Genomic DNA, 115,343 nt, shown 5'->3' with positions numbered 1-115,343 from the left:
TTTGTGTGTAGTAGTAGTTATTATTTATAATGGCATGTTTTTTTTGAATGAAAAAAATAATTTATCGACCTCTTCTGTACAAAAAACAACATCTGTATCTGCTTCGATAACTTCACATGAGTTAAAGGGGGAAACGAAAAAAAAGACGACGCAGACAGAACCAATTGTGTTTTCTGATGTAAAGACACATCGGGAAACAAAACATCAGCCTTCTTCTATACCAATACGGACTGCTGAGGTACAACCAGTAGTAGCATCAAAACAGGATAAAGAAGAAAAGATTTTATCAGAAAGACAAATGCAAGAAACCGTACAAGCGGCAAGAGTCAGTTTGCAACGTGCGGAAATACAAAGTGAATAATGGAGGATTTTATGAAAACATGTACGAAACAACTTTTGACGGTAATGATAACTAGTGCATTGATGGCAGGTCCTGCATGGGCAGCTAATCAAGAAATGTCAACGATGGCTCCTACGATAACACAAGCAGCGACACAGGGAGACCAGGAAAGTAATAACGCGATTATGTCACAAGTAGCAAATCAAGCGTCGGAAGTGTCAGCCCAAACAGGGTTGCGTTCTACATTTAAGGGTAAACCAGTCGGATATTTTACTGGTATTGGAGATGTTATGATTGACCAAAGCGTGCCATCTCAACCATTTGCTGTGTTACAGCCAGGTGCGGAAATGAATTTGCCTTATGGAGATGAAGTGAGTGATGCTGATATTGCTAAATATATTGGGAAAACGATTACTTCTATTCAAGTTGCCAATGTTGAGGATAAGCAATTGGAAGCGGCCTTAAAAAAACGGTTTATCTTGCAAGTAGGGGATGCAGTGCAAGCGAATTATTTACGGCATGATGTTAATATATTGGGTGCATCTGGATTGTTTGCAACGATAAAACCGACTTTTCAAGTAGTGCCAGAAGGCGTGAAGTTAATTTATGTTGTTAAACAAAATCCGAGAATTACTCGTATTTCTATTAGAGGAAATAAATCTATTCCTGCAACGAAATTGCATCAATTATTAAACATTAAACCAGGTATGACGTTAAATACGACTTTCCTCAGTAAGGATGTTGCAAATATTAATTTATTATATAATAATTGGGGATATATGATTAGCCATGTTTCCGAAGTGAAAATGAACGATTCTGGGGTATTATGTATTGGGATTTCGGAGGCCCAAATAGAAGATATTCGTATTCGTGGTAATATAAAGACGAAAGCTCATGTTATTTTACGTGAAATGCGGTTAGGTAAGGGTGATATTTTTAATAAAGAATTAGTGAGCCGTAGTATCCAACGTATTTATAATACGGGATATTTTGAAGATGTTAATGTGCGGTTATTACAAGGACAACAAGACCCACAAAATGTTATTTTGGAAATTGAAGTAGCAGAACAAAAGACAGGCTCTATTACTATCGGTGCAGGATATTCCGATGCGGATGGTTTTGTCGGAGTAATAGGCTTAAGTGAAACGAATTTGCGTGGTACGGGTGATAAAGTAAATATTAATTGGGAATTTGGTGGCAAGTCGCGTTCGAATAAGAACCACAGTTTATCATATACACATCCATGGTTAAATAAATATGGCGATTCATTAGGATTTAGTTTATATGATAGAAAGGGACAACAAACTGATTATGGTAGTGGCGGCAAGGCCATTGCTACGTATGAAAAGAAAACACGAGGATTAGGGATTACGTATGGTCGGTCACGGGGTGAATATTCGGCAGATTACTTTACTTTGGAATTAAAGAAGAGCGAATACTTGCGAGCTATTAGTGGGAAAGACTATCTTGCTGGTGATGTGAAGAGCAAACAGTTTTTAAAAAATAATTTTGGTCGTTCACATAGCTTGACATGGGCACATGTATTTGATAATCGAGATAATGTTTTTGATCCGTCACGAGGAAAACGCATCTCTTTAACATCTATTGTTACTGGATATGGATTAGGCGGTGATTTTAAGTATACAAAATTTATTGCTGAAGCACGGACATATCATAAAGTTAGCAATGGACGTGTGCTTGCCTTTCGTTTAATGGGTGGTATAGGCTTTGGCTCGGTTCCTTATAATGAATTATTTGCTTTAGGTGGAGCGGATACAATTCGTGGTTATGAAGATGATGAGTTTAGAGGCAAGAAAATGTATGCTGCAACATTGGAATACAGATATCCTATTGCAAAAAAAATTCAAGGGGTTGTGTTTGCTGACGTAGGTAATGCATGGGGTGGCACACAAGATATTGAAGGATACCAGGATGGTAATAAATTACATGCAGCAGGTGGATTAGGATTCCGCGTTACTACACCGATTGGTCCCGTTCGATTAGATTATGCATGGGGACAAAATGGAGGTAAATTCCATTTTAGCTTTGGCGGTAAATTCTAATATAATGGGGGGACAGTATGATGAAAAAAAAATGGATACCGTTATGTATGTTGTTAATGGGATTCGTTTTTCCAGTTTCGGCTGCTCCCATTACACATGTTCAGGTTACAGTGAAAACGGCACAATACACGTTGCCGCCTATTGTGCAAGCACGGATTGGGGCCAGTATTCAAACGGTAGGCAATCATGTGTTATTAAATCAAGATAGTCAGACCATTAAGGCTCAACAAGCGGCATATGTCCGTACGTTAAATGATATTGTCAATCGTGTTTTAATTGGTTATACCGTAGATGATATTTCTCTCAAACCAGGAACGGATACGCAATTGATGGTGCGTATCCGTCCTTGGAATGATACGGTTCAAAAGGTAACGCTTTCTATGGATTATGGAGCGGTTACTCCCTTAGGAAAAACTTATATTCAAGAAGATATACAATCTATAGAAGGAGTTGTCGATAATCTTTTATTGGGGCTTCCTATAGAGTCATTAGATTGGGCACAATTTACGGTTAAAGAGGTATTAGAAAAAAAAATAGCCGATATGCTACCTGAGTTTTATGCCCATATTACAATTAAACCAGGGAAAACTAGTGCTGTTACCATTTTCTTTATTCCTAAATTGCCCGTGGTGCGACAGGTTGAGGCGAATGTTGAATCAGAACATGTTCCTCAGCTTCTTTTTTTGCAGGCACAACGAAATGTGGCAAATAAATATGCTGGGTTGGAAGGATTACCTATAGATTTTATTAAACGGCATAGTATGGCGATACAAGAACAAATTTATAAAGACATGTCTGAACAAGGTGTCATTAGAAGATACAAAATTAATGTTACACCTAAGCTGTTTGTGGGGGAAAAAACGCAGATTTATTTGCAGGCTAAAACACGGATATATGATATTCGTGGATTAGTGTATATGGATATTGGTAGAACGCAGAATCAATACATAGGAGAAACAGTGTTACAAGCTCATCTTGGTAGAAAAATAGGGACACAGCATGAAGTTTTTACAGATGTGCAGTTACGCCCAGGTAATTTTACATGGAATATGAGATTAGGATATTTTTGTCAAGCCAAACGGGTGCAGTTAGGTATCCGGTATGAAACGGCAGATGAAACAGTACATGTTTTTGGGAATGTTGATTGGCAAAAACGATGGCAATGGCGCTGGGATCGTAATATGACGATGAAGCGTAATGAATGGGGATTTCGTCATCGGATGCGTAATTATTTAGGGATAGAATATGTGGTGTCATCAACGGATCATTGGATTCGTTTGTTAGGATATATGTAAAATAAAGGAGTAATGTTATTATGATGTCAGAATTAGGTAACAAAAAAAATGTAAAAGTATTTTCAGCAGCGATTGCAGTTATATTTGTTCTAAGTATTGCTGGTTTGGCAGTGATGCAAATGGGAAATCCTGTAGATGCCGCACCATCTAGTAATATAGGGGTTGTAGATATGAGTAAGGCTGTACCGCCTGATAATAAAGACATTCAAGAAGCCCAGCAGAAAATGCAACAAATCAGCTCAGATATGCAAAAACAGTTTGAACAACAATCGGCAAATATGACAGAAGAACAAAAACAAGAATTATTCCAAAAAATGCAGGCTGAATTAGCACAAAAAAATCAAGAATTAATTAAAACAGTACAAGCTAAAGTGGAAACAGCTATCGGTGATGTCGCTAAAACAAAAGGACTGAGCGTCGTTTTAGATAAGCGTGCTGTATTGTATGGAGGGACAGATATTACCGAACAAGTTGCTAAAAAAATGAGTGATACGCCAGCTAAATAAATGATGACTATCGGCAGGAAAGGGCGTGGCATAACATCCCATATAATAAGCTGAGGTTTGTTATATGGTCATTAATGAGAAGGCAATAGACAGAAAGGATAGTCATTTTTTATAAGTTGTTAGGTTGAGAGGGATTTACTTGGCGTTAGAAGAAGGAAGAAAATAATACATCTTATTGTAAAAATGTTTTTTCTCGTATAAAAGTATGGCGAATGGTAGACATTATTGCAAATTTAAGATGACAGGAGGAAGTTGGCATGAATTTGAAAATACGGAAAATCATAACAGGATTTTCGTTGGTTGTAATGGTGGGAATGATTGCTGGGTGTGGAAGTGCTGATCGTGTGGGAACGGTGGACATGAATCAGGTTATGGAAAAAGCCCCAGCAGCACAAAAGATAAAAAAAGATATTGAAAATAAAGAAAATCAGAAGCAGCAAGAGTTGATTGCGGCGAAAAGTCAACTTTCTCCTGCGGAATATCAGAAAAAAGAACAACAAGTACAGCAAGAAATGCAAATCTATGCAACGAGTATGCAACGACAATTTCAAGCACAATTAGAAAGTCAATTAGCAGGGATTGCAAAAGAAAAAAAAGTAGGAATTGTTGTATATAAAGAAGCAGCACCTCAAGGTGGTATTGATGTTACACCTGAAGTCATTGCAAAATTGCAGTAAAGGAGTTTAGAGTGGTGAAAAAAACGGTACAGGAATTGGCAGAATTTGTAGGTGGTACATATGTGGGAATGGGTAGTACTATCATTGATGATGTAAAAGGATTACAAGAGGCAGGTGGTCATGATATTACGTTTGCTGTTGATCCATATACAGAGTATTTACCACAGGTGAAAGCAGGTGCTATTATCGTTGAGCGAGAAGTTCCAGCCGGAGATAACACATTAATTATTGTAGATAATCCTCGGCTTGCTTTTTCTCAACTACTTCTTCTATTTCACCCGCGTCAAGAAATTGTAGCTGAAATTCATCCTACTGCGATTATTGATAAGACAGCTAAAATAGGAAAGAATACAGCTGTTATGCCATATGTAGTCATTGGGAGACAGGTGGAAATAGGGGATAATTGTAGCATTTATCCGTATGTGTTTTTAGGGGACAATGTTAAAATTGGAAAGGGTGCAACTATTTATCCCGGTGCTGTTATCCATGAAAATTGTCGTATTGGAGAAAATGCGGTTATTCGTGCACATGCTGTTATTGGGGGAGAGGGATTTGGATTTGCTACGAAAAATGGTAAACATATTCGTATTCCTCAAATTGGAAATGTGGATATTAGCGATGATGTAGAAATTGGAGCTTGTACTTGCATTGATAATGGGACATTGGGTTCGACATGTATTCAGCGAGGAACGAAAATAGATAATTTAGTTCATTTAGGGCATAATGTGGAAATAGGAGAAGATTGTTTTTTGATTGCTCAAACGGGTATTGCCGGTAGTACAAAAGCGGGAAATCATGTTACGTTTGCTGGGCAAACGGGATGTACTGGGCATGTTACGATTTGCGACAATGCCGTTTTTGCAGGCAAGACTGGAATTACAGGAAATATTGCTAAGGGAGGCGTATATGCGGGATTTCCAGCTCGTCCACATATGGAATGGAGTCGTACACAAGCACATATAAAGCATTTGCCTAGCTTAGTGAAAAAAATAAAGGCATTAGAAAAAAAAATACGTGAATTAGAAACAAAACACGCATAGGTGATCTTATGTATATAGCAATGAAAGTGTTAAGTTTTATTCTTTGTCATCTGTCGTATTCAGGCAGACGGCAAAGCGCACAATGGCTAGGAAGGTTATTTTGGTTATTAGTACCTCAGAAGAGAAAAAAATTGGCTCAACAACAAATTTTGAATTGTAGGTTAACATTAGATCCTATAAAAGCAATGAGGATTGCAAAAGCAAGCACGGTGCGTTTTGGCACGATGATTGTATCGGTGTTGACCTATCCTTTGTACAAGACGAAGGGATTTTCTACAAATATTGTTTGGCATGGAAAAGCGTATTTGGATGAGCAGCTAAAACAAGGAACAGGTGCAATTATTATGGCTTCTCATGCAGGAAATTGGGAAGTATTAGGGGCCGCTCTTGCGATGGAAGGATATCCGTTAATCTCGGTTGCTCAGAGGCAAAATAGTCAAGGTGCTGATAAATTTATTAATGAATATCGCCGATTGATGCGGCAGCATGTAACTTATAAAACAGGCATTCGGGATATGGTACGGTTATTACAAAGCGGGCATTATATTGGTTTGTTGATGGATCAAGATCCGGGGATGACGGGTATTCCTGTTCAGTTTTTTCAGCAAAGAACATTAACCGCAGATGGTCCAGCGAAACTAGCAAGTATAGGAAATTATCCGATTTATCCTATATTTATTACAGAACGAGCATGGAATCAATATGATATTACGATTCATCCACCTATTTTTGTATCAGAAAAATCTACACCTTTGTCGGGCAAAGCAAAAAAAGATGCTGTATATCGGGTTACACAACAATTGAATGATATATTAGAGAACCATATTAAAGCACATCCAGAAGATTGGTTTTGGTTGCATAATCGGTGGAAATGGACACGTCGGTATGATTTAAAACAAAAATATAAAAAGACTGAATGACAATGAAGATCTAAATATCGAGATATATTGGTATGATTGAAGATAAATTGACAGACAGTCTTTTTTTATTGACAGAAGGGTATACTTTTATTCATAATATATGTAGCAAATAAAAGGAGAGAAGTAGTATGAATACCATGGATACAAGCTGTGTAAATGCTATTCGCATTTTATCGGCAGATGCAATTGAAAAAGCTAATTCGGGTCATCCGGGGTTACCCTTAGGGGCGGCACCGATGGCATATGAGTTGTGGGCATATCATATGAAGCATAATCCAAATGATGCCAAGTGGGAAAATAGAGATCGATTTGTTTTGTCGGGTGGACACGGATCAATGTTGTTATATTCGTTACTTCACTTGTTTGGATATGGAGTGAAATTAGATGATATTAAGAATTTTCGTCAATGGGGGTCAATTACACCAGGACATCCTGAATATGGGCAAACGATAGGCGTAGACGCCTCTACAGGTCCTTTAGGTGCTGGCATGGCAATGGCGGTAGGAATGGCTATGGCAGAAGCACATTTAGCGGCATTGTTTAACGAACCGGCATATCCTATTGTCGATCATTATACCTTTGTTTTGGGTGGAGATGGCTGCCTAATGGAAGGGATTTCATCGGAAGCCTTTTCTTTGGCTGGTACTCTGGGGTTACATAAATTAATTGTATTGTATGATAGTAATCATATTTCGATTGAAGGAGATACTAGGTTAGCTTTTACTGAAAATGTGCAAGAACGGATGAAAGCGTTTGGTTTTCAAACGATTACCGTAGAAGATGGGACGGATTTACAGGCAATTGGTGCTGCCATTGAGCAAGCAAAGGCGGATACAGAACATCCCTCTTTCATTACGGTCAAAACGGAGATTGGATATGGATGTCCAGCCAAGCAGGGGAAAGCATCAGCCCATGGTTCCCCATTAGGTGTAGATAATGTGCGGGCTTTGAAAAACAAAGTTGGTTGGCCAGATGTAGACACGCCTTTTTTTGTTCCGGATGAAGTTTATGCGTATTATCAATCATTGGGTGCACGAGGAGAAATGGCACAAGCGGAATGGGAAAGTTTGTTCTCTGCATATAGTGAAGCGTATCCAGAAAAAAGAAAATTATGGAATGCGATGCATCATGGGATAGACAAAGAACAATTATTAAAAGATGACTTGTTCTGGCAATTTGAAGATAAAGCACAAGCAACACGAAGTGTATCAGAAATCATGATTAATCGCTTACAAGAACGGATGCCTCAATTGATGGGTGGTAGTGCCGATCTAGCACCGTCTAATAAAACGTATATGAAAGAGGGGGGCGATTTTAGTCGTACCGATTATCGTGGCAGAAATATACATTTCGGTGTACGTGAATTAGCTATGTCCGGTATTATGAATGGATTAGCTTTACATGGCGGTATTCATCCTTATGGGGGAACGTTTTTTGTTTTCAGCGATTATATGAAACCGATGATTCGGTTAGCGGCATTGATGGAATTGCCTAATACATATGTACTAACTCATGACAGTATTGGCGTAGGTGAAGATGGCCCTACACATGAACCGGTAGAACAATTGGCGATGTATCGTGCTATGCCTAATATGATTGTGTTTAGACCGGCTGATGCAATGGAAACTGCAGCGGCTTGGTATACGGCGGTTACGAGTCAACATACACCAGTAGCACTGATTTTATCACGACAGAATTTGCCTCAGTTGGCAGGAAGCAGCAAAGAAGCATTACGCGGTGGATATATTATTTCTGAAGCGAACAAAACTATTCCTGACGCTATTTTAATTGCAACGGGTTCAGAAGTTGCATTAGCATTACAAGCACAAACGGTATTACAGAAACAGCAGATTGCCGTACGTGTGGTTAGTATGCCTTCGATGGAATTATTTGAACAGCAAGATGAAGCTTATCGAAAAGCTGTTTTGCCAGCTTTTATACGAGCAAGAGTGGCGATTGAAGCAGGAAGCTCTTTTGGTTGGCAACGTTATGTAGGTTTGGATGGAGCTACGGTTACGTTAGACCGATTTGGTGCATCAGCACCAGCAGAGGTATTGTTTAAAGAATTTGGTTTTACGGTAGACCATATTGTTGAAAAAACAAAACAGGTATTAAGAAAATAAGTAAAGAAAGAGAATCTTAATCCGTAATAAATGAGGATAAGACTTGATTTTTTTTGCGTGTTTTATTATACTAATAACATAGAGAAAACCCTACTGTGTACGTAAATGTTCCTCGATGTTTTGAACCAACATATTTTACATTGGGAGTTTGGACTCTATTGAAGTGAGGCAATGCCTAATTTGGACTGCCGGGCCCAATAGGAGAACACCCACCTGCTCAGGCAGGCTCAAAACTCGGTTTGTAACGGCATAGTGGGGCTTCTTTCTTTTATATGATCGTAGATAAGGTAAGGTATAGCCGCCGCTAAGTTAACTTGGCAGCGGTTTATTTCATACTGGGGGATATATATGAATAGTGATAATTTATTCTCTTTAGCTGATGAAGCAGAAAAGAAAACGTTTCAACCTCTTGCTATACGAATGCGCCCTAAACATTTAGATGATATAGTAGGGCAAGAAGAGGTAACTAGTAAGGGGAGTTTTTTGCGTGGTGCAATCGAAAGAGATATGATCCCTTCGTTATTGTTTTATGGTCCTTCGGGTGTCGGAAAAACAACCATTGCTCAGGTTATAGCAATGGAAACAAAAAGTACATTTATTACGTTAAATGCGGTTATGGCAGGTATGGCAGATTTACGTAAAGTAATTCAAACGGCTAAAGATGAATTGCAATTATATCAGAGGAGGACTATTGTTTTTATTGATGAAATTCATCGTTTTAATAAAAGTCAACAAGATATATTATTACCACATGTAGAAAAGGGAACGATTATTTTGATTGGAGCGACTACGGAAAATCCGTATTTTGAAGTGAATCGACCGCTTTTATCTCGCTTGCATGTGGTATCTTTAAAACCACTTTCGGTTAAGGCGATTGGCGAGGTATTAAAGCGAGCACTTAATGATACGGAAAATGGATTAGGACAGTTTGCTATGAAGGTTTCGCCAGAGGTGTTGGAAGTTTTCGCATCTTTAGCGGAAGGTGATGCACGGATAGCACTTAATTTATTAGAACAAGTCGTGGCGGCTGCTCCTTCAGGTGAAGACATTACGATGGAGATGATAGCTAAGGTAGCAGGTCAGCGTACGTATACATATGATAAAAAAGGCGATGGACACTATAATACCATTTCAGCTTTTATTAAAAGTATGCGAGGCTCGGATCCAGATGGGGCGTTGCATTATTTGGCAAGAATGATTGAAGCAGGGGAACAACCTTCTTTTATTGCCCGACGAGTAGTTATTTGTGCCGCGGAAGATGTAGGTTTGGCAGATCCGCAAGCGTTGGTTATTGCTAATGCTGCAGCCCAAGCAATACAATTTGTCGGTTGGCCAGAAGGGCGTATTATTTTGAGTGAAGCGGTTATCTATATTGCTTGTGCACCGAAAAGTAATAGTGCGTATAAAGCCATTGATGCAGCTTTAGCCGTTGTCCGAAAGGGGAATTGTGGCGATATACCAGCATATTTAAAAGATGCTCACTACCAGGGGGCTACATCGTTGGGAATAGGGGTTGGTTATAAATATCCACATGCGTATCCCCGTGGATGGGTTGCACAGCAATATTTACCAGATAATATTAAGAATCACACTTATTATAAAGAAACGGAATATGGGGAAGAAGGCGTAAAAGCAGAACAATGGCGTAAACGACGCCATGAAAAGTAAGGTAGAGGTGAAAGTTGTGAAGGGTGAACCAACAAAGAACATAGTAAAAACCAGAAAAAAAGCCGGTAGCAATCACGTAGTAAAATCTAAAAGTACAGGAAATTCTTTATTGACCTTTGAAGTTATCGGATTATGTTTCATTTTTATAGGTGTTTTTGCAACTGTTGGGATTATGGGGATTGATACGGGAACAATCGGATATGGGGTTGATGAAATATTAGCTTATGGATTTGGCTTTACACGTATTGTTGTTTCCTTATCATTGATTATTATTGGGTTAAAATATATTATAGTACGCCGTAAATTTCCACTTACTAGATCATGGGGTATATGTATGTGGATTTATTTGTTAGTACAAAGTTTAATTCATTTGGTATTTATACCACAAGAGATTACTTTTTTGCCAACGAGTATACGGATAGGGGGCGGTATTTTTGGTGCAGCTGTTGCGGCAGGATTACGTTCTCTATTTGGTGAAATATGTGCAATTATTATGATTGTTATTGTTTTTATTGGCACGTTGGTTTTATGGAAACGTTGGTCTCTTGCACGACCATTGCAAAAGGCATCTCATCAGGCATCAATTAAATTTACGCATATTTCGGATAAGACAACGAATGGGGTCCAGGATGTTGCCCGTTCTTTTCAAGAGTGGCGAGATCGGCGTGAACGTTTTTTAGAAGGACAAAAAGAAATTCAAAAATTGACATCCGCTGCATTGGCTACAAATGAAAAGGACTTACAAGTAGATGAAATACACGATAATGAATTAACTACAAAGGATATGTCTAAGAATATAGTTGATATAAACACGTATCAAGAAAAAATAGACATGGAAGAATCTGCTTTGCAGGAAGAAAAGAAAGTACTGCAGGATGCACCTGTTTCGGAAAAAAAGGAAAAGCCGATTGCATCATCATCAATTTTTACGGAAGAACGATTAGGAGATATATCAGTTGTAAATCAGACCGCTGGTGATGATACAGCAATAGCATTGAATGAGATGGAGGCATTAAAGCCAGTTGAAATAGAACCGATGACAACGTCGGTAGAAATAGGTAATACTGAAACAAGTGCAGTACCTAAAGCAGTGGTGCATGAGCCATATCAATTGCCGTCGATAGAGATATTAAAACCGGGCACAGGTACGATTGGTGGCGTAAGTGCAGAAGTAAAGGAAAATGCAGCTATTTTACAATCTACTTTACAAAGCTTTAATATTGATGCACGGATTTTACATGCAAGCCAAGGTCCAGCGGTAACACGTTTTGAATTAGAACCAGCCGCAGGGGTTAAAGTAAGTAAAATCGTTCATTTAGCAGATGATATCGCATTGAAATTAGCCGCAACAGATATTCGTATAGAAGCCCCTATTCCGGGAAAAGCGGCGGTGGGGATTGAGGTCCCTAATAAAAGCGTTTCATCTGTAACATTACGTGACATTTTAGAAAGCGACTCTTTCCGTTTAGCTAAAGGGGGAGTTCCCGTTAGTCTTGGAAAAGATATTGCTGGTAATCCTATTATTGCCGATTTGACAAAAATGCCTCACTTATTAGTAGCAGGTTCAACGGGCTCAGGAAAAAGTGTTTGTATTAATACCTTTATTGCGAGCATTTTATTTAAACAACGTCCAGAAGATGTAAAATTGGTATTAGTAGATCCGAAGGTAGTAGAATTATCTAATTATAATGGGATACCGCATTTGATGACGCCAGTGGTTACAGATCCGAAAAAAGCAGCTAGTGTATTACGATGGGCAGTACGCGAAATGGATGATCGATATAAACGATTTGCTTATACTAAAACGCGTGATATTTCGAGATTTAATGAATTACATCCGGAAGAAGCGATGCCGTTTATTGTTATTATTATTGATGAATTAGCTGATTTGATGATGGCTGCATCGGGTGATGTAGAAGAATCTATTTGTCGCTTGGCACAAAAAGCTCGTGCTTGTGGGATGCATTTAGTATTAGCAACACAACGTCCCTCGGTAGATGTGTTAACGGGATTGATTAAGGCGAATGTACCGAGTCGTATTGCCTTTGCTGTATCTAGTCAAATTGATTCAAGAACAATTTTAGATATGGCAGGAGCAGAAAAATTAATCGGTAAAGGTGATATGTTGTTTTATCCGATGGGGGCATCAAAGCCCATTCGAGTACAAGGTGCATTCATTTCTGATACGGAAATTGATGAGGTTGTAGAATTTATAAAACAGCAACGGAAACCTCATTATGATGAAGAAGTAGAAGCAGCCCAACAAGAAGATAAAGAAATGGGCGATTTTTTTGAAGATGATCTCATGGAACAAGCTATTAATATGGTTTTAGAAACAGGTCAAGCATCGGCATCTATGTTGCAACGGCGTTTTCGTATTGGGTATACGCGTGCTGCTCGATTAATAGATATGATGGAAGCGATGCACATTGTAGGAGCAAATAATGGTAGTAAGCCACGAGAAATTTTAATGACGGAGGAAGAAATACAAGAAAAGTTTGGGTTTTAACTATATCCGGTATAGTATAGAGTTTTTCGCTAAGCGGATGGGGGAAGGAGAATTGAACGTGGCAACAACTGGCAATCTGTTACGTTCTGAACGTGAACGACAAGGCTGGACATTACAAGAAGTATCAGTAGCGATACATATAAAAATAGAATATTTACAAGCACTTGAAATGGATCAATATGATTGTATCCCTGGAGAGGTGTTTGTAAAAGGGTTTATACGGTGTTATGCTTCTTTTTTAGGGGTTTCAGGAGAACCGTTAGTATCCATATATAAGAAAAAAGGTATTACGATAGATAAGGACAACAAAGGACTGTCTTCGATGACAGATGTAAAAGAAACAAGGATACGCAAACGATACACAAAAAAGAAGGCACGATGGGTAGAAATTAGCCTTGTTTCAGGATTTCTTATTTTTTTAGTACTTATAATATGGATGAGGTAGTTATTTTGTTTATGTGAAAGAGGATTATATGAAACGATATATACCGTTGGGGACTTTAACCGTTTTTATTATAGTGATATTTGCTTGTAGTTATTATGTGTTTAATATACGGGAAAAGGCATATCAGCAAATGCAAACTACGGCAGTACGACATGTTATGGTTTTTTCTGATTTACCATCAGAGATAAATCAGGAAATGGCAACTGTTTTTTATCAACGAACAGGTATGCGGGTACAAATACGTACGGTGAGTGATAGTAATTTAAAATATTTGATGACCAATGTGGAAACAACGGAAAAACCAGATATTATTATTGCGACTGAACCCGTATTACGTATGGCTGGTGCAAACGGTCGTTTGCGTTCTTTTCCGGTAGTACCAAAAGAGCAAGTTTCTTTTCGTTTTCGGGATAAAAATCGGCGGTGGTTAGGGCTTTGGTACAATCCGACTGTATTTGTTGTGCGTTCAGAATATTATCAAAATCATGGTGGGAATATTCAAGGCTGGGAGGATTTAATTGTTGAAAACAAAGTGCGAATAGCGGTTCCCGATTTTGCCGCTACGGATATGGCAGGCGATTTGCTTTGTACGTTGGTAGAAGTAAATGGTATACAGAAGATGAAGACTTATTTACAAGCTATTCAACAAAACAGCGTATCTTATGCTAAAACGTTATCAATTAGTGCTAGACGCGTAGCTAGTGGTGAAGTGGATATTGGTGTTGTCGATGGTTCCCATGCACGGCAGTATCAAAAAGATGGAGCACCCATGGTTATAGTGTATCCAAAGGAAGGTACGGCTTATTGGTTAACGGGTGTAGGTGTTACTATTTGGAATCATGATGATGAATTTTCTAATCGTTTTTTAGAGTGGTTATTCTCTGAGGATATAGTGCAAATTTTGCAAAAAAATAAAATATTTGTAGATTTTACGACACCGATGATTCATCAAGAAGCAGATGTACAAGGAAAATCATTGCGGGTATTTCCTGTACGAAAAGAATATACGGAAGAAGGTAGACTCGCATTGCAAGAATGGTGGGTACGGACGATTCGTTTTGGAAAGGATAATTAGATGGAAAAAATTGGATTTGTTAGTTTAGGGTGTTCTAAAAATTTAGTGGATACTGAGGTGATGTTGGGCATTTTAAAAGAACGCCATATGACGATAACAGACGATTTATCATTAGCGGATATTATCATTATTAATACGTGCACGTTTATTGAAAAGGCAAAGCAAGAATCCATTCAAGCTATTTTAGATGCAGCTCAGTATAAAGAAACGGGTCGATGTCAAATGTTATTAGTGACAGGTTGTCTGAGTCAGCAATATAAAGAAGAATTATTAAAGGAAATGCCAGAAATTGATGTATTGTTAGGAACTGGCTCTTGGGATCGTGTGTGGGAAGCCATTACTACGGTGCGACAGGGAAAAAGAGTATGTTTTATGGATGATGTTAGCCATTTATATGACCAAAAGACAAGTCGTTTACGAACGACTCCTGCATACAGTGCTTATGTCAAAATTGGTGAAGGCTGCAATAACGCTTGTACCTTTTGTATTATTCCTCGTGTGCGAGGAAAGTTATATAGTCGCCCCATTGAATCCATTGTAGCGGAAGTAGAATCATTGGCAAAAGAAGGGGTTAAAGAGATTAATATCATTGCTCAAGATACGACCAGCTATGGCGTAGATTTAGTGGGCTACTCTTTGTTACCTACTTTGTTAAAACAATTGGTTACGATTAAGGGAATTTCATGGATTCGATTATTTTATTTGTATCCTCATTTTTTTACAGAAGAGTTAATGGATTTGATTATTCGAGAAGATAAAATTTGTCCATATGTAGATTTACCACTACAACATATTGCACAAGGTGTATTAGAACGGATGAATCGTAAAGATTCAGAAGAGGATGTCCGAAAATTAGTAAAAAAATTAGCTAAAAAAGATAGAAAATTAACGTTACGTTCGACTTTTATTGTGGGATTTCCAGGAGAAACGGAAGAAGAATTTTTTCAGTTAAAGACATTTTTGCAAGAAACTGAATTTGATGATGTAGGAGTATTTACGTATTCTCAGGAAGAGGGAACACCAGCGGCCAAGATGACGGAACAAATTTCAGAAGAAGTCAAAGAGGAACGGTATCATACATTAATGGCTGTACAAGCACAGGTTTCAGAAAAGCGAAATCGGTTGTTAGAAGGAACGGAACATACGATGTTAATTGAACGGATTGAAAAAGAAGGAGAGGTCTGTCAAGCGGTAGGACGTATTGAAATTCAAGCACCTGAGGTAGATGGATTAACTTATTTGGATAATGCTGAAACGGTTTGTCCAGGTGATATGGTGCGAGTACGAATTGTACAAGGATTTGCCTATGATTTAGTAGCAGAATTAGTATAATTGAGGTGAGTCAGATGCAAGTTGAGATTATTACGGTTGGATCAGAATTGTTGTTAGGGGAAATTCTTAATCGCAATTCTCTCTTTTTATCGGAACAGTTGAATGCATTAGGATATTCTGTGTTATATCATACGACAGTAGGAGATAATATAGAGCGGTTACAGGCGGTATTAAAGCAAGCTCTTTTACGTGCAGATATCGTTATTACGACGGGTGGATTAGGACCGACACAAGGGGATATTACGAAAATAGTAGCGGCCGATGTGATGCAGGCACCTTTAGTCTTTCATGAAGAAGTGTATGATGACATAAAACAATGGTTAACTCGACGATACGCAAAACCAGTTATTACGGAGAATCAGAAACGGCAAGCAATGATTCCAGAGGGAGCTATTATTTTCTCTAATGAAGTAGGAACCGCTCCGGGAATAGCCATTCAACGAGAAAATAAGTGGATTATTCAATTGCCGGGACCACCACGGGAATTGCAATGGATGTTTTTTCAGCGCGTTGTAGCATTTTTACAGGAACAATTTGGTAATCAAGGATATATTGTATCTCGTTATATAAAGATATATGATTTAGGAGAAGCCTTGATAGAGTCCAAATTAATTGATTTAGAAAAGAACCATGCAAATCCTACGGTGGCTATGTATGCCCGCCCCGGATTTGTAGAAGTTCGCTTAACGGCGAAGGGAGGAACGCAAGAAGAAGCAAAAGCATTATTACAGCCATTACAACAGGAGGTGGAGAAAAGGTTAGGTAGGGTTGTTGTTAGTTATGACCAAGAAAATATAGCAGATGCATTGGGACGGATAGTAAAGGAAAAGCAGTTATCTATTAGTGCGGCCGAATCTTGTACGGGTGGTTTAATTGGAGCTTTTATTACAGATGTGCCTGGGTCTTCTGATTATTTTAAAGGAACTGTATGTACTTATACAAATCAGGCAAAAATGAAATTGTTGGGTGTGCGTAAAGAAACGCTAGAGGCATATACGGCGGTTAGTTCTAACGTTGCTAATGAAATGGCAAAAGGGAGCTTACGTATATATGATTCGGATATTGCTATTAGTACGACAGGAATTGCAGGTCCAGGGGGAGCAACAGAAACGCAGCCTGTAGGATTGGTTTATACGGGGGTTACGGGTCCATGGGGAACGTGGATAAAGAAAGATGTGTATATGGGAGATCGATGCGAAATTAAGGTACGTGCCGCAACAAAAGCGATATATTATGCGGTTGCATATATTTTAAAACATACGGTATAGGAGAAAAAAACATGAGCGACAAACAGATAGCATTAGAAAATGCAATGAAAAAAATTGAGAAAGATTTTGGCAAAGGTTCTATTATGAAATTAGGAGATATTGCTGAAAAAATGAATTTAGAAGTTATTTCTACAGGCTCTTTGGCATTGGATTTGGCTGTTGGTATTGGTGGCTATCCACGTGGTCGTGTAATTGAAATTTATGGTCCTGAATCATCAGGGAAAACAACGGTGGCCTTACATGCTATTGCATCTGCTCAAAAAAATGGAGGTATCGCGGCTTTTATTGATGCGGAGCATGCATTAGATCCTGTATATGCAAGAAGATTAGGCGTAGACACAGCAGAATTATTGATTTCCCAGCCCGATAATGGTGAACAAGCATTAGAAATTACGGAAGAATTAGTTAGAAGTGGAGCTGTAGACATTATCGTAGTGGATTCGGTGGCTGCGTTGGTGCCTAAAGCTGAAATTGAAGGTGATATGGGTGACTCGCATGTAGGACTACAAGCTCGATTGATGAGTCAAGCGTTACGGAAATTGACGGGTATTATTTCTAAATCTAAAGCTATCGTTATTTTTATTAATCAATTACGTGAAAAAGTAGGGGTTATGTTTGGAAATCCTGAAACGACAACGGGTGGACGTGCTTTAAAATTCTATTCGTCTATTCGTATTGAAATTCGTAAAGGGGAAGCGATAAAAGTTGGTGGTGAATTTAAAGGAAATCGTGCTAAAGCAAAAGTTGTAAAAAATAAAGTGGCACCTCCGTTTAAAAACTGTGAATTTGATATTATGTATGGGACAGGTATTTCTCGTGAAGGAACGATATTAGATATCGGTTCATCTATGGATATTATTGAAAAAAGTGGGACTTGGTACTCTTATAATGGAGAACGATTAGGCCAAGGAAAAGAAAATGCTAAGACTTTTTTACGAGAACATCGTGAAGTAGCTGATGAAATAGAAAAAATTATTCGCGATACGTTGGCAGCAGAACCAGAGCGATTAGAAGAAGTAATGGAAGATAAACATTATGAAGAGGATGAAAATAATTAAGCATGATAAATAAAGAGGTGTATGGTAAAGCATTACGTTATTTGCAAGTTCGTTTTTTAAGCGAAGGCGAATTAGTGCAAAAATTAAACCGATATGGTGCAGTTGAAGGCGATATTGCGGCAGTTATTAACAAATTGAAGCAAGAACGGTTTATTGACGATCAGCGTTTGGCACTGGCTGTAGCCGAGCAGTATATGAAAAAAAAACAATATGGTCGATTATATATTGTTCATAAATTAAAAAGACGCTATTTGCCTATTCCGAGTATATTATCATCTTTAAATGAAAGAGATATAGCATGTCAATTGGTAAAGAAAAAATTTTTACAGGACGATGTAGACAAAAAAAAAATTGCAAGATATTTAACAAATCGCGGTTTTTCTGTTTCCATAATCAGCGAAATATTGCATGAATACTTATATTAAAAACTATTTTAATTGATAAAAGAAACGCTTATTCCTGTCGTTTTTCTTGACATCAGTATAAAAAAATTTTACAATTAAAGTAGCCAAAATATATTTTGGTTATTGATAAAAAGAAGTTGTAAGGTTTTTTGAAGAAGATGTAATAATACATGTTAAAAAAAGCCGAATTTATATTCGGCTTTTTTTTATGACAAAGGAGGTGAATGATGTAATGATAGCTGTTATTGTAGCAGCGATTGTTTGTGGTGTTATTGGTACAGGAATAGGATATGTGTATCGTCGTAAGATCGCAGAGGGGAAAATAGGTCAGGCCGAAGTAGAAGCTGAGCGAATTTTGACAACTGCAAGACAAAATGGGGAAGCCCGTAAGAAAGAATTAGTCCTAGAAGGTAAAGAGGAAATTCATAAATTACGTAGTGATGCAGAACGAGAAAACAAAGAAAGACGAAATGAATTACAGCGATTAGAGCGTCGGATTTTACAAAAAGAAGAACATTTAGATAAAAAAATGGATTCTTTAGAGAAAAAAGAAGAATCGTTGCTTCATAAAGAAGAAGATATGGATAAAATGCAGTTGCAAATGAATGAACTGCAAGAAAAGAAATTAGCTGAATTAGAACGTATTGCGGGGATGACCTTTGAAGAAGCAAAAGAGGTATTGTTAAATACGGTTGAATCAGAAGTAAAGTATGAAAAAGCACAGTTGATTAAAAACTTAGAAGAAGAAGCAAAGAACGAAGCGGAAATGAAGGCAAAAGAAATTATTTCTTTAGCGATTCAGCATTGTGCGGCAGATCATGTGGCGGAAACAACGGTTTCCGTAGTGAATTTGCCTAATGATGATATGAAAGGTCGTATCATTGGTCGTGAAGGACGTAACATACGTGCTATTGAAACTTTAACAGGGGTTGATTTGATTATTGATGACACGCCGGAAGCAGTTATTTTATCTTGTTTTGATCCCGTGCGTCGAGAAATTGCACGTATTGCACTCGAAAAATTGATAGGTGATGGTCGTATTCATCCCGCTCGTATTGAAGAAATGGTAGAAAAAGCGCGGAAAGAAGTCAATCAAAAAATCCGTGAAGCGGGGGAACAAGCGACATTTGAAACAGGTGTACATGGATTACATCCGGAAATTATTAAGACGTTAGGGCGTCTTCGCTATCGAACAAGTTACGGACAGAACGTACTCCGCCATTCGATTGAAGTATCCATGCTGGCAGGCGTTATGGCCGCAGAATTAGGTGTAGATGTAAAGCTAGCACGACGTGCAGGGTTATTGCATGATATTGGTAAAGCTTTAGACCGTGATATGGAAGGAACCCATGTTACGATTGGCACGGATTTAGCTAAAAAGTATGGAGAATCAAAATTGGTTGTTAATGCGATTGAAGCACATCATGGTGACGTAGAACCATTGAGTGTTGAAGCTGTTTTAGTTGCAGCAGCAGATGCTGTTTCCGCAGCACGTCCAGGTGCAAGAAGAGAAACATTAGAAAATTATTTAAATCGGTTGACGAAACTGGAAGAAATTGCAAAATCCTTTGATGGTGTTGAAAGTTGTTTTGCTATTCAAGCTGGAAGAGAAATTCGAGTTATGGTACAGCCTGAAAAATTAGAAGAAGCCGATTGTATTTTATTAGTGCATGAATTGTCAAAACGAATTGAAGCAGAATTAGAATATCCAGGACAAATAAAAGTAGTTGTTATTCGTGAAACACGAATGATTGATTACGCAAAATAGAAACAGTTAGTGGTAGGTTTTTTGCCGTAGAATTGCAACTGTTTTTTAGTTATCGGTGTAATTAGTGATAATACTGATTACGCCGATTTTGGTTTATAGAGAAAAAGGTATTTGTATTGATGTAGAGCTAATCGTACAGTGAACATTTTTTTATTATATAATTTAGGCACTAGGCTATTTCCTTTTGATGATTTTTTGGGGGGAGATTTTTATAAATTTCTTGACAATATCAGAAGTTATCTGTAAAATAATTAGGTAAGCTTTTTACTTGGACTCCACTAGCCCCGGAGAAAAAGATCAAAGCTTGGGTGACTTATTCGATCAGGGAGGAATTATACAGCATGAAAACTACATTTATGGCCAATAAAGGCAACATCGAACGTAAATGGTTTGTTGTTGACGCTGAAGGTCAAACATTAGGTCGTCTTGCTGCTGAAGTTGCAAAAGTTCTTCGGGGAAAACATAAACCTATATTTACCCCGCATGTAGATACAGGCGATTTCGTTATTGTTATTAATGCAGCAAAAGTTAAATTGACCGGTAAAAAATTAATTCAGAAAACGTATTTCCATCATTCAGGATATCCGGGTGGATCTAAATTTACACAAGCCGGACATTTATTAGAAAAACGTCCGGAACGGGTGGTTGAAATGGCGATTCGTGGTATGTTACCTAAAAATAAATTAGGTGAACAAATGTATCGCAAATTAAATGTATATGCTGGTGCGGAACATCCTCATCAGGCACAGCAACCGACTGAATTAAAATTAAACATTCGTTAATACCAGGAGGAAGATTTCATGGCAGAAAAAACGTATTGCTACGGTACGGGCCGTAGAAAGACCTCCGTTGCTAGAGTTCGTCTGGTTCCGGGGCAAGGAAAAATTATTGTAAATAAAAAAGAATTAAACGACTATTTTGGTCGTAAGACATTAGAATTAATTATTAAGCAACCGTTAGTTTTAACGGGCATTGTTGATCAATATGATGTCATTGCTGATGTTAAAGGTGGTGGACCTTCAGGACAAGCTGGAGCGATTCGTCATGGTATCAGTCGTGCATTGTTAGAAGTTAATAGTGATTATCGCCAAAGCTTGAAAAAGGCTGGATTATTAACACGTGATCCACGTGAAAAAGAACGTCGTAAATACGGTCTTAAAAAAGCTCGTAAAGCATCGCAGTTCTCGAAACGTTAATTTTTCGATATGTCTAAACCCAGTAACTATATTGGTTGCTGGGTTTTTTTGTTTATTTTTCATAAGGCATAGATTTTTGGTTTGATAGGGAATAAAAGGCATGCGTGGTCGATGGGATTTTAATTGCTTTGATAAGGTGGTAGTAGAGCGTAATTCAACTTGATTTTGGGCGACAGCGAGAAAACGATAAATATGATTCTAATTGCTTTTTGTAAGGGGTTTTTATATAATTAAATCATCCTAGATTTTATTTTATATCAGTATATTATTAATAGGAGGATAAGGGTATGTGGCGAAAAAAGGTAACATTAGGAATGACTATATTGGCTGTATGTGGTATGGTTGTAGCACAGGGAGCAGAATATACTATTTTAGAAAAAACAGAACGTATTGAAACTTCGTTGTATGGTACGCCGCAAACCGGAGCACTTCAAGATCGATTACAAGCCTTAGCGAACACGTTAAGGCTTAATCAAGCAAGTACCGATAATTTGCAGGAAATGACAGATGGACTATATAAGGATGTATATGGTAATGATGGCGAAAAGTTATCTGTGTTGACGACACTTAATTTGTTACAAAGTGTGTATGCCCATAAAGTTACAGATGAACCAGTAGTGGTACGGCTAGAAAATATAGAAGAAAGCATTTTTGGTCATACACAAGAAGGATCGATACAAAAGAGATTATCGGTTTTGCGACAGGTTATGTTGGGTAATCATAAGTATACTCCTCAATTGGTGGTAATCCCTGCAGGTATGCTTATTCCGTTGCAAACGTTGGATGCTATTGATTCAGTATCTGCTCAAGAAGGAGATATTATTCGTTTAGCTGCTACGAAGGATATACGTGTAGGCGATGCAATTGTCATTCCAGAAGGCACTACGACAGATGCCATAGTAGGTACGGTGCGCAAGGCACGGCGGTTTGGTATTGACGGAAAGCTTGAGTTGAAATATCAATATATACGAGGTATTGATGGTACGGCTATTGCATTGAAATGTGCCGATGTCAATTCTCAGGAGTATCAGCATATGGCTAATGCAGCAGGTGCTTCTGCAGCTGGGGCATTGATTTTAGGTCCAGTAGGATTGGTGGGAGGTTTATTTGTACATGGACAGGAAGCAGTGTTACCAAAAGGAACAACCGTTTATGTGCAGACTGTCAATACCATTGAAGTAAGTGGAGTAAAACAGCTTTCTACGAATGTTATGCAATTAGCGGATAAAGTGGCTGAAAGTGTTCCTGTGACTAAATTGGTAGGTGCAACAGCACCGCGTGTGCCTGTTCCTGTATCGCTCACGTCTACGGTAGATAGTAAGGAAAACCAGGGAGAAGAAAAAGCAGTATCTGTGGTAGATGTTGAGTCTACAAAATTTTCTGCGATGAATGGGCATGCACAGAAAATGCTTGTAAATAAGAACGATTTAAAAATTATCCCATCAAATCAGGCCGTAGATAATAAGCTAGTTGATGAAAGCCAACGCTCAAAGAAAAAAGTAGAAACAAAAGCAGTAAAGGGGAAGACATCTGAGCTAAAACAGAAGGAGGGGGTACAAAGTGGAAATGATGATGAAATCATCGTTACCATTAAACCTACTCGTAAAGGCGGTAAAAATGAAAAGTAAGCATGTTACTATTATTGGTATAAGTGTTATGTTAGGTAGTATTTCAATTACTTCGCTGGCGGCGGATAGATCTCCAGTTGCATTGCCTAACCAAGAGGCGGTACGGATGGTTGCTGATACAGTGGCTATGCAGCAGCACGATGGATATGTTATGGCTCGGGGAAACGTAGAAATATATTATCATGCGAATTTATTGAAGACGGATTATATTGAGGGAAATACGAACACAAAAGAATATCACATTCCCGATAAAATTAGCGTGCTTTATGGTACGGATCGGCTTATTTTAAATAAGGTTACATATTATCAAAATAACCAGAAGGCAGTGATGGATCAGGCGGAAGGCAATTGGTTGAATGGAGCAATTTATTTTCGCGGCCAACAGGTTTCTTTGCAAGATGGTGTGTTACACATAAAAAAAGGAATGCTTACGACACCGCATGCAGTAGCTAAAGTCCCTGATTATTATGTCACGGGTGAAGATATTATTATTGATAAAAAAAGAAAACTTACGATTAATAATGCCCAATTTTGGTTTAAAAACACTTGTTTATTATCGTATGGAACGTATGAAAAAAATATCGGACACGGGAAAAGTGCGATGCCTTGGTTATTTTCGTTGTTTCCTAAACCCATTTATAAAAGTTATGAAGGATGGAGTGTTACTGGGGCGGTTTCTTTTCCTTTAAATGAATCCGGTGATTTATTTATTGAAGGGGAATATACAGCATCTGCAAGAAATCATATTCGTCCGACGTTACAATTTGCTCGGTATGTACGGAGTGGTATTTTTTCTATTGGTTATAAGGAAGAGCTAAGTACAGATATAGAAGCACCTACTTGGATTACGAAATGGCCTAATGTAGAGTATGTATCATCCCGTTTGTATTTAGGGAAATCGTCCTTTTTTTTGAAATGGAAAATAGATAGAGGTTATTGGCGGGAAAATCATCAGGTTTCTGGTTGGCATTGGGGGATAAAAGGAGAAGTTTCTCATCAGCCTTGGGCTATTTGGCCCAAAGCATATGTTCAAGGATATATTGGATTTCAAAAAGATGGGTATTCCAGACAAAAACAAGCTCGATTTGATCGATATGGTGGAATTTCGTTGACACAGCGATTGACTACCAAAGGATGGGCTACTTTTTGGTATAAATACCATGATATTCAAGGAAAAACACCATATCGGTTTGATGCTATTGAATATCCTCGACAAGAAGGGGTTTCACTAGGATATGCTATTACGGATAAGGATGTATTTTTATATTCGTTGACACGAGATATAGACACTCATCGTTTACAGGAAAGGCAATATACATGGATTCGTGATTTACACTCTGCTACATGGAGAGCGACGTATAAACAAGTGAAAAAGAAATGGGATATTTCTTTTGTTATTAAAGATTTGTAATAAAAAAGATAGACGATTGAATAAATCGCCTATCTTTTTTTCGGTAATTAATATTCAGGTGGACGTGACGTGCGTGTCCGAGGCATGACTAATGAATCGCCTGGATGGGTATGATATTTTGGCGCAGGTATTGTGAACCCCCGTCCAACGACTTCTGAGGCATCGCTGATAATCATAAAAGCTGAGGAATCTAGTTTATTTACAATTTCTTTTATTTTAGATACTTCCGTTAATTTGATAACGGCATAAATAATCCGTTTATCTTGCATAGTATAAGCACCTTGACCGTATAAATAAGTTGCACCATGTCCAATATAGCGCATAAGGACATTCGCTATTTCTTCAGCATGATTAGAAATAATGATAACGGATTTTCGTTGTTTCATGCCGATTACGACTTTATTGGTAACAATAGTAGCGATGGTAATACCGACAAAAGTGAGCACCGCTGGTTCTAAAGAAAACATATAGGCTGAACATAAGAGAACTAAAGTATTCATTCCCATTACAACATTTCCCATTTCTAAGGAGTAGTATTTTTTTACAATAGCGGCTACGACATCCATGCCACCGCTATTGACATTATATTTATAAAGAATACCAAAGCCGAATCCAGTTGTGATGCCTCCAGCTATACAAGATAACATGGGATCTTTGATGATATCCCATTGTGCAGTAAAAGCAGTAAAATCAATTGCCGCGGAAAAGAGAACGGTACCGATTAAACTAATTAAGGTATAGGTTTTTCCCATATATTTGTAACAGGCAATCATAATGGGAATATTTAAAATAAACACGGTTGTTCCCACGGGGAAACCTAAGGCGTAATAAATAATAATCCCAATTCCACTTAAGCCACTGCTCAATAAATGGTGAGGGATAAAAAAGGCGTTGATACCTAAACCGCAAATAATATTACCGACAATAGCAGCAATATATGGTTTTGCTTTGTTTAATATAGAAAAGAAATGGATTAAAGACATAATATATCTACTCCTAATATAGTTAAATGATTGTCATTTGGGATAAAAAAAAGTATAATTGATAAATATGAAGGATATCATCAAGCGAACTTAACTGAAATTATTATAACATAGAGGGATACTGATTTAAAATATGGAATAAGCTTTATTATTGGATTTGATGTGGGAGTAGATATGTGGGAAGAAAAAGGCTGTGGCAAAATTAATTTAGGTTTGGCTATTACGGGACGATGCACGAATGGGTATCACACGATTAATACGGTATTTCAGTCGATTGGATTAGCGGATATTATTCAATTTACAGAAGCTTCTACATTTCGACTTACGTGTACACATCAGGGGCTTCCATGTGATGAAAGTAATTTGGCTTATAAAGCATATCAGTTATTGCGTACATATGCCAAAAATAAAACACCGTTACATATTCATATAAAAAAAAATATACCTATGGCGGCTGGGTTAGCAGGCGGAAGTGCAGATGGAGCTGCTGTTTTACGCGGATTAAATAAAATTTGGGAGTTACATTTGTCGGTAGATGAATTATGTCAATTGGGAGAAACGTTAGGTGCAGATGTTCCATTTTGTATACATGGGGGAACCATGCATGGTATGGGCAAGGGGGAAATCTTGAAAAAGTTACCATCGCTGCCACCTTGGCATGTGGTGTTGCTACATCCTGATGTAGCTGTGCAGACAAAAGAGGCATATGCTTTATTTGATCAACGGCAACAGGTTGAATTGGTTCCGATGCAAGAGATTATACAATGTGTATATGAAAAAAATATGATTCGTTTGGTTTCTATTTGGAAAAATACTTTTGAAGAATTAGTACTTCCGGAAAAGCCGTTAATACAGAAGTGTAAAGTTCTGTTTTCGGCATTTGGCATTCCTTCCTTGATGAGTGGCAGTGGATCGGCTGTATTTGCATTGATATCTTCTGACGTAGATGAAAAACAATTACAAATGTTGGAGAAAGAAGCACACCACCAAGGTATTGCTTATTATAGGACAACGTTAATAGGGTGAGGGTGTATTAAATGGATAAGAAAAAAGAATATACATTAGCGCCGATACAATTAGACACGTATCGTTCACTCCGTGAAGTGGTAAGTGATGCATTGCGACAGGCTATAAAAGATGGGCGATTGTCACCAGGACAGCGATTGCGAGAAATAACGTTAGCCGATACTTTGGGTGTCAGTCGGACCCCAATACGAGAAGCGATACGACAATTAGAGCAAGAAGGGTTTGTCGTGATGGTACCGAGAAGAGGGACTTATGTTGCCGATATATCGCTTAAAGATATTGCACAAGTATTTGAAATTCGAGGAGCCTTAGAAGAATTAGCTGCCGGATTGGCAGCCGAGCGGATTACTACGGAAGAATTGGAATGCTTGGAGCGTATTTTGGTGGAAATTAATGGATATATTGAACGAGATGAATTTGAACGTATTGTGGATGCAGATGTACGGTTTCATGATGTATTATATCATGCGAGTCGAAATCAACGATTAGTAGATATTTTACATAATTTACGTGAGCAGATGTTGCGTTTTCGGTCTATATCTATGCATTATCCGGGTAGACTTACGGCAACGTGGGAAGAACATCGTCAAATGGTGGAAAATATTGCTGCTCATAATAGTTCTATGGCACGAAAAGTGGCTAAGCGGCATATGGAAAATTCAGAAAAAACGCTATTAAAAGGGATTAGAGAGGATAAAAAATCTCTTCAGCAATGGAAAAAATGGTACCATGATGCGATAAAAGAATAAATATATGGAGGACATGAAATCTTAGTAGGGATTTCATGTTTTTAATTTTTATTATAGTAAGGAGAGGTAGTATATGTATCAAAAAGTAACGACAGAAGTTATAGAAAAATTGCAACATATAGTAGGCCCATCTTATGTAAAAATGAATAAAGATGAGCTAATTTCCTATTCATCGGACGAAAGTATGGCACCTGAATTGTGGACAATGCCGGAAGTAGTTGTAGCCCCAGCTAATGCAGAAGAAATTGGGGCTATAATTAAACTTGCTAATGTTTATCATATTCCCGTCACCCCACGCAGTGCAGGTACAAGCGTAAGCGGCGGTGCGATTCCTGTTTGCGGCGGCATTGTGGTATTGTTAGAACGGCTTAATCGTATTCTTGAATTGAATGAAGAAGGGTTATTTATGGTCGTTGAAGCAGGTGTACGTACGGTAGATATACAACAAGCAGCACGAGAAAAGGGGTTGTTATATGCAGGGGATCCGTGTAGTGCCGATAGTTGTTTAATTGGTGGTAATTTAGCTACAAATGCAGGGGGGAATAAAGCGGTGCGGTATGGGACAACACGGCATCAAGTATATGCTATTGAAGTAGTTTTACCAACAGGAGAAATTGTGGAACTCGGTGGCAATTTAAAAAAATGTTCGACTGGTTTTTGTTTAGAGCAATTGATTATTGGTTCGGAAGGAACATTGGGCGTTATTACAAAAGCTACGTTGAAATTAATTCCAACACCTTTGTATCATTTTGATGCATTGGCGGTATTTACTGATTTATCAAAGGCAATTAACTTTGTGCCTAATTTAATAAAAGAAAAATTGAATCCGACTTCTGTTGAGTTTATGGACAATCGCTTTGTTAAACGGGCGAATGAGTATTGTCGATTACAACTGCCGCATTGGCAAGATGGGTATTATGTTATTGTTTCTTTAGATACATATCGGGAAGAAGAATTACAGGATAATATTGAACGCTTATCGAATATATGTGAAGCGGCAGGTGCAACGGATATATTAGAAGCCGATGAACGTATTTGGCGAGTGCGGCGGAGTTGTTTGGAAAGCACGCGTGAATTATCGAAAGAAGCCACCTCGGAAGATTTAGTAGTACCTGTTTTGCGAATTGCTGAGTGTATTGAAACTGTTGTACAGATGGCAGCGGCATATGATTTTCAAGTATTTTGTTTAGCTCATGCGGGAGATGGTAATTTACATTTTCAGATTTTACGAGGCAATTTAGAAAAGACGGAATGGGAAAGACAGCTGGCTGATTTTCGTAAACAGGCATATCCATTTGTATATTCTTTAGGAGGTAAATTGTCAGGCGAACATGGTATCGGCGTAAAACGAGTTGATTATATGGAAACATACACGAATCCGGTAGAGTTGATGATGATGAAGAAAATTAAGCAGGCTTTAGATCCTAATTCTATTTTAAATCCTCGTAAGGTATTGAATGTAGAATAGAATATATAATTGTATTACAGGCAGGGAAAAAGTATTTTCCCTGCCTGTAATACAAATGAAGTGTATATAATAATTAATATCATGTAATATCGATACTAGATTATATAAAAATAATTTTAAAATATTATCTAAATCTTAAAAAAATAACATAATTTTATTCAGTTTCAACGAGATAACTCGACTTATCTTGACATGAATATGGGAAAACAAAGATAATTGTATTATATAAAATCGGAAGAAAATAAATAATATCATTTATAAAGTGACACATAAATTTATATAGTTAGGTAGTAATATAAGTAATAAAATTGTATATAAATATTTAATGAATATAGGGAGAAGATCGTTCGCGGCAACATGAATGTATTAATAGAAAGAAAGGTAGGCTATGAAAAATGACTATTACGCTTTCAAAAGAAACATTAGTGAAACGGACTGTAGAGAATATTTTACATGATTATGCACATGCTACAGGTATTGCATGTGTTTATGTAGATATTCGGGGACATGAACGATCTACGAAATATAAATTTACGAAGTTTTGTCAATTTATGAGAAGCATACCAGCTTTTCGGGATCGGTGCTATCAGTGCGATTTATGTGGCGGTGTAGAGACTTTAAAAAGACAGTATTGTTGTCCCTATCGCTGCCATTCTGGCTTGGTGGATTTTGCTGTGCCTATTATTCAAGAAAATAAATTATATGGATTTATTATTTCGGGACAAGTGGTTTTACAGGATAAGCGGATAGAATATTTACAGCAACCTACGTATTGGCATGATAACGCTAATGCAAAACTTTATTTTGAGTCAGCACCAGCGTATCGGTATGAAGAAATTATGAGTGCATCGAGAGTGTTACAAACATTGGTGGTATCTCAATTTCCTTGTTGTTTGCAAGCTCAGGGATATAATATGAGCGTATTGACAGAAAATGAAAGAGATATGCAGGAACCTGAGGAAATTAATATTAGACCAGAAATAAAAACGGCAATATCTTTTATTAAACGTAATTTGCATAGTAATTTATGTTTAAAAAGAATTGCTGAAGAAATTTTTTTAAGTGAATCTTATTTATCGAAGATATTTAAGCAAGAAATGAATATGAATTTAATGCAATATATTAATCAATGCCGGATTTGTGAAGCAAAAAAGATGTTATGTCAAACAAATGAATCTGTTGATTGCATTGGGAAAAAATTAGGTTATCATAGAACTAGTTATTTTTGCAAAATATTTAAACAATATACAGGAGAAACTCCGCATGTATATCGAAAAAGAAATAGCATAGAAAAATAAGTTGTATTTGTGAAATAATTCATATAAAACAAAAAGCCGCATTCAGAAGATGGAGAATGAATGCGGCTTTTTGTTTTATAAAAAGAACATTTATTTATAGTATACTGCTACTTTTTGGCTATTTAATAGACAAAAAAGTGGTGTTTATAACGATGGATCATAATAAAATTGCATTTTTGTTTGATATACTTTTTGTGAAAGAAAGAACTATATGTGCTTTTAATTAAGTAGATAATAACGATAAGGAGGTTTATGTAATGGATGTATTAGCCAAAGGATTTACCCAACCGACAACTAGGATCCAAGCATTGAAAAATGCTATTTATGATGCGACCCCAACGGTGGAAGCGGATCGAGCTGAATTGATTACGGCATCATATAAAGAAACTGAGGGATATCCTATTATTATTCGTCGGGCAAAGGCTGTTGAAAAAATTTTAACAGAAACGCCGATTACGATTCGCGACCATGAATTAATTGTAGGATCATTAACGGTCAGTGTTCATGGGTGCCAAATTTATCCAGAATATTCATATGAATGGATTGAAAAAGAATTTGATACAATGGCAACTCGTATGGCCGATCCATTTGTCATTCCTAAAGATACGGCAAAACGGTTGCATGATGCGTTTTTGTATTGGCCAGGCAAGACTACGAGTGCATTAGCGTCTAGCTATATGTCTAAAGCATGCCGGGATGCACAGGATAATGGAGTGTTTACAGTAGGCAATTACTATTTTAATGGGGTTGGCCATGTATGCGTTAATTACGATAAAGTGATTCGCCAAGGTGCGGCAGGTATTATTAAAGAAGCGGAAAATGCTAAAAGCAAATTGTCATCAGGTGTGCCTGAAGATATTAAAAAACGAGACTTTTATGATGCGGTCATTATCACGTATCGGGCAGTAATCGCTTATGCTAATCGTTATGCTGATTTGTGTGAAAAATTAGCGGCAACAGAGGCAGATAGTTTGCGTAAAGCCGAATTAACACAAATCGCAGCAAATTGTCGGCGTGTACCTGAATATCCGGCTACGAATTGGTGGGAAGCGTTGCAAACATTTTGGTTTGTACAATTGATTATGCAAATTGAATCGAACGGACATTCGATTTCGCCAGGACGATTTGATCAATATATGTATCCTCATTTGGCGTCAGATACGACGATCAGTAAAGAGTTTGCACAAGAGTTATTGGATAATATTTGGATTAAGTTTAATGACTTAAATAAAACAAGAGATGATGTTTCGGATCAGGCTTTTGCGGGATATGCTTTATTCCAAAATATTCAATGTGGTGGGATAAATGAAGATGGAATGGATGCAACTAATCCTTTGTCATATATGATGATAGAAGCAGCGGCCCATGTTGCTATGGCAGCACCTTCTTTCTCTATTCGCTATTCTAATAAAACGCCAGATGAATTTTTATATCGTGCTTGCGAATTAGTTCGTTTGGGATTGGGATATCCTGCTATGTATAATGATGAAGTTATTATACCAGCCATGATGAATAGAGGAATTCCTTTAAATGATGCACGAAATTATTGCATTATTGGTTGTGTAGAACCACAAGTACCACATAAAACAGAAGGTTGGCATGATGCAGCATTCTTTAATATTGCTAAAGTATTAGATATTACGTTACATAATGGTCGGTGTGGGAAAATTCAATTAGGACCTAAAACGGGAGAATTAAGAGACTTTAAGAGTTTAGAAGAATTAATGGTGGCATATCAGAAACAGATGGAATATTTTGTGAAATTATTGGTAGAAGCGGATAATGCTGTTGATTATGCTCATGCAGAAAGAGCCCCGTTACCATTTGAATCGGCATTGGTAGAAGATTGCTTAGGTAGAGGAAAATCGGTACAAGAAGGGGGGGCCATTTATAACTTTACGGGACCACAGGCGTTTGGTGTTGCCGATAATGGGGATTCTTTTGCGGCTATTCAAAAACATGTATTTGAAAATGGTGAAGTTAGTTTAGCAGAATTGCAAGAAGCGATTGAAAATAATTTTGGCTATCCTGATGAAACAGGCAAGATGGCATCTTGGTTTGATCACTCTGATATGTCCAATACATCTTCGGCTACGTATGAAGTAGATGAAGCCAAAATTTATGAAGCGGTAAAACAAATTCTTTCTCAAAATGGTAATATTGATATTAATGAATTGCAAAAGAATTTAACACAAAAAGGCGTTTTACGCGAATCGACAAGACCTTCTGTAAGTTCAAATGCTGCTCGATATCAACAAATTAAACGGATTATGGAAAATACAACCTGGTTTGGCAATGATGATGATATTGTAGATATGATTACTCGAGAAGCAGGGCAAATTTATGCACGGGAAGTACAAAAGTATAAAAATCCTCGTGGCGGACAATTCCAAGCTGGTTGTTATCCTGTATCGGCCAATGTATTGTTTGGTAAAGATGTAGCACCTCTTCCAGATGGCCGATTAGCATGGACACCTCTTGCTGATGGGGTATCACCTCGAGCTGGTTGTGATACCAATGGACCGACTGCGGCGGTTATGTCTGTTGCTAAATTGGAGCACGAAACATTTTCTAATGGTACGTTATATAATCAAAAATTTAGTCCGATCGCATTATCTGGCGACGAAGGATTAAAACGATTTGCTGCTTTGTGCCGTGCATACTTTGATAATAAAGGAATGCATGTTCAGTTTAATGTTATTGATAAAAAGACGCTGGTAGAAGCACAAAAAGAACCAGAAAAGCATAAAGATTTAGTGGTTCGTGTAGCTGGATATTCCGCTCAATTTATTTCGCTAGCTAAAGAAGTTCAGGATAATATTATTGATCGTACAGAATTTACATTTTAATGAGAGACATTAGTTATGTCAAAGACGAAGAGGGTGTATATATATGTCTACTGTACCAATTGATTACGAGGCTGAAGGAGATATTTTTAATATACAACGCTTTTCGTTAAATGATGGTCCAGGAATTCGTACGATTGTGTTTTTGAAAGGTTGTCCTTTATCTTGTTGGTGGTGCAGCAATCCCGAGTCACAGCGTCGACGTCCAGTTGTGATGTATGATGCATCTAAATGTGTGCAATGTCGACGTTGTGAAGCGGTGTGCGAACAAAAAGCAATTCGATTTTTGGAGGATGGAACACGTACTTTTTCTTATCATAACTGTACAGGTAGTGGTGCTTGTGTAAAGGTATGTGAGTACAGTGCATTAGAGATGAAAGGGGAACGAGTGACAGTTAAAGATTTAGTGGAAGTATTAAAAAAAGATCGGTCTACTTTTCGGCATTCTGGTGGTGGCGTAACTTTATCGGGTGGAGATCCCTTTGGGCAAGCTGAATTTGCATGTGAACTATTTAAAGCTTGTAAAGCACAGGGCTGGAATACGGCGATTGAAACGGAAGGGTGTGCGGCAACAGAACGCATTTTACCAGTATTACCTTATATTGATACCATCTTACTGGATATTAAACATATGGATCCAGAAAAACATAGGCAATATACAGGCGTTTCTAATGAACTTATATTGCAAAATGCTAGAACAATAGCAGATACTTCTAATGTTATTATTCGTGTCCCCGTTATTCCGAAATTTAATCATTCAAAAGAAGAAATTAGAGATATTGCTCGTTTTGCATCTTCCCTACAACATGTTCAATATGTGCATTTATTGCCATATCATGAATTGGGGGTTAATAAATATAAGATGCTAGGAATGGAATATAAAATGCAACGATTGAGTACAGCATCCTTGCGAAATGTAGATTTAGAACAATATCGTGAGGTAGTTGAACAAGAAGGTGTTCGTTGTCGTATTGGAGATGCATCTTAAGGAGGTTAATATGGATCAGCAATTATTAGAAAAAGTAATGAGTCAAGTAAAAGCTGAATTAGAAACCAAGACACCTGTTGATAATCAAACGGTAAATCTCAACAAAACAGAAGGTGTTACGGGTATACATTCAGTCTTAGGAAGAACTGAATTTGTGGGTACATCGACAGGGGATACGATTGGGTTAGTTATTGCGAGTGTCGATCCCATGTTAAAGGATGCGATGAATTTAGGATCTTATCGTTCTATTGGGATTATTGGTGGACGTACTGGTGCAGGTCCGCAAATTATGGCAGTAGATGATGCAGTTAAGGCTACGAATACTGAAGTTATTTCAGTAGAATTGCCACGGGATACCAAAGGTGGAGCAGGACATGGTTCGTTGATTCTTATTGGAGCAGAGGATGTTTCTGATGCACGGCGTGCGGTAGAAACGGCTTTACAAGTATTACCTAAATATTTTGGCGATGTATATGCCAATGATGCAGGCCATTTAGAATTTCAATATTCGGCTAGAGCAAGTTATTGTTTGGAAAAAGCTTTGGGGGCTAAATTTGGTAAAGCATTTGGGATGACTTGTGCAGGGCCTGCGGCTATTGGTGTTGTGTTAGCGGATACTGCGGTAAAAGCTGCCAATGTAGAAATTGTTAATTATGCTTCGCCCGGAAATGGTAAAACAAGTTTTTCTAATGAAACAATTTTGTGCTTTAGTGGCGATTCCGGTGCAGTTCGGCAAGCGGTTAAAGCAGCCATTGAAGTAGGCAAAACGTTATTAGGGGCATTGGGGGATGAACCAAAATCAACTACCACCCCGTATATTTAATATTTTTTTGACATAGGAGGTTTTTCAGATGACAAATGAAGCATTAGGTATGGTTGAAACAAAAGGATTAGTAGGTTCGATAGAAGCAGCAGATGCAATGGTAAAAGCTGCCAATGTAACGTTGATTGGGTATGAAAAAATTGGTTCTGGATTAGTTACTGTAATGGTTCGTGGCGATGTAGGCGCTGTAAAAGCAGCCGTAGATGCAGGTGCAGCATCAGCAAAAGTAGTAGGAGAAGTTGTATCTGTTCATGTTATTCCTCGTCCTCATTCAGATGTGGAAAAAATTTTGCCTCATTTAGATTAATGAGGTAAGGCCATATGGAATGGAATGAAGATCAGTTAAAAAAGTGTATTGCGGCGGTTATACAAATGATGCAGAAAGATCAACCAAGCAAAAAAACACGACCAGTTTATCTGGTGTTTGATCGTCCTTTTCCCGGCCTAGATCTGTTCATTACACAAGCGTTATCTTTTTGGGAAACGGTTACTGCTGTCATTCCAGATGAATGGGGGCAGCAGTATCCTTGTTTTTGGAAGGATAAATCACCATCTTTACGCATTTCTTTGTGGCATGAATCGAATACATTGCCGTTAGAAGATTCGCTTACGATTTATCCTGTTATGACGCATACATGGGCAGCAAAAATGGCTCTGTGCATAGGAGATTCGTTTATTACACAATGGGGAGAGAGATGTATACAGGTAGGTGCAGCAGTACATTTTATTTTAGCAGGATTACAAAAATTTACAGGCCAAGAACCGTGTACATATAAAAAAATGATTTTTTCATATTATCGTCAATTATTATCGTATGGTATATCTATTGGATCATTAGTATCAGCTGTTGAAAAAGAAGCTAATAATATGCTGCCAGAAGGGGATGGAAATAAGGCGGTTATCCCCGATACGATTATTACGGTAAAAGATATTAATCATATTCCTCCAGGTGGGTGCATGTATATTTTGCCTAAAGCAATAGTGACTTCTTTTGCTGCAGAAATGATAGAAAAAAGGGGAATAGTTGTAATTCGTAAGGGATGGTGATGTCAGTGAAACAAGCATTAGGTTTGGTAGAAGTTAAGGGGTTGAGTACGGCTATTGAAGTGGCTGATACCATGGCAAAAGCGGCGAATATTACAATTCATGAATGGGAAAGAGCCAAAGGAAATGGCTTGATGACTGTAAAAGTATTGGGAGATGTTGGTGCTGTACGTGCCGCAGTTGAAGCAGGAAGTGCTCTTGCTAAGAGATATGGCACATTAGTATCTACGGATATTATTGCTAGACCGCATGAAGGAGTAGAAACATTATTTATACGAAAAAAAACGGTGAGTTTAGAAGATAATAGTAGCAATCAAGAAACAGTAGAAGAGAAACAAGCGGTAGAACAACAGTTAGCTAAGGACGTTATATGTCAGGATGAAACGGCTTCTGTGGAGCTGCCGAGTGAACCGCAGGAACAAGAAAAGACAAGTCAGAAAAATATGGTAACAACAAAAAGCAAACCTTCCGTTCGTTCGAAAGGTCATGTAAAAAGAGTAAAAAAATAAGGAATATATAGTAGGATAATGCTATTAGAATAGAAGGTGGTTGATATGCGAATCGGTAAAGTTACAGGTTCTATTGTATCGACAAAAAAAGAAGAAAGTTTGGTTGGTGCTAAATTAATGATTGTGCAATGCGAGAATAAAGATGGTCAGGCGTATGGAATTGAAGAAGTTGCAGTTGATTATGTTGGTGCTGGTATTGGTGAAAAAGTGTTAATTGCCAGTGGATCGGCTGTACGGACATCAGATACCACCAAAACAAAAACAATTGATTTAGCTATTATTGGTATTATTGATTCGATTCAATAGGGATAAGATGTTGATTATGGAAAAACAATAATTTACAGAGAAAATTTTCGGATGAATGAGGTACGATATGATCATTGAACATGAGTTGTTACAACTATTCGCAGAATTAATTAATACAGGTAAGGTTGCACCAGCAGAGCCACCTTTTCATATTGGGGTTGATTTAGGAACTTCTAATATTGTTATGGCTATTGTTGATCAGTATAATCATCCTGTTGCAGGTATGACGATGCCATCAACAGTTGTTAAAGATGGTATTGTTGTAGATTATATGGGTGCTGTAAATATACTTCGTAAGATGAAATGTGCATTAGAGGAAAGGATAGGTGTAGAAATTAATGAAGCTTCTACGGCTATTCCTCCAGGTATATTACCAGGAAATGAACGCTGTATTGTAAATTGTGTAGAAAGTGCGGATATGGAAGTAATACAAGTGGTTGATGAACCTACGGCAGCGGCATCCGTATTAGATATAACAGAAGGAGCTGTGGTTGATATTGGTGGAGGAACTACGGGGATAAGTGTATTAGAAAAGGGGCAGGTTGTGCATACGGCTGATGAAGCAACGGGTGGAACACATATGACCTTAGTGTTAGCTGGCTATCATCATGTTTCTTTTTCTGAAGCAGAACAGTTAAAAAAAGATGAAACCAATAAAGATACCATATTATCATTAATACGTCCCGTTATTGAAAAAATGGCGATGATTACTGCACAAAGCATAGAAGGGTATGTTGTTCAAAAATTATATTTAGTGGGTGGTGCATGTAGTTTTACTGGTTTTGAACATATTTTTGAGCGGATATTACATATTCCTACCTATAAGACAAATCATTCTTTATTTGTTACGCCATTAGGGATTGCTATGCAACAAAAGATAGGAGGATAGATTGTATTATGGACATTGATTCATCAGTATTACAAGCAATGGTAGCAAGGGCAGTACAGCGAGTACAAAAAGAAATGGGCGAAACGGCTTATGAAAGTGCTTTTGATACCAATTATGGTGTATTTTCACAGATGGAAGAAGCGATTGCAGCAGCTGAAAAGGCACAACGGGAAGTGTTGAAGCAAACACCTAATCAACGGCAATGTTGGGTAGATATTATTAGAAAAACTTGTTTACAACAAGAGATAATGGAACGGATGTCGCGGTTAGCTGTATGTGAAACGGGAATAGGCCGATACACGGATAAAGTTATTAAAAATACAGCGGCAGCTAAGTTTACACCAGGTACAGAAGATTTAAGAACGGAAGCCAGCACGGGTGCATATGGGTTAACGTTGTTTGAATATTGCCCTTTTGGTGTTATTGGGGCGATTACGCCTACTACGAATCCAACGGAAACGATTATTAATAATTCAATTTGTATGATCGCAGGAGGAAATACGGTTGTTTTTAGTCCACATCCAAGAGCAAAAAAAACATCTATTTATTTAATTCAGACATTAAATAAAGCTTTAGCTGAAGCAGGAGCACCAAACAATATGATTACGATGGTAGCTAATCCTTCTTTAGAAGCGACTGATATAATGATTCATCATCCGAAAGTTCGGATGTTAGTAGCAACGGGAGGACCTGCTATTGTGCAAAAAGTATTGTCTTCAGGAAAGAAGGCTATTGGAGCAGGACCGGGAAATCCACCAGTTGTTGTAGATGAAACGGCTAATATTGAGCAAGCCGCAAAGGATATTGTAGCGGGAAGTTCATTTGATAATAATGTGCCATGTATTGCAGAAAAAGAAGTATTTGCGGTGGATTCTATTTTTGATTATTTGCTAATTAATATGAAGCGTGCGGGTGCTTATGAAATAAAAAATGATAATTGTATAGAAAAATTATGGCAATTAGTTTCCAAAGAAGATGGTAGTGGACCTAAAGTTGAGTTTGTGGGAAAATCAGCTGCGTATATTTTAAAACAAATTGGGATTGAAGTAGATGATACAACGCGGTTGATTATTATGGAAACGGATAAAGAACATCCTTTTGTACAAGAAGAAATGATGATGCCTATTTTACCGTTAGTTAGATGTGAAAATGTTGATCAAGCGATTGCGTGGGCATATGAAGCAGAACATGGCAATCGGCACAGTGCGATGATGCATTCTACTAATATTGCAAAATTAAGTAAAATGGCTAAATTAATGGAAACTACTATTTTTGTGAAAAATGGTCCTTCTTATGCAGGATTAGGTATTGGTGGACAAGGCTATCCTACTTTTACTATTGCAGGTCCTACGGGAGAAGGATTAACGAGTCCACGTTCATTTTGTAGACGTCGGGAATGCGTATTAAAGGATATGTTTAATATTCGTTAGGCGGAGGGGATGTGTTGTGGTTACGTGCCAAATTTTAACAAAGGTAATTTCGGGAAGCGATTCGTTAATGTCATTGCAAGTATATCGTCAGGAACGAATTTTAATTGTTTGCGATGATTTTCTTAAAAAGAATGGGATGGTTGATTTTGTGCTCCATCAACTTGAACAGTCAAATAAAGTAGTGATTTTTTCTGGAGTGCAACCAGATCCATCCCTGTCTATTGTTGCAAAGGTTTTAGTGGAAATACTTCGATTACAGCCCACGATTATTATTGGCTTTGGCGGTGGTTCATCAATAGATACTGTAAAAGGAGCCATATATTTTGCTTTACATAGTAAGATAATAGGTCAAAAACCTTCGTTTATTGCTATTCCTACGACAAGTGGTACGGGATCTGAAATGACTTCTTTTGCGGTTATTTCTGACTCGGAGGAACAGCGAAAAATTGCTATTATTGAAAATTCGATGTATGCAGATATCGCTATTTTAGATCCACATCTAACGCTTTCAGTACCACCAAGTATTACGGCAAATACGGGTTTTGATGTTTTAACACATGCATTAGAAGCATATGTAGCAAAGGCTAGTACTTCTTTTACAGAAGGACTAGCTTATAAGGTAATTGATTTGGTTATGAAGTATTTTATTACATCTTATCAGGATGGCAATAATATGTTAGCTCGTGAAAAAATGGCAGAAGCGTCTAATATGGCGGGAATTGCATTTAATATGGCGGGATTAGGCGTTGTACATAGTATGGCACATCAATTAGGAAGCGTTTTTCATATTCCTCATGGGATGGCTTGTGCTATCGCCTTGCCCATAGGTATTCAATTTAATAGTAAACATGGTGGTACAGCTGAAAAATATGCTGAGATAGTATATCAACTAGGATTGGCACCGCGTACGATGAAAACGATCGATGCCGTGCAAGTGTTATGTTCTACTATTTGCCAATTAAGAGAAAAAACGGGGGTTGTTCCAGGGATTAGTGCTATATCCAATTGTATTACCTTAGAAGGGTATTTGAAGGAAATACCACAAATGATAGAACATGCATTACAAGATAGTTGTTTGCCTGGAAATCCGATTCCCGTACAAGCTACTGATTTTGCGGATTTATTCCATTGGGCTTATTAATACTTTTTGGATATAAAGCCTTGATACTTGAAATAAAGGGTATCAAGGCTTTATTGTTATTATGTATTTGGGGAAAATTTTTTTCTATAAATAGAATCTAAATTTTTTATTCTTAAAGATATGAATGAAGTATATAGATATTATTCATACATTATAGTATAATAAAAATAGATTTTTCTGCGTTTATTATAAGCGTAAATAGAATATGGAGTGACTAAATGATGGAGCCAAGATGGTACGAATTGAAAGTAGCAGGACTTACACGAAAATTACAGATATTAAACATATCTGATACGATGGCAATTGCTAGTTTTGTTATTTTAGGAGATGTAGAATTAGTTGACAAGACAGCAAACGCATTGGTACAAAAAGTACCTAAAGATATAGATTATATTTTGACTGCGGAAACAAAAGGTATTCCATTAGCGGCAGAAATGGCAAAACAGTTAGGTCATAAACGGTATTTTGTGGCTCGTAAGTCTATTAAGGCGTATATGGATAATCCGATTAGTGTTGAAGACAATTCCATTACTACGAAAGGTAAACAAAAATTATATTTATCGAATAGTGATGTTCAGACGATTAAGGGAAAGCGCATTTTATTAGTCGATGATGTAATTAGTAGTGGAGGTTCGATGAGGGCGTTATGTGAATTAATGAATAAAGCTGGTGCAAAGGTAGTTGGTCAAGCAGCCATTTTAGCAGAAGGGGAAGCTGTGAATCGAGAAGATATTATTTATTTAGAACGGTTACCCTTATTTAATGCGAAATGATTCTTGACAGTTTTTTTTTCGTTGCGTATAATAATTTAGTAATTGAATAGTGGGATTCCAGTGGCGCTGGAAATCCTTGAAAAAGGGAAAGCTGTTGTACGCTGGTAGCGTAGAACGGCTTTGTTTTTTTTAGATGATAGGTCTATAGGAGGCGTTATATGACAAATATTATTACTAAAGCATTTGTACAGGGATTACCTAAAGCGGAATTGCATTTGCACATAGAAGGAACGTTAGAGCCTGAATTGAAATTGCGATTGGCACAGAAAAACGGTGTTGATATAGGGCAAAATACGATTGAAGAAGTTCGTGCTTCTTATCAATATGATGATTTGGCTTCTTTCTTAGCGGTATATTATCCAGCGATGCAAGTATTACGCACAGAAGAGGATTTTTATGAATTAGCGATGGCTTATATTGATAAAGCAGTGGAAAATTCGGTGCGGCATGCGGAAATTTTCTTTGATCCGCAAGCACATATGAGTCGTGGTGTCAGTTTTTCTACAGTTATTAATGGATTATATCAAGCGATCATAGATGGACGAGCAAAACATGTTGATGCACAGTTGATTATGTGTTTTTTACGAGATTGGTCGCGCTTATCAGCGTATGAAACATGGCAGGCATCTTTGCCGTATAGAGATCGAATAATTGGCATTGGCTTGGATTCGGATGAACATAATAATCCGCCTCTTAAATTTTATCCTCAATTTGTTGAGGCAGAGCAGCAAGGGTTATATTTGACGGCTCATGCCGATATTGATCAAAAAGATTCGATATCGCATATTCGTGAATTAATAGAAGTGATTGGGGTATCGCGGATAGATCATGGCACAAATATAGTAGAAGATATGGATTTAGTGGAATATGCAGCGAAACATCATATTGGTTTTACAACTTGTCCGCTGTCAAATACATTTGTCCGCCCCGACATGAAGGGAAAAGAAGTGCTTACCTTATTGGAACACGGCGTCAAGGTTTCTCCACATTCTGATGATCCTGCTTATTTTGGAGGATATATTAGTGATAATTATTATGCTTTAGCGACACAATATAATTTGACACAGGAACAAGTAGTTCAATTAGCTAAAAATTCCTTTGCGGTTGCTTGGATTAGCGAAAAGCAAAAGGCGATTTATATGGAAGAAATTGATGCTTATGTTAAAGCATATAATAAATAATACGAGGTGATAAATATGAATCAACAATCTAATCAAGGTGTGTTAGAACGGTGGTTCCATTTATCGGAGAACCATACTACGGTTAAACGTGAGTGCCTAGCCGGCCTAACTGTTTTTGTCTCAATGGCCTATATTTTATTTGTTAATCCTAGTATTTTAGGCGCAGCGGGGATGGATAAGGGTGCTGTATTTACGGCAACAGCTATATCGGCAATTGCTGGTTGTTTATTGATGGGGATTTTAGCGAATTATCCTATCGGCATTGCTCCTGGTTTAGGTGATAATGCATTTTTTTCGTATTCCGTTGTGTTAGCAATGGGGATTCCTTGGCAAGATGCGATGGCAGGCGTGTTTGTTGCCTCTGTTTTATTTACGTTGGTATCGGTATTTAAATTACGGGAAATTATCATTGATGCGATTCCTCAAGATTTGAAATATGCGATGGCAGCAGGTATTGGTATTTTTATTTCTTTTGTAGGTCTTTCGGGTGGCGGACTAGTTGTATCTGATCCAGATGCATTGGTGGCGATTGGTTCTTTTTCGGTTCCGACTACGTGGTTGACTATTTTTGGGGTATTTGTTACGGCTGTTATGATGGCTAAAAAAATTCCAGGATCATTGTTTTATGGTATTGTTTTAACTGCGGCGGCAGGACTTATCACAGGTATTATTGCACCACCGGATCGTATTATTTCGATGGCCCCCAGTCTAACTCCTACGTTGGGTGTAAGTATTAAATATATTCCTGCCATTTTAGGAGATTTTCGTATGTGGGCGGTTGTAGTTGTATTTTTCTTGGTGGCCTTTTTTGATACGGCGGGTACGTTAATAGGATTAGCACAACAAGCTGGATTTATTCATGAGGGAAAAATGCCTAGAATTGGCAAGGCCTTGATGGCAGATTCCTTTTCTATGTTAGGCGGTGCTATTTTAGGTACGACTCCTACTTCGGCTTATGTGGAATCATCCGCAGGGATTGCTATGGGTGCACGTACGGGTTTGACGGCGGTAGTAGTGGCTATCTTATTTGCTTTTAGCATGGTTTTTTCTCCATTATTAGCGGTGGTTACGGCACAAGTTACGGCACCAGCTTTAATTATTGTTGGCGTATTGATGGCATCTTCTTTACGTGAAATTCATTGGGAACAATTTGAAGTAGCCTTCCCTTGTTTTATGATTATTGTTGGTATGCCGTTGACATTTAATATTTCTTACGGTATTGCTTTTGGCTTTTTGTTTTATCCGCTGTTAATGCTTGCGGTTGGACGAAAGAAAGAGTTAAATTGGTTAGTTTGGCTATTATTCATATTATTTTTATTATTGTTATATACATTGACATTATTGAAGGCATAAGGAGTTACTCATGATAACAACAGAATTGCTAGCTGAGTATATTGCCGCAGGTGCAGCTGAAATAAAAGCAGATGTGGCTCTTCTCGGCGGAACACTCATGAATGTTCATACGGGTGAGTATTATTTAGCAGATATTGCTATATATAAAGAAAAGATTGTTGCCGTTGAACCAGATATAAGCGAGTATATGGGCGAACATACGCGGTGTATTGATTGTAAGGGAAAATATATTGTACCAGGACTTATTGATTGCCATATCCATGTAGAATGCAGTAAAATGAGTATGACTCGTTTTGCACAAGCTGTTTTACCACATGGTACAACGAGTATTGTAAGTGGATTAGATGAATATATATCGGTTTTAGGTTTAGATGGATTGCAAGAAATTTTTCAGGAAATTGATGCATCACCATTAAAAGTGTTTTGGGGTCTTCCTTATAAGACGCCGTATACAATTCCAACTTCGACAGTTGCTTATTCCGTGACGGCAAAGGATCATGAAAAATATCAAAAAGATCCGCGTTGTTTTGGTGTTTGGGAATTAGTGCGTGAAGCAGTGCAAACTAGAGATGAAGATACCCTTGCCGCATTGGTGGCTGCTATGAAACAGCATAAACCTATCTTTGGATGCAGTCCGTTGGCCCGAGGAAAAGATCTTAATCAATATTTGATGAGTGGTGTACGTGTGGATCATGAAAGTTATGATCATGAAGAGTTATTGGAAAAAGCACGTAAAGGCATACACACAATTATTCGAGAATCGGCAGTTACTAAATTTTTAAAAGAAAATATTCGTGCTATTACCGAGGGTGCTGCTGGAGTGGCACGACATACGAGTTTTTGTTCTGATGATGTGCACGCACGAGGAATATTAGAATATGGGCATATGGACCATTTGGTACGGTTGGCTATACAAGCTGGCGTAGCACCAATGACGGCGGTACAAATGGCAACGATTAATGCGGCACAAGCATATCATATTGATGACCGTGTAGGCACGATTGCACCAGGAAAAGAAGCGGATATTATTTTGGTAGATGAGCCAGGAACATTTCATGTAGAAACAGTACTTAGCAAAGGTCGTATTGTTGTTGAAAAAGGAGTTTCGCAGATTGAGTATATACCACCGAAGCGCACTACTACTTTGGTGAATACTGTTTCTCATGCACCTGTACAAGCTGACGACTTTGCTTATCATGTAGATATTGCTAATGGTATAGCTACTATTGAAGCAATACATAGCGTAGGTCCTTTTATGCGGAAACGGCGTGATGTAGAATTGGTGGTTAAGGATGGCGTGATACAGGTAGATGCACAAAAAGATGTAGCGTATGTATCGGTAATGGAACGGTATGGAAAAAATGGTAATATTTCTAAAGGATTTATTTCGGGATGGGAGTTAACTTGTGGTGCTATTGCTACTACGGCTTCACCTGATGATAATAATTTAGTTGTGGCGGGGATGAATCATGAAGACATGGCATTAGCAGCAAACACGCTAATACAAGCAGGCGGTGGTCAAGTGATAGTCGTAGATGGAGAAGTACTTTCTTTCTTGCCATTACCTATAGCTGGCATTGTATCTGATTTGGAACCGGAAGATTTAGCACAAAAAGAACGTGAATTGGATCAGATGACGAAACGTTTGGGTAGTACGTTACCAGATCCAATGTTTTATTTGTCATTTTTACCGATTACGGCAATTCCTGATTTAGCTATTACGGATGGCGGCAATGTGGATTATACGAAACTTTCATATTTTGATCCTGTGTTATCCTTAAAACAAGCTAAATAAAAAAATCTATATAGCCATAAGACAACCCTCACATATGATGTGTGAGGGTTGTCTTATGGGTTATTTTTTTGTTGATGTTTCCATGGACAAAGATATATTTCTAGTTGGTCTAGTGTGATATATAAAGATAAGCCAATGAGCCCTAAGGTAATAATAGCAGCATACATTTCTTCATAATTGTGAATTTCCATGGCATTCATAATAAAATAACCGAGACCTTTATCGGAGGCAAACGTTTCGGTAATGAATAATAAGGCTAATGCAATGCCTAAACCTGTTCGTAATGAAGTTAAAATGGGGGATAGTGAAGCGGGCCATAATAGATGGCGAACGAGTTGCAGTGGAGTAGCACCGAAAGAACGTAAAATATCTATTTGAAAAGGGTCGATAGAACGAACCGCATCACGAATGATAACAGTTAAGTGAAAAAATAAAGTAAAAGAAATCAGAAAAATTTTTGTGGCATTGCCGATACCTAAAGCCAGCATGATTAGAGGTAGAAATATGACTTTGGGTATAGAATAAAAGAGGTATAGAAATGGCGAAAGTAGTTGGTTCCCGCGATGACTGAAACCGCTCCACATGCCAAGGGGAATAGAAAATATAAAAGCGATAGCAATACCTAATAATAAGCGGTACATACTAGCAAAGATATGAGGTTGTAATAAAGGAGAAGACCAAAGCTGTAACACCTGTATACCCACGTTGTAGGGAGTTGGTAAAAGGGGGGTGTTTAAATAAAGGCTACTGATGTGCCATAGGGTGAGTAGTATACATAGAGTTACGATATAGGGGATAAGAGATTTACATCGTTTGTGAAAGGCAGGATGTTGTAAATCTGAATAATAAGGCATTTTAATATGCTCCTTTGGAAGTTAAATCAATTATTTTTTTGCCGAATAAAGTGGCATCGTTATGATCATGTGTAACGAGTATGAGTGTAGCTTGTGTAGTGGATATATAGTGCTTTATTTCTTGCCGACAGATGCAAGCTGTCGTTTCATCTAATGCACTAAAAGGTTCGTCTAGTAATAATAAGGTAGGCGTACTTATTAAACTACGTACGATAGCGACACGCTGTTGTTGGCCACCAGATAATTCATGTGGATAGAATGCACTTAAATCGGCTAGGCCAAGAGCATGGTATAAGGGTATGGAATCTAAAGGGACATTTCCTTGCCCCTTTAATTGGAGGGGAAGTAAAATGTTTTCTCGTACAGTTTTCCATGGTAATAATCCATATTGCTGGAATACGATACTTATATCCGGATGAGGGTGTAGAAGAGGTTTATCTTTAAAATAAATAGTTCCTGTTTGGGGTATATATAATCCACACATTAATCGTAGTAAGGTTGTTTTTCCACAGCCAGACGCACCCATAATACTTAGATGCTCTTGTGGTTGTACCGTCAAATTGAAATGGTTGAAAATAGGCGTAGTACAATTAGGATATTGCCAACGTATATTTTGTAGTGAAAGGAGAGCATTCATATTAGGATACCTTTACCATTTCTTCATATGTATAAGGTGTTGGCAATAATTTCTTTGCTACCATCCAACGCATTACTTGCTGGACCTCCTGTGGAGATGGCAAGGCATGAGGCGTAAAGGAAGGAGGATTATATGTATTGCTTATATCTTTAGGAATCCCCGCTTTTTGTAAGGCTAAGGTGCGATAGGCTGTTGGATTTTCATTGATGTGTGTAATGGCTAGATGATATGCCGAAAGAAAACGGGATATTTCATTGGCATGTTGGGTTAGAATATTTTTTTTCATAATGATAACGGATTGAGAGTAATTTCCCTTTAATTTTGTATCGTCAATGACAATATGAGCCCCTTTTTGAACGGCATATGATGCTAATGGATCTGGTAAAATAGCAGCTTTTACATCTTTTCCTGCAAGTACGGCATCAACACGCAGTGAAAGATTGGGCAATTGAATGGTTTTGATTTTTGTTGAATCAAGATGCAACTCTTCTTCGTATTGATTGAGTAAATATTCCATCATAGTATTATGAGCAATTGCTACATTTCCTTTGTATAGATCAGTCGGTGTTTGTATGGTGCTATTGGGAGAACTTACAATTAGAAAACGGCCTTCTTTAGGGGTTGCACCTAGTGCCGTAGCAATGATACGAACGTCAGTACCACCTTTTTTTAAGAGACTAGTTACAATCATATCGGTCATCATGCCATCAAGGGCACCGGATTCCATAGCTTTACGCTGATCAAGTGCACTGTTAAATTCAACGATTTGAATAGGAACACCCATTTCTTTAAATAGATTTTCGTGTTCAGCCACATATAAGGGAAGACTATCATGTACACGAAGTACACCGATTTTGTATGTGGTTGTAGGTGATGAAGGGGTAGGGCGACAGCCTGTAAGGATGAATAAACAAGAAAAAATGATACAGAATAAGAGGTAGATTAATTTTTTCATATAAAACTCCTTTATGTTTCATTAAAATTAATAGTATATTCTTATTATAATCAACTGCATGATGAATTTGAATTATTATTAATATGAAATATATTTATAAATAGACAAGCAAGAATAAAATTATTTTTGTAGGAAAATTTTTTGACAAGCAAGAAAAATTTTAATAGTATAGTAATAATAAACATATCAGGATATAAATGAAAATAATTTAGACAAAAATAGTATTACTGATAAGGATAAATTGATTATTTATAAATTAAAGGAGTGTGATTGACGTGGTCAAAAGTATAGCGGCAGCACATGCACGGGGAAAATATGCGGAGGATAGGATTTTTGGAGCGAATAACCGTGCTACTGCGTTGGCAGATGAGATTGGGGTAGATCGGGTCATTAATGGTACGGTAGGTGCTATTTTAGATGAGCAGGGGCAATTAGTTATGTTAGATGTAGTGCAACAGGCGTATAAAGCACTTACACCACGCGAGATTGTGGCATATGCACCTATTCAAGGGTATTCTGAATACTTGGAAGATGTTATAACTCAATGCTTTGGTAATGCTAAGCCGGAGGGATATATTCGTGCTTGTGCAACTTCGGGTGGTTCAGGGGCATTACATCACGTTATTCACAATTATTCGCAATGGGGCGATGAAATTATCGCAAGTGATTGGCATTGGGGCGCTTATGATTCTATGTGTCGGGACAATAATCGCTCATTACGTTGTTTTGAGTTGATTGATGAGCAAGGATTATTTTATTTTGAAGACTTTCAAAAGCAGGTACAAGTAGTTAGTGAAAAGCAGGAAAATATTGTTATTATTATGAATTCACCGGCTAATAATCCAACTGGGTTTTCTCTTACCGCTGAAGATTGGGATAAGGTACTGGCCTTTTTAGGTGAGATGACTCGCCCCCCTTATACTAAAAACATTATTTTAGTTCCAGATGTAGCATATTTAGATTATAGCGGTGAGAAAGATGAATGTCGTAAATTTTTTACTAAATTTAGTCGTCTACCCGAACGATTACTCGTAGTTGTTGCGTATACATGTAGTAAAGGTTTTACCCTGTATGGACAACGGATTGGGGCGATGATTTGCGTTACTCCGAATAAAGACATTGCTGATGAATTTGTGGCTATTAATCAATATAGTAGTCGGGCTACTTGGTCTAATTCAAATTCTGCCGCGATGAAGGTAATGAGTGCGATTTGTCGAGATCCTAAAAAATTAAAGGCATTAGAAGCACAACGGCAGGTATATTTAGAATTAATTCGTGAACGGGCACATATATTTATTACGGAAGCGGATGCTTGTGGGCTTTCTTATGTGCCGTATGTTGCAGGATTTTTTATCACCTTACCAATGTCAAATGCACAAGCTGTTTGTGATGTCTTAGAAAAGGAACATATATTTTTGGTACCTCTAAAAAAAGGAATACGTGTTGCTGTCTGTTCTGTGTCGAAGAAAAAATTGATGGGGTTAGCGAGAAAAATAAAAGATGCAGCTATGGCGGTAGGGAACGCATAAGGAGAAGAACCTATCGATATATAATATCGGTAGGTTTTTCTTTAGGTAAAAATATGATAAATTTATATAGACAGAAAGGATGATGTATTATGTTTAAAACAATAGGCATATGTGGTGCGGGTAATATGGGAAAAGCGATTATCAAAGGGTTGGTACAGTCGAAAGCAATAGCTCCAGAAAATATATTTGTATATGATATACATACTGATCATACGCAGTTATTAGCAGACCAATTGGGAATTCAAGCAGTAAATACACCAGCTCAATTAGCCTCGCATGTACAAGCCTTAATTATGGCAGTAAAACCACCGATAATACCGCATGTTATGACAGCGTTACGGAAAGCTGTCTTGGTTGATACGGTTATTATTTCTATTGCTGCAGGGGTTACATTGGCTCAATTAATGAAAGGATTTGAGGAAAAAACAAAGATTATTCGTGTCATGCCTAATACGCCGGCGATGGTAGGTGAAGGGATGGCGGCATTAGCTATTAATCAGTATATTACGGCAGAAGAACAAGACAATGCTTTAGCTATTTTTAGAAGTTTTGGTAAGGCCGAAATTGTAAAAGAAGAATTAATAGATGCTGTATGTGGTGTTAGCGGTAGTGGTCCAGCTTATGTGTATATGTTTATTGAAGCCTTAGCTGATGGGGCTGTGCATGAAGGTATGTCGAGGAATTTAGCATATACTTTTGCCGCACAGACGGTATTTGGTGCGGCTAAAATGGTACTTGAAACAGGAATGCATCCAGGCGTATTAAAAGATCAGGTTTGCTCTCCTGGTGGTACGACAATTGCAGCTGTTAAGTCATTGGAAACAAATGGTTTTCGTTCTGCGGCGATGGAAGCGGTTATTGTGGCGTCAGAAAAGAATAAAACGCTATAGTATACTATAATTGATTGGCCATTTTTAAATTAAAAGGGAAAAAATAAAAAACAGTATATTTTATTTTTTATTGAAAAACGAAATATATTGAAATATTTTATTTAGGGTTACGAATATTTTGTAAAACAATAAAGCGGCATAACTAAATGTCATAGAAGTGAATTTTTTAATACAAATAACATATGAATGAAATGTCATAATGTAATTTACATGTTCTATTTAATAAGGTATAATAAAACGCGAAGGCAAGGGGAAGATGATCCATAATACGTATTATCGTATATAATCATCTCACGCTGTCTGAACTAATATATAGTGTTATGTATCGATATAAGCTAGTCATATGTATCAACAAAATTTATTATTGGAGGGATTCACTATGGCAAAAGGCACAGTATCACCTGAAATTATTGAACAACTTAAACAAATTGTTGGCGAAAAGTATGTATATACGGATAAAGAAAAATTGGAGCCGTATTCTCATGACGAAGTAACAGATCCACATTACATGAAAGAAGCACAAGTAGTAGTTCTTCCTGCTACAACGGAAGAAGTTTCTAAGGTTGTAAAATTATGCTATGACAATGACATTATCATGGTTCCACGTGCTGCTGGTACGGGTTTAGCAGCAGGCGCAGTTGCTATTTATGGCGGTGTTATTATTTCGATTGAACGTATGAATAAAATTTTGGAAATTGACACCCAAAACATGGTATGCGTTTGCGAACCAGGTGTTACAACATCTGTATTACAAGAAGAAGTTAAAAAAATCGGTCTCTTCTACGCAGGCGACCCCTGCAGTGGGGATTCTTGCTTTATCGGCGGTAACGTAGCTACTAATGCTGGCGGTAACCGTGCTGTAAAATATGGTGTAACACGTGAACAGGTTATGGGTCTCGAAGTTGTTACTCCGACTGGTGAAGTTGTTATGTTAGGCGGTAAATTCCGTAAAAATGCAACTGGCTATATGTTGATGCATTTATATATTGGTTCAGAAGGTACGTTAGGTATTGTTACGAAAGTAATCGTTCGCTTAGTAACTTTGCCAAAATATCAAATGGACTTATTAGCTGTATTTGATAACTTAGACGATGCTATTGCATTAACTCCGATTGTTATGAATGCAGGTATTACACCTACTTGTGTAGAATTTATGGATAATGCATCTATTAAACAGGTAGAAATATTCTTGAATGAAAAATTACAACATTCCGACAATGGTAACTATATTATTATTCAGATTTCTGGAGATAGTGAAGATACGTTGGATGAACAATGTGAAATTATTGATGAACTGGCTCGTAAAAATAAGGCATTGGATGTATTGGTGGCAAACCCCGCTATCATTTGGAAATCTCGTAAAGCGTATTTGGAAGCAGACCGTGCTCGTAGCTTAGTATTCTCGATGGAAGATATTGTTGTACCTTTAACAATGATTCCAGAAGCAGTACAACGTATTTCACGGTTGGCTGAAAAATATAACGTAGCAATGCATTGTGCTGGTCACTGCGGCGATGGGAACGTTCATATTGATATCTTGAAAGATGACAAGTCACAAGAAGAATGGAACGAAATGTTGCCTAAGATTCAAGGCGAAATCTATGCAATTGTTGTTGAATACGGTGGACGTCTTTCTGGCGAACACGGGATTGGCTATAAACGTCAAGCTTTGCTTGAAAAATACGGCAATCCTTTGGAATTGCGCTTGATGAAAGCTGTTAAGAAAGCATTGGATCCGAAGAACATTATGAATCCAGGAAAAGTTATTAGCATTAATGACGAAGTTCCAGTAGAATAAGAACTCTTATAAATGTAAAGCGGGCAGGGGATAATTCTTGCTCGCTTTATTTTTATTTGATATAAAATTTATTTTATTAGTTGCCATCTATACTTGACAACAAAATTATATATGTTATACTAAATAAGTCATTAGTCATGGGCCTATAGCTCAGCTGGTTAGAGCGCACGCCTGATAAGCGTGAGGTCGGTGGTTCAAGTCCACCTAGGCCCACCATGAATACCGTCTTTGCATTGCAAAGACGGTATTTTTATGTAATCGTGACTTTTTATCTTCTGTATGATATACTAACAACACTAATGGTTGATTGTCTTGAGGTGATAATATGAATATTATGGCATATATTGAAAGTATGCAGGTTGCAGCAGAAACGATGCCAGGTGATATTAAAAAATTGTGTGAAGAAGCAATTCGCTTTCATTATCGAGGAATTATTGTAAATTCTATGTATACATCTTATGCAAAAAGTTTAATCACATCTCAGCCGATAGAACTTATCGCTACAGTAGGCTATCCGTTAGGTGCAATGGCATTGACGGCTAAAGCAGAAGAATGTGCATATGCTATCTCTCATGGTGCTGATAGCATTGAAATGGTAATTGCAGTTGGTCGTGCGAAGTGTGGCGAATGGGATTATGTTACGGAAGATATGCGGCGGGTGGTAAAAAATGCCGCAGGTCATCCTGTATGTGCTGTTGTAGAAACGGGATTGCTGAATGCATATGAAACTGCACGAGTATGTCGTATGGCTGCTAATGCGGGAATTTCAGCCGTGCGTACGTCTACTCAATTTTCACAGACTGTTCCACAAGTAGATGATGTTTTGTTGTTAAGTAAAGCGAGTGAAGGCAAATTAGCCGTAAAAGTTGGCGGCAAGGTGGATGATTATGAGTTAGCAAAACAACTGATTGATGTTGGGGCAATATGTTTATCTACGATTGAAGGGAAACAGTTAGTTCGGGCTGCGGTGGCTGAGGCAGAAGCTGCAGGATTATATAAAGGATGGGATGAAACGAATCCGTTTGAAAATATGACGGAACAAGAGTTATTTTACTATTTACAGCAGCAACAAGCAGAGGAGAAAAAATCATGACCATAGAAGGTCATGATTTTTTTTTCTTGTATATGATATAATGTAAAAATGTGAGAGCAGACAAAACTAATGTAGGATGATTCAGTAAAATAGAAATATCTATACATTAGTTTTAGTAGGGGACGGAGCAAGGAGGCTTTTATGGAGGATAGTGAATTAGCGTTGCAGCAATTAGCCCAGTGTATACGTGCAAAACGGGAAGAACAAAAAGTACCTGCTATAAAAACGCAGGATACCGGTTTAGAAATATTGGGTGAAGCACAAACAAAGGATTGCTTTGTGGGTATGTTAGCTAGTGGAAGCCAGGGAAATTGTGCGTTTATTCGGTGTGGTAAAACGAAAGTTTTAATTGATGTAGGGATTAGCACACGTAGGATTATTCAGGGGTTGAAACGCTATGGATATACGGTGGATGATATTGATGCAGTATTTTTAACACATGAACACGCTGATCATGTAAAAGGATTAGCCACTTTGCTTAAAAGATCCAAGATGCCCATTTATACTACGGCAGAAACATGGAGTGTATTAGATTCAGCTATTACAACACACCGTAATCGATTTATGCCGCTGATGAAAACAACAGGGGTAAAAGATATTAAGGTAGTTCCTTTTTCTATTTCACATGATGCAATACGACCGGTTGGGTATTCTGTGTATTTTGGCCATACAAAAATTACGTTAGCAACGGATTTAGGCATGTTAACGCCAGTTGTTCAAGACAATGCAGCGTATTCCGATATTTTAATTTTGGAAGCGAATCATGATGAACAAATGGTGAGAAGTGGACCATATCCATATCATTTGCGTCAACGGATATTAGGGCAACAAGGGCATTTATCCAATGGAACAGCTGGACGCTTTTTGAGGGGGATACCGGCACAGGGCTTAATGAAAGTTATTTTAGCACATAGAAGTGAACACAATAATACACCTACATTAGCAATACAAACCATTCGTAAGGTCTTATCACAAGGGGGCAAAGTAATGGGGCAAGATATTGTATTACGATTGGCCAGTCAACATGGTGCTGTTGGTATGAAAGCAGCAGTGGTAAAGAAGGATAGAGGAGATGTATATGATAAAATATAAACGCACTATATTGGCATGTTTAGGTATTCTATTTATTTTCATAGGCAGTATTGGAGGTTTTTATTGGCGTGAGATTTATGATTATAGCACTGCTGGGTCAATAAATAGAAATAGCATCGTAGCGACAGCTGAACAATCTATACAACATAGTAAACAGACGCCTATTGTACAAGCAGTAAAGCAAGTTGAACCGGCTGTTGTAGGGATTACTACTAGAGTATATAATCAAGATCCTTTTGATGGGGCAGTATCGATTCGAGAAGGGGTTGGTTCGGGGATTATTTTTTCTCAAGATGGATATATTGTTACGAATGCACATGTAGTAGGTAGGGCACGTAAAGTAATGGTATCATTGTCTGATGGTAAAACCTATGAGGGGAGAGTTGTGGGGAAAGATACATTGACTGATTTGGCAGTGGTAAAAATTAAGGCGAAACACTTACCCGTGGCTACTTTGGGTGATAGTGATGCTTTGCAGGTTGGAGAAACGGCAATTGCTATTGGTAATCCCTTGGGACTAGAATTTCAAGGAACAGTTACAACGGGGGTGATTAGTTCTGTTCATCGTACAGTTGGCACGTTAGGCGAAACATTTCAATTAATTCAAACTGATGCAGCGATTAATCCGGGTAATTCTGGAGGGGCATTAGTAGATGTAACAGGAAAAGTTATTGGTATTAATAGTGCTAAAATTGCTAAAGAAGGTATTGAAGGACTGGGGTTTGCGATTCCTATAAATGGGGCACGTCCGATTATTCAAGCTTTAATTAAAAATGGTAGAGTACAACGACCTTATTTAGGTTTTATTGGTGTTGATTATGAAATGGCTACGCGTGGTGGGCTACAATTGCCAATAAAAGGGATATTAGTATATCGTACGATCGCACATTCTAGGGATATTCAAGTGGGTGATATTATGACTGCTATAGATGATCAGCGTGTAGACAAGATGAGTCAAGTACAGCGAATTTTACAAAAACATCATATTGGTGAACGTGTTAAAATTACTGTATATCGTGAAGGAACATACTTATCTATGCTAGTTCAATTAGCTGAAATGCCAATACAGGAGTAATTATGAAGTATCATATTATAACGATTGGGAAGATTAAAGAAAAATATATTACGCTAGGTATAGATGAATTTTTAAAGCGCCTAAAACCATATGTTCATGTGACAATGACTTCGTTTTCAGAAGAAAAAATGCCGGATCGCCCTTCTTTGGCTGAACGAGTTAGGATATTAGATAAAGAAGGCGAAAAAATGGTTCGAGCTATTAAAGATAATTCCTATGTGTATGCACTGGATGTACAAGGAGAGCTGATATCTTCTGAACAATTAGCATTGCAATTAGGGGAGCTTACTGTAGGTGGAAATAGTGATTTTACCTTTATTATTGGGGGACCTTTTGGCTTATCTGATAAAGTGAGACAACGTGCAGATAGGTGTATTTCTTTTGGTCGAATAACACTTACCCATCAAATGATTCGACTACTTTTAGTAGAACAATTATATCGAGCTCACAAAATACAGCGGCACGAACCGTATCATTGGTAAAAAATAAAAAGGATTTTTATATAGTTTGGTATAATGTTATTAATAGAGATATATTTTTTAGATAGACAAAGAGGTGGTTATCATGCAAAAACGAACAGCAGCAGACATTATGGAAAAAGTGTTTATTTCGGCTAGTATAGACACAACTGTATTTGATTTAGTTCATTATTTTGTAAAAAGTAAAGTTTCGGCCATTCCTATTGTAGATGAGGACCAAGTGTTGGTAGGTATTGTTACGGATGCAGATTTGTTGTATAAAAAAATAAAGCCTCATGTACCTCATTATGTTAACTTATTAGGTGCTAGCATTTATTATAGCGGAATTAGCAAGTATAATAGAGGATTTAAAAAATTAATGGCTTGTACTGCGGGTGATATGATGACGAAGGATGTTATTATCGCCTCACCTGATGCTGATGTAGAACAATTAGCTGGTGTTATGGTGGCAGAACATTTAAAAGTTATACCTATTGTTAAAGATAAACGCGTCATTGGTATTGTGACACGTTATCATATTTTGGATGAGTTATATAAAGAGTTTGGCGAAGAATAAAAAGATAAAAGAGCACTATAATGTATAAAAGACATTATAGTGCTCTTTTATTACTAAATAAAATAATGAAATGAATAATCATTATTGACAAATAGAAAATACACTGTTATCATAAACGTGTCAGAGATGATATAGTTTTTGACATTTAATATAAAGGAGGTACGTATTATGTCATTAATTAATAAAGAAGTTGCAGATTTTAAAGTACAAGCATATCAAAATGGAGAATTTAAAGAAATTTCTAAAAAAGATATATTAGGAAAATGGTCTGTTTTTGTTTTTTATCCAGCAGATTTTACTTTTGTATGCCCAACTGAATTAGAAGATTTAGCAGGGTTATATAGTAAGTTCCAAGCTATTAATTGTGAAGTATTTAGTGTATCTTGCGATAGCCATTTTGTACATAAAGCATGGCATGAAACATCGACAGCAGTTGGCAAGGTAACGTATCCAATGTTGGGTGATCCTCGTGCAGTATTAGCTAAAGATTTTGAAGTATATATTGAAAGTGAAGGAATGGCAGAACGGGGATCATTTATTGTTAATCCTGAAGGAAAAATTGTTGCTTACGAAGTAAATGCTGGTAGTGTGGGGCGTAACGCAGAAGAATTATTGCGTAAAGTAGAAGCATCTCAATTTGTAGCAGAACACGGCGATCAAGTGTGCCCAGCGAAATGGAAACCAGGTGAAAATACATTGAAACCTAGCTTTGATTTAGTTGGTAAGCTCTAAGAAATGGAGCGATTGTCATGAATACAGATCAAATGTATGACCTCGTTATTATTGGTGGTGGCCCAGCTGGTTTAACTGCTGCTATTTACGCAGCACGTGCACGAGGAAAAGTGTTAGTCATTGAAAAAGGCGAAATCGGCGGACAAATTACGGAAGCTGGTGCTTTGGTCAACTATCCTGGCGTACCGAATACAACGGGTAAAGAAGTAACGGAATTAATGCATGCTCAAGCATTATCATTTGGAGCACAGTGGCTAGAAACAGAAGTTACAGGCTTAGAATTAGAGGGCGATATTAAAGTAGTACATACGAAACAAGGAGACTATCAGTCTTTAGCTGTTATTTTAGCTACAGGTGCCAACCCACAAAGCGTTGGATTTAAAGGTGAAAAAGAATTTCGTGGGCGTGGCGTTGCATATTGTGCTACTTGTGATGGCGAATTTTTTACAGGAAAAGATATTTTTGTTGTCGGCTCAGGTGCAGCAGCAATAGACGAAAGTATCTTTTTGACTAAATATGCTAAGTCTATTACAATTTTGGTAAAAAAACCTAAATTTGATTGTGACCCAGCATTAGTAGAAGAGTTAAAAGAATACCCTATGATTTCTGTACATTACACATCGGAAATAGTACAGGCTGGGGGTGACGATGGCATTTTACGTTATGCTGAGTTTAAAAATAGAAAAGAAGGAACAACATGGCGTTATGATGCACCTCAGGGTGATACGTTTGGCATTTTTGTGTTTGCCGGGCATCAGCCTAATGCTGTTTTATTTGGTGAATCGGTTAAATTAGATCCAAAGGGATATGTTATTACTGATTTAGAACAAAAAACAAGTGTAGATGGTGTGTATGCAGCTGGTGATTTGTGCGTAAAAACATTACGTCAAGTTGTAACTGCAACGGCTGATGGTGCAATTGCAGCAACATCTTCATTGAAATATTGTGGTATCATGCACAAAAAATTAAATTTGCCTAAATTTCCGCAGACGCCTGTACATCCCGTGGCACCAAAGTCAACAGAAGAAACGACAATTCGCAATGAGGCAGCTGGATCCTTCTTAACAGATGAAATTCGTGATCAATTAAAACCTATTTTAGAAAAATTTGACCATACAGTTATACTGAAATTACATGTCAATGATCATCCTTTAACGAAAGAAGTAAAAGAAGCGGTACAGGAATTGGCTGTATTAAGTGCACATATAAAAGTACAAGAAGAAACATTAGCTGCATCGGAAGTACCTTACATTTCGTTAGCAAAAGAGGATGGTACTTTAACTGGTATTGCGTTTCACGGAGTTCCTAGTGGACATGAGTTTAATTCATTCATATTAGCGATGTATAACGTTGCTGGACCAGGTCAAGCATTGGATGAAGAAACCAAGCGGGGGTTAGAAGAATTAAAGAAAACGGATAAACAATTTGATATTAAGATCCTTGTATCCTTATCTTGCACGATGTGCCCAGCAGTAGTACAAGAAACGCAACGATTAGCGGCGGTTGCTGATAATATTAAAGCGGAAATGTTTGACTTACAACATTTTCCTGAATTAAAAGATAAATATCGTATCATGAGTGTACCGTGCATGGTTATTAATGATAACGCAGTTTATTTTGGCAAAAAGACGATGAATGAGATTATTCATATTTTAAAAGAAATATAATATAGAACGCATTAAAAGACAAGAAAGAATGAAGCACAATGCATTTCTTTCTTGTTTTTTTTGTGCACTGCTCATGGTGCTCTTCGTTTTTACTTTATGACTATACAATAAATACATGTATGATATAATAATGGTATTGTTTTGTACTATGCAAAAATAACGGTATGATTAGATATAAAGGAGGAACCATGAATCAAAAAGAGCTTGTTATAGTTGTTGATTTTGGAGGACAATATAATCAATTGATTGCTCGGCGTGTACGAGAAAATCATGTATATTGTGAAGTATTCCCTTATTATAAGGCGTTAGATAAAATTAAAGAAATGAAACCACAGGGAATTATTTTTACGGGTGGACCAGCAAGTGTATATGAAGATAAAGCACCAAAAATAGAAAAAGAAATATTTTCATTAGGAATTCCTATTTTAGGCCTTTGTTATGGCATGCAATTTATGGCCCACACACTAGGTGGAAATGTAAAACAAGCGAATACACGAGAATTTGGTAAAACGGAAATTCATGTTCAAACGACAAGTTCTTTGTTTCATGGTTTAACGGAAACACAAACTGTATGGATGAGTCATCAGGATTATGTAGCTGAACTTCCTGATGGATTTGAAATGGTTGCGTCATCTTTGAATTGTCCTATTGCTGCAATGGAAAATAAGGAAAAACAATTGTATGCGATGCAATACCATCCAGAAGTGTTGCATTCGGAACATGGAAAGGAAATGTTGCATAATTTCTTATTTGAAATATGTCGGTGTAAGGGACAATGGACAATGGCTAATTATGCAAAAACAGCTATTGAAGATATTCGCCGTATTGTTGGGGCAGGAAAAGTAGTCTTGGCCTTATCAGGAGGAGTGGATAGTTCTGTTGCGGCAGCATTGATTTCTCAAGCGGTAGGCAAACAATTAACCTGTATTTTTGTAGATCATGGATTGATGCGCAAAAACGAAGGAGATGAAGTAGAACAGGCTTTTCAACATTCCGGCATGAATTTTATTCGGATTGATGCATCTCAGCGTTTTTTGCAAAAATTGGCACATGTGGTAGAACCAGAAGAAAAACGAAAAATTATTGGAGAAGAATTTATTCGCGTATTTGAAGAAGAAGGACGGAAAATTGGTTCGGTTGATTATTTGGCACAAGGAACAATTTATCCAGACGTAATCGAATCAGGTACAGGCGATGCAGCTGTCATCAAGAGTCATCATAATGTGGGGGGACTACCTGCAGTAATTGACTTTAAAGGCCTTATTGAACCCTTACGAAACCTCTTTAAAGATGAAGTACGAGAATTAGGAAGTGAATTGGGATTACCGGATTATCTTGTTTGGCGACAACCTTTCCCCGGTCCCGGATTGGCTATTCGTGTGATGGGAGAAATAACGGAAGAAAAATTGGCAATTCTTCGTGATGCTGATGCTATTTTTAGAGAAGAAATCCATAAAGCTGGGTTAGAACGAGATATTAATCAATATTTTGCTGTATTGACGGCTAATCGAACCGTTGGTGTTATGGGGGATTTTCGTACTTATGACTATACTTTAGCTTTGCGTGGTGTTACGACTACGGATTTCATGACCGCAGATTGGGCACGTATTCCTTATGATGTATTAGACGCTGTATCTGTAAGAATTGTTAATGAAGTTACTCATATCAATCGTATTGTTTATGATATTACCAGTAAACCACCAGCTACGATCGAGTGGGAATAGTAGCAAAATTTTCTAAAATGCCTTGATTACAAGCTATAAAGGAATCAAAATAGCTACACTGGTACTCAAATGGTACTGGTAGTAAAAAAGAATAATCAAAATAATAGTTCCAAGTGGTTTACATTTGGACAAAAATTTAGACCGTAGTTAAAAGCTGCGGTCTTTTTGCGTAATTAGAATTCATCCGGTTGACTGGGGTTATGTATAGAGTTAGAGATAAAAATATAAATATATTTATGTTAAAATAAATTATAAGAGCTAAAATGGAGAAAAAAGGAATTTGTCACTAGTAATTAAGAAATATAAATTGTAAATATATATAATAATTGAGTCTAGTCATGTTATTAGTAAAAGATAGCGCTATAGCTAATATAGAAGGCAGTATAAATTTGATGGTAGTATTTTTGATGCAATTAGCATCTGATTTTTTGCTAAAAATGTCAAAAAAAATGAGTGAAATATGTTATAATGTCTACTAAATGGATTGAAATGTGGCAAGGAGGAATAATAATGGCAAGTCTTAATGTTACTGATGTAATAAAAGAGTTAGACATTTCTAAGTCTTATTTATATAAATTAATAGATAAAGAAAATATTTTAATTCCGAAAAGTGATACAGGAAGGTATTTTTGGGATGAAAATACAGTTGAAATTATAAAAAGATTTTTGCATATAGATGGTTTACAGGATAAGGATGATACAGATTTTTTAATATCTAAATTAGGATTAAAGCAGTCATTCATAAACAATAGACGATATTTAGGAAATAAATATTCTCTTTCCGATTTTATAAGAAAAACAATTGATGAAAATTGTAAAGGTGTAAATATTGTTATTGACATATTTAGTGGAACCGGTGCAGTTGCAAATACTTTTAAGGATAAAATGCTTATCACAAATGATTTACTGTATAGTAATTATATTTCCAATTATGCATGGTTTGGATATGAAAAATATTCAAGCAAAAAGATCATTGAGCTTATATACGACTATAATCAAGTTAAAACAAAAGAAAATAATTATATGCGAGAAAATTTTGCAGATACATTCTTTTCTGCTGATGATTGTAGCAAGATAGGATATATAAGAGAAGATATAGAAGCAAAGTATAAAAATAAAGAAATAAATTTTAAGGAATATGCAATAATGATTACATCGCTTCTATATGCAATGGATAAGATTGCAAACACAGTTGGACACTACGATGCATATAGAAAAAACGTTGATTTTGAGAAAAAATTAGTATTGAATGTTTTATTACCTGAAGAAACGGTAAATTATAATAATATTTGTTATAACTTAGATGCAAATAAACTTATTAAAAGTATTAAGGGAGATTTGTTGTACTTAGATCCTCCATATAATTCAAGACAATATTGTGATGCATATCATTTACTTGAAAATGTGGCAAGATGGGAAAAGCCTAAAGTTTATGGGGTTGCAAGAAAGATGGATAGGACCTCACTTAAAAGTGATTACTGCATGATTACGGCTACAAAAGCATTTGAAGAACTTATTGAAAGGGCTGATACAAAGTATATCTTACTTTCATATAATAATATGTCTGACAAGGGAAATGATAGGTCGAATGCGAAAATATCAGATGAAGATATTATGAGAATTCTTAGTAAAAAGGGGAAAGTCACTATATTTGAATTAGACTACAAGAGTTTTTCGACTGGGAAATCAGATATAAAAGATAATAAAGAAAGACTATTTTTATGTGAAGTATTTAGCGAAGAAAAAAAGAAAATGAATATACCTTGCCCGTTTAATTATACAGGTGGAAAATTTAAGCTGCTAGCACAGTTGCAACCTTTATTTGATGAAAAGGAAGTATTTTTAGATTTGTTTGCCGGAGGAGGAAATGTTGGAATAAATTCATCTTCTTCAAAAGTCATTTTTAATGATACGAATGAACACTTGATAGATTTAATTAAATTTATAAAAGACACTGATACTGATGCTTTATTAAAACAAATAGACAATATTATTGAGGCGTATAATTTATCCAATACATCATTATATGGATATTCTTATTATGATTGTGATAGTAGTAGAGGCTTAGCTGAATACAATAAAGGAAAATTTCTCAAGTTAAGAGATAATTTTAATGTTAAAGTTCTTGCGGGAGAAACAGATTATCCAATGCTGTATGTACTTATGGTGTTCTCTTTTAATAATCAGATTAGGTTTAATCGAAAGGGATTTTTTAATCTTCCGGTAGGTAAGAGAGATTTTAATTCTAAAATGAGAAGTAAACTTGTGTTATTTTCCGAGGAATTGAAAAGCAAGGATATTCAGTTTTTGAAAAAGGATTTTAGGGATATTTCATTAGATGATTTTTCTCAGGAGACTTTTATTTATTGCGATCCTCCTTATTTGATTACAAATGCAACATATAATGAAAATGGTATGTGGACTGAAATAGAAGAAAAAGCTTTACTTAAATTTTTGGATGAAGCTAATGAAAAAGGTTTTAGTTTTGCTCTATCTAATGTTTTGGAAAGTAAAAATAAAAGAAATGATATTTTATATAATTGGATTGAAAGCAAGGGATATTACTGCAATTATTTGAATAAAAGTTATTCAAATAGCAATTATCACAGAAAAAATAAGAATAGCATATCTGAAGAAGTTTTGATTACTAATTATCCAGTTGATTGGAGGGATGAGTAAATGGTAAATAAAAGTATTCCATATCAAAGTTTTTGTTGGGTTATAGGAACTACAAGTTTTAGAACTGCAAAACTAAATTTAAAAATCGAGTCACAATTGTTGCTTCTTGATGAGTTTTATAATGAGGTCATAAAGGAATCAAGTTGGAACTGGAACAATGAATTGCAAGAAAAATATTATGATTTTATTAAAGATAGAGCCTTCCTAACAGGAGAAGCAAAAAGAAAAGACAAAGATGCCAGAGAAAAAACATCAGGATTGGTTGATATAGGTTTAATTACAGAAGATAGATTGATTACGGATGCAGGAAGCTCACTCCTTAAAATAACAAGTATTGGGGATTTTGAAACCAATAATGTGTTTAATATTAATAGAGATAGCTTTATCTATCTAAAACAGCTTCTTAAAACAAGTATAGATGTAAGTGGTAGTATCGTTAGACCGTTTATTGCGGTTATAAAGTGTCTGACGGAACTTGAGTTTTTGAGTTATGATGAGTTTACTTATTTTGTTCCGCTAATTAGAGATGATGAAAGTGCAAAACAAATCATATCGGATATTAAGTTATATAGAGAAGGTAAAATTTTGCCGGAAGAAATAATTTATAAGAGGTTTATGCAAATGGATAACTATAAACTTGCACAAGAAGAATTTATAGCCTCTGATGTTGATGAAAATTTAATATGTTTAGTCGGGATGAATCGTAAAAGCAGAAGCTATGACAAGCCTTACTATAAATTATATGAGAATTTAAAGAAGGTATTTCTTGATGGGAAAAGCGATTATGAATCACTATTAAATTCTGCAAAGAATATAAATCAAAAACCTGGAACGTTGTGGAGAAGTTTACTATTTAAAACAACCAATATTGGTGTTGTAAGAAAAAATGGGAAGGCTTCAATTCACAAACAATGCCCATTTTTAAACTGTGCAAATGAAAAAGAATTAAAAGAGGTATTTTTCAAATACTTACATGTTTTTAAGGCAATGGCAACCTTGTCTGATTACTTTGATCTAAATAGAAGATATTTCAATGTTACAGATATACTAATCTTTGAAGATCGCATGGTTAAGTTGGACATGATTCCAAAATATTATTTTAAAGAGAGTATTGATATTCTGTATAAAGAAACTTTTAGTAGAGATGATAATCTCAGTGTAGATGTTCCTTTAGAAACTATATCAAGAGCTTTCGAGTTAGACATGAGCAAAGTGTATGCTGCATTAAGTAAAGATTTAGGAATCACCATAAAGAGTCCGGAACAAGCAGCAACTTGTGTAAATGATGAAAGATACAGAAGATTTAATATTTTGATTGATAAGAAATTTAATGATTCTGTGCTTATAGAGTTACTAAATTGTTTTGAAACACGAGATGATAAGCGAATAGAAGAACTTGTTACAGATGAGGCTGCAATACCGACTATTTTTGAATATATTTTAGGAATTATATGGTACAAGGTAAGCGAAAGACAGGGAAATATTTTAGATTTTATGAAATTATCATTAGAAGCAAATTTATTGCCTAAAACACATGCAGCCGGAGGTTATGCAGATATTATATATGAATATGAAGCATGCACTTCTTATCCTAAACATTCGCTATTACTTGAAGCAACTCTTGCAGATGGAAATAATCAAAGAAGAATGGAAATGGAGCCTGTTTCAAGACATTTAGGAGATTATAGGATTAGATTTAATAATCCGTTTGATTACAGCCTATTTGTAAGCACATACTTAGATAAAAATGTGATTTCAGATTTTAGATATAGAAAGATAATTCCATATACCAGAGATGAAGAAACTATTACAGGAATGAAGATTATTTCAATGGATACAGATTCTCTTAAGAAAATTATTGAAAATAAGGTTAAGTACAAGTATCTGTATGAAGTATTTGATAAATACCATGAAATGCCACTAGAAACGGTAAATTGGCATGATGGGATGATAAAAGAGGCTACGGGAGAATATAAGGTATAGCAATTATAAAGGAGACAAGAAGATCGTGATTACAAAGATTGAAAAAATAGAAAATTTAGGAATATATAAAAATTTCAATCATTCTAAAATTAATGAATTTAAACAATATAATCTAATATATGGATGGAATGGTTCAGGTAAAAGCACATTATCGAGATTGTTTAGTTCAGTCAATGGAAAGAATATTGCTGAAATACATAATGGCTTTAAAACTTCGATTTGTATAGATAGGGTAGTATATACAGAAAATCAGTTTCCTATATCAACTGAATCTATTAAAGTATTTAACGAAGACTTTATAAAAGAAAATATTAATTGGAATGGAATTTTAAAAAGTATATTATTGTTAGACGAAAAAAATATTGAAGAAATTAAGTCATATAATTTATTGAAAAATGAATTATATGGGAATGGAAGTGTTGCAGGGATATTAAAGGAAATTGAAAACAAAGAAAAAGAATTACAGGATAAAGAAAAAGAATTGCAGAAAGTCTTAACTAATATTGGGAAAAATGTAAAAAGCAATTTTCAATTATTAGATACGACTGATAGCTATTATATGAATTATGATAAAAGAAAAGTTTCATCACTGATTAAAGATAAAAATAACCCTATATCTAAGAGTGATTTAATTAGAAATGATGAGTTAGATAGTGTAATCAAAAAAGCAAGACCAATAAAAAAAGAGTCTATCACAAAAAAGATAGACATCTTAAGTATAGATAATGTTCAAAAAGAAATTCAAAAAAGTAGTGAATTAATTGATAGAACTGTAACTTCAAGAGTAATAGAAGAATTAAAAAATAATTCTCAATTGTCAGCTTGGGTTGAAAATGGTTTAAATTTACATAAAACCGAACATAGAAAAATATGTGCGTTTTGTGGTTCTAGTATTAGTGATGAAAGAATAGAAAAGCTAGAAGCTCATTTTAGCAATGCGTTAAGTGAGCTAAACTCAGAAATTGTCTTATCAATAGATAGTTGGGAGTCTCTGAAGATTAATGCAGATATAATTTTAATAGACGAAAGTGATTTTTATGATGAACTATTAGAGCAAGTGAAAGAGCAAAATTCTAAATTTAGGGAAATTTCACAATTAATCAACAGAGAAATAGAAGTTTATATTAAAGTTTTAAAAGAAAAACAGAAAAAACCGTTTGAAAAACTTGGAAATACATTTGAAGTAAATAAATTAATTAACCTTTTTAATGAATTGAATTTGGTGATAAATAAAATAAAGGCATATATTAACGGGCATAATGACAAAGTCACTAATTTCGATGTCGTTATAAGAGATGCTAAAAAGCGTATTGAACGACATTATATTCAAGAGCAAATTGAACAGTTGCAATATAATGTTAAAGAAGAGACACTGCAACAATATAAAGATGATTTAAAAAAAATGAAAGAAACATGTGATAAAAAGAAAATGGAATATGTAGCACTAGAAGATAAGTTATCTAATGAAACTTTAGGAGCTGAGGAATTTAATAAAAAGCTTGAAAAATTTTTAGGCTACGGCGAGATAACTATAGAATTTGATAAAGATGAAAAAGGATATAAAATTTATAGAAATGGTAGAGAAGAAGCAAAGAACTTAAGTGAAGGAGAAAAAACTGCGATAGCATTTATCTATTTCATAACAAAAATTAAGGAAAATGGGCAAAAAATAGAAGATACTATTCTTGTAATTGATGATCCAATCTCTAGTTTTGATTCAAATAAACTTTTTTCTGCATATGCTTATATGAAGTCTGAATGCGATAAAGCAAAACAATTATTTGTATTAACACACAATTATAATTTCTTCTCACTAGTATTTGGATGGTTTAATAAAAAACATATTAAAGTTGATGATAAAAAATGTCCTAATTACAGTATATATAGAATTGAAAATAAATTTGAAAATGGAGTGAGATTTGCTTTCTTGAATGATGGTGGTGAAGGTCTAAAACAAGCCACTGAATATGACTATATTTTTAATATGGTATATTCTTTGAAAGATAAAACTTTATCGAAACAAGAAATGATTTTTTGCGGAAATGTTGCAAGAAAACTTGTTGAATCATTTTTGAGTTTTAAATTTCCAAAGCAACGAGCAGATTTAATGGCACTACTGAATGCTGCTTTGCCAGGACAAGATAATGATATAGTTAGAGAAAGAATATATAAATTTATAAACATATATTCTCATGAAAAAAAGATTAATGTTCTTGAGGAATTAGATACTGAAGTTTTAGATGCTAGTAGCCGAACGGTAATAAATGATATTTTAAAAATGATAAAAGAGCTAGATGAAAGACATTATGATGCAATGGTTGAAAAAGTTGGAAAAGAATTAGCGAATTGATTTATTTAGTTTACTATTTCGTGCTTGCAATATGTTTGCAAAAAATTTAATAAACAGAAATAAAATGGATAATAGAGCTAAAACCGATATAAAAACCTTAATTTTATGCCATTTATACAAAACGATATCAATGGACATATCGAGTGGGAATAATCGCAAAATTTTCTAAAATGCCTTGATTACAAGCTATAAAGAGAATAAAAAACGGCTACTGGTACTTAAATGGTACTGGTAGTAAAAAAAATAATCAAAATAATAGTTCCAAGTGGTTTACATTTGGACAAAAAATAAGACCGTAGTTTCAAGCTGCGGTCTTTTTGCGTATATATTATGCGTATATATTACTATTTTAAAAATCTTGTTTTTAGGGTAAGATAACTTCCAATCTTCAAATTCCTCGTCTGTTATTTTATCGTTGTAATGCTTTTTTCTCATTTCATTCTAGCTTTTTAGCACATTATTGAAGTCTACATCATTTGATAATGACTGGGAATTTATCTATCGTTTGCTAATGCCCTAAGCTTTATATCTTTTTCATAATTAAAGACGATATGCATTATTTCAAATATAAAATTGGAGATGTGTGGATCAATAGATGGTTACGACTTCAAACAATATATACTAGGGGTGCTTTTTTATCGCTTCATTTTAGACAATTATGTAATTTTTTCATTCGGCGGTCATGAAGTAGGCTATGAAGTTTTTGATAGGTCAATTTGATCAAGAAGTAGAAGCCGATATTTAAGTCATAGGGGGTTCATTGGTTTGCAGGGTAATTTATGGTATACTGCTATATAGTAAAGCCGTGAGGAGGAAACGTATGAGTTGGTGGCGTGACATTATACGACAAAGTATATTTCTTTGTTTTTTTATTGTTCCAATTCCCATTGGGGCCTATACGATTCATAATGGTTCAAGTGCAACCGTTGCTGTTATTAGCTATGCTCTTTTATCGTTGGGGATTCCCTTTGCGTATTTATCTAGACCGGAAGCCGTATTCGGTAGACAGGAATACACCCTTTCGCGGAATGCTTTTGTGGGTGTGTGGATTATCGTAGTGCTTCTTCTTAGTATCATTGCATGGTCGCAACGAAGTATGTGGCAGACATTGCCCTTTTGGGAATGGTCAACTATCGGACGCGATATTGTGTGGATTGTCGTTATGTATGGTGGTGTCGTTGGCATGCTCATCGTGACCTATTTGTTATCACGGCGAGGAAAAGGATGAATACGCTTGGTATCTCCAAGCAGGGATATAGAGAAATTAAAAATTTAGGCTGGGATGGCTTTCGTTTTAGTGGCAGTATAATATTATTTGGACCTTTCACGTTGGTTTTTAGTACAACTGTGGGAGGTCCGCTTAGTTTATAAGGTTGTATTCAAGAGATTAAGATATTCGCTGTAGGGTGAATGATGGTAAGAAAAGTAGTAAAACGATACTGGTATATGTGTGAATTTTGTATTAAAAATGGTCCTCTTTCCGATGGTGTTAGGGAAGAGGAACATTTTGTTTGTGTTTTTTTTATTTATTTTGTTAAGGGAGTTAGTGTTTCTAAGTGATAAGGTGTTTCTTGATAAACGAGGTTTAGCCAGTTGTGGTAAAAGAGATGGGCATAGCTGCACCAGTTGAAACGAGGGGTTTTGCCGTCATCGTTTTGGGGGTAGTAATGTTTTGGTAAGTCAATGGGAAGTCCCTTTGCCTTATCTCGTTTATATTCTGTTTCTAATGTATAGCGATCGTACTCAAAGTGTCCGAGTACGAAAAAACGGCGGTGATCCCATGTGCCAGTAATATTAATACCGTTTTCATCAGAACGAGATAGTACTTCTAATGCGGGCGTGAAATAAATGCGACTATCATCGATAGATGTATGACGTGATTGGGGAATAAAATAGCGATCATCAAATCCTCGCAGTAGGGGATGATTGCGAACAGTTAGACCGTATTCATAGATGCCGAATAATTTTTGGGGTAAGGTTTTTTTTTCGACCCCGTAGTAATAATATAAGCCTGCTTGGGCACCCCAACAGAAGCAAAGGGTGGAAAACACGTGGCTTTTTGCCCATTCGAAGTATTGCGTTAATTCTGACCAATAGTCAACAGCTGTAAAGTCAATTGTTTCTACAGGTGCACCTGTAATGATAAGACCATCATAGTAGGCATCTTTTATTTCCTCGAATATACGGTAATTTTTTTCTAAATAGGAGTTATCAATGTGCTTGCTTGCATGAGATGTCATATGGCAAAAATCCACGTCAAGTTGTAAGGGTGAATCACCGAGGAGTCGCAAAAATTGCAACTCCGTCTGCTCTTTTAGGGGCATAAGATTCAAAATTAGAATGCGTAAGGGGCGAATGTCTTGCTGTAAGGCAAGGCGGTTGTCAATAGTGGCAATTCCTTCTTCATGTAGTTGTTTTTTTGCTGATAAATTATTAGAAATTTGAATTGGCATGCTGCTGATTCTCCTTGTTTATTATTCGTTTATAATCCAGCAAATGCTGTGTCTAAGGCATGTATTAGGTCGGTTACATTTTCTAAACCAACGGAGATGCGCACGGTTCCTGGGGTAATACCGCAAGCTCGTTGAGCTTCTTCAGATAATTGTTGATGTGTTGTAGATGCGGGGTGAACTAATAAAGATTTAGAATCTCCTACGTTGGCTAGGTTAGAGAATATAGTAGCGTCTGTAATGAATTTGCGAGCCGCCGCATAGCCGTCTTTTAGTTCAAATGAGAAGATGGAACCAGTACCGCGAGGGAAGTATTTTTTTGCTAATGTATAGTACGGTGAAGAGGGCAAGGATGGATAATTTACTTTCGCGACCTTGGGATGCTTAGATAAATAGGTGGCGATTTTTTCAGCGTTGCTTACATGGCGTTCGACACGTAAGGATAGTGTTTCTAATCCTTGTAAGAGAAGCCAAGCGTTAAATGGACTAATGCACGCACCTAAATCGCGGAGGTATTTTGCCCGGATGCGTGTTACAAAGGGGGCATTGGGAATGTCAACGGCAAAGTTTATCCCGTTGTATGAGGCGTCTGGTGAGGTGAATTCAGGAAAACGACCAGATGCACACCAGTCAAAGGACGCATTTTCGATAATAAGTCCGCCGAGGGTGGTGCCGTGACCGCCGATAAATTTTGTAGCTGAATGAACAACGATATCTGCACCGTGTTCTAAGGGGCGGCAGAGATAGGGCGTAGCGAAAGTGCTGTCGACGATTAAAGGGAGACCGTGACGGTGTGCTAAGGCTGAAATGGTTTCAAAGTCGGGAATATTAATGGCTGGATTACCTAAGCTTTCGATATAAACGGCTTTGGTTTTATCGGTAATTGCTTTTTCAATGGATGTCAAATCGTCAATGTCAGCAAAACGAGTAGTAATGCCTAAGTGTTTAAATGTATCGGTAAAGAGTTCTATCGTACCACCGTAGAGGGTAGGCGCGGCTACGATTTCGTCACCGGCACCGGCGAGGTTGATGATGCTGTATGCAATGGCGGATGCACCACTGGCAGTTGCGAGGGCAGCGGTTCCTCCTTCGAGTGCAGCAATGCGTTTTTCCAAGACTTCTTGCGTTGGATTTGCTAAGCGACTATAAATGTATCCAGGCTTGCGTAGAGCAAATTGATCTTCCCCGTCTTGTGCGTCTTTGAACACATAAGATGTCGTTTGGTAAATAGGAACAGCACGAGAACCTGTGGTGGGATCTGCTGTTTGACCTGCATGTTGTTGTAATGTTTCAAATTGATACGTTGTGTTGTTGCTCATATGATTACCTCCTCTTATATACACAGTCGAATAATAAAAAAAAGCCCCATCCCATAAGGGACGGAAGCTCCGTGATACCACCCAATTTTATTCGATTTTTACAAACCGAATCTCTTCAGGTACGCAGACCGTAGTCTTGAATACCATAGCACTGTAACGGGTGCACCCGGATGGTTTAATGATTCGACCAATCGGCTCCGAGGCCATCTTCAACAAAATTTTCTGCTTTCCCTTTCACCATACGGGAACTCTCTGTGCCAGTCCGTTTTGTTTACTCTTCTCTTCATCGCCTTGTTTTGTGATTATGGACGTAAGTTTAGCACGGAAGATTTTCTATGTCAATGAAAAAACAAGAGGTGTGTTCATTCTTTAGCGGTATTGTGATATATGACAAGTTTAATAAAAAATGAATACGTTTTAGGGGTGACGGTCATTTATTAGTTAAATTTATATATTTATTAGAACAGGATAACAAATAGGTATTCCTTGATTGGTTTCTTGCAATGTGATTTTCTGTATGATATAATTACCTAGTATGGATTTTGTATGTCAGAGAAGAAAGAGGTGTGAATTGTGAAAGAAGGAATTCATCCGAAATATGAAACGGTTACAGTTACTTGTGCTTGTGGCAATACGTTTGAAACACGTTCCACTGCCTCGGAAATTCGTGTTGAAATTTGCTCTAAATGCCATCCCTTTTTTACAGGGCAGCAGCGTGCACAGCAAGCTCGTGGTCGTATTGAACAGTTTAATAAACGGTATGGTAAAAAAGCTTAATAATCATATTGCAAGTGGATGGCAGAGCAGAAATGCTCTGCTCTATTTGTATGTCAGTAAATGAGGAGTGGAAATGGAGAAGGAACGGGTATATATTGGTGGACAAGCGGTTATTGAAGGTGTTATGATGCGTGGACCGGAGAAGATTGCAACGGCTGTACGGACCCCGGACGGGAAGATTACTATTCAGTGCGATTCTGTTCATTCGCTTGCACAGCGATTTCCGATACTACAAAAACGATTTTTGCGTGGTTCCATTGCCTTAGGTGAAGCGGTTGTTTATGGTATGAAGAGCTTATCTTTTGCCGCACGAGTTGTTGGGGAAGAGGAAGAAGAGGAGGAGTCTTCTTTAGGGATGATCGGTGTCATCGGGTGTTCGATTATTGCCGCAATTGTATTCTTTTTATTGATTCCTACATATGTAGCCCATCTTCTTTTGGGAAGTGGTACGAGTCCCGTGGCGTTGAATATAGTAGAAGGTTTTTTGCGTTTAGTTGTTTTTTTAATATATATTAGGGGTATTTCATATACGGCTGGCATGCAACGTGTTTTTGAATATCATGGTGCGGAACATAAGACGATTTGGACGTATGAAGCAGGGGAAGCACTGACCGTGGAAAATGTGCAAAAGCATAGTCGGTTGCATCCCCGTTGTGGTACGAGTTTTTTACTTATTGTCATGATTATTTCTATTTTTGTGTTTGCTTTTTTGGGGTGGCCTAATTTGGTTATACGTGTATTGTCTAGGATTTTGTTGATGCCGCTTGTTGCAGGTATTAGTTATGAAATTATTCGGTATGCTATCGATACTTCGCAGGGATGGGTAAAAATACTTACTAAACCGGGATTATGGTTACAACATGAAACGACACGCGAGCCTCACCCTGATCAGATTGAAGTGGCTATTGCGGCGTTGCAAGCTGTAAGACCGTCAGAGTAGGTTGCTATAAATAAAGAGAAAAGGAGAGAACAACGTGTTTTTGGATAAGGTGCAGGCAGTTGAAAATAAATTTATGGATTTGGAACAACGGATTAGTGATCCTGCGGTGATAGCAAATCAAGTGGAATGGCAGAAGTTGACGAAAGAACACGCTTCTTTAGTTGATATTGTCGATACCTTTCGTGCGTATAAAGAAGTAAGGAATGCCGTAAAGGGGGATCAAGAAATTTTGGATGATCCTGATAGTGATGAGGAGCTACTTTGTATTGCAAAAGAAGAAATTAGTACGTTAGAAAAGAAACAAGCGGCTTTGGAGGAAAAACTTCATATTTTAATGTTACCTAAAGATCCGTATGATGATAAAAATGTGATTATGGAAATTCGTGGCGGTGCTGGCGGTGATGAAGCGGCTTTATTTGCGGGCGATTTGTTTCGCATGTATATGAAGTTTATTGAAAAGCAGTCTGGTTGGAAAGCGAGTTTGATTAGTGCGAACGAACCGGAATTAGGTGGTTATAAGGAAGTTATTTTTTCGGTCGAAGGTAGTGGCGTGTATGGTAAGTTAAAGTATGAATCGGGTGTCCATCGGGTTCAACGAGTGCCTGTTACGGAAGCGGGTGGACGTATTCATACGTCAACCGCAACGGTGGCGGTTCTTCCAGAAGCGGATGATGTGGAAATTGATTTGGATATGAAAGATGTTCGGATCGATTATTTTCGAGCCAGCGGTGCGGGTGGACAGCATGTCAATAAGACTAGTTCGGCTGTGCGTATGACCCATATACCAACGGGGATTGTTGTCGAATGCCAAGATGAACGGTCGCAATTGGAAAATCGGGCAAAGGCTTTACGGGTGTTAAAAGCACGGATGTTGGATCAGGCCCAACAAGCAGCGAATAAAGAAGTGACGGAAGCACGGCGTAGTCAGGTTGGTACAGGTGATCGGAGTGAACGTATTCGTACGTATAATTATCCGCAAGGACGGGTTACGGATCATCGGATAAATTTGACTTTATATAAATTGGATAATGTGCTTAATGGTGATATTGATGAATTTATTCAGGCGTTAGCAGAAACCAGACGAGCTGAATTGATGCAGGCGGAAACAAATGAATAAGATTTGGACGATTGGTGCTGTCCTTACGTGGACACAGCAGTTTTTTCAGCAAAAGGGCAAAGAAACGCCTCGATTGGATGCGGAAATATTATTGGCACATGTGCTACATAAAGAAAGAATTTATTTGTATGCACATTATGATGAACCGTTAAATGCCGAGGAATTAGCACAGTATCGGCAGTATATTCAGCAACGTGCAGGGGGGTATTCGGTAGCCCATATTGTGGGGAAAAAGGCGTTTATGGGATTGGATTTTTTCGTATCACAAGATGTCTTAATTCCACGACCTGAAACGGAGTTGTTAGTGGAGTATGTGGTAGCACATATGGGGATGGAAGACTCTTTGCACATATTAGATATCGGAACGGGGAGTGGGGCTATTTTATTGAGCTTGTTGTATTATTTACCCAAGGCAACTGGAGTGGGTGTCGATATATCGTCTGCGGCGTTGGCTGTTGCTAAAAAGAATGCTCTTCAGTTGGGCGTAGACAAACGGGTGACGTGGCAACAGCGTGATTTGTGTACGGCTATGCCAGCACAGATGTTTTCGATTATCGTGTCGAATCCGCCTTATTTGACAGCAGAAGATATGAAACATCTTTCGCCAGAAGTACAGTATGATCCAGCAGGAGCGTTGTTTGGGGGTACGGATGGATTGGATTTTTATCGGCGTTTGGCTATAGAAACGCCAGCTTATTTAAACGCGTCCGGGTTGTGCATAGTCGAAATTGGCAAGGGTCAAGAAAAGGCCGTCCGTCAGTTGTTTGAATGGTCGCAGGAATATGTGTTGATAGAGGTTATTAAAGATTATAGTGATATCTCGCGACATATGGTTTTTAGAAAAGAGTGAAAGTATGAAAACAAGTGTAATTACGATGGCAGATATAGAGCAAGATAGAGGTCTGTTGAAAAAGGCGGGACAGATTATTCGGCAAGGTGGTTTAGTAGCGTTTCCAACGGAAACGGTATATGGATTAGGTGCCAATGGTTTAGATGAGAGGGCCTGTAAACGCATTTACGAAGCGAAAGGTCGTCCCAGTGATAATCCGCTTATTTTGACGGTGCCTGATTTAGCTGGGGCAACAGCTGTTGTAGCACGTTTCTCGCACTTAGAAAAGGCACTAATAGAACGGTTTTGGCCAGGTCCGTTGACGTTGGTTTTACCGCGTAAAGCGTGTGTTCCCGATGCGGCTACGGGTGGTTTGGATACGGTGGCGTTACGTTGCCCTGATCACGCAATTTGTCAGGCTTTTTTACAAGAAGCAGGGGTTCCTGTGGCGGGACCTAGTGCTAATCGTTCTACTCGGCCTAGTCCGACGACGGCAGCAGAAGTGTTACATGATATGGATGGTCGTATTGATATGATTATTGATGGAGGTATGTGCCATATTGGGGTAGAATCAACTATTATTGAATGTACGGGACCGGCGGAAGTAACGATTTTACGTCCCGGTGGCGTCACGCCGACTATGCTTGCGGAAGTGGCCGAATCGGTTGTTTTAGATGCACCGTTGGTACAAGGAATAGGAACGCCTAAAGCACCAGGGATGAAATATAGACATTACGCCCCGAATGCACCGATGGTTGTATTTGTGGGGACAGTGGAAAGGGTAGCCACATCTATCAGGCAGGCGTATCAAGAGGCCTTGGCTAAGGGACAAAATGTAGGTTTACTAGTTAGTCAAGAAGTGGCTGATGCCGTAGCAGCTGAGCATTGCTATGTATGGGGAACGCATGGCGATGTGATAGCTTTAGCGAACCAGTTGTATACAGGGTTGTTATCCTTTGATACGGATCGGGTGGATGTAATTTTGGCAGAAGGGGTTATATCTAAAGGTTTGGGATTGGCTGTAATGAATCGTATGAAAAAAGCAGCCGGTGGTCATGTGATAGAAGTATAAGTAATTGTCTTTGCAGGACAAAGAGAAGGTTTTATAATACAAGAGAGGCGGTGCTTTTTATGAAATTAGTGATTGGTTCAGATCATGGTGGGTTTCATTTAAAAGAAACGATTAAGCAGTATTTGCAGGAGCAAGGGATAGGGGTAGAAGATTATGGTACCCTTACGGGCGAACGGTGTGATTATCCCGATATTGCTGAAAAAGTGGCGATAGCTGTCGCTGAGGGTACGTTTGATCGTGGTATCTTAATTTGTGGTACAGGAATTGGTATTGGCATTGCTGCTAACAAAGTAAAAGGTATTCGTGCAGCCGTATGTAATGACTTGTTTTCCGCTGAATACGGTCGTCGTCATAATGATGCCAATATTGTGACCATGGGTGAACGAATTATTGGTGCAGGTGTCGCAAAAGAAGTAATTCGTATCTTTTTACACACACCCTTTGATGGAGGGCGTCATGTTGAACGTGTAGCAAAAATTGGGAAGTTAGAACAGTAGTATGAAGGGAGAAACGGTAATATGAAAAACGCAGGAGATATGCAAGTGCAGGTCATAGATCATCCGTTAATTCAACATAAGATCACATTGATGCGGAAAAAAGAAACGGGATCGATGGATTTTCGGCAGTTATTAGAAGAAATTACGATGCTTATGGGGTATGAAATTACGCGTGATTTGCCTTTAGAAGAAGTTGATATTGAAACGCCTATTTGTAAGATGAAGGGCAAACAAATTAGCGGTAAAAAATTAGGAATTGTGCCTGTCTTACGTGCTGGGTTAGGTATGGTGCAGGGGATGTTAAATTTAATTCCTTTGGCTAAGGTGGGACATATTGGGTTGTATAGAGATCCGAAAACGTTAAAGCCTGTCGAATATTATTGCAAGTTACCAGATGTAGCGGATCGTGATTTTATTATTGTTGATCCTATGTTAGCAACGGGTGGTAGTGCGTCAGAAGCAATAACGTTATTAAAGGAAAAAGGTATTCAGAGTATTAAATTAATGTGCTTGGTGGCAGCACCAACAGGAGTAAAGAAGGTGAATAAGGATCATCCTGATGTGCGTATTTATGTGGGTGCTTTAGATGATTCGTTAAATGAAGAAGGATATATTGTACCTGGGTTAGGCGATGCAGGGGACCGTATCTTTGGTACTAAATAAGCGGCTTATCGCGTAGGAATCTCATCTGTTATAGAGGAAGGAAGGGAGTGAGTAGGATGATTGAAATAAATGATGTGATACAACAAAAGAAATATGTTCTATCAGAAAAAATGACCTTAGAGGAAGTCGTCCAGACGTATTATAAAGATGTGTCACCCCGTATTGCCGCGGCCTTGTATGATGGGAAATTTGTGGGACTTAATACGATAGTTAAGAAGAGCGGTGATGTGACGTGGTTTTCCTTGGGTACGATTGAGGGAAACAGTTGTTTGCAGCGTACGGCTATTATGTTGTTAGTCAGAAGTGTTGATGATTTATATCCAGGTGGGAAGGTCTTTGTTAAACATGCGTTGGGCAAAGCCTTGTATTGTGAGCTAAGTATCGGTCATACCGTTACGGTTCGGGATGTAGAATTGATTAAAAAGCGGATGGCTGAAATGGTTGCACAGGATGAAAAGATTACACCTGTACAGACACAGATAGAAACGGCGATGGAAATGTGTAGAAATAGGCATATGATACGAGAAGCTGAGCTGCTACAACATTTAGATGTACAGCAAATTATGGCGTATCAATGTGGTCGTATTTTTGATTATTACATGGGCCCGTTGCTACCAAGTATGGGATATGTGAATTGTTTTAATTTACGTTCATATGCACCAGGAATTATTTTGGAAGTACCGACACCACAAGATCCGAATAGCCTACCTCCTTATAAAGAAATTCCTAAAATGGCACGGTTGTTTTTAGATGCGGAAAGTTGGGGACGTATTGTACGCTGTGAATATGTTTCCGATTTAAATCAATATATTGATAATGGTAGCATTCAAGATATTGTCGATATGGCCGAAGCTTTGCAAGAAAAAAAGTTAGCTGAAATTGCTGATTATGTAGTTAATCAACGTCCTAAAATTAAAGTTGTGCTTATTTCAGGACCTTCTTCAGCAGGTAAGACGACTTTTTGTAAACGCTTAACGACACAGTTGCGGGTAGTAGGATTACGCCCCGTGCAGATTTCATTAGATGATTATTTTTATAATCGTGAAGATACACCGAAAAATCCAGATGGATCGTATGACTTTGAATCGGTGCGAGCCATTGATATTCCGTTGTTTAATCAACAAATAGATGAGTTACAACAGGGAAAAGAGGTATATCTTTCGCGGTTTGATTTTGTTACGGGAAAACGGTATTTTGAAAAGACACCCGTTCGGTTGGAAGAAGAACAACCGCTACTCGTAGAAGGGTTACATGCATTGAATGATACGTTGACCTATATGTTGCCTCGGTATGAGAAAGTGAAAATATCATTGGGGGTATTGACGCAAATCCGGATTAATGATCATAATCGTATATCTACGTCGGATACACGGATTATTCGCCGGATGGTACGAGATCAACAGTTTCGTGATCGTGATGCGACAGCCACGATGGATGTATGGGCAGATGTGCGGCGCGGGGAAGAAATGAATATTTATCCTTATCAAGAAGATGCGGATATTATTTTCAATACGGCACTACCATATGAATTATCTGTGCTTAAGACATATGCCATACCGTTATTACAATCGATTGCGAAAGATAGTGTGCATTATGCAGAAGCACAACGTTTGTTGATGTTTTTAAAACCTTTTAAGGCACTTTCGTCAGAAGTGGTTCCGTTTAATTCGTTGTTGCGGGAATTTATTGGTTTTTCGCAGCAACGGGAGTTACCGTAAAGGGGTATGCTTTGGTCGTCGGGGATAGTTGTGTAGAAAAAGATTGACAAAGAATAGGTGGATATATATAATGATATAGTCGAGGTAGAAATATGAAACTACAAGTCGAAGATGTGTATAACGCAAAGGGAGATAAAATTCCTTTTCGGTTTGAACAAAATGCTGCGGATCTGAATGATGTGTCGATCTATCCTTGGGGTCAATCGCTTATTGTGGTGGAAGGCTTATATTGGTTTGATGGCAATCACATTGTGATAAATGGCATTATACATACACAGGGTGTGTATACGTGTAGCCGTTGCTTAACGGATGTCACGGTAGATCGAAATGCAGCACTGTCTGAAGTCTATGGTGCGGAAGTGGAGCTTCCTGAGAACGTATTGCCGTACAATGGGGAATACATTGATTTGACGGAGACGATTAGAGAAATATTGATTTTAAGTGAGCCTATGCGAGTATTATGTCAAGAAACATGTGCAGGACTTTGTCCAACGTGTGGTGCAAACTTGAACGAAGAACACTGTAGTTGTCCTACCGACAGTATCGATCCGAGATTAGCTATCTTGGAAACATTAAAAATATAAAGCAACGTACGTACCAAGATGTAAGGAGGTGCAGAAAATGGCAGTACCAAAAAATCGTTTGTCCCAGACACGGCAAAAAATGCGTCGTGCTAATTGGAAATTAACGGCTCCGGGATATGTAGAATGCCCACAGTGTCATGAACCTGTAATGCCACATCATATTTGCCCAACGTGTGGTTTTTATAAGGGAAAGCAGATTGTAAATAATACAACGGCAGAATAAGACAAAAAGAGTGTGCTATGCATGCTCTTTTTTTATTGCCCAAAATAGAGGAGACTAGCCCCAAAGTAGTTGTTTTATGGTATAATGAACGGTACAGTTATATTTTTAGAGAGAGGATAGGCATATGCGTGCATTAGGAATTGATCCGGGAACGGCTATTTGTGGGTTTGGTGTGGTAGATGCAGAGGGAAGTCGTCTACGGCCAGTAATGTATGGGACGATCCAAACGTCACCGAAATACACGGATTCACAGCGGTTAGTCCAATTATTTGAGGGCTTACAGTCGTTATATACAACGTATAAACCAGATGTTGTTGGGGTAGAACAGTTATTTTTTAATCGTAATGTTACAACCGCTATTACGGTAGGACAGGCAAGGGGTATTATTTTAGTTACAGCAGAACAAGCACATATTCCTATATTGGAATTTACGCCTTTACAAGTTAAACAAGGTGTTACTGGCTATGGAAGAGCAACGAAAGAACAGGTAATTGATATGACAAGGCGGTTATTGGGGATAACGGAAAAAATAAAACCCGATGATGCGGCAGATGCTTTGGCTATGGCTATTTATTCTATTTATTATAGCTATTCTCAGCGCTTGAAAAGGACGGTACAATTATGATTGGGTATGTACGAGGGGTGGTAACACATCTTTTTGAGGATGCTTGTTTTGTTGATGTACAGGGCGTGGGATATCGGGTATATATACCCGCATCGACGATACAAGAAATAACCGTAGGTAAGGAAATACAGTTGTTTACATATATGGCTGTTCGTGAAGATGCGATTCTTTTATATGGATTTGCTACCACCGATGAGTATGAATTGTTCATGTTGTTAATAAGTGTAAATGGAGTGGGACCAAAAGTAGCACTCGGTATTTTAAGTGCCGTTACGCCAGAGGGATTTCGATTAGCTGTACAACAAAAACAGTTGCAAACATTGGTGAAACTTCCAGGGATTGGCAAAAAAACAGGAGAGCGAATTTTATTAGAATTGCAAGATAAGGTAGGTAAGGCAGATGCACATACAACTGATGACGTTGAAGCAATCCGATCTGTACCCAACGACGAAGTGGTTATGGCGTTGGTGAGCCTCGGATATAGTGAGGGCGAAGCACAAAAGGCAGCGGCTCGTGTGACTTCGTTAGACCTATCTTTACCAGAACAGATACGACGAGCATTACAACAGTTAGGTGGAGGTAATACATGATGGAAGAAGCACGTATTGTAGAAACACATAATCTTCCTGGAGATTCTTGGCAATATAGTTTGCGTCCTCATTATCTTAAAGAATATATTGGGCAGATGGCAGCAAAGCAAAATTTATCGGTTTTTATCGAGGCAGCTAAACTACGTAATGAAGCGTTGGATCATGTGTTGTTATATGGACCGCCTGGGTTAGGGAAAACAACTTTGGCAGGTATTATCGCTAATGAATTGAATGTTAGTTTGCGGATTACATCAGGCCCCGCGATTGAAAGACCAGGTGATTTAGCGGCATTATTAACGAACTTACAAGAACGAGATGTTCTTTTTATTGATGAAATACATCGCCTGTCCCATAGCGTGGAAGAAGTGTTGTATGCGGCGATGGAGGACTATGCATTAGATATTGTTATCGGTAAAGGTCCTAGTGCACGATCGGTGCGGATTGATTTACCGCCTTTTACGTTAGTTGGGGCAACAACGCAAGTAGGACGGTTGGCACCGCCATTGCGAGATCGTTTTGGTGTTATTTGTCGGCTTGAGTTTTATCGCCCTGAAGAATTGGTAGTTATTATTCAGCGTACGGCCGACATTTTACATATTGATATTGAAGAGCAAGGCGCCTTTGAAATTGCTTGTCGCTCAAGAGGAACACCGCGTATTGCTAATCGCTTGTTAAAACGCGTACGTGATTTTGCCCAAGTGGACGGGAAGGATTGTATTACTGCCACCTTAGCGGATAAGGCATTGCAACGATTAGATGTGGATAATGAGGGCTTAGATCGTACGGATAGGCGCGTATTAGAAACGATTATAGAAAAATTTTCCGGCGGTCCTGTTGGCTTGGATACGATTGCTGCTGCGATTAGTGAGTCCGTTGATGCGGTTGAAGATGTATACGAACCATTTTTAATGCAAAAAGGATTTTTACAACGTACATCTCGAGGAAGAGTTGTTACGGATGCGGCATATCTTCATTTAGGATTATCGGTACCAATAGAAAGGGAACGTATTTAATATCGTTGCGTAAGCAATGAGAGGAGGCTATATGAAACTCATCGCGATGCTACTTGCATGTTGTTTTTGTCTGGGAAATCTGGGTAGCGATGCTTCGGGACCGGGCGTGTTAATTCGTGTGGGAATTCGAGAAGGCCGACCGTCAGTTGCCATGGTTTCTACGGGCGGTATGAATATATATACAGGAACATCTTTTTTGAAAAGCGTGGATAATAATGTAGTTGTACGTATTTCCAATCGTGGAAAAGATATGTATGTGGATGGGGATAAGGTAATAGCACCAGTTACGTTTCATGCACGTACTTACCAGGGCACTATACGGTTGACTGATGGGTATACCTATCGCGGATCCATGGAGTGTTTAAAAACACCTGGAAGAGATGGATTAACCGTAGTTAATGTGGTACCAGTTGAATATTATTTGTATGGTGTCGTTGGAAAAGAAATGTCTCCGTCATGGAATTTAGAGGCCCTTAAAGCACAGGCTGTGGCGGCTCGTACGTATGCTATTACACATAAAAATTATTATCGTCAGCGCGGTTTTGATGTTACTGATGATACGCGTAGTCAGATGTATGGTGGTATGAATGGCGAAGCACATAGCGTTATTCGTGCAGTCGATGAAACAAATGGTGAAGTGCTTTTTTATAAGGGCAAATTAATTGATGCCATTTTTTGTTCGACCGCTGGCGGATGGACGGAAAATAGTGAAAATGTTTGGGGCAGAGCATATGGTTATTTGCGTGGGGTGCCTGATTTTAGTCGCACGATGCCTGAATATCGATGGCATGTTAAGGTGACACCGGAGCAAATGGCAAATGTCTTGCAAGCGTCAGGACGAACCGTAGGAGAAGTGACGGGGATTTTGCTTTCGCCGTTACAAAAACGACCGATGAGTGTTGGTGATCGCGGCATATCAGGGCGGGTACGTTCGCTTACTATTTATGGAACCGATGGCAAGGTAACCTTATCAGGAAATGTGTTTCAATCGTTATTTTCGTTGAAAAGCGCTGTCTTTGATGTGTATGATGGACAAAGTAGTTTACCCGATCCGGAAACGAATAGTGTACAACGGGAAGCGTTTTTTACGGTCGATAAGGGGATACCTTTTGTGATTTATGGTTTTGGTTGGGGCCATGGCTTAGGGATGAGTCAATATGGGGCATATCATATGGCCTTGTCCCACCGTGGAGTAAAAAATTATTATCGTACTATTTTAGCACATTATTATACAGGAACTAGTCTTGAACAACTGTATTAGAAAGAGGTATTATTTTGAAATTAGTCGACTTTAATTATGAATTACCAGAAGAATTAATTGCACAACATCCAGTGGAACCACGAGATCATGCTCGTTTAATGATATATGATAAAGAAACGGGTGAGGTAGGGCATCGTCATTTTTATGATTTAGTGGATGAATTGAAACAAGGAGATGTGTTAGTATTTAATGATTCACGTGTTATTCCAGCCCGGTTACATGGGAAGAAAAAGGAAACGGGTGGTAAGGTGGAAGTACTTTTGTTAACGCCGCTCGGTGATGATCGCTGGGAAGTGTTGGTAAAACCTGGTAAAAAGGCCTTGCCGGGAACGGAAATTGTATTTTCATCGGCGTTGCGAGGTGTCGTAGAAGCACGAACTGATTTTGGTGGTCGTATTGTGCGTTTTATTTATGATGGGGTATTTGATGAGGTACTAGATGCGGTAGGAGAAATGCCGTTACCTCCTTATATTCATGAAAAACCAGATGATCCAGAGGATTATCAAACCGTATATGCCCGTGAGCGAGGCAGTGCGGCGGCGCCAACGGCAGGTTTGCATTTTACGGAAACGTTATTGCAAAAAATTCGAGATAAAGGCGTTAAAACGGTTTTTGTCACTTTGCATGTAGGGTTAGGGACATTTCGCCCCGTATCAGAAGAAACGATTGAAAATCATCGTATGCATAGTGAATTTTATAGTGTTACGCCAGAGGCAGCCGCTTGTATTAATATGGCTAAAAAAGAGGGGCGGCGAGTTATTGCCGTGGGAACGACTTCGATTAGAACATTAGAAAGTGCGGGAAAAAGTGGCGTAGTTCAAGCGGGTAGTGCATGGACGGATATTTTTATTTATCCTGGTTATACCTATCGAATTGCCGATGCCTTAGTAACGAATTTTCATTTACCTGAATCGACATTATTAATGCTTATTAGTGCACTTTCTACACGTGAAAAAATATTACATGCCTATGCCATTGCTGTGGCAGAACGGTACCGTTTTTTTAGCTTTGGCGATGCCATGTTTATTCGATAAGGAGGGACGACTTTGGTTATTACGTATGAATTACAAGCGGAATGTGATGGGGCCAGAGCCGGATTATTGCATACGACCCATGGTACGTTTAAAACACCGATGTTTATGCCTGTTGGCACACAAGCAACGGTTAAAACATTGACGCCCGAAGAATTATATGACATGGGAGCACAAGTTATTTTAAGTAATACGTATCATCTGTTTTTGCGACCAGGAGCGGATTTAATTAAAAAAGCTGGGGGGTTGCATGCATTTATGCATTGGCGACAACCGATATTGACGGATAGCGGTGGCTTTCAAGTATTTAGCTTAGGACAAATGCGGAAGATCACGGAAGAAGGCGTAACATTTCGTTCCCATTTAGATGGTTCGTCAAAATTTTTATCACCAGAAGTGTCGATGGATATACAGATGGATTTAAATTCTGATATTGCCATGGCTTTCGATGAGTGCATTCCGTATCCTTCGGATTATGAGTATACGAAGCAATCAACGGCGAGAACGACCAGATGGGCAAAACGGTGTGTTGAACATCATCGTAGCGATACGCAAGGATTGTTTGGTATCGTTCAAGGCGGTATGTACAAAGATTTACGCCAGCAGAGTTGTCAAGAATTAGTGGATCTTCCTTTTGATGGGTATGGTATTGGCGGCTTGAGTGTAGGTGAAGAAAAGGCACTCATGTATGAAGTGTTAGATTATACGACACCGTGTTTACCTAGGCATAAAGCTCGTTATTTAATGGGTGTTGGCACAGCTGATTGTTTGCTTGAAGGAGTGGCACGGGGAGTAGATATGTTTGATTGCGTATATCCTACAAGGGTAGCTCGGAATGGGATGGCTATGACGCATCAAGGGCGGTTAACCGTTCGCAATGCCGCGTATGCTGAAGATTTTCGTCCTATTGAAGACGGCTGTTCTTGTTATACTTGTCAACATTATACAAGATCGTATATTCGACATTTATTTAAGGCAGAAGAATTATTAGCCTATCGTTTAGTGAGTATTCATAATTTGCATTTTTTACTGCATTTTATGCAAGATATGCGTCAATCGATTATTAATGGAACTTTTCGTGAGTTTCGTCGCGATTTTTGGAAGCAATATCAAGATGTATGATTCTATTTATTGATTTTAGATAGTAAAACAGTGTATGATAGTAGTGTATAATGGGTAAGATGGTAGCTATTCAAACGTTTCTCCGTATGAGTTGATGCACTGCGGTGAGTATATGTACAGCGTATCTATTCATTATCTAGTATTATTTACGTTCGAATTTTATACGTAGGAGGTGAATCGTATGGAGATGCTTAGTCAGTTACAACAATTTTGGCCAATTATTATTATGATTGTTATTTTTTATTTCTTGTTGTGGCGTCCGCAGAAAAAGCAACAGCGTCGTCGTCAAGAAATGATGAATAGTCTTAAAGTCGGTACCAAGATAATGACAGCTGGAGGTATTTACGGAACGATTACAGGTATTCAAAAAGATGTTTTAGAACTTCGTATTGCCGATCAAGTGGTAATATCCGTTTCTCGTAATGCGATTAGTCAAGTATTTGGTACAGACGATGCAGTACAGTAAAGCACGGTTAAGAACGGATATAAAAGAACAGATAGCCAAGATAGCATGTGAAAAGATGAGCGCCGATAGTCAGCTGATTTGTCGGCGTTTGTGCTGTTTGTCAGCTTATCAAAAGGCACGGCGGATACTGTTCTTTTTGGCAACGAAGCAAGAGGTATGCATAGATACCGTACTTGTACATGCATTAGCAAATCAGAAAGAGGTTTATGTACCGCGTTGTCAAGCGGCAGGTAGTATGGAAGCGGTTCGACTGTATTCGTTAGAGGAAACCCGTATAGGTATGTATGGGATTCGAACGGTGTCAGACAAAAGACCGCCTCTAGCGACCGAAGCGTTAGATCTCATTATGGTACCAGCCTTGGCATTTGATGTAAAAGGGCATCGGTTAGGGCATGGTGGCGGTTATTATGATCGTTTTTTGGCACGGTCAGGACAGGCATTATGTATTGGTGTTGCTTGGGATTGTCAAGTGGTGGCACAGGTACCTATTGAACCATGGGATAGAGGTGTAAGTGCTATACTTACACCTACACGATTTTTAAAGATAACTATATAACCCAGAGGGGGGGACACTATTGCGAATTCGTAATATTATTAAATGCTTAATAGCAGTTGTGATTATATTGTGTGCCTTTTTTACGTTGGTATTTTCACCCATTCCGTCTATGCGACAAGGTTTGGTATTACCATTTGGTGTAGTTAAGCCATTTCCTGATTCTATTAAGCAAGGGCTGGATTTACAAGGTGGTACACATATTGTGTTGGAAGCGGAAGATACACCAGGGGCTCCTGTTACAGATGATTCAGTCAAACGAGCGGTTTCTATTGTTGAACGTCGTATTAATGAAATGGGATTAACCGAGCCATTAGTACAACAAGAAGGGGCAAAGCGTATTATTGTCGAATTGCCGGGTGAAAAGAATCCAGAAAAAGCCATTGAGACGATTGGGAAAACTGCCGTTATGGAATTTAAAGACGAAAGCGGTACAACTCAGCTTACGGGTAAGGATTTAAAAACGGCGAAAGAACAAATTGATAATGGTCATAAAAATGTAGTCGCTATCGAATTTACCGATCAAGGTGCGAAAAAATTTGCCGATTTAACTGCGGCTAATGTAGGACATCGTATTGCGATCTTACTTGATGGTAAAGTGCTTACCAATCCCGTTGTTAATGAAGCAATTACGGGGGGCAAAGCGGTTATTACTGGTAGTAATACGCTGGAAGAAGCAAAACGTTTAGCTATTTTACTTCGTTCGGGTGCCTTGCCAGTAAAATTGAAAGTGATGGAAGTGCGTACGATTGGGCCTAGTCTAGGGCAAGATTCAAAGATAAAGAGTGAACGTGCCTTTGCCATCGGGATTTTATTAATTATGCTTTTCCTGATTATTATTTATCGTATTGCTGGCATTGTTGCTAATTTAGCATTGCTCGTGTACGTGGTAATTTTATTAGGCGTGTTGAAATATTTGGAAGCAACGTTGACCTTGCCAGGCATTGCAGGTATTATCTTGTCGATGGGCTTTGCCGTGGATGCGAATATTTTGATTTTTGAACGGTTTAAGGAAGAAGTATTAGTCGGTAAAAGCTTGCGTTCTTCTATGGAAACGGGCTTTAAGCGTGCTTTTAGTACGATTTTAGATGCTAATGTTTCCGTTATGATTGCTGCTATCGTATTAATGTTAATGGGTTCAGGAACGGTTAAAGGCTTTGCCGTGAACTTAGCACTTGGCTTGATTGTTAGTATGTTTACAGCAATTGTGGTTAGCCGCTCGTTATTAACATGGTTTATTAATACTGGTCTTGTTTTAAATCCACGGTGGTATGGATTAAATAGACCGATACCAGCGCACTTAAAAAAGGGGGAACAAAAATGAGTTTTGAAATAGTCAAACATAGAAAATGGTGGTTCTCCCTATCTGCTATTCTGGTCATTTTAAGTCTTATTTCGATTTTTGTGCATGGTTTTAATTTTGGTATTGATTATACGGGCGGTACCATTTTAGATATGAAATTTAAACAAGCCGTTACGGTAGCGCAAGTACGGGATGTAGTAGATCGGTCTTCCTTGCATTTGGGGAATACAGTTATCCAGTTGTCGGGTGTTACAGATCAAAGTTCATCTAAAGAAGTTATGTTGAGGATGCGTAATTTGACGACTGATGAAAGTAAAGCGGTTGCACAAGAATTAAATGTAAAATTAGGTGGAGCTGAAGTAAAACGAACGGAATCGGTAGGGGCTGTTATTGGTTCAGAGGTTACTAAAAATGCTATCTTAAATTTAGCTGTTGCGTTTATTGCCTTAGCCCTTTATATTTCTTTTCGTTTTGAATATAAAATCGCTATTTCCGCTATTGTGTCAATATTACATGATTTGATTATGGTTTTAGGTGTGTTTTCGTTCTTTCATTTAGAAATAGATGCATCCTTTTTGGCCGCTATTTTAACGGTTATTGGATATTCTATGAACGAAGCGGTTGTTATTTTTGACCGGGTTCGCGAAAATACACGAACGCATCGTCGTACGGATTCATATGAAAAATTAGCACACGATAGCATTGCACAAAGTATTCATCGTAGTTTTTATACGTTGGCAACGGTATTATTTGCGTGTGGAGCCTTACATTTCTTTGGTGGAGAGTCGACAAAGAATTTTTCACTGGTTATGTTAATCGGCTTTATTAGTGGTGCCTATTCGTCTATTTGTGTGGATACATCTTTGTGGGTGGTATGGAAAAATCGTACGAATGGCGTACGTGGATCTCATGTTGCTCATAAAGTAGTAGAAGAAAAAGAAACAGATGAGTGGGAAGAATGGGAAGATATGGATGAATAAAAAAGAGCGAAACCATTTTGGTTTCGCTCTTTCTTGCTATACGTATAGTTTTTGGGTATACTGAAAATAAGGAATGAAAAGAGGTGGATTATGTGATAAAAAAGGTAGGTTTATTATTTTTTTTCCTATTGTGTTGCATTCCCTTTGTAAGTATGGCAAGTATGAATGTTTCGCCTGATGGGTATTGTAAGGGCATTCATTTGGTAGGAAAGGTAAAAGTAGTTCCTTATCATGGAGATTTACGGGTAAAAGTAGTGGGATCTTTTCCAGATTTGCGCGTACAGCGTGTACGGATCTTTCCAGAGGAAATTGGAGAATGGCAGTTTGTTGAGTATGGAGAGGATTTTACGATTCAATATGTAGAAATGTTTCCAGATATACGTATTCAATTTGTACGGAATTTTCCCGGTGTTGTGTAAATAGGGCAAAAAGAGCATTGTCAGTGACAATGCTCTTTTTTTTTGTGTGGTGGGCAGTAATGGATTCGAACCATCGACCCCCTCGATGTCAACGAGATACTCTAACCAACTGAGCTAACTGCCCATAAATAAGATTATTTATTTAGTATATAATACAGTGATTATACTGTCAAATATTTTTAATTTTTTAATAAGAAATAAATATATATATTAATAATGAAAGTTATATAAAGAATGGGGAAAATAGTAGTCTTTATGGTATGCTTTTTTTAGGAGGTGGCTATATGTTTTCGTCATTAGCAGGAATTGGGCAAGCCTCAGCAACACGTATTGTAGAGATGCTTTTACAACAAGCGATAGAAGTACATGCCAGTGATATTCATATTGAGCCGTTAGATGAAGCTGTACGGGTGCGGTTTCGGCGTGATGGCGTTCTGTTGACGGCTGCATCAATTCCGTTAGCGAAAGCGGACATGGTGACGGCACGGATTAAAGTGCTAGCTCGTATGGACATAGCGGATAAACGACGGCCCCAAGATGGACGGATCGTGTGGGATAGTCACGAAAAAACAGTGGATTTGCGTGTTAGTACGATGCCTACAGTGCGAGGTGAAAAGACGGTACTGCGGTTGTTAGATACAACACATGTAGAATTAAAATTGGAAACATTAGGAATAACGCCATCTGTTTGCCAAAGTATTCGTCAGATTGTATCTCAACATCGGGGGTTATTCCTTTTTAGTGGTCCCACGGGAAGTGGAAAAACGTCGACGTTGTATGCGGTATTACGAGAGTTACATAAGACGGAAGTGAGTATTGCTACCTTGGAAGATCCTGTTGAATATAAGGTGAATGGGATTTGTCAAAGTCAAATTCATGAAAAAGGGGGATTGGTATTTCAAAATGGTTTACGGGCGTTACTGCGGCAAGATCCGGATATTTTAGTGATTGGGGAAATTCGAGATGGCGAGACGGCAAATATTGCGGTGCGAGCCGCACTTACGGGGCATTTGGTATTATCTACGGTGCATACGGCATCGGCAGCGGAGGTGCCAGAGCGATTAATTGATATGGGTGTCGAACCTTATTTGGTTGCCGATGCTTTGTCGGGGATAACGTCACAGCGATTAGCAAGACGGATATGCCGACATTGTCGTGGTAAAGAAGAGTTGCGAAAAACGTGCACCGCCTGCTTTTCAACAGGCTATGAGGGTCGAATTTGTTTGTGCGAAATCATGCCAGTAAAGCAACAACTCCGCAAGTGTATTCGTCAAGGTGACGGTATGGATGAGATGGAAGCTGCAGCTATTACCGATGGGGCTGTGTTGATGAAAGAGGTGTTATTATATCATATTCAGAAGGGATATACAGATTGGCAGGAAATTCAACGCGTATATGATAATCGTGAGGTGAGTTATGGATATAGAAGAGTTAATCGCAACCGCCATTGTTGAAGGTGCTTCGGATATACATTTGCAAAGTGGGCAGGTTCCTTATATGCGAGTTCGTTTAAGTTTGCAAAAAATGAATGATACACCGATACAAGAAAAATGGTTACAACAATGGATGGCAAATCATAGGGATGGCTGGTCTTTTTCGTGGCAACAGGTACGCTGTCGGTGTCAAGTTTGTATGACTGAAAACGGGATGTATGGTGTTATTCGCTTGTTGTATCCGCTAGAGACATTGCCTGAGGATGAACAGCCTATAACGCTTGCTCACTTAAGTTGTGTAGGGGCAGGTTTGGTATTGATATGTGGACCTACTAGAAGTGGTAAAACTACTACGGTATGTCGGGTATTACAGGGGATTATGTCAAATAAGCCTTATCATATTATTACGTTGGAAGATCCCATTGAATATATACTTAAGGGAAAGAAAGCACTGATAACACAACGAGAAATAGGTAGGCATGTTAGCGATTTTGATACGGGCATTGTACAGTCGTTGCGGCAAGATCCAGATGTGCTGTTTATTGGTGAAATTCGCAATAGAGAAACGATGCGAGCGGCTATTATGGCCGCTGAAACAGGTATTACCGTATTTGCGACCATGCATTCACCCAGTGTGATGTTAGCGATTAATCGTGCGGTAGGGATGTTTGAAGGTAGTGAACAAGAAGAAATACGGCAACGATTAGCGGTAGTACTGAAAGCAGTGGTAGCACAAAAATTTATGGAAAAGGAGAATAAATTACATCTTCTACGCGAGCAATTATGGACTAATTCAGCGGTGGCCGCAGTTATTCGGAGTGGACAATTTTTCCGTTTGACATCGATCATGCAGACGGGGAGTGCATTTGGGATGGAAACCATGGAACAAGCGTTAAATCGTTATTGGAGAGAGGTATGAAAAAATTTGATGTGTACTTTGTGACTTCTGCAGGGAGAGCATCGGTTTGTCGTGTACAAGCCGTTGATAAAGAGGCTGTATATGAACTGAGTGAGCAATATCATTGGCAGGTGCAGCAAGTACAGGAAGTGATTTCTTTTTCACTGTGGCGTATAGCCATTCTTTCGCCCGGAACTTTACAAATCATGTTTTCGCAGTTGTCAGCATTAATGGACTCGGGCATTTCTGTTGTCCAGGCATGGGAAACGGTAAGCAAGGATATCGGTAACAAGCGGCAAAGACAGCGATTGTATCAAGTAGGTCAGCGGTTGCGGCAAGGCATATCGTTGACTCAGGCGATAAAAGCGTGTACAATTTTTCCCTCGTTGGTAGAGCATATGGTGAAAACCGGTGAAATGACGGGGCAATTGGAAACTATTTTCCGTATGTTAGGCGATCATTATCAAACGATGTTGAAACAACGGCAAGCATTGGTACAAGCCTTATGGTATCCGGGTTTTCTTTGCATTTGTTCTATCGGGGCGATGTTTATCGCTATATTTTTTCTATTGCCAATGGTAGAAGATGTCTGTGTCCAATTGGAAATGCCGTTGCCATTGATGACTCAACGAATACTAGGGATTGCTCATTTCTTGCACGCCTACATTCTATGGATCTTGTTGGGCTTTGTCGGGATTGGCGTGTTCGCTAGCGTGTATTTGCGAGCGGCACATCGACGGCAGCGGTTATTGTTAGCAGTGTGCCGGGTACAATGGATTCGCCACTGGTTGTGGATTTTTTGTTGGCAGCGGTGCAGTCAATTAACATCTTTACAATTGCACAGTGGGATTACGCTAGTAGAGGCATTGCGAGAGGCAGTGGCAGCGGTTCCGATAGGCTATTTCCGTAGCCACATATATTGGTTATGTCATAGATTAGAAAAAGGCGAATCCTTCAGTAAAGCTGTCGAACAAAGTCCCTTAGCCTTAGATTATGTTCGCATGATGTTGCAAATGGGTGAACATACAGGTGAATATGAACAAGCCTTACAAGGGATAGCAACGTATTATCATTGGCAATTACAACTTTTTATCACACGGATTAGACGCTTCTTAGGTCCTGTTGCCTTATTAGGAATGGGTGTGTTTATAGGAGGACTTATTGTCTGTTTTGTGATACCGATTTTAGATATGACGACACATGTAACGATGTAGAAAGGGGTATTAATATGACGTATTTTGGGTTAACAACGAAGCACGAAAACAAACGAGTTAGAAATGGGTTTACCTTATTGGAAATGTTGATTGTAGTGAGTATTATCATGGCTTTGGCTACGATTGCTGTACCGAAGTTTTCATCAGCGGGAAAAACGGCGAAAATAGCAAAAGTGCAAGCCGATATTCATACGATTAGCAATGCCGCCGCGTTGTATGAAATTGAAAATGGCACTTATCCAGCGAATGTAGCCGCATTAGTTAAGCCCGATAAGGGGGGGAAGGTATATTTACAAGGCGAACCGAAATTACCCGATGGCAGTGAATATACGATCGGGAAGGATGGTGTTGTGTCAGGAACTTATGCAAATAAAGTATATTCGACGGGAACGGCAACGCCTAAAAGCATGTAGGATATGATGGAACCGCTTTGGTTTTTAGGTGTAGCAGGCATTACGGCATGGATTTGTTATACCGATCTGAGGTATTATTGGATTCCTGATGGAGCCATTGTCGTACTAGTACTGTTACAGCTTGTGGCGTGGTATGAGCATCTAGCTGTTTATACACCTATAACGGTGCTTTTTATCAGTGTGTTTTTTGGTATGGTTTATTATGCGTATCCGCAAGGTCTGGGAACGGGGGATATTAAACTAGTTATCGTTTTATCCTTGGGCTGCTCCTTTTGGGAAGGGTTTGTTATGGTGTGGGTAGCCTTCTTTTTGGCCTTGCTCGTGTCAGTATGGCTGTGGTGGCGGCAAGGAGTGCGTATGATTCCGTTTGCCCCCTTTTTATGGAGTGGATGGTGGATTGCGAAATGCCTAGGAAATACAATTGGGGGTTGGATCGGTATAGGATAAAAAATGGGTATATTTTACTCATAGAATGCATGTTTGCATTGATTATTTTGCTCATGATTGTTTCGTTGGTTATGCCGTTGTATCATAAACAGCGGGCAGAAAATGATGCATATTTGTATGCACGCGTTTTGGCAATGCATTTTCAAATATCCCGTAATTATAATATGTCGTCACCACCGGGGCAAAAAAGTCGGTTTACCTTTGAGAAGGACGGGTATACGTTGTCAGATTGTTTCCCTACTTATAATGGGTATTATCCGTGTCCGCAAGGAATACATATTTATTGGCGTAATAGTAAAAAAGTGGTTTTTACTATGCGCGGACGCGTGTGGGGAACGGAAACGTTTGAACTTCAAGACGAACAGAATAAAGTACAAAAAAAGGTGGTAATTTCTTCACAGACGGGAAGGATTAGAATTGAGTAAACAAAATGGTTTTTTTTTACCTGATGCGATCATCGCAGCGTTTGTTTTTGTGTGTATGGCTGTTCCTGCCCTTATGGCGACATCTACATCGCTTAAAATTTATCGTGAAACAAGGCGGCAAGTGGAATTATTAGAAATAACAAGAACGATTTTGGAAGAATGGCGTAGTGGACAGCCGTATCAAGACGGGCAACATTTTCAGCGACAACAAGATAATCGCGTCTTTCTTGTGGTGTTACGGGAAAATGGCTGGCTGAATAAGAAAAAAAGGCAGGTTGAGGTGACCGATGAAGAAGGAAAGAAAGCATGTCTATGGTATACAGCGGTGTTGCCGCAAAAAATGTAACGGCTTTGTCTTGATGGAAATGATTGTGTTTTTTGTCATGGCCTTGTTTTTAACGGCAGCTATGCAAGTATGTGCCTTTCATATTCTTAAATCGGTTCAATATGGGGAGATGTTTGAAGAAATGCTACGACAACGCTTTTCGGTAGAAGATACATTGTATTCCGAAGTGCATCATAGTATTAAGCCTACAATCGGGCGAGATATGGTGAATTTGTTTGATGGTAAAAACGCGTGGCGTCTTTATTGTGGTGGCGGTATTATTTATCGGTGGTTACTTAATGATGAGATATTTGCTATGATGTCAGGCAATAAGGGACCCAATAGTTCATCGGCCGTGTATTTAACGTTACAAGAGAAGGAAAGTCGATATTTTTTCCCTTATAATAATGCCATGGAAGGCAAGGTGATTTATAGGGATAAGCGAGCACATATATATTGGCCGTACCGTTGGGTGATTACACCGTGGAGGATGGAATGGAAGGCATTAGAGTAAAGGGCAATGGTTTTTTAACATGGTATGCATTATGGTTAGGTTTTTTATTGGTCTTTTTATCGACTGGGACGACTTATTTGGCGATGCAATATTTAAAGCAAGTACCGTATAGAAAGATTTCCATGCAATTAGAATATGATGTATTTTCGTTGCTTTCTGATTGTATCGCCGAAATACAAGGGAAAGCTATTGGCGAAGATAAAACAGATTTTTTAGCTAGGCCTGTGCAAGAATGGAAAAAAGCACATCCGGAACAATTCATATATCGAGAGCATACATACCAAGATCCCCATTTTAATGGCTATCCTATTAAAGGGGAGATACATATTCGGCTTTATGACACGAAAAATCGTATTGGTAAAGCTGGCACGGTACAGACAGAAACTAGAAAAAATGAAGACGGTACGTTTCACACGGTAATTATATCTGTAGTTCGAAGGTGAGAAGAAAATGAAACGACATAAGATAATTATTTGGATTTCTACGGAAAACGTATATATTGTAGAGGTGCATCGGCGTTTTAATCGTTATCCCTTTGCCTATGAAGGAAGTACATATAAGCGACATTACCAAGAGGATGAATCGGAACAAGGATGGGAACGGTTAATGGCATCACTGGTACAAATATATCAATGGGAACAGTGTGATTTTTCAGTTGTCTTAAGTGGTCCGTCTTTACAGTGGAAAGAATCGTTTTTTCCCGTGTATACGCGTGCACAAGCGTTGGAGTTATGTTTATGTGAAATCGAAGAGGCTTGTGGCAATGTGGAGTTTGCCTATGATGTGACGCGTGTTGGGAAGATGAAAGAAAATGGTATGTATGCTTGGATTTGGAGTGCTTATCCGGAAGCACTTGTACGGATCGTGTATCACATGTTACAACGTGATAAAAATCGTGTACGCTCTATTGAGGCACTTCCTATGTATATTGCTCGTTGGCTTCCCGCAATTAGGGGAAATGCGTATGTAGGGGAAGGTAAGGTCATTCATCGTATCAACGTAAAAGAAGGTATACCCTATGGATATGATGTCATTGATGAGTTGCCCGTAAAGGGAAAAATTTATTTACAGTCGCAGGAAAAATCGTCAGAAGAAGCTTTTCTTCTTTGGCAAGATGAGAAAGAGGATGCATGGGAAATGAGTCCGTTTTTAGAGGTGTATGCACGTGGTTTTCAGTGGCATTTATCGTTGCTAACAGCGATTTTAACGGGGTAAACAGTAATGAAACAGAGAGTACAGCTTAATTTATTGCCTACGGATATCAAGCAACAGCGAAAACGGTTAGCGAGAAAACAATGGTGGTACATAGGGTGTGCATTGTCATTGTTTTGTTGGGGGAGCTGTATGGCTTATATGATGTATGCTACGGTTAGCATACGCACGATACAGCAACAATATAGTCAACAGGGAAAAAAGGTACAGATATCATGGCAAAAAGAAAAAGAGCGGCAAGCACGGTGGCAAGCATTTGTGGATGAACAGGAACAGGATGTGGATCTTGAGACGGATATCTCCCTATTGATTTCATTGGCTATGACGAAACCCAACGACATACGGTTTTTGTCTTGGCAACGGGAAGATAAGCGAATCTTAATTGGTGGTGAAGCGGAACAGCGGGAAGGGGTTTATAGGTGGCAAGAAAAGCTACAAATGGAACCGCGTATAGGTGCAGTATTAGTAAAAAAGGCCGACTCGGCTACCGCTGGGATGCAGCCATTTGAAATGTGGATACAACTAGAGAACAAGGAGGATGCCCATGGAGATGGAAAAGAGCGGTAAATGGTGGCTATATGCATTGCTTGGAGGTATGATAGTAATACACGGAGGATGCATATATTATACCCATCATCTTTATGACCAATTGCAGGCATGGAAGCATGTGCAAGCACAAGTACAAGATCAGACTCCTTTACGCATGGGTGTTTTTCCACCCGCATCACCGCAACATCTGGTTGAAACAGTAGAAGAAATAGCACAATCCCTACATATGAATATATTGCGTACGAATATAACGGATGATGGCACGACTTGTGAAATTGATGTGGAAAGTGATTTTTTTCAACTGTTATTGTATTTGGAAATGTTATCGGAACGATTATATACGACAGAAGTAAAATTATTGCGATTTGAAAGAAACGATATAGGTTCACAAGCAACGGTACAGATTTTAACTGAAAAGTCATAAAAGGAAATTTATGCACCATATGCATGGATTTCCTTTTTTTATAACAAAATGTCGGAATGGAGTATTTTTTGTCGTAATGGAGTAGACAAAAAAAGGATAGATTGATATGATACAAACATGATAATCGCTATCGAAAATGGGAGTAGTGGATATCGACATATATGTTGATTTTTCAGCAGAGTATTTATTTTATAAGGAGTGTGCGGAATGGAAGGATTACAGTATTGTTTGCATTTGTTTAGAAGTGGTGGTATTGTTATGTACCCTATGCTATTGTTATCGATTTTTACAGTAGCAATTGCGATTGAACGTAGTTTTTATTATCGGGCAAATCGGAAAAATTCAAAGCAGTTTTTTGCACAGGTTGAAGAGTTGGTAAAGGCAAAAAAATGGTCGGAAATTGCACAGCTCTGCAGTGAATCTCAAACCGCAATTAGTCGTATTATTCTTGGAGGCTTACAGCACGATGAAAGTGAAACGGCAATGAAAGATGGATTTGCGGAACAAGTAACCGTTGAAGCGGTTGGCTTCCGTAGATATTTAGATTATTTAAGTGCTATTGTAACAATTTCTCCTTTACTCGGATTGTTAGGTACGGTTACAGGGATGATTGGTACGTTTAGTATTTTAGATAATGGTGCTGGTGCAACTGCCATTACAGGTGGGATTGGCGAAGCGTTGATTGCAACTGCATCTGGTTTGTGTGTAGCGATTATATCATTTTGTGTATATACCTATTTTGATCATCAATTAGATACGATTATTACGGATACGGAAAAATTATGTGCGATTGTCTTTAATGCATGGAAAACAAAATAGGAGGTATAGCGAATGTTTACGAACTTGAGAACAAAGAGGAAACCGATATTCATGATCATACCTATGATTGATATCATCTTTTTCCTTTTAGTGTTTTTCATGATGAACAGTTTGCAGACGGTGGCACAAAAAGCGTTGTCTGTGCAATTGCCCCAAGCACAGCATGCTTCAGCACCTGTACAAATGCCCATCATTATTACAGTTGACGCACAAGGGCATATTACATTGGATAATAAACCCGTTAGCATTCAAGAAGCAACGGTAATGATGAAACAGCATATGGCAGAAAATCCGGAAGCAGCGGTCGTGTTACAGGCGGATAAAAACACCATACATGGACAAGTAGTTGCAGTTATGGATATGTTGAAGTCAAGTGGTGTAAAACGATTGGCGATTGCGGCAGAACAGAAGGGATGAGGACATCATGCGGAGATTTAGTTGGAAAAGGGCGTATGCCTGCTCTGCTGCTGTTCATATCTTAGTTCTTGGGATTGCTGCATTCTGCGTAGCGGGACAAGTGCTACATCAAGAAAAACAACAAATGTATGTAGTTGATTTGGATGATGGTGATATGAGTCAAGGGAGTGGTCATGCTGGAGGAGGAGGAGGAAGTGACAGCAATGAGCTATTCCCCGATAAATTATCCGAAAAAGAAGTAGCAGAAAAAGTAACACAAGTAGAAGCAAATCAATCGATACCACAAGAAATACCGAAACAAGCGGTAATGACGAAGGCCGTAGCTAGTTCAGGTAATGTTGGTAAGGCGACTACGTCCGGTCATGGTTCTGGTGGTAGTGGATCTGGAACGGGTGGCGGTATCGGTTCAGGAACAGGTCGTGGAACTGGTTCGGGTGTTGGCGATGGTCATGGCTACGGTAAAGGTAGTGGAGATGGTCAAGGCAGTGGCTATGGTAATGCATCAGGAACAGGTAGTAGTCCTTTTGATAAAGCTGGTTTTAGAGCTAGAATTGATAGTCATAAACAGTATCCGCCGATGGCAGTGAAACGGCATATTCAAGGAAACGTTACAATTCAAACGACACTAGATGGAAATGGGAATTGTCTTGGTGTGGCTGTAGTGGCTTCTTCAGGGCAAGCAATGTTGGATAGTGCCGCCGTGCGTGCGGCTCGTGCAGCATGCCCGTACCCCAATGCAACGAAAAAGAAGATTACGGTTACGACAACAGTGCGATTTGAATTAGAGGACGATGATGAATAGGAATATGATGTTGGTTATGATGTAAGTGGAGTGACGATAATGTAACTTTGTTAGGCATTATCGTCTCTTTACTACATATAACATATATGTGTTTATATTTTTTTATGAGGTGATAGGTATGAAAGCAATTGTATTATATTCTACTCGTACAGGAAATACGAAAAAAGTAGCGGAAGCGGTTACAAAAGGATTACCGGCAGGTACACTCTGTTTGTCTGTAACTGATGTACCAGCTAATATAGATGAATACGACTGTGTATTTGTCGGATATTGGGTAGATCGCGGTTTTCCCGATGCAGCAGCGAAAGAATGTATTAGTAAATTAACGAATGCTCATGTAGCTTTATTTGGTACGTTGGGAGCAGATCCAGATTCAGAACATGGTTCTATGTGCATTAAAAATGCGAATTCCGTAGTACCAGAAGGCTGTACTATTGAAGATTCGTTTATTTGTCAGGGAGCGGTAGATCCTAAAATTATCGCGATGATGTATAAACAATTCCCGCAGGGTCATCCCCATGGTCAGTCGGCAGAACGCGATGCCCTACATGCACGGGCAGCAAAGCATCCGGATGAAACAGATTTGGATCATGCAACGAAATTTGCTACTCGCGTATGGAGTCATGTGCAATAATAAGAGGAGAACATTATGAGTTTACAAACATTATTTGATAGTTTAACAGAAGAACAACAGATTTTTCAATTTGGTGCACCAACGGATAATCCGTTGGCGAACGCATTTCCTCGTAAACGTGTTGTACATGCCGGCTTAAATGGAACTGTGGTAGCTCCGGCTGAGTCACAACAAATTTGGCAGGAGTTAATGTCTAAACCACCGAAGACAAAAGAAACACAAATGGCGTATATTCATATTCCCTTTTGTAAGACGAAGTGCTTATATTGTGGCTTTTTCCAAAATGGCACGAGTCAATCGGTGGAAGATCAGTATATTGATAAGTTAGTTCAAGAAATTGAAATGGAAGCGAAAAATCCACGTTTGCGTGATGGTTTAATTCATGCCTTATTTATTGGTGGCGGTACGCCGACATCTCTTTCTACAAAAAATATGGAACGGTTATTACAAACCATTCAGAAATGTTTGCCCTTGGCTAACGACTATGAATTAACGCTAGAAGGTAGAATTCATGATGTTATTCCAGAAAATATGGATGTATGGTTTGCCAATGGGGTGAATCGTGTATCTTTGGGGGTACAATCATTTCATACGGATATTCGACAAAATGTTGGTCGTTTAGATGACCAAGAAACAGTACTAAAAAGATTAGAGGAATTGCGGTCATATAATCAAGCGTCAATTGTTATTGACTTGATTTATGGATTGCCCGGACAAGATATGGATAAGTGGAAAGAAGATTTAGATCTGCTTATTGCCTCTAAAGTAGATGGCTGTGATTTATATCAATTGAATGTATTTGATGGCAGTGATCTAAATAAAGCGATTGTTTCGGGAAAATTGCCGGCCGCTGCAACGACGGAATACCAGTCGCAGATGTTTTTATTTGGGAAAAATTATTTGGCACAACATGGATATAAACGTTTGAATATTTGTCACTGGAGCTCAACAAACCGAGAACGGAGTTTATATAATACGTTAGCTCGTTCATCTGCACCGATGTTCCCTTTTGGTAGTGGCGCAGGCGGACATATTGATGGCTATTCTACGATGCTTCATCGGATTATTCAGCCGTATGAAGCTTATGTGGCACAAGGGAAAAAACCGTTTATGGCATTAATGAAGCAGTCCCCGTTAGAACCGATTGTCGAAGAAGTGCAATCGCAATTTGAAATGGGTTTTATCCATTTAGAAAAGATTGTTGCTTTTGATGAACGGTTACAAGGGTTAGATTGGTTGTTTTCTTTGTGGGAAAAACGAGGTCTAATTTCATTTAATGGCTTTCGATATGATTTGACTGATGCTGGTCAATTTTGGCAAGTTAATTTAACGCAATCTACGTTAGAATGCATTCAATATCTCATGACAGGAAAAAATGCTATTGCTATGGAAAAAGTGGCAGCCCAAGATTCGGAAAAGGCATCCGCTATGGTGGAAGCGATGAAGAAGATGAAGGAAATGTATACTGGTCATGGTGTAGAAGTGATGAAGAAAATGGCAGAAATGGGGGCAGCACATGGTAAAGAGGGGAAAGCGGCTGCTAGTCCGATGGAACGCATGGCTGAAGCGATGAATAATATGAGTCCTGAAGAGTTACAAGCTGTTATGAAACGCATGATGGGTGGCGAATAAAGAATTTGCTGATTAGGATAAAATAAGTGTATCGTAAAATGGTTGATGACATAAAAAAAGAGTGCTTATAAAGCACTCTTTTTATTTTCTTTGTAGAGCAATTATTTTGCTCTTTTTGACATGAAGTAGATAAAGCAGCCCATGCCAATGTATGTGAGGATACCGAGGTAGGTTGCACCTGGTGTTGTTACCCAGTTTTCCATAAACCAATGAATGCCAGCGATGTGTAACACAGCACTGATCAAGCTACCGATAGCCCCTCCTGCAACGAAACCGGACGCAATGGTATTGCCCTCATGGAGTCTCAATTCATTGATAATATCGCTCTTGCTGCTATGAGAAACGAGGTAGGAAATAATACCGCCGATTAATACGGGCGTGTTGATTTCCATCGGTAAATATGCACCTAAGGCGAAAGCAAGCGGGGGAACTTTAATCATCCACATGAGAAACGCGAGGAACGCACCCGCCATATATAACGGCCAAGGAGCCATACCGCCGTCCATCATAGGTTTAACGATGGCAGCCATCGCATTGGCTTGCGGTGCGGCTAAGGCGTGTTCACCTGTAAAGCCGTATGCATTGTTTAAGAGGAAGATAACGCCAACGGAAACAACACCAGCTAAGATAATGGATACTAGTTGCCATTGTTGCATTTTTTTCGGTGTAGCACCAGTAATATAGGCGACTTTTAATTCAGACATGAAGTTACCTGCAACGGCAAGGGTTGAGCAAAGAAATGCCGCCATCATTAAAATAGCAATGATACCACTTTCACCACGCATGCCAGCAGCACTCATGATTACGGCAGATACGATAATCATAAAGATGGTCATTCCTGATACGGGTTCATTCCCCGTAAAGGCAATCGAGCTGATACCTACTACGGATAGCATAAACGCAAAGATGAGGATGATGATAAATGCCAAAATTGTTTGAACTAAGGTGTCCGCACAAGTAATGTGGAAGAAAATCGCGAATAAGATGGTCATGAGCAAAGTGCCGATAGCGATTTGGCTCATTGGCAAATCCCGTTGTGTCCGCAATAAGCCGGTTGAACCAGTGGCATTGCCGGAAAAGATATCAACGAAAGCTCGTTTTATAACTCGTGCAACGACACCAGACATGGAGATAAGTCCGATAATACCTGCCATGGCAAGCATGCCGATACCGATATGGCGGACATACTGATTGAAGACTTCACGCATCGGCGCTTGTGACAATAACATAGCTTGTCCGTCTACGGTCATGAGGTGGTCGCCGCCTAAGTAATAGATTACTGGTAAGCAGACGAACCAGGAGAAAAATGAACCGGCTGCAATGATTGCGGCATAACGGATACCGGTAAAATAGCCGATCCCGAGTAAAGCCGCATCGCTGTCCAAACTAAGCATGAGTTTATATTTATCCGCAATGGATTGTCCCCACGTAAAGGTTTGTGTAGATAAGACTTCACGCCACCAGCCGAGGGTATTTAAAACAAAGTCATAGCCCATTGCGAGCAGACCGCTACCGATCATGATGCGTGCTTTAGAGCCTTCGTTACATTGTAACACTTCTGCTGCTGCTCGACCGGCCGGGAAAGGATAGGCGGCATCCATTTCTTCACAAAAATAACGGCGGAACGTTGTTGCTAAAAATACCCCTAAAATACCGCCTAAGATGATGGGAATAATCATTTGAACGAAGGAAACACCATGGAGATTAAGAATAAAAAGTGCAGGTAAAATAAACATGGTGCCGCCTAAAATATTTGTTCCTGCACTGGCAATCGCTTGGATATGCACGGTTTCAGGGAAAGCATTTTTTCGTTTAAACATGATAGCCATACCCATTGCTAAGACTGATACGGGTGCAAAGGCATCAACCGTTTGCCCTATTTTCAAGCACAGATAGCCAACGGCAAGTGAAAATAAAGCAGCAAAAAATAGGCCCCAACCAACAACATAGGAATTGATTTCTGCATATGATTGGTGAGGTGACATGGGTGGATCATAGACTGATTTTTCTTTTTTTTCGGATACATCAGACATGATTAAAAACCTCCTTTTTTTTATGTACTATTGTGGTATAAATAGCTACTTTTATTGTATGAAGAATAGGGGGAGAAGTCAACGATGAAGGGAATGCGTAAATAGTATACAAAGAAGGGAAGGATTAATTTTATAGATAACACTTTGGATGTAGGGGGTTGTCAACAAAAATGTCATTATAGATAAAAGAAAAAAAGAAGAAAAGCGTGCTTTTTTTTGGCAAACACTTTCTTCTTTTTAGCGTATGTTATATATTTTTATTTATTTATTTCCATTATTCGTTGTTTAGCAAGTGCAAAACGAATGACATAAATAAGCCAACCCGTGAGGAGGGCGACACCACCACCGATACAAGTCATCAAGGACAAGGTTGTCAAGGCGTAGAGACAGTAGATGATAGAAATGGTCGTTAAGGCATAGGTGGTGCGTGTTGTCCAGACCGTCCGCAAGGGGTGTTCTTTTTTGATGATACTTCGCAACGCAGCAGCACATAATATATAAGGGATGATATTAGTTACAACGGCTAAATTCGCCATCATTTCAAATTGTTTTGTCAAGGACGGGCTAATCGAGGCGATAGAGAGAATACTTTGTATCGCGAGGATAGCTAGTAGTCCTTTTATAGGTACGTCTGCCCGGGTGACTTTGGCGAATATTTTCGGAAATAGTCCACGTTGGGCACTTGTTTTAAAGACTCGTGCCAGCGTAAATTGCCATGAAAGAAGGGAACCGGCACAAGCGATAACCATCATGCCCATGACGAGTTTTCCTGCAAGCGATCCGAACATGTACGTGAAGACTAGTCCGAAAGGAGCGTGAGATGACACAATTTCATGATATGGAATAATGCCGGAAATGATGTTCGTTGACACGATATAGATGATAGCAACGCCGAGGGTACTGAAAAATGTTGCTAACGGCACGGAACGTTGCGGATTTTCTACGGCATCCATATTGACGGCTGCCGATTCAAGACCAAGAAAAGACCATAAGGTGAGGGAAATAGATGTTCCAATTGCCGTGCTATATGGATAATGGTGGGGATTCCAAGCCGCTATCCAGACGGTAGGGGAGAACCACAACCAACCACAGATGGACAAAATAAGAATAGGCAAAATCGAACCCCAAATGGCAATTGAACTAAGTTTTCCTGAGTAGTGGGAGCCATTAAAGTTGAGGACGGCTGTTAGCCAAAGCAAAGCTATCGTATAGACACAGGTTTGGATAGGAGAGAAGACCGTCCCTAAAAAGGCGGCACCATAACCGATTGCCGAAAGGGCGATTGCCACGTTCGCAATAACGATAGAAATAGCATAGGCGTAACTCGCTAAAAAATGTCCGAAACGACCAAACGCATATTCGGAATATCCCCCCATACCACCGTCTTTCGTGGAAAACATGCCACAGCGTGCAAAGGTAATCGATAAAGCAAGCGAACCTAGTGCTGTGACGAGCCAAGAGAGGATGGAAATGGTACCGACTTCAGCTAACTTGGTAGGTAGCATGATGATACCGGCACCCATCATATTGGCAGCGGTAATAAAGGTTAATTGGAGTAATGACATTTTTCGACGAGTTGATTTCATTATCAGTCCTTCTTTCTCTATATCTATGTATCTTGTTACAAGTATATCAATTCTAGCATTTTTAGAAGCAAAATAAAATACTTTTTTATTAAAAAATAACGCTTTTTTTTGCGTTGACTTAGATAGAGGAAAAGCCTACTCGTCATATTGACAAGTAGGCTTTGATGGGTATGATAAATGTTGATTATTTTAAGTTTTCTACAACGCAAGCCGCGCCTTGTCCACCACCGATGCAAAGTGTAGCTAAGCCGTATTTCCCTTTTTCTTGTTGTAATGCATAGAGCAAGGTAACTAAAATACGTGCACCAGATGCACCAATGGGATGTCCTAAAGCGATGGCACCACCGTGAATGTTTACTTTCTTCATATCAAGACCGAGCGTACGGCAACAATGAACAGCTTGTGCAGCAAATGCTTCATTTGCTTCGATAACATCCAAATCAGATGCTTTTAAGCCGGCCTTATCCAACGCTTTCTGCGAAGAAGGAATCGGACCTGCACCCATGATGCTCGGATCGATACCGGCGGAAGCGTAGCTCACAATTTTAGCAAGTGGTTTAATGCCCAATTCTTTTGCTTTATCAGCAGACATGATGACGAAAGCTGCTGCACCATCGTTAATTCCGGATGCATTGCCGGCCGTTACGGTGCCATCTTTTTTGAAAGCAGGTTTTAAGCCAGACAAGCTTTCGACAGTCGTATTATCACGAGGGAATTCGTCCGTATCAAAGATGATATCACCTTTTTTCGATTTCATGACAACGGGTACAATTTCATCTTTAAATAAGCCGCCTTTGATAGCTGCACACGCATGTTGTTGTGATGCTGCTGCGAGAGCATCTTGGTCAGCACGACTTACGTCGTATTGAGCCGCTATATTTTCGGCGGTAATACCCATATGATAATCATTGAAAGCATCCCACAAACCATCTTTAATCATTGTATCAACGAGGGTACCATTGCCCATGCGATAGCCCCAACGTGCTTTTGGCATAGCGTAGGGAGCTTGCGACATATTTTCCATACCACCGGCAATTACGATATCGGCATCACCAGCTTTTATCATTTGTGCTGCTAAGGTAACACAACGTAAACCGGAACCGCATACTTTATTAATCGTCATAGCAGGAATTTCTACGGGCATACCCGCTTTAATCATAGCTTGTCTAGCTGGATTTTGTCCGCTGGCAGCTTGTAATACGTTCCCCATAAGTACTTCATCTACTTGTGCGGCAGAAATACCAGCACGTTTAATAGCTTCGGCAATAACGATACCGCCTAATTCAGCAGCTGGTACGTCTTTTAAACTACCACCGTATTTACCAATAGCCGTACGGCATGCACTTGCAATTACTACTTCTTTCATGATGACCACTCCTTTTAATATTAGCTCTTTGGGGTACAGCATGCGTTTTGCTATACTCAAACACACGATGACCAATTGTTTGTTTTTAGAAAAATAATAGTTCTAAAATTCACAAACTATCTATACTTATAGTAAGAGTTTTTATCTTGAAATGCAAGTATATTTTTACTATTTGTCATGCAAAATGTGCAAACCTGAACGAAGAGAATTAAAAAAAATCATGAAAATAGTATTTTGTCCGCTAATATTCGTCGTTTAATCATAAAAATAGGTTATTCGTTTTATAATAGATGATTTATAAAAAGAGATATATTACATAAAATATGTGTATATAAACGTGAAAACTGGTACAAAAGCAACAAAAAAGCGGAAACCCTAAAGAGTTTCCGCTTTTTTGCTGTGTATGAGTGAATAAGAGAGCTACTACCATTGATTCACGACAAAGGGGTAAGCAAGTAAGAGGATTACCCCAATCATGAATTTAATATAAGGATGAAGTGATACCATATATATTCCCCCCTCGTGGTCTAACTATGTATAGGTCTGTGTACACCGTTAGCATACCGATGTAAGGGAAGAAAAGCAAATATAAAAAAAGGATAGCCCCTGAGGCAAAGATGATATTAAATGATATTGATAATCGAATTATGTTGTTTTTATCGTTTAAGAGAGGAATAACCGTTAAAAATAAGATAAATGGGGAATGGTATTTGTTATTTAATAAAAATGTAGTATAGTAAAAATAAGTGCTGGAGTATGGCGAGAATCCCTTCTCGACAGGGTACTCGGGTATATGGATAATGAAAAAAGTGAGGAGATATGAATGGGTGTATGGGATACGTTACGCAAGAGCGACAGAAATCGCACACGGCTGGAACAAATGTATGAAGACGCTTATGCGTTGTGCAATTCGCCGACACGGCAGAATGAAACATTAGGACCCAAGGAACGGCAACGTGTAGAAATGGGTGTCGCCTGTGAGCAAATAGCTAACGGAACGGGTGAATTTGGTCGCACGGTGACCAATCCTATTCCCGTAAATGGCTTATTTGGTGCATGGACGTATTTATCACGATTGCGTTGGATGCAGACGGGATCTAAGGTGTTTTTTCACCAATTACGACAGGAAGGATCAATCATGGTCTTTGCACTTATTAATCGTAGTGGTACATGGCAGGATACATTGTATGTAGATCCATATCATCCGTATGCGTCGCGTCATCGACCAAAGGGATATATGTTAGAAAAAGAGTTCGTTTTTCCGCGGGGCGTGACAACGCATATAGTCGCATTTCCACAAGGGTTGTATCGGTATATTCAACAAGAAGCAAAACGGCGGTTAGGAATAGCATTAGCCGATGAAGAAGGAAAGTATATCCAAGTAGAGAAGACAACGTATCCTTAAAAGGAATGGACAGGGATAGGAGGCAATAACATGAAATTAGCATTTCAGCAAGTTCGTATGGATGAACAACATCCGCATTGGAAACAAGCGATTTCTCGTATGCAGCCGTTGTATAAACGAAAAAATGACTTTCGTACGGAGTTTGGTCGTGATTATACGCGGATCCTTCACTCGACCGCATATAGCCGGTTGAAATATAAGACACAAGTTTTTTTTACGACTCAAAATGATCATATTTGCACTCGCATCGAACATGTTAATCATGTCGCCTCAGTAAGTAAAACGATTGGCTATTATTTAGGGTTAAATACGGAATTGATAGAAGCGATTGCCACGGGTCATGACTTAGGGCATGCTCCTTTTGGTCATTTGGGTGAACGGATTTTACGGGATATTTGTAAACGAGAAATCGGTGAATCTTTTTGGCATGAACGTCAAGGGTTACGAATTGTCGATGGTATTGAAACCTTGCTTGCTCCTGATGGTTCGATGGTCAATATGTGCTTGACCTATGCTGTACGTGATGGCATTATCAGTCATTGCGGTGAAGTCCGTGATACGATACTGCGACCACGTGAAGAAGCGATTGATTTAAATATTATTTCCCATCCGCATGAATACGAACCGTATACGTGGGAAGGGTGTGTCGTGAAGATTGCCGATAAAATAGCCTATTTAGGGCGTGATATTGAAGATGCATTGCGACTGGACTTAATTACGGAAAAAAGTGATCCCGTACGCATGTTAAAAAAGAAACTGGCAGATCATGCGAATATAAAAAATCCTACGTTGACGAACACTTCTATTATGTATCCTTTGATTACGGATATTTGTGAAGAAAGTACGCCTGAACGAGGCTTAGTGTTATCAGAGGAAAATATTGCCTTAATGAATATTATAATGAATTTCAACTATCGTTATATTTATCGTCATCCTCGGTTAAAAGTCTATCATAATTATGCAGCGCTGATTATTCGTTCCATCTATGAGGCCCTGGCACATTGCTATGATGGGAGAAATACGATAAATCGTATACAAGCGTTACAAGATGATTATCCCATCTTAGGAACGCATTTTTTGGAACGCCTTTATAAATATTCGGATATCGGCCGAAAATGGGTCAACGTTGATGCTTTTGGCAATCCTTATGGGAATCAGATCATCTATGCTATTACAACGGATGAAAAAGCTTATCGCCAAGCTTGTGTTGATTATATTGCCGGTATGACCGATCGCTATGCGGAAAAACTATTCCAAGAAATGACGACTTTATAAGAAAAAAAGCAAAAAAAAGCGTGTCACCCTTGAGGCAGACACGCTTTTATTTATTCTGGATTTGCTATGGCATCATTAATATCGGCGATTAATGCATCGACATCAATACCGTGAGCACCGGCTCCTTGACCGATAGTTTCAAAATGAGCGGCCATACAACCGACACAACCTAAGCCGTAATCTTGAAAAATTTCAACAATTTGTGGGTACTGTTGAACGGCTTCAATGATGCTGGAATCTTTGGTGATAACCATGTTTGTATCCTCCTTATATATCCCTTTCATACGACCCCTTTATAGGGTTACTGATTATATTATACCATATTTTAGTTGGTTGTATACACTTCTTTTCTCCCTACCTGCACAGGAAGGGACGGGAAAATCCCGTTTGATTGCATGGAAAAAATCATGACTTAAAGTAATTCGTATTTAGAATAATACGTAATACCAATCGCGCAAAGATAAAAATGAAAACGAATATCAACTAACCTTTTAAGGAAAAAAAGAAAAAGTAATTATAAAATAAACGATAATGCGAAAAAATATCATATAATATGAAAATATATACCGCAAAAGAATAAAAAAATATAAGCCTTGCAATAATGGTATACTATATTGATTTATTCACTATATGCATTATAATGATAAAAGAAACACAAGGCAACGGCTTAATGCATGACCGCATACAGCGGTAGTAACAGTCTTTTGCACATGGTGTTGAAGAAAGTTGGTATGTCCTCGTGAGAAGGGAGACATGCAAGGCAAGAAATGCAGGAAACACAACGCTCCATGCAGGAGTAGAAAGGGTGAATCGTTATGAGTGCTTTAGATGTATTTTTATCAGTATTGCCGATTTTATGGCTTCTCATTGGCTTGACCGTGTTAAAGATGGCCGCTTGGAAAGCCTGCGGTATTGCAGCAATTATTTCGTTTATTATTTCTGTTGGACCTTTTAGCAAAGCTCCCGTCATTATGCTTTCGGGTGCGTTAGAAGGGGTAGCATTAGCCGTATGGCCAATTTTGTTGGTTATTACAGCTGCTATTTTTACGTACAACTTGGTTGTCCATACTAAAGCGATGGAAACCATTAAGACCATGCTGACGAGTGTGAGTCCGGATAAACGGATTCTTGCCTTGCTCTTAGCTTGGGGCTTTGGTGCTTTTATGGAAGGGATGGCTGGCTTTGGTACAGCCGTTGCTATTCCGGCAGCCATGATGGTGGCGTTAGGCTTTGATCCGCTCAAATCCATTTTAGCATGCCTCGTAGCAAACTCCGTACCGACAACCTTTGGTTCTATCGGTATTCCTACGACGACATTAGCTTCATTGACCGGACTTGATCCAATAGAATTGGGCAGTTTTATTTCGACGCAATTGTTTATCCTCAATGTGCTTAGTCCATTTTTGGTAGTTGCTATCGTATGCGGTGGGGTTAAAGCATTGAAAGGGGTATTCTTGCCGACACTTATTGCAGGCTTAGCTTTGGCAGTACCCGAACTTATTATTACCATGGCGGTAGGTCCGGAACTTGCCGTGATGATTTCGTCGATAATTGTTATGGGTGCAATTATTATTTGTGCTAAAATCTTTAAAACGGACGCACCCGAATATCGTTGCGACGCTGACGTTCGTCCTGTTTCTGGCAGCGAAGGCGTGACGGCAGCAATGCCATTTATCTTGATTTTTATCCTTCTCATATTGACTTCAAAATTAGTACCAGCTATCAATGGACCGTTAAGTGCTATTAAGACGACCGTACCTATCTATTTAGGGGAACATGCAAAACCCTATACGTTTGTATGGATTGTTACACCGGGCATTATGATTTTCATCTCCGCCTTTTTGGGTGGCGCATATCAAAAAGCGAAATTAGGTGAAATGTTAAGTGTTTTAGGTACGACCTTTGCTAATTTGAAATTCACGTATGTTACGATCATCGCTGTTGTTGTAACAGCAAAACTTATGACGTACAGTGGTATGACCGCTACATTAGCAAGTGCCTTAGTAGGTGCTACTGGCACGGCTTATCCTGCTTTTGCTCCCTTTGTGGGTGCTATTGGCGGTTTTATTACGGGTTCCGGTACGAATAGTAACGTTCTCTTTGGACCATTGCAGACAGCTGCAGCAGCACAATTGCATCCGGGAAATGGTGCATTGGCATCGTGGTTGGCTGCGGCTAGCTCTGGTGCGGCTGGTACAGGAAAAATGTTCTCACCCCAAAGTATTGCCATCGGTATTGGTGCAGTTGCACCGGCCTTAGAAATTTTCATTAAAGAAAAGAACTTGGTTGGCGATAAAGCTGAAGCACTACGGAAAAGCATTCAAGCAAATGTTATTATGCAAAGCGTTGCAAAATACTTTATTCTGTATGTTATCATTAGTGGGTTGATTAGTTTCTTTGGTATGACCATTTTCCTTCACTAAGAAAAGAGAAAGTACGTTAGAGATAAACAAATATAAAAAAAGCGTGATAAGTATTACTTATCACGCTTTTTTTATTTACGGTGAACCTTGATGTTACGTATAAATATCAATACATGTAGCAGAGGCAATTAATAATACGTGGTACCAATTCGAATATACTCTTTGTTAATAAATAAAAGCATTTGTGAGAAACTCATCGACAGATGAGTGTGCTCATAATTTTGGTGGAACATAGGAATGGAATTGCATTTTTATTCTCTTTAGAATAGATAATTTTTTTTATAAAAGCATTTAAAATAATACTTATATACTTGAAAAGTATAATTGAAAAGGTTGTATACTATTAAATGCTATTATATAATAGCATTTAATAGTATTTATATGACTTCTTAGTTAATAATGTAATAAAAGTATTGTTTAATAAAAGGGTATTGTTTAATAAAAGGGATTTTGTGGAGGGAAAAATAATGAACAAAATTTACAAAGTTATTTGGAGTAAAGTAAAACATTGCTACGTAGTGGTTTCGGAAATTACCAAGCGAGACGGGAAAAGTGTGTCCCCGACGGGACTCCTTGCCCGCAAAGCGGCCGTCTTGGCGGTCATGGCCTTGTGCGGCGTAAGCACCGTTTTGCCGACAATGCCGGTTCGGGCAGATACCATAGGTACTTATCATGCAGGAGATCTTAAGTGGGATAAAGATAAACATAATAAGGCTGAATGGGATCCAAATCATCCGGTTACAGATGAGGATTACGGTTCTATCGGAGTGAGATCTGGCAAAGCTAGACTTAGTTTTCTGATGGGGCTGATCAGCGGTGAAACAGTTGCGGGCAAGGAAGATGGTTTGCCTGAAGAGTTGAAGCATAGAACAGCCATAGGAAATCGATTTCGTGTATTTGGATTCGGGGCAACGGCATATGGTTATGGTACTAATGCAGTAGGTGAAGGTTCATTGGCAGTCGGACATGCTGCAACGACAAATGGTAATGAAGGTACAGCAATCGGTTCTTATGCGAAAGTTTTGAAAGGACAGGGAACTGTTGTCGGGGCTCATAGTTGGGCAAATGACCAAGCTGTAGCACTTGGTGCGGATGTACGTGCACAGGGCTATGCCTCCATTTCCATCGGTAGTGATGATGCAGATCCGAAAGCTTTCACCGGAAGTAAGTTTTCGGATAAATTACCGGAAGAAACCATAAAAAAAATTTATAAAGACATGATAAACGATAATCCTACTTGGTTTAAAAATAAATATATGATAGATGATGCCGGTAATGATAGACGTGTATGGTCGCCGAATTATGCCGCAGGGGAGGCATCTATCGCTATCGGTTCCAGAACAGTCGCTTTAGGAGACGATTCTACTTCTATCGGCGTGTTGGCTATGGCATTGGCAGACAGATCGACCGCATTAGGCGTTCGTTCTTTGGTTAGTTCCGGCGCTAAAGGCGGTATGGCACTTGGTGAAGAAAGTCGTGTTATGAGTAAAGACGGTTTGGCTGTCGGGAATAAGACTTATTCCAGTGGAGACGGCTCGCTGGCGTATGGATATGATGCGAAAGCTCTCGGTGCCAATTCTATTGCTATCGGTCATAATGTCGGTGCCAATGCGATGTTAAACAGTGAAGCTCAAAATACCATGGCGAATGTTCTTCTATATAACGGAGAAGGGAAAATTAAACCTACTGGTACGAGATTCGATACTACGCAAGATAGAATTACCTATCTGGAAAAAATTATGGCCGGCTATGATAAAAAGAACAAACAATGGGTTGATGATGAAGGTAGCGTGCTACGTCAGTGGAAAGATGGAAACAACGGTCCTTTTAGAACTGAATATAGAAAAAAACAGGCTCAAGTGGGACCTAAACAGTGGAGTGATAATGCGATTGCTATCGGAAGACGTACGTATGCGATCGGCAATAATTCTTTGGTCTTGGGTTCACTTTCACTGGGTGCCGGTAATAACTCATTGAACGTCGGTCATTTTACATATACTAAAGGAGAAAATTCTGCTGCTATCGGTATGGAAGCTGCTGCCATAGCAGACAATTCTATGGCGATAGGTGTGAGATCCTTTGCCAATTTGACGAATTCTGTTGCTATCGGTGTAGGCAGTAAGACGGATTACACGAAAGACGATTTGGAACAGGACGGTTGGGCACCGCGCAATGCTATTACCTTCCCGTCATCCACACAGGTGGGTGTTGTTTCTGTCGGAAAAATCGGTAGTGAACGTCGTATTTCTAATGTAGCCAGCGGGTATCGTGATACGGATGCCGTCAATGTATCGCAGCTTCGCAGTTTGGAAGAACGTTTCTCCAGTAATTTGCCTGAGGACTCAGATCTTAATCCTTTCAGCTACTTGGCGGTGGATAAAAAGAGTGGGGATGTAACCAAAGTTATACCGCTGCAGAAGAAAGAGATGAATTATCGGAAGTATGTCAATTACCGCATTAAACAGATAGAATTACAGGTTAGGGAAAAAAATAAGGAAAAAGTTGATGAAACATTCAAGAATCGGATTCAGAATGTAATAACTAATTTGGAAAAAGGCGATAATAAGACGGGGATTGATGCTTCCGGATTAAAAGGAAAGAATGTCGACACTATTCTCAACGAATTGAAAGCAAAGTATCCGGGGTTGGATACAAGTGATACGAATGATGTTATCAACAAACTTAATGAGTGGAAGAAGGAAAAACTGAAAGACAGCTTAACGAAAGCGTTGACAAATGATGAACAGGGCTTTCTTAAAGGGACCAACTATTTGAATGACGGCGCGAAGGGGAAGGATGCCATTGCTGTCGGTTATAAAGCGCAAAGTTTGGCGGATAATTCCATCGCTATCGGTAAAGACAGTCACGTAGAGAAAGGGGCGCAAGGCGGTATAGCTTTGGGAGCTTTGTCAAGAGGTACAAGAGCCGGCGGACAGCGTGCATATGATTTCGGTAAGAATACTGTATATGCTAATGACGGTGATGCAGGTAAAGGAATCGGCGGACTACGTGCCAATAAATCTACTTCCGGAGCCTTATCAATCGGCAGTGATTCGATTACTCGTCAAATCACGAATGTAGCAGGCGGTAGCGAAGATACGGATGCCGTCAATGTGGCACAGTTGAAGCAAGTTAATAATAAGATAAATGGTGTAGATAATAAGATAAGTGGTGTAGATAACAAGGTAAATGATGTAAACACTAAGGTAGAAGGCAATATCGGTTTTAATATCGAAGGAAATACCGGCGGACAACCGTGGGTGTCGGCAGGAACAAAAGCCAGTCAAAAAGGAAAAATTTCTCTAAAAATACGAGGTGGAGATAACGATAGTAATATTAATGTAGATCTTGGAAGGTCTACGAATGATGGTTTTGATACCATTGAAGCCAAAATTAATTTGAATCATAATTTGAATAAGTTAGAAAGTGCTACGTTTACCAAAGACAAACGGACGAGTACGCTTAATCAGGACGGCTTGACCATCGGTTCGGGTAAAACGGCTGTCGCTTTGACCAAAGACGGACTCAATATGGGCGGTCAGGAAATCACGAATGTCAAAGAAAGTACGACCGTCACCAGTGCCGCCACAGTAGGACAAATAAATACGGCGAAAAACGAACTGAAAACAGAAATCACAACGGCACAAAATACGGCGACTGCGGCAAATTCAACTGCAACTCAAGCAAACTCTACGGCAAATACGGCAAATTCTACTGCAAATACGGCAAAGTTAACGGCAGAACAAGCAAAAGGTGCAGCAGATAAAGTAAATAAAGAGCTTGCTGCGTATAAGACGGAAGTTACGAAAAATTTGAATAATAAAGCCAATACCGATTTAGATAACTTGACACAAAACGGAAAAACGGTTGTTAAAAACTTGGCGAAAGAACAAATTGACAGTACTGTTACAGAAACTTTTGTGACCGGTAAGGTAAAGAAAGGAAGTGTCACATCTAAGACATTAACGGTTACCGGTGATGGTAAGGTTGTTGGTGCTGATTTGACATTGGACATCAAGGACAAGGCAATTTCTAAAGGCAAATTAAGTGATGAATTAGTTACGGAAATTGAAGGGAAAGCAACAAAAGCCGAAGTAGCAAATAAAGCAGAAAAAACATATGTC

106 protein-coding genes, 2 tRNA genes, 1 other RNA gene and 1 other annotated feature (1 of these 110 running past the window's edge) are annotated in these 115,343 nt (G+C 38.5%); of the genes, 98 read left to right on the top strand and 11 right to left on the bottom strand.

Annotated features, from left to right (window positions below; all coding sequences use genetic code 11):
* The 22 genes from HMPREF3182_RS07110 to HMPREF3182_RS07005 form a co-directional block, all read left to right on the top strand.
* A protein-coding gene (locus HMPREF3182_RS07110) for a hypothetical protein (RefSeq protein ID WP_156439322.1) crosses the window boundary here: on the top strand, positions 1-361 show its 3' portion. It extends 200 nt beyond the left edge of the window; the window shows 361 of its 561 coding nt (coding positions 201-561); its start codon lies beyond the left edge, outside the window; the stop codon is at positions 359-361.
* A gap of 11 nt (positions 362-372) precedes the next feature.
* Positions 373-2,403 carry a BamA/OMP85 family outer membrane protein gene (locus tag HMPREF3182_RS07105; RefSeq protein ID WP_062486564.1) on the top strand — a complete coding sequence of 677 codons (2,031 nt, stop codon included), beginning with the start codon at positions 373-375 and terminating at the stop codon, positions 2,401-2,403.
* A gap of 17 nt (positions 2,404-2,420) precedes the next feature.
* A complete protein-coding gene (locus HMPREF3182_RS07100; RefSeq protein ID WP_156439321.1) occupies positions 2,421-3,698 on the top strand; it encodes a hypothetical protein in 1,278 nt (425 codons plus the stop codon).
* 20 nt (positions 3,699-3,718) lie between these two features.
* The gene (locus HMPREF3182_RS07095) at positions 3,719-4,204 is read left to right on the top strand and encodes an OmpH/Skp family outer membrane protein (RefSeq protein WP_062486558.1); all 486 of its coding nucleotides are present in this window, start codon (positions 3,719-3,721) and stop codon (positions 4,202-4,204) included.
* A gap of 257 nt (positions 4,205-4,461) precedes the next feature.
* Complete coding sequence (locus tag HMPREF3182_RS07090; RefSeq protein ID WP_007392664.1) at positions 4,462-4,881, top strand: OmpH/Skp family outer membrane protein; 420 nt, start codon at positions 4,462-4,464, stop codon at positions 4,879-4,881.
* 14 nt (positions 4,882-4,895) lie between these two features.
* Positions 4,896-5,921: a UDP-3-O-(3-hydroxymyristoyl)glucosamine N-acyltransferase gene (lpxD, locus tag HMPREF3182_RS07085; RefSeq protein WP_062486555.1), complete on the top strand. Its 1,026-nt coding sequence runs from the start codon at positions 4,896-4,898 to the stop codon at positions 5,919-5,921.
* A gap of 8 nt (positions 5,922-5,929) precedes the next feature.
* Positions 5,930-6,841 carry a lysophospholipid acyltransferase family protein gene (locus HMPREF3182_RS07080; RefSeq protein ID WP_062486552.1) on the top strand — a complete coding sequence of 304 codons (912 nt, stop codon included), beginning with the start codon at positions 5,930-5,932 and terminating at the stop codon, positions 6,839-6,841.
* Positions 6,842-6,969: 128 nt separating this feature from the next.
* Entirely contained in the window at positions 6,970-8,964 is a 1,995-nt protein-coding gene (gene tkt / locus HMPREF3182_RS07075) for a transketolase (protein WP_062486549.1), read from the top strand.
* Positions 8,965-9,048: 84 nt separating this feature from the next.
* Positions 9,049-9,227: non-coding RNA, 6S RNA (gene ssrS, locus HMPREF3182_RS07070), on the top strand.
* Between the two features lie 85 nt (positions 9,228-9,312).
* Positions 9,313-10,632, top strand: a complete 1,320-nt coding sequence (locus HMPREF3182_RS07065) for a replication-associated recombination protein A (RefSeq protein ID WP_007392665.1) — start codon at positions 9,313-9,315, stop codon at positions 10,630-10,632.
* Positions 10,622-13,141, top strand: coding sequence for an FtsK/SpoIIIE family DNA translocase (locus HMPREF3182_RS07060; protein ID WP_062486546.1), 2,520 nt, complete (start codon positions 10,622-10,624; stop codon positions 13,139-13,141). The genes HMPREF3182_RS07065 and HMPREF3182_RS07060 overlap by 11 nt, the downstream gene beginning before the upstream one ends.
* 58 nt (positions 13,142-13,199) lie before the next feature.
* Positions 13,200-13,586, top strand: coding sequence for a helix-turn-helix domain-containing protein (locus HMPREF3182_RS07055; RefSeq protein WP_072270838.1), 387 nt, complete (start codon positions 13,200-13,202; stop codon positions 13,584-13,586).
* 28 nt (positions 13,587-13,614) lie between these two features.
* Positions 13,615-14,661 carry an ABC transporter substrate-binding protein gene (locus HMPREF3182_RS07050; protein ID WP_062486543.1) on the top strand — a complete coding sequence of 349 codons (1,047 nt, stop codon included), beginning with the start codon at positions 13,615-13,617 and terminating at the stop codon, positions 14,659-14,661.
* Complete coding sequence (gene rimO / locus HMPREF3182_RS07045; protein WP_007392670.1) at positions 14,662-15,993, top strand: 30S ribosomal protein S12 methylthiotransferase RimO; 1,332 nt, start codon at positions 14,662-14,664, stop codon at positions 15,991-15,993.
* Positions 15,994-16,007: 14 nt separating this feature from the next.
* Positions 16,008-17,261, top strand: a complete 1,254-nt coding sequence (locus HMPREF3182_RS07040) for a competence/damage-inducible protein A (RefSeq protein ID WP_062486540.1) — start codon at positions 16,008-16,010, stop codon at positions 17,259-17,261.
* An 11-nt stretch (positions 17,262-17,272) separates the two neighbouring features.
* On the top strand, positions 17,273-18,319 hold the full coding sequence (recA, locus tag HMPREF3182_RS07035; protein ID WP_007392649.1) for a recombinase RecA: 1,047 nt from the start codon (positions 17,273-17,275) through the stop codon (positions 18,317-18,319).
* Between the two features lie 2 nt (positions 18,320-18,321).
* Positions 18,322-18,744, top strand: coding sequence for a regulatory protein RecX (locus tag HMPREF3182_RS07030; RefSeq protein ID WP_062486537.1), 423 nt, complete (start codon positions 18,322-18,324; stop codon positions 18,742-18,744).
* 211 nt (positions 18,745-18,955) lie between these two features.
* The gene (gene rny, locus HMPREF3182_RS07025; protein WP_062486534.1) at positions 18,956-20,491 is read left to right on the top strand and encodes a ribonuclease Y; all 1,536 of its coding nucleotides are present in this window, start codon (positions 18,956-18,958) and stop codon (positions 20,489-20,491) included.
* 341 nt (positions 20,492-20,832) lie between these two features.
* Positions 20,833-21,273, top strand: a complete 441-nt coding sequence (rplM, locus tag HMPREF3182_RS07020; RefSeq protein ID WP_007392667.1) for a 50S ribosomal protein L13 — start codon at positions 20,833-20,835, stop codon at positions 21,271-21,273.
* A gap of 18 nt (positions 21,274-21,291) precedes the next feature.
* Complete coding sequence (rpsI, locus tag HMPREF3182_RS07015; RefSeq protein WP_007392666.1) at positions 21,292-21,687, top strand: 30S ribosomal protein S9; 396 nt, start codon at positions 21,292-21,294, stop codon at positions 21,685-21,687.
* 287 nt (positions 21,688-21,974) lie between these two features.
* Positions 21,975-23,315: a hypothetical protein gene (locus HMPREF3182_RS07010; protein ID WP_007392641.1), complete on the top strand. Its 1,341-nt coding sequence runs from the start codon at positions 21,975-21,977 to the stop codon at positions 23,313-23,315.
* A complete protein-coding gene (locus tag HMPREF3182_RS07005; RefSeq protein ID WP_180977852.1) occupies positions 23,248-24,726 on the top strand; it encodes an LPS-assembly protein LptD in 1,479 nt (492 codons plus the stop codon). The genes HMPREF3182_RS07010 and HMPREF3182_RS07005 overlap by 68 nt, the downstream gene beginning before the upstream one ends.
* A 47-nt stretch (positions 24,727-24,773) precedes the next feature.
* Here HMPREF3182_RS07005 and HMPREF3182_RS07000 read toward each other — a convergent pair whose 3' ends face one another.
* Positions 24,774-25,709 (bottom strand): YitT family protein, encoded by a 936-nt coding sequence (locus tag HMPREF3182_RS07000; RefSeq protein WP_062486528.1) that lies wholly within the window; start codon positions 25,707-25,709, stop codon positions 24,774-24,776.
* 174 nt (positions 25,710-25,883) lie between these two features.
* Here HMPREF3182_RS07000 and ispE point away from each other — a divergent pair, with 174 nt between their 5' ends.
* From ispE to HMPREF3182_RS06910, 18 genes are all read left to right on the top strand, one after another.
* Positions 25,884-26,735: a 4-(cytidine 5'-diphospho)-2-C-methyl-D-erythritol kinase gene (ispE, locus tag HMPREF3182_RS06995; protein ID WP_062486526.1), complete on the top strand. Its 852-nt coding sequence runs from the start codon at positions 25,884-25,886 to the stop codon at positions 26,733-26,735.
* Between the two features lie 11 nt (positions 26,736-26,746).
* The gene (locus HMPREF3182_RS06990; RefSeq protein ID WP_007392662.1) at positions 26,747-27,484 is read left to right on the top strand and encodes a GntR family transcriptional regulator; all 738 of its coding nucleotides are present in this window, start codon (positions 26,747-26,749) and stop codon (positions 27,482-27,484) included.
* A 73-nt stretch (positions 27,485-27,557) separates the two neighbouring features.
* Positions 27,558-28,952: an FAD-binding oxidoreductase gene (locus tag HMPREF3182_RS06985; RefSeq protein WP_007392659.1), complete on the top strand. Its 1,395-nt coding sequence runs from the start codon at positions 27,558-27,560 to the stop codon at positions 28,950-28,952.
* Positions 28,953-29,347: 395 nt separating this feature from the next.
* A complete protein-coding gene (locus tag HMPREF3182_RS06980) occupies positions 29,348-30,250 on the top strand; it encodes a PocR ligand-binding domain-containing protein (protein WP_007392680.1) in 903 nt (300 codons plus the stop codon).
* A 257-nt stretch (positions 30,251-30,507) separates the two neighbouring features.
* Complete coding sequence (locus tag HMPREF3182_RS06975) at positions 30,508-33,099, top strand: pyruvate formate lyase family protein (protein WP_062486524.1); 2,592 nt, start codon at positions 30,508-30,510, stop codon at positions 33,097-33,099.
* Between the two features lie 43 nt (positions 33,100-33,142).
* Positions 33,143-34,084: a glycyl-radical enzyme activating protein gene (locus tag HMPREF3182_RS06970; RefSeq protein WP_007393286.1), complete on the top strand. Its 942-nt coding sequence runs from the start codon at positions 33,143-33,145 to the stop codon at positions 34,082-34,084.
* Positions 34,085-34,094: 10 nt separating this feature from the next.
* Positions 34,095-34,907 carry a propanediol utilization microcompartment protein PduB gene (gene pduB / locus HMPREF3182_RS06965; RefSeq protein WP_007393284.1) on the top strand — a complete coding sequence of 271 codons (813 nt, stop codon included), beginning with the start codon at positions 34,095-34,097 and terminating at the stop codon, positions 34,905-34,907.
* A 28-nt stretch (positions 34,908-34,935) separates the two neighbouring features.
* Positions 34,936-35,214 (top strand): propanediol utilization microcompartment protein PduA, encoded by a 279-nt coding sequence (pduA, locus tag HMPREF3182_RS06960; RefSeq protein ID WP_007393282.1) that lies wholly within the window; start codon positions 34,936-34,938, stop codon positions 35,212-35,214.
* A gap of 14 nt (positions 35,215-35,228) precedes the next feature.
* Positions 35,229-35,954 (top strand): hypothetical protein, encoded by a 726-nt coding sequence (locus tag HMPREF3182_RS06955; RefSeq protein ID WP_062486521.1) that lies wholly within the window; start codon positions 35,229-35,231, stop codon positions 35,952-35,954.
* Positions 35,955-35,959: 5 nt separating this feature from the next.
* Positions 35,960-36,460: a BMC domain-containing protein gene (locus HMPREF3182_RS07865; protein WP_072270841.1), complete on the top strand. Its 501-nt coding sequence runs from the start codon at positions 35,960-35,962 to the stop codon at positions 36,458-36,460.
* Positions 36,461-36,505: 45 nt separating this feature from the next.
* On the top strand, positions 36,506-36,766 hold the full coding sequence (locus HMPREF3182_RS06945; RefSeq protein ID WP_007393283.1) for a EutN/CcmL family microcompartment protein: 261 nt from the start codon (positions 36,506-36,508) through the stop codon (positions 36,764-36,766).
* 67 nt (positions 36,767-36,833) lie between these two features.
* Positions 36,834-37,655 carry an ethanolamine utilization protein EutJ gene (gene eutJ / locus HMPREF3182_RS06940; RefSeq protein ID WP_062486518.1) on the top strand — a complete coding sequence of 274 codons (822 nt, stop codon included), beginning with the start codon at positions 36,834-36,836 and terminating at the stop codon, positions 37,653-37,655.
* A gap of 8 nt (positions 37,656-37,663) precedes the next feature.
* A complete protein-coding gene (locus HMPREF3182_RS06935) occupies positions 37,664-39,085 on the top strand; it encodes an aldehyde dehydrogenase family protein (RefSeq protein ID WP_062486515.1) in 1,422 nt (473 codons plus the stop codon).
* A 16-nt stretch (positions 39,086-39,101) separates the two neighbouring features.
* Positions 39,102-40,226 carry a 1-propanol dehydrogenase PduQ gene (locus HMPREF3182_RS06930; protein ID WP_062486512.1) on the top strand — a complete coding sequence of 375 codons (1,125 nt, stop codon included), beginning with the start codon at positions 39,102-39,104 and terminating at the stop codon, positions 40,224-40,226.
* 221 nt (positions 40,227-40,447) lie between these two features.
* Positions 40,448-40,999 carry a phosphoribosyltransferase family protein gene (locus tag HMPREF3182_RS06925; protein ID WP_062486650.1) on the top strand — a complete coding sequence of 184 codons (552 nt, stop codon included), beginning with the start codon at positions 40,448-40,450 and terminating at the stop codon, positions 40,997-40,999.
* A 158-nt stretch (positions 41,000-41,157) separates the two neighbouring features.
* Entirely contained in the window at positions 41,158-42,180 is a 1,023-nt protein-coding gene (gene add / locus HMPREF3182_RS06920; protein WP_062486509.1) for an adenosine deaminase, read from the top strand.
* Between the two features lie 15 nt (positions 42,181-42,195).
* Entirely contained in the window at positions 42,196-43,533 is a 1,338-nt protein-coding gene (locus HMPREF3182_RS06915; RefSeq protein WP_007393273.1) for an NCS2 family permease, read from the top strand.
* Positions 43,534-43,543: 10 nt separating this feature from the next.
* Positions 43,544-45,328, top strand: coding sequence for an adenine deaminase C-terminal domain-containing protein (locus HMPREF3182_RS06910; protein ID WP_062486504.1), 1,785 nt, complete (start codon positions 43,544-43,546; stop codon positions 45,326-45,328).
* A gap of 53 nt (positions 45,329-45,381) precedes the next feature.
* On the opposite strand, the gene HMPREF3182_RS06905 is transcribed toward HMPREF3182_RS06910, so the two are convergent.
* From HMPREF3182_RS06905 to HMPREF3182_RS06895, 3 genes are all read right to left on the bottom strand, one after another.
* Positions 45,382-46,020 (bottom strand): ABC transporter permease, encoded by a 639-nt coding sequence (locus tag HMPREF3182_RS06905; protein ID WP_235808667.1) that lies wholly within the window; start codon positions 46,018-46,020, stop codon positions 45,382-45,384.
* A gap of 163 nt (positions 46,021-46,183) precedes the next feature.
* Positions 46,184-46,819, bottom strand: a complete 636-nt coding sequence (locus HMPREF3182_RS06900; RefSeq protein WP_062486501.1) for an ABC transporter ATP-binding protein — start codon at positions 46,817-46,819, stop codon at positions 46,184-46,186.
* A gap of 1 nt (position 46,820) precedes the next feature.
* Entirely contained in the window at positions 46,821-47,774 is a 954-nt protein-coding gene (locus tag HMPREF3182_RS06895) for an ABC transporter substrate-binding protein (protein ID WP_062486498.1), read from the bottom strand.
* A gap of 275 nt (positions 47,775-48,049) precedes the next feature.
* Here HMPREF3182_RS06895 and HMPREF3182_RS06890 point away from each other — a divergent pair, with 275 nt between their 5' ends.
* The 16 genes from HMPREF3182_RS06890 to HMPREF3182_RS06815 all read left to right on the top strand — a co-directional run bounded on the left by HMPREF3182_RS06890 (position 48,050) and on the right by HMPREF3182_RS06815 (position 68,649).
* Complete coding sequence (locus tag HMPREF3182_RS06890; RefSeq protein ID WP_062486495.1) at positions 48,050-49,303, top strand: aminotransferase class I/II-fold pyridoxal phosphate-dependent enzyme; 1,254 nt, start codon at positions 48,050-48,052, stop codon at positions 49,301-49,303.
* Positions 49,304-49,392: 89 nt separating this feature from the next.
* Complete coding sequence (gene proC, locus HMPREF3182_RS06885; RefSeq protein WP_007393281.1) at positions 49,393-50,193, top strand: pyrroline-5-carboxylate reductase; 801 nt, start codon at positions 49,393-49,395, stop codon at positions 50,191-50,193.
* 379 nt (positions 50,194-50,572) lie between these two features.
* Positions 50,573-51,991: an FAD-binding oxidoreductase gene (locus HMPREF3182_RS06880; protein WP_007393266.1), complete on the top strand. Its 1,419-nt coding sequence runs from the start codon at positions 50,573-50,575 to the stop codon at positions 51,989-51,991.
* A 139-nt stretch (positions 51,992-52,130) separates the two neighbouring features.
* Positions 52,131-52,207 (top strand) — tRNA-Ile (locus HMPREF3182_RS06875).
* A gap of 109 nt (positions 52,208-52,316) precedes the next feature.
* A complete protein-coding gene (gene deoC / locus HMPREF3182_RS06870) occupies positions 52,317-53,084 on the top strand; it encodes a deoxyribose-phosphate aldolase (protein ID WP_007393285.1) in 768 nt (255 codons plus the stop codon).
* A 141-nt stretch (positions 53,085-53,225) separates the two neighbouring features.
* Entirely contained in the window at positions 53,226-54,176 is a 951-nt protein-coding gene (locus HMPREF3182_RS06865) for an MBL fold metallo-hydrolase (protein ID WP_062486492.1), read from the top strand.
* On the top strand, positions 54,163-55,251 hold the full coding sequence (locus HMPREF3182_RS06860; RefSeq protein ID WP_007393289.1) for a S1C family serine protease: 1,089 nt from the start codon (positions 54,163-54,165) through the stop codon (positions 55,249-55,251). Before HMPREF3182_RS06865 ends, HMPREF3182_RS06860 begins: the two co-directional genes overlap by 14 nt.
* A 2-nt stretch (positions 55,252-55,253) precedes the next feature.
* Positions 55,254-55,733, top strand: a complete 480-nt coding sequence (gene rlmH / locus HMPREF3182_RS06855) for a 23S rRNA (pseudouridine(1915)-N(3))-methyltransferase RlmH (RefSeq protein WP_007393290.1) — start codon at positions 55,254-55,256, stop codon at positions 55,731-55,733.
* Between the two features lie 82 nt (positions 55,734-55,815).
* Positions 55,816-56,286, top strand: a complete 471-nt coding sequence (locus tag HMPREF3182_RS06850) for a CBS domain-containing protein (RefSeq protein ID WP_007393288.1) — start codon at positions 55,816-55,818, stop codon at positions 56,284-56,286.
* A gap of 168 nt (positions 56,287-56,454) precedes the next feature.
* Entirely contained in the window at positions 56,455-57,018 is a 564-nt protein-coding gene (gene ahpC / locus HMPREF3182_RS06845) for an alkyl hydroperoxide reductase subunit C (protein WP_007393276.1), read from the top strand.
* Between the two features lie 17 nt (positions 57,019-57,035).
* A complete protein-coding gene (locus tag HMPREF3182_RS06840) occupies positions 57,036-58,685 on the top strand; it encodes an FAD-dependent oxidoreductase (protein WP_062486488.1) in 1,650 nt (549 codons plus the stop codon).
* A 188-nt stretch (positions 58,686-58,873) separates the two neighbouring features.
* Positions 58,874-60,409: a glutamine-hydrolyzing GMP synthase gene (gene guaA / locus HMPREF3182_RS06835; protein ID WP_062486485.1), complete on the top strand. Its 1,536-nt coding sequence runs from the start codon at positions 58,874-58,876 to the stop codon at positions 60,407-60,409.
* 510 nt (positions 60,410-60,919) lie between these two features.
* A complete protein-coding gene (locus HMPREF3182_RS06830; protein ID WP_062486482.1) occupies positions 60,920-63,088 on the top strand; it encodes a Dam family site-specific DNA-(adenine-N6)-methyltransferase in 2,169 nt (722 codons plus the stop codon).
* Positions 63,089-65,071, top strand: a complete 1,983-nt coding sequence (locus HMPREF3182_RS06825; protein ID WP_062486479.1) for an AlwI family type II restriction endonuclease — start codon at positions 63,089-63,091, stop codon at positions 65,069-65,071.
* Between the two features lie 25 nt (positions 65,072-65,096).
* The gene (locus HMPREF3182_RS06820) at positions 65,097-67,421 is read left to right on the top strand and encodes an AAA family ATPase (RefSeq protein ID WP_062486476.1); all 2,325 of its coding nucleotides are present in this window, start codon (positions 65,097-65,099) and stop codon (positions 67,419-67,421) included.
* Between the two features lie 820 nt (positions 67,422-68,241).
* Positions 68,242-68,649, top strand: coding sequence for a hypothetical protein (locus HMPREF3182_RS06815; RefSeq protein WP_062486473.1), 408 nt, complete (start codon positions 68,242-68,244; stop codon positions 68,647-68,649).
* Positions 68,650-68,947: 298 nt separating this feature from the next.
* Here the strand turns inward: HMPREF3182_RS06815 and HMPREF3182_RS06810 are convergent, their stop codons facing one another.
* Both HMPREF3182_RS06810 and HMPREF3182_RS06805 read right to left on the bottom strand, forming a co-directional pair.
* Positions 68,948-69,874, bottom strand: coding sequence for a homoserine O-succinyltransferase (locus HMPREF3182_RS06810; RefSeq protein ID WP_062486470.1), 927 nt, complete (start codon positions 69,872-69,874; stop codon positions 68,948-68,950).
* 29 nt (positions 69,875-69,903) lie between these two features.
* Positions 69,904-71,190: an O-acetylhomoserine aminocarboxypropyltransferase/cysteine synthase family protein gene (locus tag HMPREF3182_RS06805; protein WP_062486467.1), complete on the bottom strand. Its 1,287-nt coding sequence runs from the start codon at positions 71,188-71,190 to the stop codon at positions 69,904-69,906.
* A gap of 53 nt (positions 71,191-71,243) precedes the next feature.
* Positions 71,244-71,486, bottom strand: a binding site (T-box leader).
* Between the two features lie 277 nt (positions 71,487-71,763).
* On the opposite strand from HMPREF3182_RS06805, the gene rpmE reads away from it, so the two are divergent.
* The 21 genes from rpmE to HMPREF3182_RS06700 all read left to right on the top strand — a co-directional run bounded on the left by rpmE (position 71,764) and on the right by HMPREF3182_RS06700 (position 88,973).
* Complete coding sequence (gene rpmE / locus HMPREF3182_RS06800; RefSeq protein WP_007392501.1) at positions 71,764-71,967, top strand: 50S ribosomal protein L31; 204 nt, start codon at positions 71,764-71,766, stop codon at positions 71,965-71,967.
* Between the two features lie 73 nt (positions 71,968-72,040).
* Positions 72,041-72,907, top strand: a complete 867-nt coding sequence (locus tag HMPREF3182_RS06795) for a DUF1385 domain-containing protein (RefSeq protein WP_007392516.1) — start codon at positions 72,041-72,043, stop codon at positions 72,905-72,907.
* A 34-nt stretch (positions 72,908-72,941) separates the two neighbouring features.
* A complete protein-coding gene (prfA, locus tag HMPREF3182_RS06790) occupies positions 72,942-74,024 on the top strand; it encodes a peptide chain release factor 1 (protein ID WP_062486464.1) in 1,083 nt (360 codons plus the stop codon).
* Positions 74,017-74,874, top strand: coding sequence for a peptide chain release factor N(5)-glutamine methyltransferase (prmC, locus tag HMPREF3182_RS06785; RefSeq protein WP_062486460.1), 858 nt, complete (start codon positions 74,017-74,019; stop codon positions 74,872-74,874). Before prfA ends, prmC begins: the two co-directional genes overlap by 8 nt.
* Positions 74,875-74,878: 4 nt before the next feature.
* Positions 74,879-75,925, top strand: a complete 1,047-nt coding sequence (locus HMPREF3182_RS06780) for an L-threonylcarbamoyladenylate synthase (protein WP_062486457.1) — start codon at positions 74,879-74,881, stop codon at positions 75,923-75,925.
* A 59-nt stretch (positions 75,926-75,984) separates the two neighbouring features.
* On the top strand, positions 75,985-76,422 hold the full coding sequence (rpiB, locus tag HMPREF3182_RS06775) for a ribose 5-phosphate isomerase B (protein WP_007392534.1): 438 nt from the start codon (positions 75,985-75,987) through the stop codon (positions 76,420-76,422).
* Between the two features lie 39 nt (positions 76,423-76,461).
* On the top strand, positions 76,462-77,085 hold the full coding sequence (upp, locus tag HMPREF3182_RS06770) for a uracil phosphoribosyltransferase (RefSeq protein ID WP_036257486.1): 624 nt from the start codon (positions 76,462-76,464) through the stop codon (positions 77,083-77,085).
* A 56-nt stretch (positions 77,086-77,141) separates the two neighbouring features.
* Positions 77,142-78,803 carry a nucleoside kinase gene (locus HMPREF3182_RS06765; protein ID WP_062486454.1) on the top strand — a complete coding sequence of 554 codons (1,662 nt, stop codon included), beginning with the start codon at positions 77,142-77,144 and terminating at the stop codon, positions 78,801-78,803.
* Between the two features lie 92 nt (positions 78,804-78,895).
* Positions 78,896-79,387 (top strand): YceD family protein, encoded by a 492-nt coding sequence (locus HMPREF3182_RS06760; RefSeq protein ID WP_007392536.1) that lies wholly within the window; start codon positions 78,896-78,898, stop codon positions 79,385-79,387.
* A gap of 37 nt (positions 79,388-79,424) precedes the next feature.
* Complete coding sequence (rpmF, locus tag HMPREF3182_RS06755; protein WP_007392545.1) at positions 79,425-79,610, top strand: 50S ribosomal protein L32; 186 nt, start codon at positions 79,425-79,427, stop codon at positions 79,608-79,610.
* Positions 79,611-79,734: 124 nt separating this feature from the next.
* On the top strand, positions 79,735-80,235 hold the full coding sequence (gene ruvC, locus HMPREF3182_RS06750; RefSeq protein WP_007392543.1) for a crossover junction endodeoxyribonuclease RuvC: 501 nt from the start codon (positions 79,735-79,737) through the stop codon (positions 80,233-80,235).
* On the top strand, positions 80,232-80,825 hold the full coding sequence (ruvA, locus tag HMPREF3182_RS06745) for a Holliday junction branch migration protein RuvA (protein ID WP_062486452.1): 594 nt from the start codon (positions 80,232-80,234) through the stop codon (positions 80,823-80,825). The genes ruvC and ruvA overlap by 4 nt, the downstream gene beginning before the upstream one ends.
* On the top strand, positions 80,822-81,838 hold the full coding sequence (ruvB, locus tag HMPREF3182_RS06740) for a Holliday junction branch migration DNA helicase RuvB (RefSeq protein WP_407942961.1): 1,017 nt from the start codon (positions 80,822-80,824) through the stop codon (positions 81,836-81,838). Before ruvA ends, ruvB begins: the two co-directional genes overlap by 4 nt.
* 31 nt (positions 81,839-81,869) lie before the next feature.
* Positions 81,870-83,099, top strand: a complete 1,230-nt coding sequence (locus HMPREF3182_RS06735; protein ID WP_007392526.1) for a SpoIID/LytB domain-containing protein — start codon at positions 81,870-81,872, stop codon at positions 83,097-83,099.
* Between the two features lie 14 nt (positions 83,100-83,113).
* On the top strand, positions 83,114-84,133 hold the full coding sequence (gene queA / locus HMPREF3182_RS06730) for a tRNA preQ1(34) S-adenosylmethionine ribosyltransferase-isomerase QueA (RefSeq protein WP_062486449.1): 1,020 nt from the start codon (positions 83,114-83,116) through the stop codon (positions 84,131-84,133).
* 12 nt (positions 84,134-84,145) lie between these two features.
* Positions 84,146-85,252: a tRNA guanosine(34) transglycosylase Tgt gene (gene tgt / locus HMPREF3182_RS06725; RefSeq protein ID WP_062486448.1), complete on the top strand. Its 1,107-nt coding sequence runs from the start codon at positions 84,146-84,148 to the stop codon at positions 85,250-85,252.
* Between the two features lie 181 nt (positions 85,253-85,433).
* Positions 85,434-85,718 (top strand): preprotein translocase subunit YajC, encoded by a 285-nt coding sequence (yajC, locus tag HMPREF3182_RS06720; protein ID WP_062486445.1) that lies wholly within the window; start codon positions 85,434-85,436, stop codon positions 85,716-85,718.
* Positions 85,675-86,274, top strand: a complete 600-nt coding sequence (locus HMPREF3182_RS06715) for a 5-formyltetrahydrofolate cyclo-ligase (RefSeq protein WP_180977848.1) — start codon at positions 85,675-85,677, stop codon at positions 86,272-86,274. Before yajC ends, HMPREF3182_RS06715 begins: the two co-directional genes overlap by 44 nt.
* A gap of 19 nt (positions 86,275-86,293) precedes the next feature.
* The gene (gene secD, locus HMPREF3182_RS06710; protein WP_007392539.1) at positions 86,294-87,595 is read left to right on the top strand and encodes a protein translocase subunit SecD; all 1,302 of its coding nucleotides are present in this window, start codon (positions 86,294-86,296) and stop codon (positions 87,593-87,595) included.
* The gene (gene secF, locus HMPREF3182_RS06705) at positions 87,592-88,554 is read left to right on the top strand and encodes a protein translocase subunit SecF (protein WP_007392500.1); all 963 of its coding nucleotides are present in this window, start codon (positions 87,592-87,594) and stop codon (positions 88,552-88,554) included. The genes secD and secF overlap by 4 nt, the downstream gene beginning before the upstream one ends.
* A 92-nt stretch (positions 88,555-88,646) precedes the next feature.
* Positions 88,647-88,973 (top strand): 7(1) septoil knot domain-containing protein, encoded by a 327-nt coding sequence (locus tag HMPREF3182_RS06700; RefSeq protein WP_235808666.1) that lies wholly within the window; start codon positions 88,647-88,649, stop codon positions 88,971-88,973.
* 47 nt (positions 88,974-89,020) lie between these two features.
* Here the strand turns inward: HMPREF3182_RS06700 and HMPREF3182_RS06695 are convergent.
* A tRNA-Val gene (locus tag HMPREF3182_RS06695) sits at positions 89,021-89,097 on the bottom strand.
* A gap of 160 nt (positions 89,098-89,257) precedes the next feature.
* Here HMPREF3182_RS06695 and HMPREF3182_RS06690 point away from each other — a divergent pair.
* From HMPREF3182_RS06690 to hutW, 17 genes are all read left to right on the top strand, one after another.
* On the top strand, positions 89,258-90,427 hold the full coding sequence (locus HMPREF3182_RS06690; protein ID WP_007392496.1) for a GspE/PulE family protein: 1,170 nt from the start codon (positions 89,258-89,260) through the stop codon (positions 90,425-90,427).
* Positions 90,390-91,325, top strand: a complete 936-nt coding sequence (locus tag HMPREF3182_RS06685; protein WP_062486438.1) for a type IV pilus twitching motility protein PilT — start codon at positions 90,390-90,392, stop codon at positions 91,323-91,325. Before HMPREF3182_RS06690 ends, HMPREF3182_RS06685 begins: the two co-directional genes overlap by 38 nt.
* Positions 91,322-92,518 (top strand): type II secretion system F family protein, encoded by a 1,197-nt coding sequence (locus tag HMPREF3182_RS06680; protein WP_007392504.1) that lies wholly within the window; start codon positions 91,322-91,324, stop codon positions 92,516-92,518. Before HMPREF3182_RS06685 ends, HMPREF3182_RS06680 begins: the two co-directional genes overlap by 4 nt.
* A gap of 14 nt (positions 92,519-92,532) precedes the next feature.
* Complete coding sequence (locus HMPREF3182_RS06675) at positions 92,533-92,931, top strand: competence type IV pilus major pilin ComGC (RefSeq protein WP_007392535.1); 399 nt, start codon at positions 92,533-92,535, stop codon at positions 92,929-92,931.
* A gap of 3 nt (positions 92,932-92,934) precedes the next feature.
* Complete coding sequence (locus HMPREF3182_RS06670) at positions 92,935-93,378, top strand: prepilin peptidase (RefSeq protein ID WP_036257473.1); 444 nt, start codon at positions 92,935-92,937, stop codon at positions 93,376-93,378.
* Positions 93,336-93,803, top strand: a complete 468-nt coding sequence (locus HMPREF3182_RS06665; protein WP_072270837.1) for a hypothetical protein — start codon at positions 93,336-93,338, stop codon at positions 93,801-93,803. The genes HMPREF3182_RS06670 and HMPREF3182_RS06665 overlap by 43 nt, the downstream gene beginning before the upstream one ends.
* Positions 93,796-94,149, top strand: a complete 354-nt coding sequence (locus tag HMPREF3182_RS06660; RefSeq protein ID WP_062486432.1) for a hypothetical protein — start codon at positions 93,796-93,798, stop codon at positions 94,147-94,149. The genes HMPREF3182_RS06665 and HMPREF3182_RS06660 overlap by 8 nt, the downstream gene beginning before the upstream one ends.
* Positions 94,091-94,642, top strand: coding sequence for a hypothetical protein (locus tag HMPREF3182_RS06655; protein ID WP_146024146.1), 552 nt, complete (start codon positions 94,091-94,093; stop codon positions 94,640-94,642). The genes HMPREF3182_RS06660 and HMPREF3182_RS06655 overlap by 59 nt, the downstream gene beginning before the upstream one ends.
* Complete coding sequence (locus HMPREF3182_RS06650; protein WP_007392546.1) at positions 94,624-95,085, top strand: hypothetical protein; 462 nt, start codon at positions 94,624-94,626, stop codon at positions 95,083-95,085. The genes HMPREF3182_RS06655 and HMPREF3182_RS06650 overlap by 19 nt, the downstream gene beginning before the upstream one ends.
* Positions 95,086-95,092: 7 nt before the next feature.
* Positions 95,093-95,857 (top strand): hypothetical protein, encoded by a 765-nt coding sequence (locus tag HMPREF3182_RS06645; RefSeq protein WP_062486429.1) that lies wholly within the window; start codon positions 95,093-95,095, stop codon positions 95,855-95,857.
* A gap of 6 nt (positions 95,858-95,863) precedes the next feature.
* The gene (locus HMPREF3182_RS06640) at positions 95,864-96,421 is read left to right on the top strand and encodes a hypothetical protein (protein ID WP_007392557.1); all 558 of its coding nucleotides are present in this window, start codon (positions 95,864-95,866) and stop codon (positions 96,419-96,421) included.
* Positions 96,399-96,827, top strand: a complete 429-nt coding sequence (locus tag HMPREF3182_RS06635) for a hypothetical protein (protein ID WP_007392551.1) — start codon at positions 96,399-96,401, stop codon at positions 96,825-96,827. Before HMPREF3182_RS06640 ends, HMPREF3182_RS06635 begins: the two co-directional genes overlap by 23 nt.
* Before the next feature lie 207 nt (positions 96,828-97,034).
* The gene (locus HMPREF3182_RS06630) at positions 97,035-97,646 is read left to right on the top strand and encodes a MotA/TolQ/ExbB proton channel family protein (RefSeq protein WP_007392517.1); all 612 of its coding nucleotides are present in this window, start codon (positions 97,035-97,037) and stop codon (positions 97,644-97,646) included.
* 12 nt (positions 97,647-97,658) lie between these two features.
* Positions 97,659-98,063, top strand: coding sequence for an ExbD/TolR family protein (locus HMPREF3182_RS06625; protein ID WP_062486426.1), 405 nt, complete (start codon positions 97,659-97,661; stop codon positions 98,061-98,063).
* Between the two features lie 7 nt (positions 98,064-98,070).
* Positions 98,071-98,865 carry a TonB family protein gene (locus tag HMPREF3182_RS06620; protein ID WP_007392540.1) on the top strand — a complete coding sequence of 265 codons (795 nt, stop codon included), beginning with the start codon at positions 98,071-98,073 and terminating at the stop codon, positions 98,863-98,865.
* Positions 98,866-98,983: 118 nt separating this feature from the next.
* Positions 98,984-99,499, top strand: coding sequence for a flavodoxin family protein (locus tag HMPREF3182_RS06615; RefSeq protein ID WP_062486425.1), 516 nt, complete (start codon positions 98,984-98,986; stop codon positions 99,497-99,499).
* Positions 99,500-99,514: 15 nt separating this feature from the next.
* Positions 99,515-101,131 (top strand): heme anaerobic degradation radical SAM methyltransferase ChuW/HutW, encoded by a 1,617-nt coding sequence (gene hutW / locus HMPREF3182_RS06610; protein ID WP_007392512.1) that lies wholly within the window; start codon positions 99,515-99,517, stop codon positions 101,129-101,131.
* A gap of 101 nt (positions 101,132-101,232) precedes the next feature.
* Here the strand turns inward: hutW and HMPREF3182_RS06605 are convergent, their stop codons facing one another.
* From HMPREF3182_RS06605 to HMPREF3182_RS06595, 3 genes are all read right to left on the bottom strand, one after another.
* Positions 101,233-103,164: an OPT family oligopeptide transporter gene (locus tag HMPREF3182_RS06605; RefSeq protein ID WP_007392492.1), complete on the bottom strand. Its 1,932-nt coding sequence runs from the start codon at positions 103,162-103,164 to the stop codon at positions 101,233-101,235.
* A 257-nt stretch (positions 103,165-103,421) separates the two neighbouring features.
* A complete protein-coding gene (gene potE, locus HMPREF3182_RS06600; RefSeq protein ID WP_062486422.1) occupies positions 103,422-104,750 on the bottom strand; it encodes a putrescine-ornithine antiporter in 1,329 nt (442 codons plus the stop codon).
* Positions 104,751-104,934: 184 nt separating this feature from the next.
* A complete protein-coding gene (locus tag HMPREF3182_RS06595; protein ID WP_007392541.1) occupies positions 104,935-106,116 on the bottom strand; it encodes an acetyl-CoA C-acetyltransferase in 1,182 nt (393 codons plus the stop codon).
* 823 nt (positions 106,117-106,939) lie between these two features.
* On the opposite strand from HMPREF3182_RS06595, the gene HMPREF3182_RS06590 reads away from it, so the two are divergent.
* Positions 106,940-107,521, top strand: coding sequence for a hypothetical protein (locus HMPREF3182_RS06590; RefSeq protein ID WP_062486419.1), 582 nt, complete (start codon positions 106,940-106,942; stop codon positions 107,519-107,521).
* Between the two features lie 30 nt (positions 107,522-107,551).
* Positions 107,552-108,796 carry a deoxyguanosinetriphosphate triphosphohydrolase family protein gene (locus HMPREF3182_RS06585; protein ID WP_007392528.1) on the top strand — a complete coding sequence of 415 codons (1,245 nt, stop codon included), beginning with the start codon at positions 107,552-107,554 and terminating at the stop codon, positions 108,794-108,796.
* Positions 108,797-108,846: 50 nt separating this feature from the next.
* On the opposite strand, the gene HMPREF3182_RS06580 is transcribed toward HMPREF3182_RS06585, so the two are convergent.
* Positions 108,847-109,050 (bottom strand): DUF1858 domain-containing protein, encoded by a 204-nt coding sequence (locus HMPREF3182_RS06580; RefSeq protein WP_007392533.1) that lies wholly within the window; start codon positions 109,048-109,050, stop codon positions 108,847-108,849.
* Between the two features lie 561 nt (positions 109,051-109,611).
* On the opposite strand from HMPREF3182_RS06580, the gene HMPREF3182_RS06575 reads away from it, so the two are divergent.
* Both HMPREF3182_RS06575 and HMPREF3182_RS06570 read left to right on the top strand, forming a co-directional pair.
* The gene (locus HMPREF3182_RS06575) at positions 109,612-111,219 is read left to right on the top strand and encodes an L-lactate permease (RefSeq protein WP_007392552.1); all 1,608 of its coding nucleotides are present in this window, start codon (positions 109,612-109,614) and stop codon (positions 111,217-111,219) included.
* A 467-nt stretch (positions 111,220-111,686) separates the two neighbouring features.
* On the top strand, positions 111,687-115,343 hold a 3,657-nt coding region (locus tag HMPREF3182_RS06570), incomplete at its 3' end, for an ESPR-type extended signal peptide-containing protein (protein ID WP_156439318.1).

Source organism: Megasphaera hutchinsoni (assembly GCF_001553405.1).
Classification (GTDB): domain Bacteria; phylum Bacillota; class Negativicutes; order Veillonellales; family Megasphaeraceae; genus Megasphaera; species Megasphaera hutchinsoni.
Note: the sequence above shows the minus strand (reverse complement) of the source record. Positions and strands in the feature narration are given on the sequence as shown.

Coding starts and splice junctions, on each gene's coding strand:
- HMPREF3182_RS06970 (WP_007393286.1), top strand. CDS start 33,143: ATGTCTACTGTACCAATTGATTACGAGGCTGAAGGAGATATTTTTAAT.
- HMPREF3182_RS07105 (WP_062486564.1), top strand. CDS start 373: ATGAAAACATGTACGAAACAACTTTTGACGGTAATGATAACTAGTGCA.
- pduB (WP_007393284.1), top strand. CDS start 34,095: ATGGATCAGCAATTATTAGAAAAAGTAATGAGTCAAGTAAAAGCTGAA.
- HMPREF3182_RS07050 (WP_062486543.1), top strand. CDS start 13,615: ATGAAACGATATATACCGTTGGGGACTTTAACCGTTTTTATTATAGTG.
- hutW (WP_007392512.1), top strand. CDS start 99,515: ATGAGTTTACAAACATTATTTGATAGTTTAACAGAAGAACAACAGATT.
- HMPREF3182_RS06735 (WP_007392526.1), top strand. CDS start 81,870: ATGAAACTCATCGCGATGCTACTTGCATGTTGTTTTTGTCTGGGAAAT.
- HMPREF3182_RS07010 (WP_007392641.1), top strand. CDS start 21,975: ATGTGGCGAAAAAAGGTAACATTAGGAATGACTATATTGGCTGTATGT.
- HMPREF3182_RS07060 (WP_062486546.1), top strand. CDS start 10,622: ATGAAAAGTAAGGTAGAGGTGAAAGTTGTGAAGGGTGAACCAACAAAG.
- HMPREF3182_RS07000 (WP_062486528.1), bottom strand. CDS start 25,709: ATGTCTTTAATCCATTTCTTTTCTATATTAAACAAAGCAAAACCATAT.
- HMPREF3182_RS07065 (WP_007392665.1), top strand. CDS start 9,313: ATGAATAGTGATAATTTATTCTCTTTAGCTGATGAAGCAGAAAAGAAA.
- HMPREF3182_RS06850 (WP_007393288.1), top strand. CDS start 55,816: ATGCAAAAACGAACAGCAGCAGACATTATGGAAAAAGTGTTTATTTCG.
- HMPREF3182_RS06635 (WP_007392551.1), top strand. CDS start 96,399: ATGGAGATGGAAAAGAGCGGTAAATGGTGGCTATATGCATTGCTTGGA.
- upp (WP_036257486.1), top strand. CDS start 76,462: ATGCAAGTGCAGGTCATAGATCATCCGTTAATTCAACATAAGATCACA.
- HMPREF3182_RS06990 (WP_007392662.1), top strand. CDS start 26,747: ATGGATAAGAAAAAAGAATATACATTAGCGCCGATACAATTAGACACG.
- HMPREF3182_RS07100 (WP_156439321.1), top strand. CDS start 2,421: ATGATGAAAAAAAAATGGATACCGTTATGTATGTTGTTAATGGGATTC.
- HMPREF3182_RS06980 (WP_007392680.1), top strand. CDS start 29,348: ATGACTATTACGCTTTCAAAAGAAACATTAGTGAAACGGACTGTAGAG.
- rimO (WP_007392670.1), top strand. CDS start 14,662: ATGGAAAAAATTGGATTTGTTAGTTTAGGGTGTTCTAAAAATTTAGTG.
- HMPREF3182_RS06680 (WP_007392504.1), top strand. CDS start 91,322: ATGAAAAAATTTGATGTGTACTTTGTGACTTCTGCAGGGAGAGCATCG.
- HMPREF3182_RS07090 (WP_007392664.1), top strand. CDS start 4,462: ATGAATTTGAAAATACGGAAAATCATAACAGGATTTTCGTTGGTTGTA.
- deoC (WP_007393285.1), top strand. CDS start 52,317: ATGAATATTATGGCATATATTGAAAGTATGCAGGTTGCAGCAGAAACG.
- HMPREF3182_RS06975 (WP_062486524.1), top strand. CDS start 30,508: ATGGATGTATTAGCCAAAGGATTTACCCAACCGACAACTAGGATCCAA.
- HMPREF3182_RS06575 (WP_007392552.1), top strand. CDS start 109,612: ATGAGTGCTTTAGATGTATTTTTATCAGTATTGCCGATTTTATGGCTT.
- HMPREF3182_RS06830 (WP_062486482.1), top strand. CDS start 60,920: ATGGCAAGTCTTAATGTTACTGATGTAATAAAAGAGTTAGACATTTCT.
- pduA (WP_007393282.1), top strand. CDS start 34,936: ATGACAAATGAAGCATTAGGTATGGTTGAAACAAAAGGATTAGTAGGT.
- HMPREF3182_RS06880 (WP_007393266.1), top strand. CDS start 50,573: ATGGCAAAAGGCACAGTATCACCTGAAATTATTGAACAACTTAAACAA.
- recA (WP_007392649.1), top strand. CDS start 17,273: ATGAGCGACAAACAGATAGCATTAGAAAATGCAATGAAAAAAATTGAG.
- HMPREF3182_RS06805 (WP_062486467.1), bottom strand. CDS start 71,190: ATGAGCAACAACACAACGTATCAATTTGAAACATTACAACAACATGCA.
- rpiB (WP_007392534.1), top strand. CDS start 75,985: ATGAAATTAGTGATTGGTTCAGATCATGGTGGGTTTCATTTAAAAGAA.
- HMPREF3182_RS07080 (WP_062486552.1), top strand. CDS start 5,930: ATGTATATAGCAATGAAAGTGTTAAGTTTTATTCTTTGTCATCTGTCG.
- HMPREF3182_RS06765 (WP_062486454.1), top strand. CDS start 77,142: ATGATTGAAATAAATGATGTGATACAACAAAAGAAATATGTTCTATCA.
- rpsI (WP_007392666.1), top strand. CDS start 21,292: ATGGCAGAAAAAACGTATTGCTACGGTACGGGCCGTAGAAAGACCTCC.
- prmC (WP_062486460.1), top strand. CDS start 74,017: ATGAATAAGATTTGGACGATTGGTGCTGTCCTTACGTGGACACAGCAG.
- HMPREF3182_RS06715 (WP_180977848.1), top strand. CDS start 85,675: ATGCGATTAGTCAAGTATTTGGTACAGACGATGCAGTACAGTAAAGCA.
- HMPREF3182_RS06625 (WP_062486426.1), top strand. CDS start 97,659: ATGTTTACGAACTTGAGAACAAAGAGGAAACCGATATTCATGATCATA.
- HMPREF3182_RS06900 (WP_062486501.1), bottom strand. CDS start 46,819: ATGAATGCTCTCCTTTCACTACAAAATATACGTTGGCAATATCCTAAT.
- secF (WP_007392500.1), top strand. CDS start 87,592: ATGAGTTTTGAAATAGTCAAACATAGAAAATGGTGGTTCTCCCTATCT.
- HMPREF3182_RS06815 (WP_062486473.1), top strand. CDS start 68,242: ATGAGTTGGTGGCGTGACATTATACGACAAAGTATATTTCTTTGTTTT.
- rplM (WP_007392667.1), top strand. CDS start 20,833: ATGAAAACTACATTTATGGCCAATAAAGGCAACATCGAACGTAAATGG.
- ruvA (WP_062486452.1), top strand. CDS start 80,232: ATGATTGGGTATGTACGAGGGGTGGTAACACATCTTTTTGAGGATGCT.
- HMPREF3182_RS06590 (WP_062486419.1), top strand. CDS start 106,940: ATGGGTGTATGGGATACGTTACGCAAGAGCGACAGAAATCGCACACGG.
- HMPREF3182_RS06840 (WP_062486488.1), top strand. CDS start 57,036: ATGAATACAGATCAAATGTATGACCTCGTTATTATTGGTGGTGGCCCA.
- yajC (WP_062486445.1), top strand. CDS start 85,434: ATGGAGATGCTTAGTCAGTTACAACAATTTTGGCCAATTATTATTATG.
- HMPREF3182_RS06910 (WP_062486504.1), top strand. CDS start 43,544: ATGATAACAACAGAATTGCTAGCTGAGTATATTGCCGCAGGTGCAGCT.
- HMPREF3182_RS07040 (WP_062486540.1), top strand. CDS start 16,008: ATGCAAGTTGAGATTATTACGGTTGGATCAGAATTGTTGTTAGGGGAA.
- HMPREF3182_RS06825 (WP_062486479.1), top strand. CDS start 63,089: ATGGTAAATAAAAGTATTCCATATCAAAGTTTTTGTTGGGTTATAGGA.
- ruvB (WP_407942961.1), top strand. CDS start 80,822: ATGATGGAAGAAGCACGTATTGTAGAAACACATAATCTTCCTGGAGAT.
- HMPREF3182_RS06640 (WP_007392557.1), top strand. CDS start 95,864: ATGAAACAGAGAGTACAGCTTAATTTATTGCCTACGGATATCAAGCAA.
- HMPREF3182_RS07030 (WP_062486537.1), top strand. CDS start 18,322: ATGATAAATAAAGAGGTGTATGGTAAAGCATTACGTTATTTGCAAGTT.
- rlmH (WP_007393290.1), top strand. CDS start 55,254: ATGAAGTATCATATTATAACGATTGGGAAGATTAAAGAAAAATATATT.
- HMPREF3182_RS06595 (WP_007392541.1), bottom strand. CDS start 106,116: ATGAAAGAAGTAGTAATTGCAAGTGCATGCCGTACGGCTATTGGTAAA.
- HMPREF3182_RS06925 (WP_062486650.1), top strand. CDS start 40,448: ATGGAGCCAAGATGGTACGAATTGAAAGTAGCAGGACTTACACGAAAA.
- HMPREF3182_RS06665 (WP_072270837.1), top strand. CDS start 93,336: ATGCCTAGGAAATACAATTGGGGGTTGGATCGGTATAGGATAAAAAAT.
- HMPREF3182_RS06655 (WP_146024146.1), top strand. CDS start 94,091: ATGAAGAAGGAAAGAAAGCATGTCTATGGTATACAGCGGTGTTGCCGC.
- rny (WP_062486534.1), top strand. CDS start 18,956: ATGATAGCTGTTATTGTAGCAGCGATTGTTTGTGGTGTTATTGGTACA.
- proC (WP_007393281.1), top strand. CDS start 49,393: ATGTTTAAAACAATAGGCATATGTGGTGCGGGTAATATGGGAAAAGCG.
- potE (WP_062486422.1), bottom strand. CDS start 104,750: ATGAAATCAACTCGTCGAAAAATGTCATTACTCCAATTAACCTTTATT.
- HMPREF3182_RS06645 (WP_062486429.1), top strand. CDS start 95,093: ATGAAACGACATAAGATAATTATTTGGATTTCTACGGAAAACGTATAT.
- HMPREF3182_RS06685 (WP_062486438.1), top strand. CDS start 90,390: ATGGATATAGAAGAGTTAATCGCAACCGCCATTGTTGAAGGTGCTTCG.
- HMPREF3182_RS06795 (WP_007392516.1), top strand. CDS start 72,041: ATGGAGAAGGAACGGGTATATATTGGTGGACAAGCGGTTATTGAAGGT.
- HMPREF3182_RS06935 (WP_062486515.1), top strand. CDS start 37,664: ATGGACATTGATTCATCAGTATTACAAGCAATGGTAGCAAGGGCAGTA.
- ahpC (WP_007393276.1), top strand. CDS start 56,455: ATGTCATTAATTAATAAAGAAGTTGCAGATTTTAAAGTACAAGCATAT.
- add (WP_062486509.1), top strand. CDS start 41,158: ATGACAAATATTATTACTAAAGCATTTGTACAGGGATTACCTAAAGCG.
- HMPREF3182_RS06670 (WP_036257473.1), top strand. CDS start 92,935: ATGATGGAACCGCTTTGGTTTTTAGGTGTAGCAGGCATTACGGCATGG.
- HMPREF3182_RS07095 (WP_062486558.1), top strand. CDS start 3,719: ATGATGTCAGAATTAGGTAACAAAAAAAATGTAAAAGTATTTTCAGCA.
- HMPREF3182_RS06780 (WP_062486457.1), top strand. CDS start 74,879: ATGAAAACAAGTGTAATTACGATGGCAGATATAGAGCAAGATAGAGGT.
- HMPREF3182_RS06810 (WP_062486470.1), bottom strand. CDS start 69,874: ATGCCAATTCAAATTTCTAATAATTTATCAGCAAAAAAACAACTACAT.
- ispE (WP_062486526.1), top strand. CDS start 25,884: ATGTGGGAAGAAAAAGGCTGTGGCAAAATTAATTTAGGTTTGGCTATT.
- HMPREF3182_RS06650 (WP_007392546.1), top strand. CDS start 94,624: ATGGAAGGCATTAGAGTAAAGGGCAATGGTTTTTTAACATGGTATGCA.
- HMPREF3182_RS06630 (WP_007392517.1), top strand. CDS start 97,035: ATGGAAGGATTACAGTATTGTTTGCATTTGTTTAGAAGTGGTGGTATT.
- tkt (WP_062486549.1), top strand. CDS start 6,970: ATGAATACCATGGATACAAGCTGTGTAAATGCTATTCGCATTTTATCG.
- HMPREF3182_RS06955 (WP_062486521.1), top strand. CDS start 35,229: ATGGAATGGAATGAAGATCAGTTAAAAAAGTGTATTGCGGCGGTTATA.
- HMPREF3182_RS06945 (WP_007393283.1), top strand. CDS start 36,506: ATGCGAATCGGTAAAGTTACAGGTTCTATTGTATCGACAAAAAAAGAA.
- HMPREF3182_RS06915 (WP_007393273.1), top strand. CDS start 42,196: ATGAATCAACAATCTAATCAAGGTGTGTTAGAACGGTGGTTCCATTTA.
- ruvC (WP_007392543.1), top strand. CDS start 79,735: ATGCGTGCATTAGGAATTGATCCGGGAACGGCTATTTGTGGGTTTGGT.
- HMPREF3182_RS06585 (WP_007392528.1), top strand. CDS start 107,552: ATGAAATTAGCATTTCAGCAAGTTCGTATGGATGAACAACATCCGCAT.
- HMPREF3182_RS06675 (WP_007392535.1), top strand. CDS start 92,533: ATGACGTATTTTGGGTTAACAACGAAGCACGAAAACAAACGAGTTAGA.
- HMPREF3182_RS06760 (WP_007392536.1), top strand. CDS start 78,896: ATGAAACTACAAGTCGAAGATGTGTATAACGCAAAGGGAGATAAAATT.
- HMPREF3182_RS06895 (WP_062486498.1), bottom strand. CDS start 47,774: ATGAAAAAATTAATCTACCTCTTATTCTGTATCATTTTTTCTTGTTTA.
- rpmF (WP_007392545.1), top strand. CDS start 79,425: ATGGCAGTACCAAAAAATCGTTTGTCCCAGACACGGCAAAAAATGCGT.
- HMPREF3182_RS06580 (WP_007392533.1), bottom strand. CDS start 109,050: ATGGTTATCACCAAAGATTCCAGCATCATTGAAGCCGTTCAACAGTAC.
- eutJ (WP_062486518.1), top strand. CDS start 36,834: ATGATCATTGAACATGAGTTGTTACAACTATTCGCAGAATTAATTAAT.
- HMPREF3182_RS06690 (WP_007392496.1), top strand. CDS start 89,258: ATGTTTTCGTCATTAGCAGGAATTGGGCAAGCCTCAGCAACACGTATT.
- HMPREF3182_RS06620 (WP_007392540.1), top strand. CDS start 98,071: ATGCGGAGATTTAGTTGGAAAAGGGCGTATGCCTGCTCTGCTGCTGTT.
- HMPREF3182_RS06615 (WP_062486425.1), top strand. CDS start 98,984: ATGAAAGCAATTGTATTATATTCTACTCGTACAGGAAATACGAAAAAA.
- HMPREF3182_RS06865 (WP_062486492.1), top strand. CDS start 53,226: ATGGAGGATAGTGAATTAGCGTTGCAGCAATTAGCCCAGTGTATACGT.
- HMPREF3182_RS06860 (WP_007393289.1), top strand. CDS start 54,163: ATGATAAAATATAAACGCACTATATTGGCATGTTTAGGTATTCTATTT.
- guaA (WP_062486485.1), top strand. CDS start 58,874: ATGAATCAAAAAGAGCTTGTTATAGTTGTTGATTTTGGAGGACAATAT.
- HMPREF3182_RS06985 (WP_007392659.1), top strand. CDS start 27,558: ATGTATCAAAAAGTAACGACAGAAGTTATAGAAAAATTGCAACATATA.
- HMPREF3182_RS06605 (WP_007392492.1), bottom strand. CDS start 103,164: ATGTCTGATGTATCCGAAAAAAAAGAAAAATCAGTCTATGATCCACCC.